Origin of the sequence: Tepidibacter sp. (assembly GCF_025210165.1) — a bacterium.
Classification (GTDB): Bacteria; Bacillota; Clostridia; order Peptostreptococcales; family Peptostreptococcaceae; genus Tepidibacter_A.
Genome location: NZ_JAOASI010000040.1, coordinates 1 through 83,843 on the forward strand (window position 1 = coordinate 1; position 83,843 = coordinate 83,843).

The 83,843-nt window shown below is 28.9% G+C and carries 82 protein-coding genes and 2 other annotated features; of the genes, 7 read left to right on the top strand and 75 right to left on the bottom strand.

What is annotated here, in order from left to right:
• Positions 1-174: 174 nt before the first annotated feature.
• The 18 genes from N4A48_RS06890 to dapF form a co-directional block, all read right to left on the bottom strand.
• Positions 175-810 (bottom strand): thiamine diphosphokinase, encoded by a 636-nt coding sequence (locus N4A48_RS06890; RefSeq protein ID WP_293665125.1) that lies wholly within the window; start codon positions 808-810, stop codon positions 175-177.
• An 11-nt stretch (positions 811-821) separates the two neighbouring features.
• A complete protein-coding gene (gene rpe, locus N4A48_RS06895) occupies positions 822-1,478 on the bottom strand; it encodes a ribulose-phosphate 3-epimerase (protein WP_293665126.1) in 657 nt (218 codons plus the stop codon).
• A 2-nt stretch (positions 1,479-1,480) separates the two neighbouring features.
• Positions 1,481-2,365 carry a ribosome small subunit-dependent GTPase A gene (gene rsgA, locus N4A48_RS06900; protein ID WP_293665127.1) on the bottom strand — a complete coding sequence of 295 codons (885 nt, stop codon included), beginning with the start codon at positions 2,363-2,365 and terminating at the stop codon, positions 1,481-1,483.
• Between the two features lie 12 nt (positions 2,366-2,377).
• On the bottom strand, positions 2,378-4,318 hold the full coding sequence (gene pknB / locus N4A48_RS06905) for a Stk1 family PASTA domain-containing Ser/Thr kinase (RefSeq protein ID WP_293665128.1): 1,941 nt from the start codon (positions 4,316-4,318) through the stop codon (positions 2,378-2,380).
• Positions 4,319-4,345: 27 nt separating this feature from the next.
• The gene (locus N4A48_RS06910; protein ID WP_293665129.1) at positions 4,346-5,092 is read right to left on the bottom strand and encodes a Stp1/IreP family PP2C-type Ser/Thr phosphatase; all 747 of its coding nucleotides are present in this window, start codon (positions 5,090-5,092) and stop codon (positions 4,346-4,348) included.
• A gap of 25 nt (positions 5,093-5,117) precedes the next feature.
• On the bottom strand, positions 5,118-6,152 hold the full coding sequence (rlmN, locus tag N4A48_RS06915) for a 23S rRNA (adenine(2503)-C(2))-methyltransferase RlmN (protein ID WP_293665130.1): 1,035 nt from the start codon (positions 6,150-6,152) through the stop codon (positions 5,118-5,120).
• Positions 6,153-6,160: 8 nt separating this feature from the next.
• Positions 6,161-7,492: a 16S rRNA (cytosine(967)-C(5))-methyltransferase RsmB gene (gene rsmB / locus N4A48_RS06920; protein WP_293665131.1), complete on the bottom strand. Its 1,332-nt coding sequence runs from the start codon at positions 7,490-7,492 to the stop codon at positions 6,161-6,163.
• Between the two features lie 78 nt (positions 7,493-7,570).
• Positions 7,571-8,257: a zinc metallopeptidase gene (locus N4A48_RS06925; protein ID WP_293665132.1), complete on the bottom strand. Its 687-nt coding sequence runs from the start codon at positions 8,255-8,257 to the stop codon at positions 7,571-7,573.
• 1 nt (position 8,258) lies between these two features.
• Positions 8,259-9,008: a DUF116 domain-containing protein gene (locus N4A48_RS06930; RefSeq protein WP_293665133.1), complete on the bottom strand. Its 750-nt coding sequence runs from the start codon at positions 9,006-9,008 to the stop codon at positions 8,259-8,261.
• 1 nt (position 9,009) lies between these two features.
• The gene (fmt, locus tag N4A48_RS06935) at positions 9,010-9,942 is read right to left on the bottom strand and encodes a methionyl-tRNA formyltransferase (RefSeq protein WP_293665134.1); all 933 of its coding nucleotides are present in this window, start codon (positions 9,940-9,942) and stop codon (positions 9,010-9,012) included.
• Between the two features lie 17 nt (positions 9,943-9,959).
• Complete coding sequence (def, locus tag N4A48_RS06940; protein WP_293665135.1) at positions 9,960-10,412, bottom strand: peptide deformylase; 453 nt, start codon at positions 10,410-10,412, stop codon at positions 9,960-9,962.
• Positions 10,413-10,424: 12 nt separating this feature from the next.
• Positions 10,425-12,884 (bottom strand): primosomal protein N', encoded by a 2,460-nt coding sequence (gene priA / locus N4A48_RS06945; RefSeq protein ID WP_293665136.1) that lies wholly within the window; start codon positions 12,882-12,884, stop codon positions 10,425-10,427.
• Between the two features lie 69 nt (positions 12,885-12,953).
• The gene (gene coaBC, locus N4A48_RS06950) at positions 12,954-14,150 is read right to left on the bottom strand and encodes a bifunctional phosphopantothenoylcysteine decarboxylase/phosphopantothenate--cysteine ligase CoaBC (RefSeq protein WP_293665137.1); all 1,197 of its coding nucleotides are present in this window, start codon (positions 14,148-14,150) and stop codon (positions 12,954-12,956) included.
• Positions 14,151-14,153: 3 nt separating this feature from the next.
• Positions 14,154-14,408, bottom strand: a complete 255-nt coding sequence (rpoZ, locus tag N4A48_RS06955; protein ID WP_293665138.1) for a DNA-directed RNA polymerase subunit omega — start codon at positions 14,406-14,408, stop codon at positions 14,154-14,156.
• Between the two features lies 1 nt (position 14,409).
• On the bottom strand, positions 14,410-15,024 hold the full coding sequence (gene gmk, locus N4A48_RS06960; RefSeq protein ID WP_330665066.1) for a guanylate kinase: 615 nt from the start codon (positions 15,022-15,024) through the stop codon (positions 14,410-14,412).
• A gap of 14 nt (positions 15,025-15,038) precedes the next feature.
• Positions 15,039-15,302: an extracellular matrix/biofilm regulator RemA gene (remA, locus tag N4A48_RS06965; protein ID WP_293665139.1), complete on the bottom strand. Its 264-nt coding sequence runs from the start codon at positions 15,300-15,302 to the stop codon at positions 15,039-15,041.
• An 11-nt stretch (positions 15,303-15,313) separates the two neighbouring features.
• Positions 15,314-16,195, bottom strand: coding sequence for a YicC/YloC family endoribonuclease (locus N4A48_RS06970; protein WP_293665140.1), 882 nt, complete (start codon positions 16,193-16,195; stop codon positions 15,314-15,316).
• Positions 16,196-17,026: a diaminopimelate epimerase gene (gene dapF / locus N4A48_RS06975; RefSeq protein WP_293665209.1), complete on the bottom strand. Its 831-nt coding sequence runs from the start codon at positions 17,024-17,026 to the stop codon at positions 16,196-16,198.
• Between the two features lie 193 nt (positions 17,027-17,219).
• On the opposite strand from dapF, the gene N4A48_RS06980 reads away from it, so the two are divergent.
• On the top strand, positions 17,220-19,022 hold the full coding sequence (locus N4A48_RS06980; protein ID WP_293665141.1) for an Rqc2 family fibronectin-binding protein: 1,803 nt from the start codon (positions 17,220-17,222) through the stop codon (positions 19,020-19,022).
• Between the two features lie 164 nt (positions 19,023-19,186).
• Here N4A48_RS06980 and N4A48_RS06985 read toward each other — a convergent pair whose 3' ends face one another.
• Positions 19,187-20,041, bottom strand: a complete 855-nt coding sequence (locus tag N4A48_RS06985; RefSeq protein ID WP_293665210.1) for an Rpn family recombination-promoting nuclease/putative transposase — start codon at positions 20,039-20,041, stop codon at positions 19,187-19,189.
• Between the two features lie 909 nt (positions 20,042-20,950).
• Positions 20,951-21,073, bottom strand: a complete 123-nt coding sequence (locus tag N4A48_RS06990) for a hypothetical protein (protein WP_293665142.1) — start codon at positions 21,071-21,073, stop codon at positions 20,951-20,953.
• Between the two features lie 206 nt (positions 21,074-21,279).
• Here N4A48_RS06990 and N4A48_RS06995 point away from each other — a divergent pair, with 206 nt between their 5' ends.
• Positions 21,280-21,717 carry an IS110 family transposase gene (locus N4A48_RS06995; protein ID WP_330665069.1) on the top strand — a complete coding sequence of 146 codons (438 nt, stop codon included), beginning with the start codon at positions 21,280-21,282 and terminating at the stop codon, positions 21,715-21,717.
• Between the two features lie 195 nt (positions 21,718-21,912).
• Here the strand turns inward: N4A48_RS06995 and N4A48_RS07000 are convergent, their stop codons facing one another.
• From N4A48_RS07000 to N4A48_RS07040, 9 genes are all read right to left on the bottom strand, one after another.
• Complete coding sequence (locus N4A48_RS07000; protein WP_293665143.1) at positions 21,913-22,848, bottom strand: carbon-nitrogen hydrolase family protein; 936 nt, start codon at positions 22,846-22,848, stop codon at positions 21,913-21,915.
• Between the two features lie 800 nt (positions 22,849-23,648).
• The gene (locus N4A48_RS07005) at positions 23,649-24,917 is read right to left on the bottom strand and encodes a uracil-xanthine permease family protein (RefSeq protein ID WP_293665144.1); all 1,269 of its coding nucleotides are present in this window, start codon (positions 24,915-24,917) and stop codon (positions 23,649-23,651) included.
• An 88-nt stretch (positions 24,918-25,005) separates the two neighbouring features.
• Complete coding sequence (gene pyrR / locus N4A48_RS07010; protein WP_293665146.1) at positions 25,006-25,542, bottom strand: bifunctional pyr operon transcriptional regulator/uracil phosphoribosyltransferase PyrR; 537 nt, start codon at positions 25,540-25,542, stop codon at positions 25,006-25,008.
• 159 nt (positions 25,543-25,701) lie between these two features.
• Positions 25,702-26,610 carry an RluA family pseudouridine synthase gene (locus N4A48_RS07015; RefSeq protein WP_293665147.1) on the bottom strand — a complete coding sequence of 303 codons (909 nt, stop codon included), beginning with the start codon at positions 26,608-26,610 and terminating at the stop codon, positions 25,702-25,704.
• Positions 26,611-26,621: 11 nt separating this feature from the next.
• Positions 26,622-27,053, bottom strand: coding sequence for a signal peptidase II (gene lspA, locus N4A48_RS07020; protein WP_293665148.1), 432 nt, complete (start codon positions 27,051-27,053; stop codon positions 26,622-26,624).
• Positions 27,054-27,288: 235 nt separating this feature from the next.
• A complete protein-coding gene (locus N4A48_RS07025; protein WP_293665149.1) occupies positions 27,289-27,795 on the bottom strand; it encodes a TraR/DksA C4-type zinc finger protein in 507 nt (168 codons plus the stop codon).
• Between the two features lie 9 nt (positions 27,796-27,804).
• Positions 27,805-28,083 (bottom strand): DUF5665 domain-containing protein, encoded by a 279-nt coding sequence (locus N4A48_RS07030; protein WP_293665150.1) that lies wholly within the window; start codon positions 28,081-28,083, stop codon positions 27,805-27,807.
• Positions 28,084-28,249: 166 nt separating this feature from the next.
• Entirely contained in the window at positions 28,250-29,254 is a 1,005-nt protein-coding gene (trpS, locus tag N4A48_RS07035; protein ID WP_293665151.1) for a tryptophan--tRNA ligase, read from the bottom strand.
• Between the two features lie 58 nt (positions 29,255-29,312).
• Positions 29,313-29,519, bottom strand: a binding site (T-box leader).
• Between the two features lie 51 nt (positions 29,520-29,570).
• The gene (locus tag N4A48_RS07040; RefSeq protein WP_293665152.1) at positions 29,571-29,825 is read right to left on the bottom strand and encodes a hypothetical protein; all 255 of its coding nucleotides are present in this window, start codon (positions 29,823-29,825) and stop codon (positions 29,571-29,573) included.
• A 197-nt stretch (positions 29,826-30,022) separates the two neighbouring features.
• Between N4A48_RS07040 and N4A48_RS07045 the strand changes: the two genes are divergently transcribed.
• A complete protein-coding gene (locus tag N4A48_RS07045) occupies positions 30,023-30,724 on the top strand; it encodes a hypothetical protein (RefSeq protein WP_293665153.1) in 702 nt (233 codons plus the stop codon).
• 84 nt (positions 30,725-30,808) lie between these two features.
• Here the strand turns inward: N4A48_RS07045 and N4A48_RS07050 are convergent, their stop codons facing one another.
• From N4A48_RS07050 to N4A48_RS07270, 45 genes are all read right to left on the bottom strand, one after another.
• Entirely contained in the window at positions 30,809-31,096 is a 288-nt protein-coding gene (locus N4A48_RS07050; RefSeq protein WP_293665155.1) for a YciI family protein, read from the bottom strand.
• A 383-nt stretch (positions 31,097-31,479) separates the two neighbouring features.
• Positions 31,480-32,181, bottom strand: coding sequence for a 5'-methylthioadenosine/adenosylhomocysteine nucleosidase (locus N4A48_RS07055; protein ID WP_293665156.1), 702 nt, complete (start codon positions 32,179-32,181; stop codon positions 31,480-31,482).
• A gap of 205 nt (positions 32,182-32,386) precedes the next feature.
• Positions 32,387-35,491 carry an isoleucine--tRNA ligase gene (gene ileS, locus N4A48_RS07060; protein WP_293665157.1) on the bottom strand — a complete coding sequence of 1,035 codons (3,105 nt, stop codon included), beginning with the start codon at positions 35,489-35,491 and terminating at the stop codon, positions 32,387-32,389.
• A 65-nt stretch (positions 35,492-35,556) separates the two neighbouring features.
• Positions 35,557-35,782 (bottom strand) — a binding site (T-box leader).
• A 103-nt stretch (positions 35,783-35,885) separates the two neighbouring features.
• Entirely contained in the window at positions 35,886-36,338 is a 453-nt protein-coding gene (locus tag N4A48_RS07065; RefSeq protein WP_293665158.1) for a DivIVA domain-containing protein, read from the bottom strand.
• A 14-nt stretch (positions 36,339-36,352) separates the two neighbouring features.
• The gene (locus tag N4A48_RS07070) at positions 36,353-37,141 is read right to left on the bottom strand and encodes a YlmH family RNA-binding protein (protein WP_293665159.1); all 789 of its coding nucleotides are present in this window, start codon (positions 37,139-37,141) and stop codon (positions 36,353-36,355) included.
• Positions 37,142-37,414: a YggT family protein gene (locus N4A48_RS07075; protein WP_293665160.1), complete on the bottom strand. Its 273-nt coding sequence runs from the start codon at positions 37,412-37,414 to the stop codon at positions 37,142-37,144.
• A 15-nt stretch (positions 37,415-37,429) separates the two neighbouring features.
• The gene (locus tag N4A48_RS07080) at positions 37,430-37,879 is read right to left on the bottom strand and encodes a cell division protein SepF (protein WP_293665161.1); all 450 of its coding nucleotides are present in this window, start codon (positions 37,877-37,879) and stop codon (positions 37,430-37,432) included.
• Positions 37,880-37,890: 11 nt separating this feature from the next.
• Positions 37,891-38,592: a YggS family pyridoxal phosphate-dependent enzyme gene (locus N4A48_RS07085; RefSeq protein WP_293665162.1), complete on the bottom strand. Its 702-nt coding sequence runs from the start codon at positions 38,590-38,592 to the stop codon at positions 37,891-37,893.
• A 9-nt stretch (positions 38,593-38,601) separates the two neighbouring features.
• Complete coding sequence (locus N4A48_RS07090; protein WP_293665163.1) at positions 38,602-39,861, bottom strand: HlyD family efflux transporter periplasmic adaptor subunit; 1,260 nt, start codon at positions 39,859-39,861, stop codon at positions 38,602-38,604.
• Between the two features lie 235 nt (positions 39,862-40,096).
• The gene (gene spoIVA, locus N4A48_RS07095) at positions 40,097-41,572 is read right to left on the bottom strand and encodes a stage IV sporulation protein A (RefSeq protein ID WP_293665165.1); all 1,476 of its coding nucleotides are present in this window, start codon (positions 41,570-41,572) and stop codon (positions 40,097-40,099) included.
• Between the two features lie 90 nt (positions 41,573-41,662).
• Complete coding sequence (locus N4A48_RS07100; protein WP_293665166.1) at positions 41,663-42,679, bottom strand: NAD(P)H-dependent glycerol-3-phosphate dehydrogenase; 1,017 nt, start codon at positions 42,677-42,679, stop codon at positions 41,663-41,665.
• A 17-nt stretch (positions 42,680-42,696) separates the two neighbouring features.
• Positions 42,697-43,290, bottom strand: a complete 594-nt coding sequence (gene plsY / locus N4A48_RS07105; RefSeq protein ID WP_293665167.1) for a glycerol-3-phosphate 1-O-acyltransferase PlsY — start codon at positions 43,288-43,290, stop codon at positions 42,697-42,699.
• Positions 43,291-43,295: 5 nt separating this feature from the next.
• Positions 43,296-44,618, bottom strand: a complete 1,323-nt coding sequence (der, locus tag N4A48_RS07110) for a ribosome biogenesis GTPase Der (protein WP_293665168.1) — start codon at positions 44,616-44,618, stop codon at positions 43,296-43,298.
• 21 nt (positions 44,619-44,639) lie between these two features.
• Positions 44,640-45,968, bottom strand: a complete 1,329-nt coding sequence (locus tag N4A48_RS07115; RefSeq protein ID WP_293665169.1) for a DUF512 domain-containing protein — start codon at positions 45,966-45,968, stop codon at positions 44,640-44,642.
• 95 nt (positions 45,969-46,063) lie between these two features.
• Positions 46,064-46,255: a capping complex subunit for YIEGIA gene (locus N4A48_RS07120; RefSeq protein ID WP_293665170.1), complete on the bottom strand. Its 192-nt coding sequence runs from the start codon at positions 46,253-46,255 to the stop codon at positions 46,064-46,066.
• The gene (locus N4A48_RS07125; protein ID WP_293665171.1) at positions 46,255-47,166 is read right to left on the bottom strand and encodes a YIEGIA family protein; all 912 of its coding nucleotides are present in this window, start codon (positions 47,164-47,166) and stop codon (positions 46,255-46,257) included. Before N4A48_RS07125 ends, N4A48_RS07120 begins: the two co-directional genes overlap by 1 nt.
• Positions 47,167-47,257: 91 nt before the next feature.
• Entirely contained in the window at positions 47,258-48,538 is a 1,281-nt protein-coding gene (locus N4A48_RS07130; RefSeq protein ID WP_293665172.1) for a HAMP domain-containing sensor histidine kinase, read from the bottom strand.
• Positions 48,531-49,226: a response regulator gene (locus N4A48_RS07135; protein WP_293665173.1), complete on the bottom strand. Its 696-nt coding sequence runs from the start codon at positions 49,224-49,226 to the stop codon at positions 48,531-48,533. The genes N4A48_RS07130 and N4A48_RS07135 overlap by 8 nt, the downstream gene beginning before the upstream one ends.
• A 14-nt stretch (positions 49,227-49,240) precedes the next feature.
• Positions 49,241-49,945 carry a peptidoglycan editing factor PgeF gene (pgeF, locus tag N4A48_RS07140; RefSeq protein WP_293665175.1) on the bottom strand — a complete coding sequence of 235 codons (705 nt, stop codon included), beginning with the start codon at positions 49,943-49,945 and terminating at the stop codon, positions 49,241-49,243.
• Between the two features lie 4 nt (positions 49,946-49,949).
• A complete protein-coding gene (gene nrdR, locus N4A48_RS07145) occupies positions 49,950-50,408 on the bottom strand; it encodes a transcriptional regulator NrdR (protein WP_293665176.1) in 459 nt (152 codons plus the stop codon).
• Positions 50,409-50,456: 48 nt separating this feature from the next.
• The gene (locus N4A48_RS07150; RefSeq protein WP_293665177.1) at positions 50,457-50,720 is read right to left on the bottom strand and encodes a YlmC/YmxH family sporulation protein; all 264 of its coding nucleotides are present in this window, start codon (positions 50,718-50,720) and stop codon (positions 50,457-50,459) included.
• Between the two features lie 219 nt (positions 50,721-50,939).
• Entirely contained in the window at positions 50,940-51,713 is a 774-nt protein-coding gene (gene sigG / locus N4A48_RS07155; protein ID WP_293665211.1) for an RNA polymerase sporulation sigma factor SigG, read from the bottom strand.
• Positions 51,714-51,804: 91 nt separating this feature from the next.
• Positions 51,805-52,536, bottom strand: a complete 732-nt coding sequence (gene sigE, locus N4A48_RS07160) for an RNA polymerase sporulation sigma factor SigE (protein WP_293665178.1) — start codon at positions 52,534-52,536, stop codon at positions 51,805-51,807.
• A gap of 22 nt (positions 52,537-52,558) precedes the next feature.
• On the bottom strand, positions 52,559-53,413 hold the full coding sequence (locus N4A48_RS07165) for a sigma-E processing peptidase SpoIIGA (protein WP_293665179.1): 855 nt from the start codon (positions 53,411-53,413) through the stop codon (positions 52,559-52,561).
• A 419-nt stretch (positions 53,414-53,832) separates the two neighbouring features.
• On the bottom strand, positions 53,833-54,918 hold the full coding sequence (ftsZ, locus tag N4A48_RS07170; RefSeq protein WP_293665180.1) for a cell division protein FtsZ: 1,086 nt from the start codon (positions 54,916-54,918) through the stop codon (positions 53,833-53,835).
• Between the two features lie 106 nt (positions 54,919-55,024).
• Positions 55,025-55,378 carry a small basic family protein gene (locus N4A48_RS07175; RefSeq protein ID WP_293665181.1) on the bottom strand — a complete coding sequence of 118 codons (354 nt, stop codon included), beginning with the start codon at positions 55,376-55,378 and terminating at the stop codon, positions 55,025-55,027.
• A gap of 1 nt (position 55,379) precedes the next feature.
• Positions 55,380-56,099 (bottom strand): DUF881 domain-containing protein, encoded by a 720-nt coding sequence (locus N4A48_RS07180; RefSeq protein WP_293665182.1) that lies wholly within the window; start codon positions 56,097-56,099, stop codon positions 55,380-55,382.
• A gap of 1 nt (position 56,100) precedes the next feature.
• Entirely contained in the window at positions 56,101-56,820 is a 720-nt protein-coding gene (locus N4A48_RS07185) for a DUF881 domain-containing protein (protein WP_293665183.1), read from the bottom strand.
• 13 nt (positions 56,821-56,833) lie between these two features.
• Positions 56,834-57,556 carry a cell division protein FtsQ/DivIB gene (locus N4A48_RS07190; protein ID WP_293665184.1) on the bottom strand — a complete coding sequence of 241 codons (723 nt, stop codon included), beginning with the start codon at positions 57,554-57,556 and terminating at the stop codon, positions 56,834-56,836.
• A gap of 76 nt (positions 57,557-57,632) precedes the next feature.
• Positions 57,633-58,892 carry a UDP-N-acetylglucosamine 1-carboxyvinyltransferase gene (gene murA, locus N4A48_RS07195; RefSeq protein WP_443081747.1) on the bottom strand — a complete coding sequence of 420 codons (1,260 nt, stop codon included), beginning with the start codon at positions 58,890-58,892 and terminating at the stop codon, positions 57,633-57,635.
• Positions 58,893-58,970: 78 nt separating this feature from the next.
• Positions 58,971-60,065: an undecaprenyldiphospho-muramoylpentapeptide beta-N-acetylglucosaminyltransferase gene (gene murG / locus N4A48_RS07200; RefSeq protein ID WP_293665186.1), complete on the bottom strand. Its 1,095-nt coding sequence runs from the start codon at positions 60,063-60,065 to the stop codon at positions 58,971-58,973.
• A 4-nt stretch (positions 60,066-60,069) separates the two neighbouring features.
• Positions 60,070-61,179, bottom strand: coding sequence for a putative lipid II flippase FtsW (ftsW, locus tag N4A48_RS07205; protein ID WP_293665187.1), 1,110 nt, complete (start codon positions 61,177-61,179; stop codon positions 60,070-60,072).
• Positions 61,180-61,199: 20 nt separating this feature from the next.
• Positions 61,200-62,549 carry a UDP-N-acetylmuramoyl-L-alanine--D-glutamate ligase gene (murD, locus tag N4A48_RS07210; protein WP_293665188.1) on the bottom strand — a complete coding sequence of 450 codons (1,350 nt, stop codon included), beginning with the start codon at positions 62,547-62,549 and terminating at the stop codon, positions 61,200-61,202.
• Between the two features lie 23 nt (positions 62,550-62,572).
• Positions 62,573-63,535, bottom strand: a complete 963-nt coding sequence (gene mraY / locus N4A48_RS07215) for a phospho-N-acetylmuramoyl-pentapeptide-transferase (protein ID WP_293665189.1) — start codon at positions 63,533-63,535, stop codon at positions 62,573-62,575.
• Between the two features lie 43 nt (positions 63,536-63,578).
• Positions 63,579-64,964, bottom strand: coding sequence for a UDP-N-acetylmuramoyl-tripeptide--D-alanyl-D-alanine ligase (locus N4A48_RS07220; protein ID WP_293665190.1), 1,386 nt, complete (start codon positions 64,962-64,964; stop codon positions 63,579-63,581).
• Positions 64,965-64,967: 3 nt separating this feature from the next.
• Positions 64,968-66,416 carry a UDP-N-acetylmuramoyl-L-alanyl-D-glutamate--2,6-diaminopimelate ligase gene (locus N4A48_RS07225; RefSeq protein ID WP_293665191.1) on the bottom strand — a complete coding sequence of 483 codons (1,449 nt, stop codon included), beginning with the start codon at positions 66,414-66,416 and terminating at the stop codon, positions 64,968-64,970.
• Positions 66,417-66,522: 106 nt separating this feature from the next.
• Positions 66,523-68,694, bottom strand: a complete 2,172-nt coding sequence (locus N4A48_RS07230; RefSeq protein ID WP_293665192.1) for a stage V sporulation protein D — start codon at positions 68,692-68,694, stop codon at positions 66,523-66,525.
• Between the two features lie 110 nt (positions 68,695-68,804).
• Positions 68,805-70,976: a PASTA domain-containing penicillin-binding protein gene (locus N4A48_RS07235; protein WP_293665193.1), complete on the bottom strand. Its 2,172-nt coding sequence runs from the start codon at positions 70,974-70,976 to the stop codon at positions 68,805-68,807.
• An 18-nt stretch (positions 70,977-70,994) separates the two neighbouring features.
• Positions 70,995-71,381 (bottom strand): cell division protein FtsL, encoded by a 387-nt coding sequence (ftsL, locus tag N4A48_RS07240; protein WP_293665194.1) that lies wholly within the window; start codon positions 71,379-71,381, stop codon positions 70,995-70,997.
• Between the two features lie 42 nt (positions 71,382-71,423).
• Positions 71,424-72,359, bottom strand: a complete 936-nt coding sequence (gene rsmH / locus N4A48_RS07245) for a 16S rRNA (cytosine(1402)-N(4))-methyltransferase RsmH (RefSeq protein ID WP_293665195.1) — start codon at positions 72,357-72,359, stop codon at positions 71,424-71,426.
• Between the two features lie 13 nt (positions 72,360-72,372).
• Positions 72,373-73,110, bottom strand: coding sequence for a prolipoprotein diacylglyceryl transferase (gene lgt, locus N4A48_RS07250; RefSeq protein ID WP_293665196.1), 738 nt, complete (start codon positions 73,108-73,110; stop codon positions 72,373-72,375).
• Between the two features lie 88 nt (positions 73,111-73,198).
• The gene (yfmH, locus tag N4A48_RS07255; protein ID WP_293665197.1) at positions 73,199-74,479 is read right to left on the bottom strand and encodes an EF-P 5-aminopentanol modification-associated protein YfmH; all 1,281 of its coding nucleotides are present in this window, start codon (positions 74,477-74,479) and stop codon (positions 73,199-73,201) included.
• Positions 74,480-74,494: 15 nt separating this feature from the next.
• Positions 74,495-75,754, bottom strand: coding sequence for an EF-P 5-aminopentanol modification-associated protein YfmF (gene yfmF, locus N4A48_RS07260; protein ID WP_293665199.1), 1,260 nt, complete (start codon positions 75,752-75,754; stop codon positions 74,495-74,497).
• Position 75,755: 1 nt separating this feature from the next.
• On the bottom strand, positions 75,756-76,874 hold the full coding sequence (locus tag N4A48_RS07265; protein ID WP_293665200.1) for a hypothetical protein: 1,119 nt from the start codon (positions 76,872-76,874) through the stop codon (positions 75,756-75,758).
• A gap of 90 nt (positions 76,875-76,964) precedes the next feature.
• Positions 76,965-77,378 (bottom strand): YhcN/YlaJ family sporulation lipoprotein, encoded by a 414-nt coding sequence (locus tag N4A48_RS07270; protein WP_293665201.1) that lies wholly within the window; start codon positions 77,376-77,378, stop codon positions 76,965-76,967.
• Between the two features lie 219 nt (positions 77,379-77,597).
• Here N4A48_RS07270 and ychF point away from each other — a divergent pair, with 219 nt between their 5' ends.
• From ychF to N4A48_RS07290, 4 genes are all read left to right on the top strand, one after another.
• Positions 77,598-78,692, top strand: coding sequence for a redox-regulated ATPase YchF (gene ychF / locus N4A48_RS07275; protein ID WP_293665202.1), 1,095 nt, complete (start codon positions 77,598-77,600; stop codon positions 78,690-78,692).
• Positions 78,693-79,021: 329 nt separating this feature from the next.
• Positions 79,022-79,600: a TetR/AcrR family transcriptional regulator gene (locus N4A48_RS07280; protein WP_293665203.1), complete on the top strand. Its 579-nt coding sequence runs from the start codon at positions 79,022-79,024 to the stop codon at positions 79,598-79,600.
• 50 nt (positions 79,601-79,650) lie between these two features.
• Positions 79,651-80,616 carry a 4Fe-4S binding protein gene (locus N4A48_RS07285; RefSeq protein ID WP_293665204.1) on the top strand — a complete coding sequence of 322 codons (966 nt, stop codon included), beginning with the start codon at positions 79,651-79,653 and terminating at the stop codon, positions 80,614-80,616.
• Positions 80,617-80,666: 50 nt separating this feature from the next.
• On the top strand, positions 80,667-81,473 hold the full coding sequence (locus N4A48_RS07290) for an EFR1 family ferrodoxin (protein WP_293665205.1): 807 nt from the start codon (positions 80,667-80,669) through the stop codon (positions 81,471-81,473).
• A 182-nt stretch (positions 81,474-81,655) separates the two neighbouring features.
• On the opposite strand, the gene N4A48_RS07295 is transcribed toward N4A48_RS07290, so the two are convergent.
• Positions 81,656-83,584 (bottom strand): alkyl/aryl-sulfatase, encoded by a 1,929-nt coding sequence (locus N4A48_RS07295; protein ID WP_293665206.1) that lies wholly within the window; start codon positions 83,582-83,584, stop codon positions 81,656-81,658.
• Positions 83,585-83,843: the final 259 nt, after the last annotated feature.

An 83,843-nucleotide genomic window follows, 5' to 3' on the forward strand; every position in this document is an offset into this window, starting at 1 on the left:
CGAGAAAGTATTCTTATTTCTTTTTCTGTAAATATTTTATTACTCATTTTATCTTCCACCATTCGTCTTTTTTTCTATTATACATAAAAATACCCTATAGAATAGACTTTTTTTAGTGTCCACTCTATAGGGTACAGTATAGTATTTTAATACCCTTTATTTTGGGTTAGACACCTAATCCTTAGCCTTTATAACCAACACACACCCACTCTTAACACTTATTTCACACTTTTCACCAACTAAAACATTTGAGATACCCATTGATATACCAAATTTTAAATCATAGTCTTCAAGAGGATATTCAAGTCCTTTTAAAGTAAGTCCTAATGCATCTGAATATATAGGTATAACAGATATAATGTCCCCTTTTTTACCTGTAACTTGTATTTTTCCATCAGTTATATGTATCTCGTTATTTTCGTTTATTATTCTCGCTTTAATCCCTTTTTTTAAAAGAGAATATAAAAGGTTTATATTAGCAAGGGAATGGTCCATACGAGTTCCTAAAACCCCTATAAAGTCGATTTCTTTTGATCCTTTGTCTATAGCATAATCTATACATATTTCCGTATCTGTTTTGTCCTTTTTAGATGGAAATTTATTAAATTCTATATTCTTATCCATAAAATATTTTTTTACTTTATCATCTATAGAATCAAGATCTCCTATTATGATACTAGGATCTATATTCATATTGTATGCATGATTAGATGCTCCATCAGCACATATTATAAAATCATAATCATCTATTATATTTTTATAAAAATCATAATCATCCATACTTCCATTTGCTATTATTAAAGACTTCAATAAATCACTTCCTAAATCACTGAGTTTGATCTAAACTCTTGTACAGTCTTATTTATATCATCACTTCCAAATATAGCAGAGCCTGCAACAATAACATTAGCTCCGGCCTCTACTACTTTATGAACATTACTTGGCTTCATTCCTCCATCAACTTGTATTTCAAGGTTAAGATTTCTTTCATTTGCAAGTTCTCTAACCTCTTTTATTTTATCTATCATTCCTTCTATAAATGATTGTCCTCCAAATCCAGGGTTAACAGTCATTATAAGAACCATATCAAGTTCATCTATAACATGCTTTATAGTTTCTACAGGAGTTGCAGGATTTAACGATACACAAACCTTAACACCCTTTGATTTTATATTTTGTATTGTTCTATGAAGATGTGTACATGCTTCTTGATGTACTGTTATTATATCTGCACCAGCATTTACAAAACTTTCTATATAATTATCAGGATTTTCAATCATAAGATGAACATCAAACACCATATTTACATCTTTTCTTAAGCTTTTTACTATACCTGGTCCTAATGTAATATCAGGTACAAAGTGTCCATCCATTACATCTATATGCAAGTACTCACATCCTACACTCTCTACCTTTTTAATATCCTCTAATAATCTTGCAAAATCTGCTGAAAGTATTGATGGGGCTAATTTTATCATGTTTAGTACCTCCTATTTTTTTTTCTTATTTCATTTAATAGTTGTAAGTAGCTTTCATATCTTTGAGTAGTTATTTTCCCTTCATCAAGAGCATTTTTCACTCCACAATTTGGCTCATTCTCATGCAGACAGTTTCTATAAAACTTACAATCATCAGCATAATCATCAAACTCTATAAAATAATCCTTCAAGTCCTCAGGTTCTATGGAGTCTAATGTTAAAGAACTAAATCCAGGTGTATCAGCAACCATACCACCATCTTCTAGCTTTAGAAGCTGCGCATATCTTGTTGTATGCTTTCCTCTCTTTATCTTTTCACTTATACTTCCAGTTTCAAGGCTTAGATTTGAATCTATCTTATTTAAAAGGCTAGATTTTCCAACTCCAGATGGTCCAGCAAATACTACTATACTATTTTTTAGTTCATTTTTTACAAGTTGTATATTAATATCTTTTTTCGTACTTATAGGTATTACTTTATATCCTGCATTATTGTACACTTTTTTTACATTTTCATATTCTTTATTATCATCTAAATCTATTTTATTAATTACTATAATTACCTCTAGACCTTCTTTTTCAGCTAAAACTATAAATCTATCTAAAAGTGAAAAATGAGGTTGTGGATTTTTAATACTAAATACTATTATAGCCTTGTTTATATTTGCTATAGGAGGTCTTATTAATTCACTATCCCTTTTTTTTATGTCTTCTATTACACCCTTTTTTTCTTCTTCATTTACTACAGATATATCTACTATATCCCCTACAAGAGGTGTTACCTTTTTCTTTCTAAATATACCTCTAGCCTTACATTCATATATACCTTCCTTTGTATCTATATAATAAAAACCACCTATACCCTTTGTTATTCTACCATTTAACATATTTTTCTCCTTCTATTTAAATTCAGCTGTTGTTTTACCATAAAAAACATCATTTACATATATCTCATACTCTTTTGTTTGTCCTTCATAACCTTCAATAGGAACTGATATCATACTTCCTAACTCTTTTATATTTATTGTCTTATTATATATAGTGTTTGAAGTGTTTTTTTCTTTTTCTTTTATTACAACCTCTACAGTCTCATCTTCTTGTGGTAATTCAAATGATATTTGCTTTTCTATAATTTTCTTAGAAGGTTCTTCTACTACCTCTTCTTCTTCTTCATACTCATTTACTGTTAAGTCTATTTTTTTGCCTTCCTCAACATGCTGTCCACCCTTTAGACTTTGCCTAAGTATGACACCTTCTTTTTTATCTTTATCTTCTTCATATTTTATCTTTCCTATTCCTAGCTCAACTAATAATACTCTAGCATCTTCTAAAGTTTTTCCAACTATATTTGGTACCTTTACAAGTTTTACTTCTTCACCCTTACTAACTATGAAATCTATACCTGTTCCTTGTTCCACTTCTGTAAATGCCCTTGGTTTTTGACTTATTATAGTCCCTTCAGGTAATGAGCTAAACTCGTAGTCTATAACTCCTTCTTTCAAATCACTTTCTTTTAGTATATTTTCTACACTTTCAAGTGTTTTTCTAACCAAATTAGGAACAGTTACTGGCTCTCCGCCCTTACTTACATCAAATTTGACTGTTTGACCCTTTTTAATTGGACTTCCTGCTGATGGAGTTTGATTTATTATATGGTTTTTTTCTACTGATGAATCATATAATTCTTTTCTAATCCTAACATCAACACCTATTGCTTCAAGTCTAGTAGTAGCATCTTCTAGTGTATTATTTTCAAAATCTGGCATTTCATAATTTTGGACAATAAACAAATCTTTAATACTATATATCAAATATGCAATTGATAACGACATTACAAGTGCTAACAAAACACCTAGAATAGTCATCTTCTTTTTACTACTATTTTTCTTTTTAGATTTTTTTCTCATATTCGTATTAACACCTTCTTCTTTAAGTTGTTTAGGTATATTAGCTTTTAATTCTTCATTTAAAGAATTCAGTTTTTGAGTATGATAATTATCATACTCCTGCTCAAAATCAAGTTCTACATTGTTTTCTATATACTCTATATCATTTATTAATTCGTATGCACTTTGATATCTGTCAGATTGTTTTTTCTGAGTTAATTTATATAACAATCCTTTTATATCCTTTGGTATATTATCAGGTATATCTTTTTCAAAATCTATATATTCATTTATATGTTTTAAAGCTATATTTACAGGAGTATCCCCTCTAAATGGTACTTTTCCTGTTAACATTTCATACAAAACTATACCAAGGGAATAAAGGTCTGAAGTTTTATCTATATACCCACCTCTAGCTTGCTCGGGAGAAAAGTAGTGTACAGAACCTATTACATTACCAACTACAGTTATAGTTGAACTGGTCGTAGCTTTTGCTATACCAAAATCTGCAACCTTTGCTACATTATCTTCTGATATCAATATGTTGTGTGGCTTTATATCTCTATGTACTATCCCATTTTTATGTGCTTGATTTAATGCCATAGCTATTTGCTTCATTATATCAAGTGCATAAGAATAGTCTAGTGCTCCTTTTTTCTTTATTAAATCTTTAAGATTCATACCATCCACATATTCCATTACTATATAGTTTATCTCTTCATCTTGTCCTACATCGTATATATTAACAATATTAGGATGAGTAAGCCCTGCTGATGCTAATGCTTCATTTTTAAATTTCAAAAGAAATTCTTCGTCATTGCTAAATTCGGGTCTCAAAACTTTGATAGCTACAATTCTATTTAAAATAGTACATCTAGCTTTATATACAAATGCCATTCCCCCATCGCCTATTTTATCTAATATTTCGTATCTATCATTAAACATCTTCTTCATAAACTGTATCACCAACTCTCTGTTTAATTAAATTGTTATACATATAACTGATATATTGTCTTTACTGCCATTTTTCTTTGCCATATCAACCATTTTACTACAACATTTTTTTAAATCATCGTTATTTATCAATATATTATTTAAATCATCTATAGTTACCGAATTTGTAAGACCATCAGTTGCCATTACTATTTTATTATCTTTTTCTAACATTTCTTTATAAAAATCTATTTTTATAAATTCATCGGTTCCTATTGCCCTTGTTATTACATTTCTTTGAGGATGAGTAAGAGCTTCTTTTTCTGTTATAGCGCCTTCATCTATAAGTTCTTGAACTAGAGAATTATCTTTTGTAACTTTCTTTATATAATCATCAGTAAATAAACAACAGCTACTATCTCCAATATTTGCTATGTATAAATCTTTTTTATGAATTATAGAAGTTGTAAGAGTAGTCCCCATACCCTTATATTTATCCTCGTATAAAGACGTTTTATATACTATAGCATTAACATACTTGTAAGCTTGCCTTAATACAGATTTAACCTCTATGTAATTATCAAAATTCACATTCACTAAATTCTTTTTTAAAAAGTACAGTATGTTTTCTACAGATAATTTACTAGCTACTTCTCCTTTTTTATGACCACCCATGCCATCTGCTATGGTAAATATAGCTATTTCTTGATTATCGTGTTCTATAATTTCATAGCCACAAAAATCTTCATTTTGTTTTCTTTTATTTCCTATATCAGATAAAATATGATACTTCATAAAATCACACCCCAATCAAAGGACCTTACTGTTGTTTTATATGTTTTCTTCTTAACTGTCCACAAGCTCCCTTAATATCACTTCCCATTTCTCTTCTTATAGTACAATTAATTCCCGCTTGTTTCAAGTTTTCTTTAAATTTATACACATAATTTTTGTCTGGTTTTTCGTAACTTCTTTCTTCAACTTTATTTATAGGTATTAAATTTACATGACATAGAATTCCTTTTAATTTATTACCTAAAAGCTTCACATCTTCTTTTTTGTCATTGACTCCCTTTATAAGTGAGTATTCAAATGTAATTCTTCTATTAGTTTTTTGTATATAATATCTACAAGCCTTAATAATTTCATCTATAGTATATGATTTTGCTATTGGCATTATTTCTCTTCTAGTATTTTCATCTGCTGCGTGAAGTGATATAGCTAAGTTTATAGGAATATTCATATCAGCAAGCTCATATATTTTAGGTACTATTCCACAAGTAGAAAGAGTTATATGTCTATATCCTATATTAAGACCATTCTTCTCATTTACTATTTCTAAAAACTTTTTAACATTCTCAAAATTATCAAAAGGTTCTCCGCTTCCCATTAATACAATGTTTGATACTCTAGTTTTAATATCTTTTTGAATTTGAAGAACTTGATCTAATATCTCCCACGGCTCTAAATTTCTTTCTAAACCATCTATTGTAGATGCACAGAAATTACATCCCATTCTACAACCAACTTGAGTTGATATACAAACAGATACTCCATGTTCGTACTTCATCATAACGCTCTCTATTATATTTTTATCTTCAAGTGCAAACAGATATTTTATAGTTCCATCTATTTTAGATTCAAATTTCTTATATATTTCCAATTTTCCAAGCTTTGATCTTTCTGATAGTTTTTTTCTTAGATCCTTAGAAATATTACTCATATCATCTATAGAGTCTATTTCTTTATATATCCAACTAAAAATTTGATTCCCCCTAAATGGTTTTTCTCCTATTTCCTTCATAAATTCCTTCATATCATTTTCAGTTAAAGATTTTAAACATACCTTATTCATTTAAATCACTACCTTGTCCTTCTTAATTTAGCTATAAAAAATCCATCCATTCCATGTATATTAGGATATAGCTTTATGTATCCATCTTCTTGATTTTCTAGATCAACATTTATATTTTGTATTGGTTCAAGTTTGAAATCATCGTTTAGTTTTAAAAATTCATTTACTATATCTATATTTTCTCTATCTTCTATTGTACATGTACTATATATTAATAATCCACCTTTTTTTACATATTTAGAGTTATTTTGAAGTATTATTTTCTGAATCTTGGGTATATCTTCTAAATCCTTTTTCTTTTTATATTTTATTTCAGGCTTTCTTCTTATTATACCAAATCCAGAACAAGGTGCATCAACTAACACTGTGTCAAATTTTTCTATACTTTTATTATCAAGCTCTGTAGCATCAAATTTTTGAATATCTACATTATTAAGTCCCAGTCTTTGTGTATTTTCTTTTATAAGCTTTAGTTTGTGGTCGAATATATCTCTAGCTACAACTGTTCCTGTATTCTTCATTAAACTAGCTAAATGAGTAGTCTTTCCTCCCGGTGCTGAACACACATCTAATATATTTTCATTTTCCCTTGGGTTTATAACATGACCTATTATCATAGAGCTTATATCTTGAATTTGAAAATATCCTTTTTTATATAGTTCGTTATTTTCTATATTTTTAAGACTCTTCACTCTTATCGCTTCTTTAACTAATTTAACTGCTTCACACTGAACCCCTTGTTCTTCTAGCTTTTTGATTAAATCTTCTCTTGATATTTTTACTTCATTAGTTCTTAAGTATAAATCTGGTTTCTCGTTATTTTCCTGAACAAGTTCTTCAGTGAAATCTTCTCCAAATTTATCTATCCAATTTTTAATAATCCATTCTTCATAAGAGTACTTTATAGATAAGTACTTTACTATATCTTTGCTTTTTTCAGGATACTTTATATCATTTTGATTTCTAACAACATTTCTAAGTACTCCATTAACAAATCCTGATGCTTTTTTGCAGTACTTTTTAGATAAATTTACGCTTTCATTTACAGCTGCAAAATCCTTTGTGCTATCTAGGAATAATATCTGATATATCCCCATTTGAAGAATATTTCTAACATGAGGAGATAATTTTTTAGCCTTTATCTTTGAAAATTTATTTATTACATAATTTAAGAAATATTTATTCTCTGTAACACCATATATAAGTTCTGTACAAAATCCTCTATCCATATCTTTTAGATTACTCTCTCTTAAATATTTGTTAACTCCTAAGTTAGAGTATAATCCATTATTTTCTATATCATATATAGCATTAAGTGCTATCTCTCTACTGCTTTTCATTCTCTTCTCTCCTTTAAAATTCGTCTACGCAAAAAAACCATATTATTTTTATTTCAAAAAATAATATGGGATTTGTTTTTAGTCGTCTCTACTACTTAAAATTAACAATCTAACTAATTGAAGTATAGCACTAGCTGCCGCTGCTACATAAGTAAGGGCTGCTGCATCTAGCACCTTCTTACTATATTTTCTTTCTTCAGTTGTTATTAAACTATTAGCAACAAGTTGATCTATAGCTCTTGATGATGCATTAAATTCAACAGGAAGTGTCACAACTTGGAATAATACAGCACCAGAAAATAAAAGTATACCTATTTTTAATAACGAAGGTATAACTAAAAAGCCTACCATTATAAATATCCAAGACATAGATGAACTTATATTTACTATAGGAACTAAATTATTTCTAAACGCAAGTGGAAAATACGCTTCTCCATGTTGAATAGCATGGCCAACTTCATGAGCTGCTACTGAAACAGAGGCTATAGACGTTCCATGATATACATCATTTGAAAATCTTAAAACTCTACTTCTAGGATCATAATGATCACTAAGCCTTCCGTGAGTCAACTCTATATCTACATTTCTAAGTCCATTTTTATCTAGTATATATCTAGCCACCTGAGCTCCTGTATATCCCCTTTGGCTGTATACTCTTAGATATTTATTAAAGGTTGTTTTAACCTTAGTTTGAGCATATACTGCAAATAACATAGCTGGAATTAATAAAATCATAGTTGGGTCAAATCCATAATAAGGATACATCCTAATTACCTCCTAAGAAAAATTTAATGGCCTCTTCTACCTTTTCAATATCTATTTCTGTATTAAAACAAGGTCCATTTGGTCTTTTGTTTAGTATACCTATTACGTGAAACTTAGATACATCCTGTATTCCACTGGTTAAATCTCTCTCACACGCAATAGCTATTACAGCTTTTGGTTTATTCTCTATTATTATTTTTCTAGCTAGAGTTCCTCCAGTTGCAACAAAGGCCTTCACATTATATTTTTGCTTTAGTTTAACTAAATCCTGCACATTGCACTGTCCACACTGTCTACAATTATCTATATCATTTGTAACCTTATATTTACAAAAGTTTTTTTGTAGACAGTGAGGTGTTATAAGCATTATATCCTCTGCTTTAAAGTTATATTTATTAGAATATATATAATTATTATTTAAAATCACATATACTTTTCTAATATCATTTTTAGGTATAGAGAATATTTTAGTAGTAATTATTATAAGAGGATACATACCATTTACTATATTCAAATTAATTTTCATTATATTCCTACTTATTTTTTTGCCTTTTAAAATAAGATAAGATACTATTGATGATAATATTATTACTGTTATTATTATCATCAATAGTATATTTAATAATGTAATACTTATACTAACAAACTTCATATCTTTACTATAGATCACGAAATTAACTAGTTTATATACTAAAGCAAAGAATAGAGCTATTACACCCATTAAGTATATGAATTTTTTTTCATTATTCATATTATTCACCCAGTATTAATGTTTTATCTATTTGATTTCCTCTTATATAATCTTTGACTTGCATTCTTTTTTTACCAGGCATTTGAATTTCTTTTACGAGCAAATTAGTCGTTCCCGTTGATACTTCGATTCCATCTTCTGTTACATCTATTATACTCCCAGGTATTTTATCTGAAGTTGACTTAAGTACCTTTGATGACCATATCTTCATAGTATCTCCTTTATACTTCGTAAATGAACTTGGCCACGGATTAGTACCCCTTATAAGATTAAATATATTTTTACATTCATCATCCCATTTTATATTGCCAAGGCTTTTATCCATTATAGGAGCATAGCTAGATTTTGAATCATCTTGTTTTTCTCTTTTTAGATTATTATCCTTTAATAACTTTAAAGTATCTCTTAGAACTTCTCCTCCAAGTGTGCACATTCTACTATAAAGCTCACCTGCAGTTTCGTCTTCCCCTATATCAAGCTTTGCTTTTAATATCATATCTCCTGTATCAAGTCCTTCATCCATATACATAGTTGTAATACCCGTAGTTTTTTCTCCATTTATAACAACCCAATTTATAGGAGCTGCACCTCTATACTCGGGTAATAGAGATCCATGTACATTTATACACCCGAACTTTGGTATATCAAGTATTTCTTTTGACAGTATTTGTCCAAATGCAACAACTATTATAACATCTGGATTCATCTCTTTTAATACTGATACGAATTCTTCAGATTTAACCCTTTTGGGCTGATGTACTTCTATCCCATGCTTTAGTGCCTCCTCTTTAACAGGTGGCATACTCATTTTCTTTCCTCTTCCTTTTGGCTTATCTGGTTGAGTTATAACCGAAGCAACATCAAATCCTTCTTCTATTAAAACCTTTAATGATGGTACTGCAAAATCTGGTGTTCCCATAAATACTGCCTTCATCTATATCACCTCTTTAATTATCCTTGAAGTTTTCCTTCTACCTTATCTGTAAATAAAATGCCTTCTAAATGATCTATCTCATGGCAAAGTGCTCTAGCCAATAACCCTTTACCCTCTATTATAAATTCTTCTCCATCCCTATTGAAAGCTCTAACCTTTACATTATCAGGTCTAGTTACTTTTCCAAACTTTCCAGGAACACTTAAGCATCCTTCATCATCAGTTTGTTTTCCAGATGCTTCTATTATTTCAGGATTTATAAGCTCTATTAATCCCTCACCTACATCTATAACTACAACTCTTTTTAATATTCCAACTTGAGGAGCTGCAAGACCTACACCATCTGCGTGTCTCATAGTCTCTGCCATATCTTCAAGTAGTGTTATTATCTTAGAATCTATTTTGTCAACTTTTCTGGATTTTTTTCTTAAAACCTCATCCTTATCTTCTCTTATATTTCTAAGTGCCATTCTAATTCCTCCCTATAATATATTAAATGGATTTATATCTATACTTATTTTTATATCATTATCAAATATAAATCTTCTTTTTTGTATACATATATACTTTATTATACTCTTTAACAGTTTTATTTCAACATTTAAATCTTTCACAAGTATCTGCCATCTATAGTTTTTGTTTATCTTAGATATTATGCACGGATTTGGTCCTAATATAAAATCAAAAGAATCATATCCTTTTTTTCTAAGAAGATAAACTATAGAATCATAAAGTTTTTGAATATTATTTATAACTTTTTTTTCATCCTCACCAGATATAACTACGCTTATCATATTATCAAAGGGTACGTAATTAAAAGCCTGCCTTATTTTTATTTCATCATTATAAAAACCTTCAAAATCATGCTCTACAGCATGTTTTATTGCATAATGATCTATATCGTAAGCTTGAAGTATAACCTTACCAGCTAAATATGCTCTTCCTGAACGCCCAGCAACTTGGCTTATAGTTTGAAATGCTTTTTCAGAGCTTCTAAAGTCAGGTATTTTAAGAGTCATATCTCCACATAAAATTCCAACCAATGTTACATCCTCAAAATCAAGTCCCTTACCTATCATCTGTGTTCCTATTAATATGTCTGCATTTCTATTTTTAAACTCATTTAATATCTTCTCATGAGCTCCTTTTTTAGATGTAGTATCTTTATCCATTCTTAAAACTCTAGCATTTTCAAAGTATTTTTTTATTTCTTCTTCTATCCTTTGAGTACCTAATCCAAACTCTTTTATATAGTTACTTCCACAACTTGGGCACTCGCTTAATTTTCTTTCTTCAAATCCACAGTAATGGCATTTTGCTTTATTAATTCCTTTATGATAAGTTAGTGATATTTCACAGTTTGAGCATTTGAATGTATATCCACATTTTCTACAAGATATAAAACTTGCATATCCTCTTCTGTTCAAAAACAGTATGCTTTGATTATTATTCTTAAGATTATTTTTTATCTCTTCATATAATCTTGAACTAAATATAGTTTTATTTCCTTTGTCAAGCTCTTCTTTCATATCAACTACTTCTATCTTAGGCATTTCTTTATTGTTAGCTCTTTTTTTAAGCTCTATCAGTTCATATTCACCTGTTTTTGACCTATAATATTCTTCTATAGATGGAGTTGCAGACCCCAATATTAGTGTTGAATTTTCTATTGTTGCTATAAACTTAGCAACCTCTATAGTAGAGTATTTAGGATTCGAATCTGATTTATATGAGCTTTCATGAAACTCATCTATTATTATAACACCTAAGTTATTAAAGGGAGCAAACAAAGCCGACCTTGCACCTATTACAATTTTGGCTTTTCCTTCTCTCACTCTCCTATATTCATCATATTTTTCACCACTAGAAAGTTTACTATGAAAAACAGCAATTATATCACCAAAACTATTCTTAAACCTTGCTATTGTCTGAGGTGTTAAAGAAATTTCAGGAACTAAAACTATACTATCTAACCCTCTATTTAAGGCCTCTTTTATTGTATTTATATATACCTCAGTCTTACCACTACCAGTCACTCCATGAAGTAAAAATGGTGTTTTATTATAATCATCAATAGAATACTTTAGTTTTTTTAAAGCTTCAATTTGCTCATTATTTAAATTTATATTTTTTTCTTTTATTTTATAGTCTAATTTAGGCTTTCTGTAATAATCTAGTTTTTGAATATTCACGTATCCTTTTTTTATCAAAGAATCTATAGATTTTTTAGTAACATTTAATATACTCATAACATCATTTATTTCTGCATTTTCATTATCCTTTAAAAAACCTATAATTTGAGCTTGCTTGAATGCTCTTTTTTTATTTAATGATTCTATCAAATCATCTATATTTGTCTTAACATTTAAACTTATATTCTGAATATACTTTTCATTTTTTATATTCTTATACTCCCAATGTATATCTAATATTTTCTTATCTTTTAATTTCTTTATAGTATTATTGACACTCTTTCCAAACTTAACTACAAGCTTGTCTATTTTCATTTGATTCTTATTATTCTTTATTTCATCTATTAAACTCTGTTCTTTTGAGCTAATATTATCATATTGAAAATATATTAATGTTACAACCTTGTAATTAGTAAGCCTAACTCCCTTAGGATATATACAGTTTATAGCATCCATAAATGTGCATATATATTCTTCTCTCATCCACTTTACAAGTTCTATATCTCTTTGCTTAAGTATAGGAGTTTTGTCTAATATATCTATAATTTCTTTCACTCTAAAATTCCCATCTTTTTCAGATGATATATCAAATACAAATGCCTCTATGGGCTTATTAGCTTTCCCAAAGCTTACTAAAACTCTATGGCCTATTCTTATTTCATCCATTAAAAATTCTGGGATTTTATAAGTATAAAGTTCATCCGTATAATTAGAATTATTACTGACTATAACCTTTGCATATTTTTCCATGAACTACACCTACTTTATAATATAAAAGTCCAATATTATTTTAAATAATATAGGACTTTTATATTATAGCTATTTTGATAACATCTTTACTTTATCTAATATAATATTAGATATTTCATATTTTTTCATTTTAGGATATTCTTGTATATTTCCATTCTTGTCTATTATTTTAACTATATTGGTATCAACAGCAAAGCCTGCTCCTTCTTGAGTCAAATCATTTGCTACTATAAAATCTAGATTTTTCTTTTCTATTTTTTTCTTAGCATTTTGAATTAAATCATTGGTTTCTGCTGCAAATCCAACTAATATCTTATCCTTTTTTATTTTTCCTATTTCTTTTAATATATCTTTATTTCTATCTAATTCTAGAATTAAATCATCATCAGATTTTTTAATTTTAGAATTAGATATATTCTTAGGCTTATAATCAGCAACAGCAGCTGATTTTATTATAATATCATTTTCATCTAAATTATCTATAACAACATCATACATTTGTTTAGCTGATTCTATCTGTATAAATTTAGAAACTCCCTTAGGTATATCTAGATTCGTTTTTCCAGATACAAGTGTTACATTGGCGCCTCTTTCTATAGCCTTTCTAGCTATTGAATAACCCATTTTTCCACTAGATCTATTAGTTATATACCTTACAGGATCTATATTTTCTATAGTTGGTCCAGCTGTTATTAATATATTTTTATCTGTTAAGTCTTGCTCTAGTATTAAAATATCACACACTTTATCAACTATAGACTCAGGAGAAGCTAGCTTTCCTTTACCTATATCTCCACAAGCTAATCTTCCTGATTCAGGTTCAACGAATTTACACCCAAGTTCTTCAAGTTTTGATATATTATTTTGGACTATTTTATTTTCATACATATTAGTATTCATAGCAGGAGCTATCAAAACTTCAGCTTTTGTAGCCATAACAGTAGTAGAGAGCATATCATCTGCTATCCCATTTGCTATTTTACCTATTATATTAGCAGTTGCAGGAGCTATTAAAAACAAATCTGCCCACTGAGCTAACGATATATGCTCAACATCCCAAGTTTTTAATTCATCAAACATATCTACAACAACAAAATTTTGGCTTAGAGATTGAAATGTCAATGGTGTTACAAATTCTGCAGCCGATTTTGTCATTATAACTTTAATATTTGCATTTAACTTTTTAAATCTACTCACAATATCACATGCTTTATATGCAGCTATTCCACCTGATACTCCGATAACTATATTCTTTGAGCTTAACATTTTTTACTCCTCTTTATTTTCTACTTCTATAGGTTCTTCTTTTCCTTCATTTTCTATTTCTTCAGCAGTCATAGGTCTATAGTTTATTTTATCTTCATATACTTCTTGAGTAGCTACATCAACAGGCTTTATTTCTTTTGTTTTTACTAATTCTTCCTCACCTTCTATTAAGTGTCTCGCTCTCTTAGATACAGCTATTACTAAGTTGTATCTATTATCTATTTTCTTTAAAAGATCGTTTATTGATGGGTATAACATATTATAATTCCTCCTTAAATTTCTTTATTATATTATTTTTGTACCTACATACCTTGTTCTTTTCTGCATTAATTATATTTTCAAGTTCAAAAGTAGATCTATCAACATCTTTATTCATTATGAAATAATGGTAGTTTTCAATCTTCTCTATTTCAAATATAGCACTTCCAAATCTTTTATTAATATCTGCTTCGGTTTCTGTTCCTCTTTTTACTATTCTATTTTTTAATTCATCTAGTGATGGAGGAAGTATAAATACAAATACTCCATTGGGATATCTATCTTTTACACTCATAGCTCCTTGTATATCTATTTCAAGCAATACATTTTGACCTTTACTTAAAGTATCCATTACTGCTTCCTTTGGAGTTCCATAGAAATTATCGTATACCCTAGCATACTCTAAAAACTCATCATTTTCTATCATATTTTCAAATTTTTCTTTAGATATGAAATGATAGTTTATGCCATCCACTTCACCTTGTCTAGGCTGTCTAGTTGTTGCAGAAACAGAAAGATGTATATCTTCATTTCTACTTAAAAGTTCTTTGCATATAGTTCCTTTTCCAGCTCCAGATGGACCTGAAACTACTATTAAAAGTCCTTCTCTTTTCATCAGTACCTTCCTTCCTATTCTTCATTATTATTTTCTTCTTTTAATTCAAGTCTATGTGCAACTGTTTCTGGCTGAACAGCAGAAAGAATTATATGCTGGCTATCAGTTATAACTACAGCCCTAGTTCTTCTACCATATGTTGCATCTATAAGCATATGTTTTTCTCTTGACTCTTGTATCATTCTCTTTATAGGGGCAGATTCAGGACTAACTATAGCTACTATTTTATTTGCTGAAACTATATTTCCAAATCCTATATTTATAAGTTTTATTCCCATTCTTATTTCTCCTATTCTATATTTTGAATTTGCTCCCTGATTTTTTCTAATTCACTTTTTATTTCAACTACAAGCTCAGTTATTTTTAAATCTGAAGATTTAGAACCTATTGTGTTTACTTCTCTGTTCATCTCTTGAATTAAGAAATCTATTTTTCTACCTATTAAATCATTTAAGTCTATATTTTTTTCAATCTGCTTTATATGACTTTTAAATCTAACAAGTTCTTCTGTTATACTGCTTTTATCAGCATATATAGCAACTTCTTGTATTAATCTATTCTCATCTATTTCAATAGAATCCTTAAGTAATTCTTTTATTCTATTTTCCAGTTTATCCTTATATTCAGCAACTACATTATATGAATTTTTCTCTATTTCATCAATATATTTTTCTAAAAGATTACATCTTAATTTAACATCTTGAGAGAGTCTTTCTCCTTCTATTTTTCTCATATCTTTCAAGTTTATAAGAGCATTTTCAACCGCTTCCTTCAAGCAGTTCCATATAGCTTTTTCATCATCTTCTTTTTCCTCTATTTTTATCATTTCTGGAAACTTAGCTATATTCATAACAGATATATCATCTTTTACATCAAATTCATTTTTTATCTTTATAAGCTCATTATAATACTGAGATGCAAGATTTGAATCTAGCTTTAAGTTTATATCAGATTCTCCTATTATCTCATATCTTACAAAGATATCTACTCTACCTCTTTTAATATAATTTTTTGCAAGCATTCTTATATCTTCTTCCAGAAAAGATATCTTTCTTGGAATTTTAACACTTATATCGGTATACTTGTGATTTACACTTTTGGCTTCTATAATGAAATTAAATTTTTCATTACTATTTTCACCTCTACCAAATCCAGTCATACTAATTGCCATTTATTTAACCTCCAATAATCCTTCGCATATTTTAACAGCAGGTCCATTCATATAAATCGTATCCTCAGTAACCTCTATAAATAACTTTCCACCTTCTGATTCCACATTAACTTTGTCTGATACTAATTCTAAGTAATTAGCTATTACAACAGATGAACATATTCCAGTTCCACATGCAAGAGTATATCCACATCCTCTTTCCCAAGTAAATACCTTTATATTATTTTCATCTATTACCTTAACAAAGTTTACATTAGTTTTTTGTGGGAATATATCTAATTTTTCAATTTCCGGACCATAGTTTAATATGAATTCTTTATCTATTTTATCTACAAATACAACACTGTGAGGTACTCCTATTAATATAGATGATATATTAATACTTACACCATCTATTTCTATTTTTTCATTTATAAAAATATCCTTTTCAGTATTTACAGGTACAGCCTTTGGGTCAAAATTTGCTTTTCCCATATTTACCTTGATATTTTCTATTTTATTATTTTTAACATCTATACTGATATTTTTTATTCCATCTAGGGTCTTTACTTTAAACTCTGTTTTATCTACAAGCTTATTGTCATATATAAATTTTGCAAAGCATCTTATTCCATTTCCACACATTTTAGCTATTGAACCATCTGAATTATAATAAACCATTTGAGCATCGGCATCATCTGTTTTTTTATAAACTAAAATCCCATCAGCTCCTATTCCAAAATGTCTATGGCAGACATTTTTTGCAAATTCAGAATAATCATCTATAATATATGTTTCACCATCCACTGCTATAAAATCATTTCCAGCTCCATGTAGCTTCCAAAATTTAATCATCGTATTTACCCCCTTGAAGATTTATTATATATTAATTTTTATTAAAATAAACAAATTATCGCTTAAATATTACGATTTTGTAATATTTATTCTTAATTATACCAGTATTATCTTGTATTTGTATAATTTTATGAGATATACTACTTGTAAGAATGAATATTTAAACATAATAAGAAGGGAAGGTTTAATAATGGCATTAGATGGATTAGTTATAAACTCATTAGTTAAAGAACTTTCATCTCAATTAGTAGATGGTAAAATAGATAAAATATATCAACCAGAAGATGATGAGCTTCTTTTTAATATAAGAAGTAATAATACTAATTATAAATTATTGATAAGTGCTAATAGTTCAAATCCAAGAGTTTACACTACAAACTCTTATAATAAAAAAAATCCTATAAAAGCACCTTTATTCTGTATGCTTCTTAGAAAGCATATACAAAATGGAAGAATAATAAAAATAGAGCAACCTGATTTTGAGAGAATAATAAAGATAACTATAGAATCTTTAGATGAACTTAAAATAAGAAAATCAAAAGATTTGATAATAGAGATAATGGGAAGGCATAGCAATATAATACTTGTAGATAATGAAGAGAACAAAATACTGGATTCTATCAAAAGAATACCTCTTAGTGTAAGTAGATATAGACAAGTTCTTCCAGGTCAAAAATACATAAATCCACCATCTCAAAATAAGCTAAATCCAGTGGATAATATAGACGAAAAAACATTCATAGATACACTTTTAAATTCTTCTAAATCAGAATTATATAAGTCAATCTATTCTTCATTTGAGGGTATTAGCCCTGTTGTGGCAAAAGAAATTTGTACTAGAGCGCATTTAGATATAGATATTAATATAAATCATATAGATAGAAAAGATTTCAAATCATTATATGAAATATTTAATAGGTTGTTTAATCAAATAAAAAACAATATTTTCTTTCCTTGTATAGCTATAGATAAGAGATTAAATAAAATTATAGACTTTAGCTGTATAAAGCTTACTATGTTTAATCATTACTCTTTTATAGAAAATGATAGCATCAACTATATACTTGAAACCTATTATTTAGAGAAAGATGTTAAGGAAAGAATACATCAAAAATCTCAAAGTCTTAGAAAAAGTATATCCAATAAATTAGATAGACTATATAAAAAATCTAAAAAACAAAAAGAAGAATTACTAGAATCTAAAAATGCAGATAAATATAAGATAAATGGTGAACTTATAACTTCTTATATATACATGATTCAAAAAGGTATGGATGAAGTTGAAGTGGCTAATTTTTATGACCCTAATAGTGAAAATGTACTTATAAAATTAGACAAGAGACTTACCCCTTCTGAAAATGCTCAAAAATATTTTAAGAAATACAATAAACTTAAAACTGCTTTAATTGAAATAACTGAGCAACTTAAAATAACTGAGGAAGAAATAAATTATCTTGAAAATATAATGCTAAGTATAACAAACTGTGAGAGTATTGATGAACTAGACGAAATAAAAGAAGAGCTTATTAAGGTAGGTTATGTAAAAGGAAAAGTTAAAGATAAATCTAAGAAAAACAAAGAAAAAAATGTTTTAAAGACTGCTCCTTACGAGTTTTTATCTTCTGACGGACTTAAGATATTCGTTGCTAAGAACAACAAACAAAACGATTATTTAACATTAAAGATGGCTACAAATAACGATATATGGCTTCATACTAAGAATATACCAGGCTCTCATGTTATAATAAAATCTGACGGAGGCGAAATTCCTGAATCTACTATATTTGAAGGAGCAATGCTTGCTGCTTATTACAGCAAGGGAAAGATGTCCTCTAAGGTTCCTGTTGATTATACATTGAAGAAGAATGTTAAAAAGCCTAGTGGTGCAAAGCCTGGAATGGTTATTTATGAGACTAATAGTACTATGTATGTAACGCCTCTTGAGGAAGAAATAGTTAAGATAAAGAATAATACTAATTTTATTGATAATTAATCTTGTAAATCATGTGCTTACTCTCAAAATAAATGGCATCAAAATATCTCTCATGTATTAAATATTTTAATGCCATTTATTTTTTAAGTCTATCTCTTAAAGCTTAAATGTATGCTATATTTTTTAATCAACTAAAAAACATAATATACTTCGTATTTAAATATCTAATTATTTTCTTTTTCTAATATTTCCCTTAAATTGATTATCTCCTTTTCAGATAATTTCGTAACCTCTTTTACAAAAGATATCTCCATACCTAGCTTTAATAAATTCTTAGCAGTTTCTATTATTCCTTGTTGTAATCCTTGTTTTATTCCATCATTCTTTGCCTTGCTAAGTGCACTAACTTTATCCTTTAATATTTTAGATCTTATCTCATAAATCATTCTTTGCTCATCATTATTACTTAGCTTTACAAGTTCGTCTTTTGCTTCTTTTATTTCTTCTATACTCATCTCTAATTTTCTGACTTTTTCACTTTCAGGATTCTTTAAGAATTCAGTCCATGCAACTAGCATATCCTTTTCATCACTATCTTTCTTAAGCTTCGGTATTTCTATAAAGTGAATCTCCATTATGTCAGTTAGTTCCTCGTTAGTTTCTTTTTCTTTTAATAAATATCCATTATGAAATCTATCATTTTTAAGATATTTAAAGTTAAGTATATTTATACATATAGTTCTTGATAAAGTAGAATAATTATCTCCTTCACCAAGTTGTTCTTCATATAATTTACTCCAATAATAAAGACTTCTCTTTATCATATTGTATTCGTTCTTTAACTGTATTTCTATATTTATTATTTCATTATTGCTTGTTGTGGCTTTTACATCTAATCTTGAGAATTTATCTTCTACAAAATGCTTTTCTAAATCAGTATTTTGTATTTCAACATCTGTTATTAAGTTTTTTGGCTTAAGTATTGCGTTTAAAAATGATATTAGTATTTTGGGATGTTTGCTTGATCCAAATATATTCTTGAACACAAAATCTATTTTTGGATCTAATAATCCTTTCATCACAATAACACCTCCAGTTTATATTGTTATAGATTTATAATATTGTTCCTTCTTTTATATTAGATATATTCTAATTATACCATAAATCCTTTTTCTCATTTGTATATTATTGTAAGGGTACTATCGCTTCTAAGGTTTCTTTTAGTTATACTTAAACCCAAAATAAATGGCATCAAAATACCGCTCATGTATTAAATATTTTTATAAAATATTTAAATCATTCGCTAACATTTTGTGCGTCCAGCTAAGCTGAGTTATACTAGCTGGTGAAATTCCGAAGCCTAGTAGCCAAGGTGTGAAGCGTGAGGGCAATGTCATAAAGTTTAAATGTTATAAATTCACATTTAAAAGTTGCTGATAAATTTTTTTCTCTAATATACTTTTTAAACTTTTATACTTTAACTTGATTAAATATAATTTCTTGCAAATTCCAACTATTTTAGTGCAAGTTAATTACACTCACATCATTTTTGAAGTGATTTTCATTTATTCTTTCATAAAATTTATTTTTTGAAATATATTACAAAGATCTTTTACGATTAATTTTATATTTGCCTCTTGACACACTATCTTTTCTTGGATATTGCCTTCCTGTTCTTATGGGAATAGTATTTTTGGAGGATTCTTTTATTATTTTTTTAATATACGTCTCCTTTTAATAGCACTTTCTTCTAACATCATTATTATTAGTTTATCTTTTAAATTTCCAATAATCGAATATACAAGAAGCTTTCGCTCTTGCAACTTTATTTTTCTGATTTTCTATATATCCAAATTCTTCTCTTAATAGTTTGGTATCAGGTAATTGAATTACACTTCCATCAATTGCACTTAATCTATATCCATTCCATAATTCATAGTCAAATGCATCCTTATAAACAACTTCATTTATTGTATCGTTTCTTTAAATCACATTTTTCTCTCCCTTGTGAAATATGTTTCCTTAGTTCTATTAATACATTTAAATGTATAATCTTCAATTAAATTAATACCCATCAGAACTGCTTTATCAAACCTATTTTTTAATTCCATTATTATCCCCCTTGTATAATGTAGTTATAACATTTGATAGAAAACTTTCTAATTCTCTAACGAACATTAATAACTTTTCTTAAATTTTAATAATTCATAAAATCCTATCAGATTTAAAAGCATTTCCTAATATCGTTTTCTATTAAATTTATTCCTAAGAGAAATTCAACTTTGACAAATATAGTATAATATTTACTGGATAAAGGATAGATGTAGCAACTGAATTTTCTATAGTTGCTATACTTGTACCTAACGGTGAAATTTACAGGAGATCATTCAGAATAAATCATACTTTGGAAGGCTTTAATTATTTAGCTTTGGAAATAGAAAAAGTGGAAAAGAAATTTAACATGAAAGCAGCATCTTTCACGGAGTCCACTGGCGTGTATCATTTATCTCTTTTCCACTTTCTAAGTGATAATAAGTTTGATGTGTTCACTATCAATCCACTTATCACTAATTCTAACAAGAATTTTGATATAAGGAAAGTAAAAAATGATAAAAAAGACGCCTTAACCATTGCTAAAATATTCAAGTTCCAAGATATTAAATTATCTAGTAGATTCGATACTGATCTATATGCATTGAAATCACTTTGTAGAGAGTATTATAAACTTACAGATACAAAATCAACTTATAAATAAATTCAAAACCTTAATTTAGGTTTTTTTGTTATGAAAAAAATACATGACTAAAAAAATAGGAAAAACACACTGATTCAAATTTGGATAATAATTCAAATAAATTAGTGTGTTTTTTAATTTGAAGGAGCTATGGATTAAATTTTGCTATTTTCCCGACAGCCCCTTTTTTAATGAATAGTAAATTATATTTCTACATTAAATTTCAGATGAATTAATAGAAAATTCAAATACATCTGGTCTTGAATAATGACCCATTACATCAAAATCTATCCTACTTTGTATTATTTCATCTAACTCTAAATCAGCTATTAATATTTCTTCTCTATTATAGACTGGTTCTGCTACATACTTTCCAAAAGGATTAACAATGCAACTACCTCCTGAACACATGATCTCAGGTTCATCTTCTAGTTCATTATAGCAATTAAGATCTGTAGGATACATACTTTTCTCAACATACTGATTACAACCAATTACAAAGCATCTTCCTTCTAGAGCAATATGCTTCATTGTACTTTGCCATTCTTCTCTTGAATCAGCTGTAGGTGCAATATAAATAGTTACTCCTTTTGAATACATTGCTACACGAGCCAAAGGCATATAGTTTTCCCAACATATTAATGAGCCTAGTTTTCCATATGGTGTATCTAGTACGGTAAGAGTACTTGCATCTCCTTCTCCCCAAATAGAACGTTCCGTACCTGTAGGCTTTAATTTTCTATGCTTACCTAAAAGCTTTCCATCTGGTCCAAAAAATAAATTTGTACAATACAATGTATGATTTAATCCTTCTCCATCTCTTTCTGTAACTCCAATAGATAAATATATTCCAGCTTCTTGAGCTGATTTTCCAAGAACATCTGTTATATTACTAGGTACAGGCACCGAATTTTCATAATAGCGTTGCCAGTCCTTGCGCCCGTCCATAGTTCTACTTCCAACAACAAATCCAAAAGTAAGCCCTCTTGGATAAGCAGGAATAAATGATTCAGGAAAAACAACTATATGTGCACCTTTTTTTCCTGCTTCTTTAATCAAATTTAACGTTTTTTCAACTGTAGCGTTAATATCCATTATTACTGGTGATGCTTGAACTACTGCTACCTTTACGCTTTTAATATTACCTTTCATATTAAAAATACCTCCTTTAGTGATTTAGCTATAATTATATCTTACTTTTTAGTATAATTTAACTATGTATTTATATAAAAAAACCGTCTACTCGCTAACGACCTTACAGGCTCCGTTGCTCAAAATAGTTTCAAGTACAGTCTTTTCATCAATGTTATTCACAAAACAAAAATAATATAATTTCCTTAATCACAAAAAAAAACTATCTAATGATTTACGATTAATATTTCCTGGTTATACTAATGTTTTTTCAGACGTTACTTCTAAAATATCTATTAGAAGATAAATATTCTAATTAAATGTAGCCTAACTATTATTCACAAACCTTTTCTGAAATTTAACTATTAATTATTCGTATAGATTGTATAGTTTATTTGCTATGCCTAAAAATATAATTTAAAAATAATCCTAAAATCTATTGACTAAAACTAGCTGATCTTCATATGAAATATATTCTAATTATACCACATTCAAAAGAAGAATATTAAGAGTGCTATTGGCACAAAGCCATGAATCGTTATATCGCAATTAAAATTATTTGCTTAATCCAAAATAAATGGCATTAGTTTAATAATCCCTAAAAGAAATTTGCGTGCCTGACCGTAGGGAGTTCGTAAATTTTAGGATTATTAATAAGGCAAAACCTTAGTTGTATTCAAAAGATCGTTGCATTCACGGTATTTATATATAGTTTTGATAACCCACAAAAAACAAAATAGCTACCTAGATTTTATTTATACTAAATCTAAGTAGCTATTTTTTTATTCGCTCATTTTTTGCTTAACCACTAATATACGTTTTTATATACAATCTCTATTAAGTACTCTATTTAAAGCTATTCCAACTATAGCCGCAAGACTAAGCCCCGTTATCTTTACAGTTTCAGTAACTGGTATTCCTATTGATATTCCTTTACCTTGAAGATAGTTTGTTCCAAATCCTATTATTAGTATAGATCCCATTATTATTATATTAGATAATTTAAATTCTATTTCGCTATTTTTTACTGTTTTAACTCCTATTATAGATATCATAGAGAACAGCATTAAGCTTATTCCACCCATTACTGGTGTTGGTATAGTTTGTAAGAACATCCCAACCTTGCTTATACATCCAAGTATTATAGCAAACACAGCCGTCATTCTAAGTATAGATGGATCATAGTTTTTAGTTATTGCAAGTACTCCTGTATTTTCTCCGTATGTTGTATTAGCAGGACCACCTATGAATCCTCCAACAATTGTCGCAAGTCCATCTCCTATTAACGTTCTGTTAAGTCCTGGATTTTTTATAAAGTCCTTACCTACAACTGCTCCATTAGTTGTTACATCTCCTATATGCTCCATGAAAACTGCTAGTACTACCGGTGCTATTATTGCTATTGCTCCTATATCAAACTTAGGTAATGTAAAGTTTGGAGCCATAACCCAAGAAGCTTCTTTTATAATACTTGTATCTATAAGTCCTAAGCTAAGTGATAATACATATCCTGTTGCTATTGCTATTAATATAGAAAGCTGCTTTATAAATCCTTTTGCAAATAATGTTATCAAAAGTGCAGTAGATAAAGTTGCTATTGCTACTACAAAGTTTCCTGATGCCATACTAAATGCAACTGGTATAAGATTAAGTCCTATTACAACAATCATAGGTCCTGTAACTTGTGCTGGAAAATATTTTTTTACTTTTTCAATTCCAACTGTTTTGACTATTAAAGACATAAGTATATATATCATTCCTGCTACTATTATTCCACCTTGTGCATAAGCCAAATCTCCATTATATATTTCTTTAACTGTGATTATTACAGGTATGAATGCAAAGCTTGATCCTAAGAATACAGGAACCATTCCCTTTGTAACCAAGTGAAATATTAAAGTTCCAAGTCCTGCTGATACTAAAGCTACCGATGGATCAAATCCTGTTAAGATAGGTACTAAAACTGTTGCTCCAAACATTGCAAATAAATGTTGTATCGCCAGTATAGCTTTTTTTAGATTTTCGTTAACTCCTATAGTTTTTTCTACTACAGGTGCTTCAATAGTTGTGTTTAATACTTTTTCTTGCATAAGAATACCTCCTTTATTTTTTAAGGAGGGAGAATATAATCTCCCCTTATCAGCATCTCTGTACTGATTTAAAAGGTCAAAACATTATTTATTTTTCATTTATAGAAACATAATCTTGACCATCAATTTCATCAAATTTAACACTTATGATTTCCTCATTAGATGTAGGTACATTCTTTCCTACATAGTCAGCTCTTATAGGAAGTTCTCTATGTCCTCTATCTACAAGTACTGCTAGTTGTATGGACTTTGGTCTACCTATATCCATCACTGCATCCATAGCAGCTCTCACTGTTCTGCCAGTGTATAATACATCATCAATCAGAACTACTCTTTTGTTATTTATATCAAAATCTATATCAGTTCCATTAAGTATAGGGTCTACATTTGCTTTACTTAAATCATCTCTATATAAAGTTATATCTACCTTACCTATATTAATTTCTTTTTCTTCTATAGATTTAATTTTTTTTCCTATTCTGTCAGCAAGAGGTACTCCTCTTGTCTTTATTCCAACTAAAACAACATCTTCTATACCTTTATTTTTTTCTATTATCTCATAACTTATTCTAGTTACAGCTCTTGTTATAGCTTTATCATCCATTAATTTAGCTTTTTCCTTCAAGAATTACACCTCCACAATAAAAAACTTCTTACCTAAAGGCAAGAAGTTATAATACGTATATAAAACGTAGTTAATCTACGTATAATCCTTGCCAGTCTCTCTGTACTGTAATTAAAGGTTTGTTATTCATTTTTCTAAATTTTATCACCTTAATTTATTTTAGTCAAGTATATTTAATATTTTTTTAAAATGCTCTGGAAGATTTGAATCAAATTCCATGTATTCTTTTGTAGTAGGATGTATAAATCCTAACGTTTTGGCGTGTAGCATTTGACCATTTAATTTGAATTTTGAGCTTTTAGGTCCATATACAGGGTCTCCTACTAATGGATGTCTTTTACTAGCCATATGGACCCTTATTTGATGAGTTCTCCCTGTTTCAAGCTGTGCCTCAACATAAGTATATTTTTCAAATCTTTTTAATACCTTAAAATGAGTTACAGCCCTTTTACCACCTTCTACTATTGCCATTTTAAGTCTATCAACAGGATGTCTTGCAATAGGTGCATCAACAGTCATAGTATCTTCTTTTAATACCCCATAACTTATCATATGATATTTTCTAGTTATTGTGTGCTCTTTTAATTGCTCCGATAAAAAGTTGTGTGCGTTATTGTTCTTTGCTATCATCAAAAGTCCTGACGTATCTTTGTCTATTCTATGAACTATACCAGGTCTTATAATTCCATTTATAGAAGATAAATTATCCTTACAATGATAAAGTATAGCATTAACTAATGTGCCAGTATAATTTCCTGGTGCAGGATGAACAACCATTCCCTGAGGTTTGTTTACTATTAATACATCATCATCTTCATAAACTATATTTATATCTATATTTTCAGCCTCAACATCTAATTCTTTAGGCTTAGGTATATTAAAATTTATTTTATCATTTATCTTAGTTATGTATCTAGGCTTTTCTTTTTTATCGTTTACAAATGCATTTCCTTCTTTTATAATTTTTTGAATATATGATCTTGACATATCTTCAAATTTACTTGATAAAAAAACATCTAGTCTTACACCCTCATTTTCTTCATTTATCTCAAAATTTACTTGATCCATATATCCTTCTCCTACTCTTTGTCAAATATTATAATGTACGAAAGTAGTATTCCTCCGATTACAACACATATATCCGCTACATTAAATACTGGCCATACTATAAAGTCAAAAAAATCCACTACAAAGTTTAATCTTATTCTATCAATCAAGTTACCTATAGCCCCTGCTAGTATAAGCACTAGTGAAACTTGATATAATCTACTCATATTTTTATTGGTTTTTAGGTAGTATACAATAAATGAAACCACAGCAAATGCTACCAAAACAAAGAACCACTTTTGATTTTGAAGCATTCCAAATGCTGCTCCTCTATTCTCAACATATGTAAGATTAAATATATTATCTATAATACTTATACTTCCTATCTTCGATAAAAAATTAAGTGCATAATACTTTGTAGCTTGATCTAATAATACTAAAAATATAAATAATGCTATATTCAATTTTGTACCCCCTTTTTAGGCATATGAAAAAAATAAATAAGTCAGGTTACGAAGTAATTTTGATTATTTTCTAGGCACTCAATCACGATCATACTCACTGTATGTAAGTGATTGAGTAACGACGAAAAGAATCAAAAAGACGAGTAAGATGATTAGTTTATTTTTTGAATATGCCTTAATCTTTTACCAGTAGCATTATATCACAAAATGCCGTGGATATCATCCACGGCATTAATTAAAACTCATCGTAATCTAAATCTAGCCCTCTATATCTATTAGTTCTTTCAAGCCCTTCTACTAAATCACTGTAAAAATACTCACTCTTACTAAAAGTATCTTCTTCTACTTCTTCAAATGCTTTTTTATGGTTTTTTGAACAAGAAGAACAAAGAAGAGTTTCAGGAATTATATCAAGTCTTTCTACGTCTATATCTTTACTGCACTCTTCACACTTGCCATATAAACCTATATCTATTTTCTCAAGTGCCTTATTTATATTATAAAGTCTCATAGCTTCACCATTTTTAAGCTTTAAGTCCATTTCTCTCATAAATACTTCTGTTCCCATATCAGCAGGATGATTATCATATCCAGAAAGTTCTCCAGTACTATCCTTAATACTTGAATTCTTGAAATTATCCGTAGCTACCGTATCATCCTCAATTTCCTCTATTAAGTTAGCTACTTTATCTCTTTCCTTTAAAAGAATTTGTCTATAATACTCCATATCACTTTTGTTCATTTTTTCCTCCTATCTATAGTTTTCAATAATGTCTAAAAGCTTGGCTATATATTGACCTATCAAAGGTAAATTAACCCAGCTGTGCAGTACATAGATACCTATAGCAGCAAGTATTGTAAGTCCTATAGCAGTTCCAAATCCTTTGGCAAGCCCTGCCACAAAGTTTAGGTAAATAAGTCTTTTGGGGTTACTAACTATTTCTGAGTACTCCCTAATTCTACTTTTATCTATACTTTGAGCCAAAGTATCTATTTTCTTTTCAATTCTATCTATTTTATCTTCTCTCAATTAGCGTTCCCCCTATTTGATTATTTATCCTACAACTAATAATTTTTAATTATTTTTAAATATCATGTTATGAAGTATTATTTCAAAGTTTTTCAAAAAAATTCGTATAATTAATATATTATATAATATTCAAAAATAGACTGTTGTAAAACAACAGCCTATCTTTTTAAATAAATTTTCTTGGAACAAGTCCAACCTTTTTATACACTTTTCTTAAAGTCTTTCTAGCGTTTTGCTCTGCTTTATTAGCTCCCTCAGCATATATTTTTTCTAAATAATCTTTATTATTTAATAACTCATTATACTTTTCCCTTACAGGTCTTAACGCTTCTATTATAACCTCTGCAGTATCTCCTTTAAACTGTCCATATCCCTTTCCATCATACATAATCTCTATTTCTTGTATTGATTTTCCAGATAGCTTAGAATATATATTCATAAGGTTTTTGATTCCAGGTTGTTCTTCTGAATATGTGACTACTCCAACCGAATCTGTAACAGCTCTTTTTAATTTTCTAACTATAGCATCAGGCTCTTCTACCATTAATATAGATGCATTTACATTATCATCTGATTTTGACATTTTCTTTGTAGGCTCTTGAAGACTCATAACTCTTGCTCCAACCTTTGCTATATAAGGATCTGGAACCTTAAAAGTTTCGCTATATCTATTATTAAATCTTTGAGCTAGATTTCTAGCAAGTTCCAAATGTTGCTTTTGATCTTCTCCAACAGGAACTAAATCAGTTTGATAAAGCAAAATATCTGCAGCCATAAGCACTGGATAAGTAAATAAAGCTGCATTTAGATTGGCCTCACTTTTTTGAGATTTTTCTTTAAATTGAGTCATTCTATTTAACTCACCCATATAAGTCATTGTATTTAAAATCCATGCAAGTTCAGCATGTGCACTTACATGAGATTGTATAAATATAGTATTTTTTTCAGGATCAAGTCCACTAGCTATGTATTGAGCAAGTGCTTCAATAGTATTCTTTCTTAAATTCTTTGCCTCCTGAGGAACTGTTATAGCATGAGAATCTACTACACAGTAATAGCAATTGTATTCATCTTGAAGGTCTACCCAGTTTTTAACCGCTCCTATATAATTTCCTAATGTAAGCTTACCAGATGGTTGAGCTCCACTAAATATTATTTTCTTATCACTCATAATTTTCCTCCTGATTTATCTTTATTTCCTTAAAGTCAAAAAACTCGCCTCTAAATAATTTAGAGACGAGTAAATTCCCGCGGTACCACTCTTATTGACATTTGTCCACTTATTATCCTATAACGCAGGATTTACGTTAAACCCTACTATTATTTCAGGTTCAAACTCATAAGTCCATTCAGTATAAACCTTTGTATTAGGCTCTCACCATCCCTAAATCGCTGAAACTTAGTTCATACCTACTAATCTTAATCATAGCTTTATACTATAAAATTATATAATCAATTATATACCTTTTTTTGCATACTTTCAATTATTATTTGTCTTCTCCTTCTAAACTATGTATAATCGCTATATTATTATCAAAATCCTCTATTTTCATATTTATATTAGTCCATCTACCTATCAATTCACTTTTATTTTGCTCAAAATAATCACAAATATTCTCTTTGCTTAAATCACTACCATCTCCAACTACAAATGTTATGTTCTTGACTCTCTTTATATTATTTTCGCTACATATTTCATTTAATGAGTTATATATTCTGTTTATTAAAAATGTATCTTCCATAACTTTTCCTCCTCTACATTTTTATTATATTAAATGTCATGCTATAAAGTATATGTATTGAAAATAAATATAATGACACAAACACAATTTAATTCTTTCAAAACTTTGTCTACCATTAATTAATTTGATATAATTAAATTAATTAATATTTATAGATATTACAAATTAGATTGGAGAAAAAAATGAGACGAAATCCAATGAAAAGAAAACTAAACATTGTAGGAATGCTTTTAGGCATATTAACAGCAATTACACTTGGAACATTACCACTAATTAGAATGGTTGTGTCACCAAATGCTTCTGTTTTGATATTAACAGTAGGAGTAGTATTTTTTGCATTAGCAATGGTTTTAATAATTGTATCAATGTTATTAAGCCCACAAATCCTTTTAAAACTTGCTGCATTGCCAGTCACCTATGTTATTGTCATGATTGGATATATGTTATATAAACTAAATGTATATAACATTTTCAAAATGATGTTAGGAGCTGAAGTTGTAAATCCTGAACAAGTTTTTAGCTCGACAGCTTCTGTAGGGTCATTATCTATGTTTCTTCATGTTGGTGTATGGATTTGTTGCATTCCACTTATCGTAATGGCTATCATAAAATCAATAAATCTTAAAAAAGGGAAACATCAGGATTTTTCTAATTTTGATACAGCAAAGGGATTTATTGTAAAGGTAAAAGACACAAATATGCGTATAAATAAAACAAAAATATACAAAATTTCTTTAAAAATTCATTATTCTCAACAAGAAAAATATGAAGTGACCAAAGAATTTTTAGTCCCAGCCCACATGTTACACGTTATTGCCATTGGTAACGAAGTTGACTTGAAAATTAATCCAAAGAAAAAAAAGGATGTTTATATAAAAAGCGAATATGGAATTTTATAATACCGCAAATGTTGTTATATTTGCAGTATATTTATTGAAAATAAATACACTTACAAAAGCCCCCTAAATTTAAGGGGGTTTTATTTATACTTTTAAAAACTCTAACTCTTTACTTGTCATACTTGGAACAAACTCAATAATATCATACTCTGCTACCTGATTTTTATAGAATGGGTCTTTTTTAAGTATATTCATAAGCTCTTCCTTATCCTTAAGATTAGATACAATTACACCTCCAGTTCTTGGAACCTTTCTACCTGATGCCATAAAAAATCCTTTTGTATATTGTTCTTTTAAATAGTCAACATGTTCTTCAAGATAAGATTCTACTATATCAATTTCTTTAACATATGTAAGTGAAACTATAAACATTACAATCTTCCTTTCTATAACTTTCTAAGAGCACCAACAAACCTATTGATTTCACCAATACTATTATACATACCTTATGCTTATTTTACAATACCTGGATTTTCGTGTCACATAATGCGGTAAGATCAATTCTATAATATAGACATTAATACTAAAAACTGTCTATGAAAATGTTAGCAAATGTTTTCAGATATTTTGATTAATATAACTTAGTTTTTATCGTTTAATTATCCGTTAAAAAATTTGCGTGTCTGACCGTAAGGGAGTTCGTAAATTTTAGGATAATTAATAAGATAAAGGCTTAGTTATATTCAAAATATTGTTACATTTGCGATATTTTTATAGACAGTTTTGATAACCCCCAAAAGAATTTTAGAGCTTTATTATTGCAAATTCTTAAGAATACCAAGAACTATTTCTTTTGAGTTATGAGCAGCTTCATTCACAAATTCTTCATAAACTACATCTGCACTTCCATCAGCCTTATCAGACATAGCTCTTATTATTACAAATGGTGTATTATTTACACAGCAAGTATGCCCAATAGCAGCACCTTCCATTTCAGCACAGTATCCATTCATGTTGTTTACAAGTCTATCCTTTAATTCCTTGCTTGAAACAAATACATCTCCTGTTAATACTCTACCTTTAACTACCTTGTATTTTTTATCAGAATTAACACTAGAATTATAAGCTACTTCAATTAATCTATCATCAGCTTTAAAAGTTGATACTTCCATTCTAGGAATAACCCCTACTTCATATCCAAATACAGTAGTGTCAAAATCATGTTGTATAGTATCTGTTGATATTACTATATCAAATACATCTAAATCTTCATGTAAAGCTCCAGCAACACCTGTATTTATAACAGCATCTACCTTAAATTCACTTATAAGTATTTGAGCGCAAAGTGCAGCATTTACCTTACCTATACCACATCTTACTAAAACAACATCTCTTCCCTCTATTTTACCTACATAAAACTTTAAAGAAGCCTTTTCTACAGTTTCTTTAATCTCCATTAAATCTCTTAATATATCTACTTCCTCATCCATTGCTCCAATTATTCCTATTATATTCATATTTACTTCTCCTCATCAATTTATTTTAAGCATAATATTATCTTATAGTAACTCACCTACATTAAAATAATCTATAAAAATGTTAGAGAATACTTATAGATATTTTTAAATATTGTTGTATGAACGGTATTTTTATAGATTATTTTAGATAACCCACAAAATTTAAAAAGAATAAAAAGCACTCCTTTAAGGAGCACTTTTTATATTAATTAGCTTTTTCTAATTTAATTCCAGTCTCATGATCATTTAAATTATGCTTTTCTAAATCAGTTTCAGAAACCTTTTCTATAGAAACACCTAAAGTTTCAGTCATTATATAATCTCTATATAATTCAACTGCCTTTGATATAGTATCATCTCCATTGAAGAATATTTTTATATTATCCATCATCTCATAATCATTATTCTTTCTCATTTGTTGAACCTTAGATATGAACTCTCTTGCGTATCCTTCATTTATAAGCTCATCAGTTAAAGTTGTATCAAGTATAACAAATAGATTATTTTCAACAGATACATTGAATCCTTCTTTTGAAGAAATATTTATTAATACATGATCTTTTGAAACTTCAAAATTTTCTCCGTCAAGATCAACTTTTATAGTTTGACCAACTTCTAGCTTTGTAACTGCATCTGATGCATCAAGTGAAGCTAAAGCCTTTCCAAATGATTTAATCTTTGGTCCAAGAACAGGTCCTAGTACCTTAAAGTTTGGCTTTAAGCTAAAGTTCATATATTCGCCTAAGTCTTTAGCAAATACAACATCTTTAACGTTAAGCTCTTCTTTAATTAATTCTACTAAATCATCTATTGTCTCTTCATACTTACCATCTATTAAAACTTTTTGTATAGGTTGACGAACCTTTATTCTAACATTTTCTCTTGATGCTCTACCAAGAGTAACTAGGTTCTTAACTAAGTCCATTTTTTCTTCAACTTTTAAGTCTATTAAGCTATTATCAACTCTTGGATAATCACTTAAGTGAACAGAAAATTCTCCTGTAAGCTTTCTATATATCTCTTCTGATAAGTAAGGTGCAAACGGTGCAACCATTTGAGATATTCCAACTAAGATTTCATAAGTTGTGTTGTATACAGCTTTTTTATCTTCAGTTAATTCACTAGCCCAGAAACGTCTACGAGAACGTCTTATATACCAGTTTGAAAGATTCTCATTTACAAATTCTTGGATACTTCTTACAGTCTTAGTTAAATCGTATGCATTTAAGTTTTCTTCTACTTCTTGTTTTAAGTTATTATACTTAGATAATATCCATCTATCAAGTTCTGGTCTATCCTTGTACTCAACAAAGAAGTCTTTAGGATCTATTTTATCTGTATTAGCATAAAGAGCAAAGAAGTTATATACGTTTTTGATAGTACCGAAGAACTTACTTTGGATTTCCTTAAGTCCGTCAACATCAAACTTAGTTGGATTCCAAGGAGGTGATACATATAGTAGGTACCATCTTAATACATCTGCTCCATATTGATCAAATAATTCAAATGGATTTATAGTATTTCCTTTTGATTTTGACATTTTCTTTCCATCTTTATCTAATATAAGATCTGTAACTAAAACTCTCTTATATGGTGCTTTTCCCATTACAAATGTTGAAATAGCAAGAAGTGAGTAGAACCATCCTCTTGTTTGATCTATTCCTTCAGATATGAAATCAGCTGGGAATAATTGATCAAAGTTTTCTTTATTTTCAAATGGGTAGTGATGTTGAGCATAAGGCATAGCTCCACTATCAAACCAGCAGTCTATTACATCCTTAACTCTTGTCATAGTTTTTCCACACTCACTACACTTAATATGAACATCATCTATATAAGGTCTGTGTAGCTCTATTGTCTCATCTATATCTTCTATAGCTTTTTCAACTAATTCTTTTCTTGAACCTATTGAATCTTTATGTCCACATTCACAAGTCCAAATGTTAAGTGGAGTTCCCCAGTATCTACTTCTAGATACTGCCCAGTCATTTAAGTTTTCAAGCCAGTTTCCAAAACGCTTTTCTCCAACGAATGATGGATACCACTCAACAGTGTTGTTATTCTCTATAAGCTTATCCTTAAGCTTAGTCATTTCAATATACCAGCTTGGCTTAGCATAATATAAAAGTGGAGTAGAACATCTCCAACAGTGAGGATAGTTGTGATCCATCTTCTCTTTCTTATAAAGTTTTCCCTCAGCATGTAACCACTTGATTATTTCTACATCTATTCCATCCTCCATTACGAATCTGCCTTCCCAAGGAGTAGTAATAAATTTACCACTTTCATCAACTGGTTGCAGTACTGGAAGATCGTATTTTCTACCTACATTGTAGTCATCTTCTCCAAATGCTGGAGCAGTATGTACTATACCTGTACCATCTTCTGTAGTTACATAATCTCCACATACTACGAAAAATGCTTTTTTCTCAGCAGCTGCAAATGGCATTAATTGTTCGTATTCCATATGCTCTAAGTCTTTACCTTTAAGCTCTTCTATTACTTCATATTCACATTCTATCACCTTAGAAGCTAGAGTTTTTTCTATATAATAAACTTCATCATTAGCCTTAATTTTTATATAAGTCTCATTTGGATTCACTGCAAGTGCAACATTTGATGGTAGAGTCCAAGGAGTAGTAGTCCAAGCTAAGAAGTATTCGTCTACATCTTTTCTCTTGAATTTAACTATTACAGTATTAGTCTTTATTTCTTTATATCCTTGAGCAACCTCATGAGATGCAAGTCCTGTTCCACATCTTGAACAATAAGGAAGAATCTTATGTCCTTCGTATATATATCCTTCTTTATTGAATTTATCAAGTATCCACCAAACACTCTCTATATAGTTATTATCAAGAGTAATATATGGATTATCCAAATCTATTTCATAAGCCATACGCTCTGTCATTTCTCTCCATAATTTTTCATATGAGAAAACAGATTCTCTACACTTTTCATTGAACTTGTCTATTCCATAGTTTTCTATTTCTAACTTATCTTTTAACCCTAATTGCTTTTCTACTTCTATTTCAACAGGTAATCCATGAGTATCCCAACCTGCTTTTCTTTTTACTTGATATCCACTCATAGTCTTATATCTACAAACAGAGTCTTTTAAAGTTCTAGCCATAACATGGTGTATTCCAGGCTTTCCATTTGCTGTTGGAGGTCCCTCAAAGAATACAAACGAAGGCTTGTCATTTCCATGCTCTATTGTTTTTTCTAATATATTTACTTCATTCCAAAACTCAGACGTTTGTTTTTCACTTTCTACAACTGAATTTAATAGTGATTCAAATTTTTTCATACATTTCATCCTTTCTTTTTATATATAGTATTGTCATTATTTCAATAAAAAAACCCCATCCCCTATAAAGGGACGAGGTATATTCACGCGTTACCACCCTAATTATTACAAATAACCTAAAATTATATGTAATATCTCATTTAAGATTAACGATTCTAACGGCTAAGCTTACTATTATTTCAGCCTGCAACTCTGGGGTGATATTCCAATTTAATAATTTACTGATTTTCACCAAACATCAGCTCTCTGAAAAATAACTTAAATTGTACTTGTCCCCTTCTCAGTTTTTTTATTATTGAGTTTTAATTAAGATTTAATAGCATTTTATAATATTTTTAAAAATAGGTCAATATGTTTTTGAAAATTTATAGAAAATTTTGTATTTTGTATATTATTAATCTATATCGTCAAAAGTTTCATCTATTATCTTTATTTCATTTTGTAAAAGCCCCTTAAACTTACCTTTGAATAATTTAAATGACTTCCTAGTCTCTTCATAGTCTTTTCTTATTTCTATAACTTGATTGTTAGCTTCTTCTATTATTTTTCTAGCCTTAAACTCCGCTTCCTCTATTATAAGTTTTGCTTTTTTAGATGCATTACTATTTACTTCCTCAGCTGTATTTTGAGCTACTATAAGAGTATTTTTCAAGGTTTCTTCTATGTTTTTGTACTTGTTTACTTGCTCTGTCATCATGCTTAATTTATCTTTTAATTCTATATTCTCTTTATAAAGTTTTTCAAAATCTTCTTTAACTTCATCTAGGAATTCATCTACCTCTTCTTCTTTGAATCCTCTTAATGCTCTTTTAAATTCTTTATTCTCGATGTCTAATGGAGTTATCATTACTTTAAAACCTCCTATAATATTATTTTTGCTTTTATTCTTAATCTTCCTTTTTTATTAACATCTCCTATATTAGATATTATACATCTTCCTTTTCCTCTTACAGATATTAATGAATTTGTATCTACCTTCTTTGAAACATTGTTTATAGGCTCATAATCTATATAAACCCTATTTGATGAAATAATTTTATTTGCCTCTTGTCTAGATATATTGTATATTGAAGATACAATACTATCAATCCTACTAGAAGAAACAGTAAAACTTATCTCTTTATACTTAATATCTACCTTCTTAATATCCGATAGTGATATTTCTTTAACCGATATATTATTACGAGCTACCTTATTCATATTAAGGATTATGTAATCTTCTATATCATTTTTAACTACAACTTGACAAAAATTTGTATGTATTAATATATCTCCTATTTTTTCTCTTTTTATACCAAGTCCGAGTATAGATCCTAAATAATCTTTATGAGATACCTCTTTGAACTTGAAGTTTCCCTCAATCGTCAAAGCACCTATAGGACATTCTAATTCTTCTTCAAATAAATAGTATGGATATATGTATATTACCTTTCTTTCAGATTCATCATATCCTCCACACACACTGTATTTTATATCATCTATAGAATTTAGTGCTGCTATAGAGTTTTTCAGCTCATATGGGTTTAAAAAATCTGTACATCTATAGTCGTGATTTTTCAAAACACCTAAAGCCTTGTCTATAACCTTATATACAGTTTTTTTAAGATCTAAATCCTTTATATGGGAAGTTATTCTTTCTTTATCAATCATTTATAGCACCAAACGTATCATCCACATAATAAGTCCATGTATCCACCCTATTAAAAAATATGCTATTATAGGAGATAAATCAAATGGACCTGTATTTGTATATCTGTATAAAAGCTCTCTTATAGGATAAAGTATCGGTTCCGTTACCCTATATACAAAATCTGTGAATTTAGAGTATTGTAAACTTGGCACAAAAGAAACCACACACCTTATTATAATCATAATTTCTAAAAATCTAACAAAATACCCTAATGCTCTAATTATAATATACATAAATAATTTCTCCTTTTAAACATTTTTTTGCCACGGAAATAATCCCTTATTTTCAAGTTCTTTTTTTATATTTCCATCAATGTCTATATTGCTAGGCGCTAATATAAAAATTCCTTTAGATACCTTTTGGATACTTCCATCAAGTGCATATACTGCACCACTTAGAAAATGAAATATATTCTTTATAAGCTCTAAGTCTTCTATATTTTCTAAGTTAACAACTACAGCCTTTCTATTTTTCAAGTTATCTACAATAGATGCCGCTTCATCATAATCTTGTGGTTCATGTATCATAACCTTCATTTGAGTAGTTGTATGTATATTTACTATCTTATTATTAGGTTTTGAAGCTGGCTTTTGATTTAAATTAAGAATATCTTCTTCGTATTCTTCTTCTTCGTATTCTTCATACTCTTCTTCAAAACCCATAAATTTCTTTACTTTATCTACAAATTTATCAGACATGTTTGCCCCTCCTATTTCATGTAATTTCTTTTTCCAAATATAGAAGTTCCAACTCTTACCATATTTGCTCCTTCTTCTATAGCTATTTTATAGTCGTTACTCATCCCCATAGATAAATACTTCATATCTACATTTCCTAGATTAAGTTCCTCTATTTCTTTCGACATTTTTTTTATATCCTTAAAATATATTCTAACATCTTCTGGGCTATCAACATATGGTGCCATAGTCATAATTCCATTGATTTTTATATTTTTATACTTACTAGATACAGTTTTTATAAAATCTATAACATCTTCCTTAAAAAGTCCATGCTTAGTTTCTTCTTTTGATATATTAACTTGAACCAAACAGTCCATAACCTTATTTATACTTTTGGCTCTTTTATTTATTTCTTCACACAAGGATATTCTATCTAAAGAATGAATCATGTCTGCTTTATCTATAATATACTTTACCTTATTAGTTTGTAGCGACCCTATAAGGTGCCATTTTACTCTATCCCCTATGACATCATATTTTCTTACAAGCTCTTGTGGCTTATTTTCTCCAACATGAGTTATTCCTAACCCTATCGCTTCTTCTATAATAGGTATATCTACCGTTTTCGTAACACCTATTAATATAATATCCTTTGGATTTACATTTGCTTTACTAGCAGAATTATTTATCCCCCCTAATACTTCATCTAAATTTTGTTTTATGTAATCCACTTTTTACACCTACCTTATCTTTTGACCTTCTTTTATATTTTTAGGATTTATAATAAGTTCATCATATAAATCAACAGTCTCTATTCTATTTTTCTTAATATCTGAGTAATCAAGTACTATATATTCATCATTTTCACCTAAAATACTCTTGAGTTCTTTAAAAATAGAACTTCCTGTTTCTGATAATATGTATACCCCTCTTTTTTCCTTTACTGTAATAACAGCTTCTTTAGGAATTTTTATACCACTTATCTGTCTATATATGATATTAAAATCACAAACTCTCACATCATAAAAATCTACCTTTTCTTCATATACTTCAAGAATTGATATATTATTATTTTCATCTTTATATAGATTCTTAACTTTAGCATTAAATACTTGTCCATCTTTTCTAACTTTTAAATTTGTACCTATTTTCAAATGACTACTTTCTTTTTCATCAAGAACTACAGCTATATACCATATATGGTTATTTATTATCTTTCCTATAGGATCTCCTACACCTACTTTGTCATTCTTCTTTATCCTGTTTTCTTTATTTTTAACTGCCAAAAGATACTTTGAATTCAAATGCTCTATACTAGATAATTTAAGAATATCTTCATATTCATCTTGATTAAAGGATATAACACCTGATTCTTGTGCAAAAACACTTTGAACTGAAGAATTTAATTTATTTTCTATTTTAAATTTTTCTTTTTCTAAAGTCTTTATATTTTTGCCAATAATACTTTTTTCTCCCCATATTAAACTTTTCTTATCTATAGCTTCTAGTAATTCCTCTTTCAAGTTTTGTATATTCTCTATATCCGAATTCATAAGATTAGTTTTAATTTCTTCTCTCAATCTTTTCGTTGTCACATCTATTTTGTATATATCACTTTTAAGTATCTCTTCATTTCTATTAGATTTTATACTCTCTATTCTTCTATTTATAGTGTCAAGTTTCTCTTTTTCTTGAAGATTAACTTCCCCACTTTGTATTTCAGCTATTTTTTTATTTTTAGGAACTCTTTTACCCTCCTGAACTAAGTAATCTATATTTCCCTTAGATTGTGACAGTATTATTTGTTCATCTTTTATTATAACCCCTTGCTTGTTTATAGATTCTACTAAATCACCATACTCTACAGTTTCAACCTGTACTGTATAGCTGGTCATATTATTTAAAAGTTTAACAAATATATAACCAATAACACCAAGTATTATTAAGTAATTGTATTTAATTTTCAATTTCTTACGCTTTATCTTTTTTCTCTTATTCACAGAGTCCACCTCTATATAAATTAATAATTCTTCAAAAATATTATTTATCCTTTTTATATTCGACATATCCAATTATTATATATTTTGTTATTTAATACTATATAATAATTCACTTCGTATGTTTACAAAAAAAATAGGGTCAAAAACACACCCCTCCTTAATTATTAGATTATATCAACAACTACCTAAAAGTCAAGAAAAAAAGAGGCTTTATAAAGCCTCTTTTGTTTAATCATTATAATATTATAGTTATTAAATTAGCACTACCTTCATTTATTATTTTTTGAAGTGTTTTTTGCATTTTCACTCTTACATCTTCTGGCATCATAAACAGCTTGTTCTGAAGTTGCTCTTTAACTAAATCATGCAATGATTTTCCAAACATATTTGATTGCCATATTTGCTCTGGATTTTCTTCAAATCCTTCTAGAAGGTATTTAACCAGTTCTTCACCCTGTTTTTCAGTTCCAACAACAGGAGATACCTCTGTAGTTATATCTGCTCTAATCAAGTGAATAGATGGTGCTTTAGCTCTTAACTTAACTCCATATTGATTCCCTTTTTTAACTTTTTCAGGAGTATCAAGAGTTAACTCTTCTAATGATGGAGGTACTAATCCATATCCTTTATCTCTAACATCATTTAATGCAATCTCTACCTTATCATATTCTGATTTAACCTTAGATAATTTAGATATAAGGCTCAGTAGTTGATGTTCCCCATCAATTCTAAATCCACTCTTTTCCTCTAATACATTATAGAATAAATCTTGTTTTGTATCTAACTTAATATTTACTATTCCTTCTCCAAGTCCAACGTCATCTAATTCACATTTATCTAAAAATTCAATACCTTCAAATCTATTAACAATATTTTTAACATCTCTTATTTTTCCTACATCATCAAGACTTTCTTTAATACTCTTTATAATATCATTTTTTATCCAATGATTTTTTTCAAGTCCTTCTACCCATTTTGGTAAATTTATATTTATTTCTCTAAGTGGAAAATCAAATAATATAGTTTCCATAACATTTTCAACATCCTCTAAATCCATATTAAGTATGTCAAGAGGTAATACAGGCATATCATATTTGTCTTCCAACTCATTTTTTAATTCTAGTGTTTTTTCATCCTTAGGTGTTCTTGTATTTAAAATAATACTGAATGGCTTATTTAATTCTTTTAATTCATTTATAACTCTTTCTTCTGATGTTACATAACTGTTTCTATCTATTCCTGTGACACTTCCATCTGTAAGCATTACAACTCCAATTGTAGAATGCTCTTTTATTACTTTCTTAGTTCCTATTTCAGCTGCCATTTCAAAAGGTATCTGTTTTTCCATCCAAGGAGTAGATACCATTCTTTCTTTTCCTTCTTCTTCATGTCCCAATGCTCCATCAACTAAGTATCCTACACAATCAACCATTCTAATTTTCATTCTAAGCTTATCTTTAACCTTTATTTCTATTCCATCTGCTGGTACAAATTTAGGCTCAACAGTCATTATAGTTTTTCCTGTTCCACTTTGAGGTAATTCATCCTTAGTTCGCTCTTTTTTATAGTCATTATCAATATTAGGTATTACTAAAAGCTCCATAAATCTTTTTATAAATGTAGATTTACCAGTTCTAACAGGACCTACTACACCTATGTATATATCTCCTTGAGTTCTTCTAGATATATCTTCATATATATTACTCTTCATAATTATCCCCCCCGCATAAAATTTCTTAATAAATATATATTTCAAAAATGCAAGTTTTATTACAAAAAAAGAAAACTAAACTTTTAAAGTTTAGTTTTCATCCATAGCCACTTCTTCCATTTCATGAGTTTTACTTCTTAACATAAGATTTATAACAGATTCTTTTACTTCATTATCTTCATATAAAACTTTATATATCTCATTAGTTATTGGCATATCTATATTATATTTTTTAGATAGATTATAAGCTGACTCAGTTGCTCGTATTCCCTCAACTACCATTTTAATTTCATCAAGAGTTTCTTCTAATGTTTTACCTTGACCTATAAGTATACCAGCTCTTCTATTTCTACTGTGCATACTAGTACAAGTAACTATCAAATCTCCTATACCCGAAAGTCCTGAGAAAGTACTCGATCTTGCACCCATAGCCATACCCAGTCTTCCTATTTCTCTAATACCTCTTGTCATTAAAGCCGCCTTTGTGTTATCTCCATATCCAAGTCCATCACAAATTCCTGCTCCAAAGGCTATTATATTTTTAAGAGTTCCTCCAAGTTCAACTCCTATAACATCAGGATTTGTATATACTCTAAATTTAGGATTTATAAATGTATCTTGAACATATTCAGCAATCCTCATATCTTCTGATGCCACAGTTACAGTAGTAGGCATATCTTTAGATACCTCTTCTGCATGAGATGGACCTGATAAAATAGCATAAGGATTATTTGGAAGTTCTTCCTTAACCACTTCAGACATTCTAAGGTTAGTACCTTTTTCAAATCCTTTTGCAACATTTACTATAATTTGATCATCTTCAACATAATCTTTTATAGATTTTAATACTCCTCTTACCCCTTGAGATGCTACTCCTAAAACTATTATTTTAGCTTTATCAACAGCATCTTTAAGATTAGTAGTCATCTTTATATTATTTGGCATCACTATACCTGGAAGATACTTGATATTTTCTCTAGTCTTTATCATGCTCTCATATTGCTCTTTGTTTCTCATATAAAGATTTACTTCATATCCCTTTTTAGATAATAAAATAGCAAGAGCACTTCCCCAACTACCTGCTCCTAATACACAAATTTTTTCCATAAAAACACCTTCTAACTCTATTTTATTTGAACCTTTTGACCTATCTTTCTCTCTTTACCCTTAATAAGTCTTTTTATGTTTTCTCTATGAGTAAATAAAATTAAAATCATCAAAATAATAGAAACTATGAATTCGTTTTTATCTATGAAAAACATTAAAAACGGAAGTGTGCATATCCCAAGCATAGAGCCTAAAGATACATATCTAGTAATATAAATAATCGTTATTCCAACTAATACACATATTATAGCTTGTAAAGGATTAAGAAACATAATAGCTCCAATGGTAGTTGCTACTCCTTTACCTCCTCTAAATTTCAGTACAACAGGCCAATCATGACCTAAGACAACAAATATAGCACATATTAAGGCTGTATCTTTACCACCCATCTTAAAACCTATATATGAAGCTAAAAACCCCTTTAAAGCATCTCCTAAAAATGTAATTAACGCAGCTTTTTTACCCAAAGTTCTAAGTACATTAGTAGTACCTGCATTTCCAGATCCATGATTTCTAATGTCTATTTTTGCAATAGTCTTTCCTAAAATATAAGATGTTGAAATATTCCCTAAGAAATAAGAAATTAAAGCAGCTATAAAATAAGTATTCATATTATCTATCTCTTCCTTTCTTTTTCTTTATAATTAAACCTAACAGGAGTTCCTTCAAATCCAAAATTCTCTCTTATTTTATTTTCTAAATATCTTTGATAAGAGAAATGTGTAAGCTCTTTATCATTTATAAATAAAGTAAATTTAGGTGGCTTAATACCTGTTTGAGTTGCATAATAAATTCTAAGTCTTTTACCTTTATCAGAAGGTGGCTGATTTAAAAGCACAGCTTCTCCTATTACATCATTTAAGGTTCCAGTCTGAATTCTTTTTGAAGCCTCATTTGAAATATATTTAACTTTAGGAAGTACAGTATTCATTCTTTGATTTGTCTTTGCTGATACAAATATTATCGGAGCATACAACATAAATGGAAACTTAGCTCTTATATCATGTATGTAATTATTCATAGTTTTATTATCTTTTTCTATTAAATCCCACTTATTAATTACTAGTATGCAAGCCTTACCTTCATCATGTGCAATACCTGCAACCTTAGTATCTTGCTCTGTAACGCCCTGAGTAGCATCTATCACTATAAGAGAAACATCTGCTCTTTCAACTGCTGTAATAGATCTTATAACACTATATTTTTCTATATTCTCATTCACTTTACTTCTTTTTCTAAGACCCGCAGTATCTATTAATAAATACTTATCATCTCCATCTTCAAAGTAAGTATCTATAGCATCTCTTGTAGTACCAGCTATTGGACTTACTATCACTCTTTCCTCTCCTAGTATATTATTAAGTATAGAAGACTTACCTGCATTTGGTTTTCCAACTATAGCTACTTTAATTACATCTGGATCATACTCAGTATCTAGTCCTTCTGGAAAATTATCAACAACCTCATCTAATAAATCTCCTATTCCAAGACCTATTGAAGCAGATATTTCTATTGGGTCTCCAAATCCTAATTCATAAAAATCGTAAAAATGTTCTGATTTATCCTTGTTATCTACTTTATTTACGACTAATAGTACAGGCTTTTTTGTCTTTCTAAGCATTTGGGCTACTTCTCTATCATCATTTGTAAGTCCAACTTTTCCATCTACTACAAATAAAATTACATGAGCCATATCCATAGCAAGCTCAGCCTGAGTTCTCATTTGAGATACTATTATATCTTCAGTATCAGGCTCAATTCCACCTGTATCTATCAAAGTATAATATTTATTTAGCCATTCTCCCTCTGCATAAATCCTATCTCTAGTTACTCCTGGTGTATCTTCTACTATTGCAATTCTCTTACCTACTAATTTATTGAATAATGTTGATTTACCAACATTAGGTCTTCCAACCACTGCAACTATTGGTTTACTCATTTTTTATTACTCCCTTTCTATTTACTTTATTAGTTTTTTTACAAAGTCTGCACCTTCATTTTTAGCTGCATCTATTTTTATATTTAATTTCTTTTCAAGCTCATCAAGTGTTATATTATCTAAAAATACATCTTCATCCGATTTTAACATTGCCTTAGGTATTATAAGCTTGTCTCCAAGATTTTTATCCTTTAACTGATTTATTATATCAGTTGCCGTTATAAGACCTGATACAGTTATTGTATGGCCAAAATAATCATTATTTATATTATATACATTTATTTTAAGATTTTGTACATTACTCATAACTTTTGATGAAACCTTTTTTATAAATGCATAAGCAGATTTTCCAGTTGCAATAGACACTGTTCTTTGCTTTTTTAATCTAACAAAAGTTTTTTGAAGATAATCGTCTATTTCCCTTTCAAGCTTGCAAATAAGACCTACTCCATTTTCTATTTGAACAAAGCCTTCATACGCTTCATAAGAAGGTATTTTTTTTTGAGCCATAACATAAAATTCATCTGATAAAAAAACAAATCTAGTCCTTATATTATCAAGTGATTTTTGTTGAAATTTATGTATGAAATCTATAACCTCTAATGAAGAATCTCTATTGTATATTTTTGCCTCAAATAATCCTTCTCTATACTTAGTAAGTCCAATAGGAACCACAGCAACACTTCTTACATGAGGATGTAGCTTAGATAAATCATTAAGAGTTCTATGTAGATTTTCCCCATCATTTACATCAGGACATAAAACTATCTGAGCATTCATTTCTATTCCTGCATCTGCTAACCTCTTCATTATACCATATAACTTACCTGCATTTTTATTATTTAGCATCTTTACTCTAAGATCTGGATTAGTTGTATGTACAGATATATTAACAGGACTTATTCTATATTGTATCATTTTTTGTATATCATCTTCACTCATATTTGTAAGAGTTATAAAGTTCCCTTGTAAAAATGAAAGCCTTGAATCATCATCTTTAAAGTAAAGAGTTTCTCTCATCCCTTTTGGAAGCTGATCTATAAAACAAAATATACATTTATTTCTGCAACTTTTAGCTCTATCTATTATAGGATTTATAAATTCAATCCCTAAATCCTCATCATATTCCTTTTCTATTTCATATATATATACTTGTCCATCCTTCTTTTGTATCTTAACTTCAAGATATTCATCAGCTATAAAAAACTTATATTCTATAATGTCTTCTATTTTTTTATCATTTATACTTAAAAGTATATCTCCAACCTCAATATCTAATTCCTCTGCTATACTTCCTTTATTAACAACACTTATAATATTTTGAATTTCTTCAATGTTTTTTAGTTCCAAATAACATCACCACTCTTTTAAATAATATATCACGTTATATTATCACGTATTCAATTAAATAGTCAAGATAACAAAGGCACCTTTAATTAGGCACCTTAATGCTTAACTATTATAAATGTATCATTGAATACATCATGAACCATCCCCATGACACACTTAGATATAGTAAGTGATCTTTTCTCTAAATCCTCTCTATTCTCTGCATAAAATACAGGCACTGTGCTTGACTTCACATCTTTATTCATTGTAACAATAGCTATTATATAATCATTTAATCCTATATCCATTATTTTCTCCTACCTTTCAAAAAATTAGTTTTTCCTTTTGCAGATTCTATAATAGGAGTATTTTTAATTATTTCTATTAATAGACTTTCATCTTTTTTTATAGGTATTATAGGCATTACTATACTTTCTTTTTCTGGATTTCTTCTAAGTATTGGAGTAAAATCTGGTTCATCCTCATCTTTTTTAATTCCAAGTTGAACTGATGAATTATGTGCTATAACTTGTCTTTGTCCTAAATTAGATAAGATACCTATATTATTTGGATCTTTAGGTATAATCTCAACAGCCAATCCATCCTGTAAATATCTTTCTCTAGATGATGATAGACCAACATTCATAATAACTACTCCATTTACCTTAAGAAAAGGTCCATCAAATTCTATTTTAGCTGGTACAACCTCAGCTACTTCTCCAACTTTATCTCTAGTCAAGATAGTCTTTAATAATCTGGCTACAACAAAACCTACAATCACAGAGGATAAAATTGATACTGTGTTATTCATGTTAAAAACCTTCGATATTAAATAAAATACTATTCCTGTAGATAATGCTGTAAGTATTGCCATATAATTTCTAGCTTCAAATGCCTTAGCTATATCCTCTATATAGGCCATTCCTCTTGGAACAATTTCAGTATCCTCTATATTATCTAAACTTTGTCTTTCCATATTTCTAACATCTCTAAACTGCTGAGCTGCTAGAGTTAAGAATGTAACTGCTGAGAACTCTTTTTCAGCAAGCGATGGAACTGCTACTGCTCCAAGGGAGGCTGCTATTATACCAAGTGTAATATGAGATATAAATCCCTGTGGATATGTAGGATACTGTCTATAATCTAATTTCATCATATAAAGCCTTGCAAATATACCCATAAAAAATGAACAGGATATTAAGTATATATAATTACCCAAGTAATCATCTCCTTTTTTTGGATTCATTTAATTTCATATACTTATTTTTACAAAAAAAGAATAAATATTCCCTTGTAATTTAAGGAAATATTTATTCTTTAATAGTTACTATGAATTCAGTACCTCTATTTAATGCACTTTTAACCTTTATATCTGCACCTATAGATATTATTATATGTTTTACAATAGCAAGACCAAGACCAGTTCCTCCTATTTTAGTACTTCTAGCTTTATCCACCCTATAAAATCTTTCAAATATTCTAGGTATATCACTTTGAGGTATTCCCATACCCGTATCCTTTACAGATATCCTAATTGTATTATTTTTGTGAATTACAAAAACTGATATTTCTCCATTTTCAGGAGTATACTTTATTGCATTATCAATTAAGTTTAAGAATATTTGCTTTATATAATCTTTATTTACTTTTAAGTTTATATCCTCACTTGAAAATTCATACTTATACTCTATATTTTTATTTTTGGCTAAATTATAAGTAAGATCATATACTTCTTTGAATACAGAATATAAATTTACACTATCATATTTTTCTTTTTCATTTTCATTATTTTCTATAAAAGATAGAACTAATATATCGTCAATAAGCCTTCTAAGTCTATCAGACTCCATATCTATTATATCTAAAAATCTATTTCTCGTTTTAATATCTATAGAATCATTATTCTTTAAAGTTTCTACAAATCCACTTATGGATGTAAGTGGTGTTTTAATTTCATGAGTTACATTTGCAACAAAATCAGATCTTATTTTTTCAAGCTTAACATTTTCAGTTATATCCTCTATATTAATAATAGATCCTATGACTACATTTTTTGCACTTTTTAAATAAACAGGGTCAACCTTTATTTTGTAATATCTATCATTTTTATCTTTTATTTGAATTCTTTTATGTTCTCTATTAGGTATTAGAGAAGCTATAGCTTTCATCATAGCTTCGTTATTTATAACTGAGTCTATTTTTTGTCCGTCAAATTCACACTCTTTATTGTCAAATAACTTTTTAGCCACATCATTTATAAGTAGTATTTTTTGTTCATTGTCAATAGCTATAATTCCATTTGATATGCTCTTTAATATAGATTTTAACTTAATATTTCTATCTTCTAGTTGTTCTATATTCGTATTTATTTTGCTTATCATAAAATTAAAATTACTTGAGAGCCTACCAAGATCTCCACTATACTGATTTTTAAGCTTAACTGAAAAATCTCCCTCACTCACTCTATTGGATACATGTATAAGTTCTTTTAAGTACTTTCTAAGTACATTCAAATATCTATATATAAGGCTTGATACTATAACAAGTAAAAGAATAATTATATATATATCATTATTTTCTATATTAATCACCTTCTTTTAAATTTATCCTATACCCCACTCCTCTTATAGTTTCTATATACTTTTGATCATCTTCTATTTTTTTTCTTAAATGCCTTATATGAACATCTACTGTTCTAGTTTCTCCAAAATATTCATATCCCCATATTTTGTCCAACAAAAAATTTCTAGATAATACTTTACCTTTATTTTGAACTAGAAGCTTTAACAGTTCAAATTCTTTTAACGTCAAATCTATCTTTTTAGAATCTTTAAATACCTCATAATTTTGTAAATCTATCTTTATATCACCCAGTTCTATAAAAGTTTTCTTTTCAGGTTTATTGAAATTATATCTTCTAAGAACAGCTTTGACCCTAGCTAATACTTCTTTTACACTAAAAGGCTTACTTATATAATCATCTGCTCCAACTTCAAGACCCTCTATCTTGTCTTTTTCCATAGTCTTTGCTGTAAGCATTATTACAGGTATATTCTTTGTGCTATCGTCTTCTCTTATTTTTTTTAAAACCTCAAGTCCATCCATATTCGGAAGCATTCTATCAAGTAATATTAAATCAGGCTTTAACTCCCTTACTTTTATAAAAGCGTCCAGCCCATCATATGAAGTTTCTATATTATACCCTTGTGTCTGAAGATTAAATTTTAAAAGTTCAACTATATGCTCCTCATCATCAACAACTAGTATATCTGCATTCATTTTATTTCCTCCTTTTAGAGTATCTGCATTACCATAGCCATTCTCTTTGAAGTTGTATTTTCCCTTCGATAAGAATGGAATCTATTTTCATCGCAATAAGTGCACAAATTTGGATTAAATATGTTTTCTTTTTTTATTCCATTATTTATAAGTACGAATTCATTGATTTTAAAAAGATTTAGATAATACTTTTCATCTTTAATTGTATATAAATTTTCATTTAAATTTGTAAACTTAGTGTTAAATTTTTCTATTAAATCATAAGAAACCTCATAACAACAACTTCCTATAGCTGGCCCTATTATACACTTTATATTTTCAACCTTTGAGTTATATATAGTTTTCATCTTATTTATAATAATTGAAGATATCTCTTTGTAAGTTCCTCTCCATCCAGCATGTACACATCCTATGACTTTGTTTTTTACATCTATAAATGCTATAGATACGCAATCTGCTACAAATACCATTATTGGAACATCAGCTATATTGGTTATTATCCCATCTGCTTCTTGTATATTTCCTATATTATTCTTATCAATTACCACTACATTATTTCCATGAACTTGCTTATTATATGTTAATTTATCAAAGTTAAAATTTAAATCCTCACACAGTTTCTTTCTGTCATCAAAAAGAGACATATCAAGTTCCTTAGTAGTAAAAACCACTTTGGCAAAATCAAACTTATTAACATCATCAAAATTTATATACATCATCTTTTCACCTCTTCTCACTGAGTATTTTTTCTAACTCCTGAACAAATGTGTTTATATCTTTAAATTGTCTATAGACAGATGCAAATCTAACATAAGATACCTCATCTATACTCTTTAACTTTTCCATAACCAGTTCACCTATTTTCTTAGTTTCTATTTCCTTGAACATGTTTTTATTTATATTATGTTCTATTTGATCTACTATACTTTCAATTTGTTTAATTGAAACTGGTCTCTTTTCACATGCTTTTATTATCCCATTTATTATTTTACTTCTATCAAAACTTTCTCTATTTCCATCTTTTTTTATAACCATGAGTCTTACATATTCTATTTTTTCATAAGTTGTAAATCTTTTTTTACAACTTTCACATTCTCTTCTTCTTCTTATAGAAGTTCCCTCATCTGTCGGTCTAGAATCTATTACTCTAGACTGCAAAAAGCTACAGTATGGACATTTCATAACATACCTCCAATAATTACTAATAACCTAATTATATACATTAATACTTTATATGTCTATGTCATTAAAATCAACTTGTTGGTCTATTTTTACTAATATCATATCATGTCCTATTTTAATTATATTGTTCCAAGATACAGCACACGCTTCTCCTCGTGATAATAAATATCCTTTTGAACCCTCGTTAACAATTATTAAAGATTTTATTCTTCCATCTCCCATATCTAATTCTATATCGTTTATAAATCCTAATTTTTTACCGTTATTTATATTAACAACCTCTTTTTCCATCATATCTGAAATTTTAAACATATGTATCCCTCCCCTTTATTTATTCGAAAGCTAAGAGTTCTAAGACTCCATCCTCTTCAGGTTGGATATGAGAACTCTACAGCTTCTGGATAAGTTCAACTAACCTTCAGATGGAGTTACAAACTCCACCTGAAGATAAGTTTCACTTGATATATAATAATTATGAATTGAAAAGTTATTTTATACTAATTTGTATACAAAAAAAATGACCACTTAGGGTCAAATATGTTTTCTCATGTTCTTTAAAGCATTCTTTTCTATTCTTGAAACCTGTGCTTGAGATATACCTATTTCATCAGCAACTTCTATTTGAGTCTTACCTTTATAAAATCTCAAATCAAGAACTAATTTTTCTCTGCTATTAAGCTTTTTTACAGCTTCCTTTAAGGCTATTTCCTCTATCCAAACCTCATCTCTTCCTTTCTTATCTTGAACTTGGTCCATAACATATATAGCATCTCCATTGTCTTGATATATAGGGTCAAACAAAGATATAGGATCTTGTATTGCATCTAAAGCCAAAACTACATCTTCTCTGTTCATGTCTAACTCTTTTGCTATTTGAGAGACGTTAGGCTCTTTTAAATTTTCTATTGTTAATCTTTCTCTTACTTGCAAAGCTTTATAAGCTATATCCTTTAAAGACCTACTAACCCTTATAGGGTTATTATCTCTTAAATACCTTCTTATTTCTCCAATTATCATAGGTACTGCATAAGTTGAAAATCGTACATTTTGACTTAAATCAAAATTATCTATAGATTTAATAAGACCTATGCATCCTATTTGAAATAAATCATCTATATTCTCTCCTCTATTGTTAAATTTTTGTATAACACTTAAAACAAGTCTTAAATTCCCATTTACAAATTGCTGTCTACACTCTTCATCTCCATTTTTTATTTTAACCAAGAGCTCTCGCATTTCTTTGTTTTTTAATACTGGTAATTCAGATGTATTGACTCCACAGATTTCCACTTTATTTATTTGCATCATACCAGCCCTCTCTTCAAGTTATTTCTAATTAAATTATTTACAGAAATATAAATTTTATACTTAAAGAGAATACTTAAAATTTTACAATCTAAACAAATTTTTTCATTTCTTTTTTAAGCCTAAATACAATTTTTTTTTCAAGTCTAGATATGTAGGATTGAGATATTCCAAGCATATTAGCTACTTCCTTTTGAGTTTTTTCATCTCCACTTTTAAGTCCAAATCGAAGTTCCATTATCTGTTTTTCTCTTATAGAAAGTTTATCCAGTGCTATTTGAAGTAGTTCTCTATCTATTTCTTCCTCTATTAATTTATATATTTCATCGTTCTCAGTTCCCATAACATCAGAAAGCAATAATTCATTTCCATCTAAATCTATATTTAAAGGTTCGTCAAATGATATTTCTACTTTTTTCTTACTATTTTTTCTAAGATACATAAGTATTTCATTTTCTATACATCTTGATGCATATGTAGCAAGCTTAATTTTTTTATCTAATTTAAACGTATTAACAGCCTTTATAAGACCTATTGTACCTATTGATATTAGATCTTCTATATCAAGCCCTGTATTTTCAAATTTTCTAGATATGTATACTACAAGTCTTAAATTTCTCTCTATCAATATACTTTTAACACTTTCATCACTTTCAAGTTTCTTTAAAACTTCAGCTTCTTCTTCAGCATTTAAAGGTGGAGGAAGTATATCATTACCACCTAAATAGTATATTTCATTTTTTCTAACCAAATTAAATTTAATTAATAATTTATTGATTAAATATACAATTTTATTCTTTACCTTACAAAACAATTTAACCATGAACTTCCACTCCTCCTTAATATTATATAAAATTCGGATTTATTATTGCATCATATTCATTCATATCATCTGAACCTAAATTTGATAATCCCAGTATTATATTCCCCTTTTTATGTCCCTGTATTTCTATGTAATCTGCCTTTATTCCTATTAATAACCCATCTTCATTTCCAACTACCTTATAAGGTATTACTCTAAATCTACTAGATATAGCATCACTTAATTTGCTCATTAAATAATCTACTTTTTTAAAATCCATAATAGAATAATCGATATATATCAATTCCTTAGGTAAAACATCTTCTAACTTTCTGACATCTACTATCATTACAGGATTTTGACTTACAGGATCCTTTAATAAATTACCTGTATCCATTAAAGTATTAAATACAACTTGCTTGTCTTGAATCTTGACAGTTATATCATTTTTTAAATCCTTAAATATATTGAGGTTTTTTATTATTTTGTAAAATCTGTTAAAAAGGCTACTACTTGCCATGAAATAAGTTGCATAAATTAAAACCAATGATACTGGCATATAATTTATTCCAGAACAATAAACTATATAGAATATACTACCTGCTAAAAATATATTCACAATATAAAATACCATCAATAATTTAAGATATTCCTTGACACCTTTATACTCAAAACTTATAAAAACTATAAATAAGGCAAAAATAATTTTCATTAAAATATTGTATAAAAACTTCAAACTTGGAATAAAATAAATCATACAATATAAAGCCCCTATAAACCCACCTATGAAAGCTCTATATCTAGAAAAATTATTATTTACTATCCTCGAGGTTGTTTTTAATACCATGTAATTTGCTAATAGATTATGTAAAAAGTAATATTCCGCATAAACTATCATTTAAACCACCTTTTTCTTTTGACATATAATGGTTATAACTCATAAATAAATTATACTAAATTTTAAGTTATTTTTATGTCACAATAGGTAGTCGAATTCCAATTTATTTTCCTCATTTTTTAACAATATTTTCTTATGTCAATTTTTTCAATCTTATAGGAAACTCTTACAGCGAATATTCATTTTTAAATTATACTTATTAAAATGTTAGTTAATGCTTTTAGATATTTTGACTAATATAACTTAGTTTTTATCGTTTAATAATTCGTGAAGAAATTTACGTGTCTGACCATAGGGAGTTCGTAAATTTTAGGATTATTAATAAGATAAAAGCTTAGTTGTATTCAAAATTTCGTGGCATTTACGGTATTTTAATAAGTATAATTTCGGTCTTGAGCATAAAAAAAAAGAAGATAATATTATCTTCTTCTTAAAAATGTAGGTATATCCAAATCCGGATCTACACTAGTATTTACTTTCTCTTCTTTAACAGTCTCTTTAACTTCTTCTTTTTTCTCTTTTTTATCTATAATATTCAAAGTAGTATCCTGTCCTTCTTCAAATCCTGTTGCTATAACTGTTATTCTAAGCTCATCACCTAAGTTTTCATTTATAACTGCCCCAAATATAATGTTAGCTTCTTCATCACATGCTTCTTGAACCAAGCTTGCAGCTTCATTAATTTCGAATAGTCCTAAATCGTCTCCTCCAGTTATATTTAAAAGAACACCTTTTGCTCCTCTTATAGAAGTTTCAAGGAGTGGACTTTGAATAGCTTGTTTTGCTGCTTCAATAGCTCTATTTTCTCCTTTAGCATTACCTATACCCATATGAGCCAATCCTTGCTCTCTCATTATAGTTTGAACATCAGCAAAGTCTAGGTTTACAAGTCCTGGTACAGCTATTAAGTCAGATATACCTTGTACCCCTTGTTGTAATACATCATCAGCCTTTTTAAAAGCATCAAGCATAGATGTTTTCTTTTCCACTATTTGTAATAATCTATCATTAGGTATAGTTATTAATGTGTCTACATTAGATTTAAACTCTTTTATACCTTGTTCAGCATGAATCATTCTTCTTTTACCTTCAAAAGTAAAAGGCTTTGTAACAACACCTACTGTAAGTATGCCTAATTCTTTAGCAACTTTAGCTACAACAGGAGCTGCTCCTGTTCCTGTTCCACCACCCATTCCGGCAGTTACAAATACCATATCCGCACCTTGAAGAGCTTGTGTAATGTCTTCTTTACTTTCTTCTGCTGCTTTTTGTCCTATTTCAGGATTCGCTCCCGCTCCTAGTCCTCTTGTTAATTTTTCTCCTATTTGTATCTTTTGTTCAGCCTTTGAAGTAAAAAGTGCTTGCTTGTCTGTATTTATAGCTACAAACTCTACTCCTTGTAAATTAGCCTCTATCATTCTATTAACAGCATTATTTCCTCCGCCGCCTACTCCTATTACTTTGATCTGTGCAAACTGATCCATACCAACATCAAACTGTAGCATGTAAGAACCTCCTTACTTAATAATTCTTTTTTATTTTTATACTATATTTATTAAATCATATCCTTTTAAAATTTTTATTAATATTTAAGGTATTCAACATAAAGTACTAATTTCCTCTTTTTTTATTAATCAATTTGTTAAAAGCATGTCTTCTGATAATAGCAAAATTTTGAAATAGTCTTCCTCCAAAAACAAATATGCTCGCATAATACAGTGGAAAACCTAATCTATCTCCTATATAAGCTAATATACCCGCTAAAATTGCATTTCCAAAAAAACCAGTTACAAATATAATTCCATCGTATTTACCTTCTAGTGTTGCTCTTATCGCACCAAATACTGAGTCCATTGCAGCTAATAAACCTACAGATATGTAAAGAGAATAGCTATCCGGATAAGTCACAGGTATATAATATCCAATAATTATTCCTAGTGCAAGTCCTATCAAAGATAAAATCAAATTAATCACCTTCTTTTATATATTCAAATTTAAATTTACCACTATATTTAGGTATTATTATTTCATCTTTCTCCTCTGCCTCAAAACCTATATCATAAAGATATTTTTTTAGATTTATTTGAGAGTTAGGAGCCTCCATAGCAGATTTTAAAAATTTTTTATCACCTATTGCCTTTATTAAAAATGGCTGTCCATAAGTGTTCCCATTAACTGTTATAGTAGGACCTGCACACTTTATTTCAGAAAATGTAGTAAGTCTTTCTCCATTTATTGATATAGCCTCTGCTCCTGCTATTTTAAGATTATTTATGACTCTTATTATATTTTCATCATGAATAACAAAATCATTCTCATCTTCCCATTCTTCTATATCTCTTTTACTATCACTAATTCTTACTATTACACCTTCTCCAAGTACATCTTCAAATCCCGTTATAACTTTAGCATCATATGATTCCTTTTCTATTATATTCTTTATAGAACCTGTATCTTCAATTTCAAGTTCATACTTTGCTATATTAGATTTTTTATCAAGTATTAATTTATTTAAGTTTTCAACTTCAACTCTTTCTATTTCTATCTGATTTTCAATCTCTTTTATTGTTTTGAGTGTAACAAAAGTTTGGCTTCCATTGATACTCTTAATATTTATAGCTATTATTATTCCTATTATGAAATTTGCGATTATCATAGATTTTTGTTTTATCTTTACACTACCCATATCAATTCACCTTCACATTAGATTCTAAAGGCTTAGCATATTTAAACTCTATAGTTTTATTGTATCTAGGTATTTCTATACTATCTTGCTTTTTTACATCAACATCTAAGTTCCATTCATTTCTAAGCTGATAAATTATCCCAAACCTTATGTTCAAAGCAGATTCTAATATATCAGAATTTCCTATACACTTAATTTCAAATGGAGTCATTATAGGATTTCCATTTAGTATAACCTTCTCTCCAGATAAATACATTTCTGTACTTGATACATATCTTTCTCCATTTATAGATATCGCCTCTGCTCCTGCTGCATTTAGCTTATTTATTATAGTAAGTATCTGATCATAATTGTAAAGTAAAACTTTTTCACCAGTTGTTTCTTGTGGTTCTTTCATAGTTATTACAACACCAGGACCACTTACGTCATAATATCCAGCCAATGTCTCATATTTCTTAGTATCTTCTTTTAAATTTTTTACAAGAACATTTTTTTCTGCTTCAGAGTCCTTATATTCTTGTATCCTCTCATCTAATTCTTGTACATCTTTTTCCAATGCTTTTTTTCTATCTGTCAAACTCTTTAGTTCAATTGATAACTGATTTGCTTTTTGTGAAGATACTAACCCTCCTGTAGTTTTGTCTACAGTCTTAAATTCAATTATAATTAGCATTCCTAAAAAAAAACTCAATATCAGCAATGACAAACTATTTTTTTTCAAAATAACCCACCACCTATTCAGGTCTATATACGGGATACGAGTTATATCTCATATCTACTATCCCAACTTTTATATTCTTAGTATATAAGTCTATTAAGACTTTGTTTAATTGTGTCATCTTATAGTCTAAGTTTTCTCCTTTGCCAAGAAGAACTCTTATTCCGTTTATTGTGTATATATCTATATTCTTATTGTCATCTATATTTATTTGAGATATATTACTTAAAATTTTAGCATTATTGCACGCATTTAGCAAATCTAATATTTTCTTTAATACGTCATCATCTTTTATTTCTACATTTTTACCTATTTTTAGTTTTTGAAGATTTATTCCTCCAATTAAAGGTACATCTACATTTTTTAAATCATCCTCAACTTTTAAGACTATCCCTTCTTCATTTATAAGAGCATACGAACCCATATAAGGTATAGCACACATAGCTATCCTTTCTTTTAAATCTATAATTATATTATCAGGCAGCCTTACTTTTACATTAGCATCTTCTATGTATGGATTCTCAAGTAAGTTTTTTCTTATTTCCTTCGAACTGTATTTATATATATTCTTTCCAGGTTCTATTTTGCCACTAATCAATACATCTTGTCTACTAAGCTTAACCTGTCCAACAACATTTAATTTTTTGAAAATAAAATAATCAGTTTTTATTAATATGTATCCAAATACACATATGATTAGAATCATTATAAACGTAATTATTTTATATTTTTTTTTCATAAGACTTGTCCCCCCCATAAAAAAATTCGTATAGAGAATCTTATTAGTACATTAGTATAGAAAAAAGGGCTTAAGTCTAAGCCCTAATAATATTAGCTCCTAGACTAGTTAACACCTTTTCCATAGACTCATAACCTCTATCTATATGATGTATACTGTCTATTTCAGTGTATTCATCCGCAGCAAGACCTGCTAAGACAAGAGCTGCACCTCCTCTTAAATCAGAAGACTTAACTTTTGCTCCCATTAGTTTATCAACACCTCTTATTACAGCTAATTTTCCATTAACATTTATATTAGCTCCCATTCTGATAAGTTCTTCACAATGCTTGAATCTATTTTCAAATATGTTCTCGTTTATTATACATGCACCACTGGCTAGCGTCATTAAGGCCATCATTTGAGCCTGCATATCAGTTGGAAATCCTGGATGAGGTAACGTTTTTATAACATCTATAGAGTGTATGATTTTAGGTGCAATAAGCTGAACTTTATTGTTTATATACTCAATTTCGCACCCAGTTTCTCTAAGTTTTGAAACAATACTGTTAATATGACTTGGGATTATATCATCTATCATTATTTTCCCTTTTGTTATTGCTGCTGCTACTAAATACGTTCCTATTGCGATTCTATCAGGTATTATTCTATACTCAACATCATGTAATTTATCAACACCATGTATCTCTATACAGCTATTTCCTGCCCCTTTTATATTAGCTCCCATAGAGTTTAAAAAATTGGCAAGGTCTATTATTTCAGGCTCTTTTGCTGAATTATATATTCTTGTTATACCTTTTGTTTTCACAGCTGCCAACATAACATTTTCAGTAGCTCCAACACTAGGAAAATCTAGAGTTATTTCACATGCCTTATTCTTTTCTCTTTTACACTTTATATATCCATGTGTTTCCTCAATGTTAACTCCCATTTGAGATAACGATTTTAAATGTAAATCTATCGGTCTTGGGCCTATTTCGCATCCACCTGGATAACTTATTTTAGTATACCCAAACCTACTAACCATAGCTCCTAAAAATATTATAGATGATCTCATCTTTCTAACGAAGCTTTCAGGAATCTCAGATGAGTTAACATTTTTAGTATCAATAATTAATGTATCACCCTCATTTTTTACACAGCAACCTATATGTTTTAATATATCAATCATTACTTTAACATCTGATATATTAGGGACATTGTGTATTACACTCTCCCCTTCATTTAATATGGTTGCTGCTATTATAGGTAATACTGAATTTTTTGCACCTTTTACTCTAATTTCACCTTCTAATTTATTTCCACCTTGGACTATATATTTTGCCAAAAGGGCCACCCCCTACTAAAAGTTAAATTGATATATTTTAAATTTGTCTTTATAATATATAATTTTATGTATTAGCAGGGTTTTGTGTTACTTTAAGACGTCCATAATTTCTGTGTATATATTATCAATAGCTTTTGGATTTCCTATCTCCCCACTATTTTTACCCATTCCAGATAATTTTTCCCTATCTCCCAATATCTTAAATATAGTATCTTCTAATTTTTTATGAGTTAACTGCTTTTCTAGTATAGCTATCCCTGCTCCCTTTTTTTCTATACTTTTTGCATTAAACTCTTGATGATTCTCTGCTGTATAAGCCTTTGGAATAACTATAGAAGGCTTTGATAGGGCCGTAACCTCTGCAAGTGTTATAGCTCCAGCACTGCATATTACAAGATCACAAGCAGCTAAAGCACTTGCCATATCATCAAGATATGGAACTACCCTTTGACATCCTCTAAAGTTTTGATTTCCTAATTCGCCTATAAATTTATCATAGTGACTTTTACCTGTTGCATGTATAAATTGTATATCCTCTTTTACAAGTCTTGGCATTATTTTTTTCATCGAATCATTAAGTTTTGTAGCTCCACCACTTCCACCTACGCATAAAATCATTCTCTTATCTTCATTTATTCCAAGCTTTTTTCTTGAGGATGATTTATTGCTTATTAAAATTTCTTTTCTAACTGGATTCCCAGTGAAAACTACATTCTCTTTATCTTTAAAATATCTTTTAGCGTCTTCAAAGCTTATCAAGATTTTACTTGAAAATTTAGATAAAATTTTGTTTGTTACACCTGGAAATGCATTTTGTTCATGTATTATAGTAGGTATTTTATTTATACTTGCATTTAAAACTACAGGTCCACAAACATATCCACCTGTTCCTATTACTATATCTGGCTTAAACTTCTTTATTATTCTTCTTGATTGTTCTAATCCTTTAACTAATTTGATGACCCTTTTAAAATTGTCTATAGTTATCTTTCTTCTAAATCCTTGAACTGTTATAGTCTTAAGTTCATAACCTGCTTTTGGAACTATTTCACTCTCTATTCCATTTTTTGTTCCAACAAATAAAATCTCTATATCTTCAATTTCTTCTTTTAATTTATTTGCTATAGCTATAGCGGGATAAACATGGCCTCCTGTTCCTCCACCTGAAATTAAAACTTTCATTAAATCAACTCCTGTCTATCTTAACCTGTCTTGATATATTTAATATAACCCCCATAGCACCCATAAATATTATAAGAGAACTTCCTCCATAACTTATAAATGGAAGTGGCATACCCGTAACAGGCATTGAAGATGTTGCAACAGCTATATTTATCATAACCTGTATACCTATTTGAGCAGTAATTCCTGTAACTAGCATACAAGAAAACGTATCAGGACAATTAATAGCTATTCTTATACATCTATATATTAAAAATAAAAATAGTAACAATATAAATATACATCCTACATAGCCAAGTTCCTCTCCTATTATAGCAAATATAAAATCATTTTGAGGCTCAGGTATATAAAAAAACTTTTGTCTACTTCTTCCAAGTCCTAGCCCAAATAATCCTCCTGATCCTAGTGCATATAATGATTGAATAACCTGATATCCATCTCCTAATGGATCTTTAAACGGATTTAAAAACGATGTAAATCTTTTAAGTCTATATGGTGCTATTGCTATTAGTACTCCCAAAAGTCCAAATCCTGCACCAATCATTGTATATACATACTTTAAATCCATACCTGCTACAAATAACATGACAGATGTCGTCATTATTATGGTTCCTCCAGTAGACAAATCAGGCTGAAGGACTATAAGTGCAAAGAATACACCTGATATCATAAGAGGGGGTATTATCCCTTGTACAAGATTACTCATTTTATCTTTTTTATTATCTATAACCTTGGAGACTATTATTATCGAAGCAAATTTAGCTATTTCAGATGGCATTATAGTAAGTCCCCCTACTCCCAGCCAACGTCTTGCTCCATTAAATGACTTTCCAAGTGGAGTAAGTACTGCAACCAATAATATTATAGTTATAGTACCTATCATGGGGATAAATTTTTCTAGTCTCTTGTAGTTTATCTTAGATACAAACATCATCACACAAAATCCTAGTACTGCATATATCATATTTCTCTTTAAAAAATGATAGGCATCATGTTGTTTAAATTTAGCTTGAACGTAACTTGAGCTAAACACCATTATAATTCCTATTATGACTAACAATAATGTAGTGTAAAATACATAAGGATCAAAATGTTTTTCTCTTTTTTTAGCCATTTAGAGACCTCCTTAATAACTTAAAGGCTAAATACTTCATTTTTGAAATGTTTTCCTCTAACTTCATAACTTTCATACATATCCCAACTAGCACAAGCTGGAGATAATAAAACAACATCTTTTGGAGAAGCTAATTCATACGCTCTCTTTACTGCATCTTCCATATTTTTTACCTTATAGCAGTTTTCAAATCCTTGCTTTATAGCACTCTTTCTTATTATATCAGCTGTTTGACCCAAAAGAATTACATGCTTAACTTTTTTATTAAAAAGCTTTGTAAAATCTGTAAAATCACTTTTTTTATCAAGTCCACCAGCTATTAATATAATAGGATTATCATATGCTTTTAAAGCTTTAATAGATGCATCTGGATTAGTTCCTTTTGAATCATTTACAAATTTAACATTATTTATTTGTCTTACAAATTCAAGTCTATGCTCAACTCCGCCGAATGTTTTTAAGACTTGCTTAACAATATCCATATCAAGTCCATATACTGCTGCTATAGTTATAGCTGCTAGGGCATTCTCTAAATTATGGCTTCCAGGTATGCTTATTTCCCTTATATTCATAAGTTCAGTCTTTTTATTATCTAAATTTATTGTTATTATATCGTTTTTAACATATACTCCTTCATTTAAAGTTTGTTTTCTACTAAAGTATATAACTTTGCTTTTGCAATTTTGTCCTAAATCCCTAGTAGTTTCACAATCATAATTCAAAACTGTAAAATCATTCTCATTCTGATTTTCAAATATTCTACATTTTGCATCTATGTAGTTTTGCATAGTTTTATGTCTATTCAAATGATCAGGAGTTATATTAAGTATCGCACTAATTCTTGGTCTAAATTCTTTTATACTCTCAAGCTGGAAACTGCTAAGTTCTGTAACAAGTACAGAATCTTCATTGGATTTATCTACTGTATCAATTACAGGGTTTCCAATATTTCCAACTATATATGTATCTTTGTTTGAACTTTTAAATATTTCTCCAACAAGTGTAGTAGTAGTAGTCTTACCATTAGTTCCTGTAAGACCTATAAAAAAGCTTTTAGATAATCTATATGATAATTCTATCTCTCCTATGACTTCTATATTCGTTGATTTTATTTTTTTTATAAAATCAAGATCTAAAGGAACACCAGGAGATACTATAGTTAAATCTACACCACTTATATCTTCTATATGCTTTCCTAATACATAATTTACATCATACCCTTTTAAATTATCTAATATGTCTTTTAGTTTTTCTTTATCCTTTATATCATTTACAGTAACTTTTGCACCTTTTTCATAAAGCTTCTTAATTGTAGATATTCCTGTTCTAGCAAGCCCCACTAATAATACATTTTTACCATTTAAGTCCATATTAAACTCCCCCTTAATTATGTCTAAGCTAAAGATATGAATCCTATTATACTAAGTACTACACTTACCGACCAAAATACCATAACTACTTTTGTTTCGTGCCATCCTTCTAATTCAAAATGATGATGCAGTGGACTCATCTTAAATATTCTCTTTCCTGTAAGCTTAAAAGATGTGACCTGAATTATTACAGATAGCGATTCTGCAAAGTATATACCTCCTACAATAGGAATTATAAGCGATAGGTTCATAAGTATAGCTGCAGCTGCAACAGCCCCTCCTAGAGCCATAGAACCCGTATCCCCCATGAATACCTTAGCAGGATGTGCATTAAACTTTAAGAATCCTAAGCAAGCTCCAACTAAGGCAGATGAAACTATACCAATACCATTACCTGCATATTTAATTGATATCATTGCAAAAAATACACCAACTATTAGAGTAACTCCTGATGCTAATCCATCAAGCCCATCGGTCAAGTTCACACTATTTACAGTAGCAACCGTTACAAATACTATAAAAGGTATATATAAAAATCCTAAATCTATATTTTGCTTTAAAAACGGAACTACTACTTGTGTTCCAAGTATTGACGTTTTTGATTGGTATATCGCAAGTAAAGTAGCAAGTGCAAATTGACCTATTAGCTTTTGATAAGCTCTAAGACCTAAAGATCTTTTAAGAACTACCTTTATGTAATCATCTACAAATCCTATAAGTCCAAATCCTATTATAGATATCAAAGCAAATATCATATCATTATTAATTCTAGCTGTTGTTATACAAGTTAAGAATATAGCTAATATCATTATTATTCCACCCATTGTAGGTGTTCCATTCTTCACCAAATGACTTTTAGGTCCCTCGTCCCTCACTGTTTGCCCAAATTTTAGCCTTTGTAACATAGGTATAAATATAGGCCCTGATATTAAAGTTATTGTAAATGAAACTATCATAGTCATTATCATATGTTGTACATCGCCCATTTCATAAACTCCTTTCGCGTTTTAAACTTTGTTTTTAATATAATTAGATTTTGTAATCATTTAAAAATTTAACTATTTCTTCCATTTTCATTCCCCTTGAACCTTTTATTAAAATAGTGTCGTCTTTTTTTAGTATGCTTCTAAGATAATCTATTACTTGTGAGTTGCTATCAAAGTGAACTATATTTTGTCTATCGAATCCTTTTTTTATCGCTCCATTTCCTATATGTCTTGAATCTTTTCCAACAGTTATTATTAAATCAGCATTACTATTTGCATATTCACCAACTATTTCATGACCATTCTTTGCATATTCTCCCATTTCAAGCATATCTCCAAGTATAGCTATTTTCCTACTTTTTTTGTATTCTCCTAGTATATTAATAGCTGCTTTCATAGAATCAGGACTTGCATTATAGGCATCATTTATTATTTCAAATAAATCTGTCTTTAATATATCAAGTCTCATTTTTGTATTTTTGAAATTTAAAAGTCCTTTTTTTATTTGATCTATATTAAGTCCTAGCTCTGTTCCAGTTAATATAGCTGCCATAGCATTATATATATTATGCTTACCCCTTGCAGGAATAAAAAACGCTTCTTTCTGATTATGTACTATACATTCAAAATCTATCCCTGTTTCATTCATTTTATATTGAGTACAATATAAATCATTATCTTTTTCAAATCCAAATGTTTTTAAGTTATAGTTTAATTTTTTATCTTTTAAAGTTTTCAAATAATCATCATCTGCATTTATTATAAGAGTATTGTCTTTAGTAAAGTTTTTGGTTATTTCAAGTTTTGCCTTTAATATGCCTTCCCTAGAACCTAAATTTTGTATATGAGAAAGTCCTATATTGGATATTACAGCTATTTTATGATTTACTATACTTGATAGATATTCTATTTCACCAAAGGAAGACATTCCCATTTCTAGTATAGCACATTCATGCTCATCTTTAAGCTTAAATACGGTTAATGGAAGTCCTATATGATTATTAAAATTTCCCTCTGTTTTTAATGTATTATATTTACTAGATAATACATTATATATCATATCCTTAGTAGTAGTCTTACCTGTACTTCCTGTTACAGCTACATAGTTTATTAAAAACTTTTCTTTATACAATCTAGCTATATCACCTAATGCTTTAGTTGTATCCTCAACTTCTATAATACTTACATCTTCACTGTCAAAACTTAAATCGTGGTTTTTATCTTTTAAAAATATTCTACATCCATTTTCGTAGGCATCAATTACAAAATCATGTGCATCAAATTTTTCTCCAATCAAAGGTATAAATATACATTTATTCTCTATGTTTTTACTGTTTATACTTATACTTTCTATTAATGTATCCTTGCTTCCTTTTATAAGTGTTGCATTTAAATTATTAAGTATATCATTTATAGTTATCGCCTTCATATTCTACTCCTTTCCTAATATTTCTTTAACTACCTCTTTGTCGTCAAAATGTATTTTCTCTTTGCCTATAACTTGATAGTCTTCATGCCCTTTACCAGCTATAATTACTACGTCTCCTTCTTTAGCCTTTTCTATAGCATGATTTATTGCTTCTTTTCTATCAAGTATAACCTTATAACTTAAAGCGTCTACTCCCTTTAAAATGTCACTCACTATATCTTCTGGAGTTTCTGTTCTAGGATTATCACTTGTTATAACTGTATAATCAGAATGCTCCTGACTTACTTTTCCCATTAAAGGTCTCTTTGTCTTATCTCTGTCTCCTCCACACCCAAATACAGTTATTATATTTCCCTTTACGAATTCTTTAGCAGTTTTTAGTACATTTTCAAGTGCATCAGGTGTATGGGCATAATCTATTATCACACTAAATCCTTTATCTGTATCTACACTTTCAAATCTTCCAGATACACCATTTGTTTTTTCTAGACTTTCGGCTATAGTCTCTTTTGGTATATCCATTAAATAACACAGAGCTATAACAGCTAATGAATTATATACAGAAAATCTTCCTGGCATAGGAGTTTTTATATCCATTTGATATTTTGGTGTTATCAATTTATATTCAATTCCACTTGAATATATTTTTATATCTTTTGCCATAATATCTGCTTCTTCTTCTATAGCATAAGTTATTACAGGTGTTTTTAGGCTTTTTATAGATTCATATATTTTTTTCCCGCCTTTATCATCTATGTTCATAATATTTCCAAGAGTTGTTATATTAAATAATTTTTCTTTTGCTCTTCTATATTCATCTAAGTTTGCATGAAAATCAAGATGCTCCTCAGTTAAGTTTGTAAATATACCAAATTTAAATTCACATTCATCAACTCTTTTAAGCTCTAGTGAATGAGAAGAAACCTCCATAGCACAATCATTTATATTTTTACTAAGCATTTTTCTAAAATATCCCTGTAGCTCAACACTCTCTGGAGTTGTTCTTGAAGATACTATTTCCTCATCTCCTATTACATTCTTTATAGTTCCTATAAGACCAGTTTTTCGATTATTATATTCAAAAACTTCTTTTATAAGATGAGTTATAGTTGTCTTTCCATTTGTTCCTGTAACACCTATTAAGTTTAATTCTTTAGTTGGATTATTATAAAAATTAGAAGATATTTTTGCCATAGCTTTTCTCGTATCTTTAACTCTTATAAATGTATATCCTTTTATGTAAACATCTTCTTCTACTAAAAATGCTATACTACCCTTTTTTATAGCACCTAATATGAATTCATGTCCATTTAAACTAAACCCCTTAATACAAATAAACAAACTATTTTGTTTTAACTTCCTTGAATCATAGTTTATATCATCTATATTTATGTCGACATTCCCTTTAATATCAACCGTATCTAAATTTTTTACCAAATCTCTTAACAGCATATTAGTGCTCCCTTCAAAATATAATTTCCTATTCGTTATAAAAGACAATGCATCCGAAAATACATTGCCTTTTTAATTATATAACACTTTATCTTTTTTTAATAGTTTATTTGAACTCAACAGTAATTATAGAATTTACATTCAATTCTGTATTCGGCTCTTTATCCTGAGATACTGCAATTCCTGAGCCTATTGGTTTAAGTTTTAATCCTAATTTTTTTAAAACATCATCACATTCTTTTACAGTTTTTCCACTTAAATCTGGAACTACTACTCTTACTATATTTTCATTTCCCTTATTATTTGGATTAGTATAAAGTATTATATTAGACTCTTCAAAAACCTTAACCCCAGGTTTTGGAAATACTTCTATAACCTTTTCTTCTCCTGTTGCGTATATATTAGGCTCTACCGTAAATTTAAAATTCTTTTCTTCTAAAATTTTTCCTGCATCCTTAAGTTTTAAATTTCTAACTTCCGGAACACTTAATTCTCTTTTTACAAAATCAATTTTTTCTTCTTCTGTGTAATCAGGTTTTATTTCTAAATATTTTAAAGTATTAAAAATAACTTCTTTAACAATAGGACCTGCAGTTGTACTACCAAACTGCGTTTCTCCATTAGGTTCATCTACTATAGCAAGAACAGCTATTTCAGGATTTGATGCTGGTGCTATTCCAACAAATGATGTAATATATCTTCCCTTTGCATATCTTCCATCTATAACTTTTTGTGCAGTTCCAGTCTTTCCTCCAACATGATAACCTTCTATATATGCTTTTTTACCAGAACCCTCTGCCACAACTGATTCCATTATGCCCCTTAATGTTTTTGATGTTTCCTGGGAAATTACTTGTCTAACGACTTTTGTCTCTATGCTTTTTACAACGTTGCCTTTATTGTCTATAAATTCTTTAACTATTCTAGGCTTCATAAGTTTCCCATCATTAGCTATACAGCTTATAGCTGTTATAAGTTGTATAGGCGTTACAGATATACTTTGACCAAATGATATTGTGGCAAGCTCTACTGGTCCTACATTTTTTTCATTGTATATAAGACCATTTTCTTCTCCAGGAAGATCTATTCCAGTTTTACTAGTAAGTCCAAATGCCTTTATATATTTGTATAATTTTTTAACGCCCAATCTTTGACCAACCTCTACAAATACAGGGTTGCATGAATTTTGTACGGCTTCAGTAAATGTCTGCTGTCCATGCGGTCTATAGTGTCTCCAGCATTTTATTCTTCTTCCACCTACCATAATAAAACCTTTATCATAAAACTCATCCTCAGGTGTTACAACTCCCTCTTCAAGCCCAGCTGCTGATGTTATTAACTTAAATGTAGAACCAGGCTCGTAAGTATCATTAACTATTGGATTTCTCCACATTTTGAACCAGCCTTTTATCTTATCCTTTTCATTGTATTTATTTAACTCTTCTTCAAAACTTTTGTATATAGGAGTTCTATAATTATTTGGATCATAATCTGGCTTTGATACCATAGCCAATATATCACCTGTTTTTGGCTGCATAACTATTACATGAACTCTTTTAGCTTTATTTATAATAAGAGCTTTTTCTACTGCTTTTTCAGCATAATGTTGTATAGTTTCATCAACTGTAAGTACCATTCCAGATCCATCTTTAGGTTCATGATACTTTTCACTTCCCATTGGAATTTCTCTACCTGATGCATCTGTACTTATAACAAGTCTTCCTGAAAATCCTTTTAACTCTTTATTATATTTAAGCTCAAGGCCAGAAACACCTTCATTATCAGAAGATACATGCCCTAGTATATGAGATGCAAAATTTCCATATGGATAATACCTTTTGTTATCCTCTGCTATCCATATGCCTTTCATTTTTAGCTTTCTTATCTGCGATGACTTATCATCTTCTATCCATCTTTTAACTTTTACAAGAGCTACTTTCTTACTTATTTTTTTATATATTTCATCTTCTTCCTCTTCAAGTATCATAGATAGTTCTTTAGCTACTGCCTTTTTATCCTTTATCTCAGATGGCTTAGCCCATACTGTACTTTTGGTTATACTAAAAGCAAGTTCTTTTCCTTTTCTATCGTATATAGTTCCTCTCTTTGATTCTATAGGTATATCTCTTGTTTGCTGTGCTATTGCTTTTTCTTTAAGCCAGTCTCCTTTTACTAATAATAAATATCCTATCCTAGCTATTAATAATAAAAATATTAATGCTACAATTATCAATATAAAAACTAACCTCTTTTTAGTCTTAACCCCAAATCTAGACAAAGACCTATCCCCCTTCGTATAATCACTATATTAAAATGATACTTTTCATTATAATTACTATTCATAATAAAAAAAAGATATGCTTATTAAGCATATCTTTTTTACGAATTCTATTCAAATTGTACTGTTACTATAGAATTTGATTCCACTTGAGTATTTGCAGAAGGATTCTGGGTAACTGCTTTTCCATCACCTGTGGCTTTAAATCTTAGACCTAGTCCTTCAAATATATTTGAAACTTCTTTTATGGTTTTACCTTCTACATTTGGAACAGTAACTTTATTACTTTCATTTTTTCCTTTTACATATAGTATTACATTTGATTCTATTGGTATTTTAACACCAGACTTCGGAAACATATCTATAACTTTTTCATTCCCATTCACATTCATGTTTGGTTCTATTGTGAAGTTAAGCTTATTATTTAACAATATTTTCCCAGCATTTTGAAGAGTTAAGTTTCTAACCTCTGGAACGGTAGTCTCTTCTTTTATAAGCTCTTGTTTTTCTTTTTCTGTATAAACAGGCTTTACATTCAGGTATCTTAAAGTATTATATATAATATCCTTAACAGCAGGAGCTGCTACACTCCCTCCATAATAGCTTTGTACATTAGGTTCATCTACCACTACCAGTACAACAACCTTTGGATTATCAGCAGGAGCTATACCTACGAAAGAAGATATGTATTTCCCTTTTGCATATCTTCCATTTATAACCTTTTGAGCAGTTCCAGTCTTTCCTCCAACATGATAACCTGATATATATGCATTTTTACCTCCACCTTTTGTAACCTCGTCCTCCATTATAGATCTAAGTAACTTAGCGGTATCTTCAGATATAACATTTCTTATTTCCTCAGGTTCAAATCTTTGAACAACCTCTTTATTATTATCTATAAATTCTTTAACAACCCTTGGTTTCATAAGCTTTCCATCATTAGCTATCGATGCAACAGCGCTTATCAATTGTATTGGAGTCATAGATATACCTTGTCCAAACGACATAGTTGCAAGTTCAACTGGTCCTACATCTTTTTTCTTATATATAATTCCTTTTCCCTCTCCAGGTAAATCTATACCAGTTTTTTCTGTTATACCAAATGCTTGTATATATTCATATAACTTATCAAGACCTAATCTTTGTCCAACCTGAACAAATACTGGGTTACATGAATTTTGAATAGCTTCTGCAAAAGTTTCTTGGCCATGACTTTTAGGGTATATTGCATCCTTTATCATTCTATCTGCAACCATAATATATCCTTTATCATAAAATTTTTCATCAGCTTTTACAACATCTTCTTCAAGTGTAGATGCTGCTACTATCAACTTAAAAGTAGATCCTGGTTCATATATATCATTTACCATTGGATTTCTCCACATATCTAATAATACATTAAGTTGACTCTCTCCCGAGTCTATACGCTGTTGATATACTGGATATACAGGCATTCTTGGCTTATTAGGATCATAATCAGGCTTTGATACCATAGATAGAATTTCACCCGTTTTAGGATTCATAACTATTGCGTAAGCTTTTTTAGCATTGGCATTAATTAAAGCCTTCTCTACTGCCTCTTCTGCGTAATGTTGAATAACCTCATCTATAGTTAAAACTATATTCATTCCATCCTTTGGGTCATTGTATTTTCCATTTCCATATGGAATTTCTCTACCTATTACATCTGTACTTATTTTTTTTCTACCTGGAAGACCTCTTAAATCTTTGTCGTATTTATTTTCTATACCAGACATTCCAGAATTATCACCTGAAACGTGTCCAATTACATGAGACGCAAAATTTCCATAAGGATAAAACCGCTTATTATCTTTGACTATCCACATACCTCTTAGTTTATGCTTTTTTAATTCCTGTGCTTTATCATAATCTATCCATCTTTTTACTCTTACAATATTCTTATCAGAATTTAGTTCATCTAAAATAGCATTTTTATCTTCTTCTAAAACCTCTGCAAGAACCTTTGAATAATCTTCTCTTAAATCTTTTCCCTTTGAAGATTTGATATTATTTGGTTCTGCCCAAACAGTATATTTAGTAAGACTTAGCGCAAGCTCTTTTCCTTTTCTATCGTATATAGTCCCTCTTTTAGCCTCTACTGAAATATCCTTTATCTGTGAAGATAAAGCTCTTTCCTTTAGCCAAACACCTTTTACTAATTGTAAGTATCCAATTCTTACGATTAAACATAAAAATAGAAAACACACTATAAATAACACAATCATCAATTTGTTTTTATAGTTAATATTAGATTTAGACAAAAGCTCCCCCCCTTATCATCAATCAATATTTATATAAACAGTTTGTTCTTCAGTTGGATAATTCATATTAAGCCTCTCTATAGCTTCTTTTTCTATGAATCCGCTTCTACTTAGTTCCTCTAATTGTAAATCTAATTTTCTTTTTTCATTTTTTTTATTTTTAAGTTCACTTTCTAAAGACCTTTTATCATAATTAAGCCCAGATATAACTGAATATCTATACATAAAGGTTATCACTATGGATAATATAATTGCAACAAATAAAATATAAAATAAATTCTTTCTTTTATTTCTAGACTTTTTGTTTTTAGGTTTGTTTTTGTTATTTAACTGAGTTTTTTTCTTCAATTGCTTCTTCTTTTTTTTCTTATACTCATTTAAATTAATAGCCCCTTTTTTATCCATACTCATTCCCCCTTTACATTTGAGTATACTCTAAATAATCAATTATATTTTTTCAGCAACTCTTAATTTAGCACTTCTAGACCTTGGATTAAACTCTATTTCCTCGTCACTTGGAAGTATAGGTTTTCTAGTTATTATCTTAACTATCCTTTTTTCATCACATTGACATATAGGAAGTTCTTTTGGACATATGCAATCATTATATAATTTTTTGTATACATTTTTTACTATTCTATCCTCAAGAGAATGAAATGTTATAACGCATATTCTCCCTTTAGGATTCATAATACTAGCTGCATCTTCTATAGTTTTATCTATTATATCCAGTTCATTATTAACTTCAATTCTTAAAGCTTGAAATGTTCTTTTAGCAGGATGAGGCCCATCTATTCTTGCTTTTTTAGGTATCGCTCTTTTTATAATATCAACTAGTTCTCCAGTAGTCTTTATATAATTTTCTTCTCTTGATTCAACTATAAATTTTGCAATTCTTCTAGCCCAATTTTCCTCACCATATAATTTTATTATTCTATTAAGCTCATCTTCACTGTAATTGTTCACTATGTACTCAGCTGTAGTAGGATTTCTAACATCCATTCTCATATCAAGATCTGCATCTTGCATATAAGAAAAACCTCTTTCTCTTTCATCTAACTGGTGTGATGATACTCCAAGATCCATTAGTATTCCATCAATACTATCTATTCCTATTTTTTCAAGTTCGTCTTTTAAGTTTACAAAATTAGAGTGCACAAATTTAACCCTGCCTTCATAATCCTTAAGTCTTTCCTTAGCAACATTAATAGCATTAATATCTTGGTCAAATGCTACTAACATTCCATTTTCTCCAAGTCTCTTTACTATTTCTCCAGAGTGACCTGCTCCTCCTAAAGTACCATCAACATATACTCCATCAGGCTTTATATTTAAATTTTCTATACATTCATCTAGTAGTACTGATACGTGATTAAATTCCATTTCTTCCTCCTAATTAAATCTTGTTCTTTTTCTTATTTATAAATATAAAATGAATAAGAATACCTACTCCTATTGTAACTAAACTTATAACCTGAGCCATTCTAAGAGGCCCAATCATTAAGCTATCTATTCTAAGACCTTCAATAAAGAATCTTCCAACAGAATATATAATAGCATAATATATAAATACATTCCCATCATATTTCTTATTTTTTCTAAACCACATTAAAAATAAGAACAGGCAAAAATTCCAAATAGACTCATATAAAAAAGTAGGGTGTACATTAACTCCATCTACATTTATCGCCCACGGTAAATCAGTCGGTCTACCATATGCCTCTTGATTTATAAAATTTCCCCATCTTCCTATAGCCTGACCAAGAATTAAACTTGGGGCAGTTACATCTAATATCTTGAGAAAATCTAAACCCTTAACCCTGCAAAATATGTATGCAACTAAAACAGACGCTATTATAGCACCATGAATAGCAAGTCCTCCACCTCTAATATTTATCATTTCATATATATTGCCTTTATACATCTCCCAATTAAATATAACATAATAAGTTCTAGCTCCAATTATAGAACAAGGAATAGCTATTAGTAATAAATCTAGCAACTTATCTTCATTTATACCTACTCTCCTAGCTTCTCTAAGGGCTAGAATCATACCTAGCATTATACCTGTTGATATCAACACTCCATACCATCTAACATCCATACCAAATATAGTAAATGCAATAGGATCCATAAAAAACACCTCCATTAACTTTATATCTACCAAAAAAAGCTAGGTTAGACCTAGCTTTTATTATACCATAATATCAATTTTTGAGTTATTATTTAGGATTTATTATTGATATAACAGAATACTCTTCATTAAAGTGCTTGTTAAATCTATCGCTAACATCTTCAAATGTTACAGATTTTAATATTTCTAAATAGTCTATAAAATTTATTTTTCTAAAATGATAAGATATAAAATTGTTAGCTATAAACTCTACTGAATCGAAATATTTTAAAAACATTCCTATTTTCTTTTTCTTTATTCTATCAAAATCTTCTTTATCAAGTCCATCTTGCTTGTATTTATTTATATACTCAAATACAATATCTCTAACCTTATGAGGATCTTTAGATTCTCCTCCTATTATAGTGTATCCATGATCTATTTGAGATACATGATCACAACCAAAGTTTTGATTAATAAGTCCTCCTAAGTAAAGCTTTTCATATACACTACTTCCTTTTTTAAGTATCATATCTAGTATTATCTCTGTGCATATTTCTTTTTTAAGAAGATCATTTCCACTCATATTTACATCTAAATCCTTTATACCTATGTTGAATAAAGGAATAGATACAGATAAATTTTCCACTATCTCTTTTTGCTTAACTTCATTTGGTTCATCTTCTTTAAATACCTTTATGTCATCAAGAGTATCCTTAGGCTTTATAGCTTTATTTATAGTTTCCATTACCTTATTGCGATCTAAATCTCCAACTACGAATAAGGCCATATTAGAAGGATTGTAAAAAGTATTATAGCACTTATATAATTCTTCTTTGTCTATCTTATATATACTATCTACACTTCCTGCAATATCTATTCTTGTATTATGATTAATATACATAGCCTTTAGAGTATTAAAATATACCTTCCAATCAGCATTGTCATCATACATATTTATTTCTTGTGCAATAATTCCTTTTTCTTTTTCTACATTATCATCAGTAAAATAAGGAGTTTGAACATAGTCTATTAAGTGATCTAATGATTCATAAAAATTATCAGTAGCAGAAAATAAATAAGCAGTCATAGTAAAGTTAGTGTAAGCATTTGCACTAGCTCCTAATAAAGAAAATTTATCAAATGCATTACCACCATCTGGTTGTTCAAACATTTTATGCTCTAAAAAATGAGCTATTCCTTCATTAACTTCAATTTTTTCAGTTTCATTTATAGGTATAAACTTTAATTGATTAGATCCATAATTAGTAGCAAATACAGCATATTTTTTACTAAATCCCTCTTTAGGCATAAAAAATACTTCTAAACCACAATCTAATTTATCATAGTATAATTCTTCTTTTAATATATCGTTCACTATTTTTTTCATATTTTTATGCCTCCTTTAGTTTCTTAAAAAATATACAGTATCTAGTGTTATTCCAAAAGATACTTCTACAACATCTTTAATTTCAACATTTTCTATTTTTTTCATTATACTATCTAAATCCTCATTAACTCCACTTACACCTTGGCTATAATAAAAGTCAGATAAAGAATTTAAGCTGTCTCTAACCGAATTTATAGAGTTTATTATAGAATTCTTACTATTTCGTATTTCTTCTTCTGATATCTCAGATTTTTTAATTTTTTCGAGTTGTTCTCCTATAAGCTCTACAGTCTTATCATATTTATCTATTTCTATGCCAGAGGATATAAACATAATAGACTTATATTTTTCTATCATAGAGTAAACGTAATAACATAAGCTCTCTTTCTCTCTTACATTCATAAATAATTTAGAATGAGGTCCTCCTCCTAGTATGCTAGAGTACACCATTAAAGAATAATATTTATCATCTTTATAATCTATATTAGTTCTATATCCCAGAGTTACCTTTCCTTGAGTAACATCCATCTTATCTACTACATTTTTAATAGAATCTACCTTACTTATATTTTTATCATCAACTAAATCTATTACATTTTCTCTTTCAAACTTAAATATACTTTTTATATAAGCTAAAACTTTTTCTTTATCTAAATTACCTGCAACAACTATATCTATAGGAGACGTCTTCATTATATTCTTGTAATGATTATATAAGTTTTTTTCATCTATTGAATCTATATCTTCTTCATATCCATATTCATATATACTAAACTTTTCATCCTTACACATTTCTTCAATACATCTCTCAAGTGCATATTTACTTTTATCGTTTATTCTAGATTTTATTTTATCTCTTAAATTATTCTTTTCTATATCTACATATTCTTTATTAAATCCTCCATTTTCTACTAAAGGATCATTTATCATATCATTTAAAAATGTCAAGCTTTCTTTAAGTATCTCCTCATCTAAATAAGTTTCATCTGTTATAGACATTTTAAAACTAAGTATCTGTCTATCTCCTTTTTTAGCTATATCAGTATAAATTCCAGCTCCATATAAATCATCTAATTTCTTAGATATCTCTCTTTGGCTTTTAAATTTGCTACTACCACTTTTAAGTACATTAGGTATTAGAGAATTTTTAGTAACTTCTTTTTTATCAAGTGGTCTTTGTATATATACACTTATTAAATTGGTCTTAAATTTATCTACGCCTATAAAAGTTAAATTTATTTTATCATTCAAATTGATTTTCTCTACTTTTTTCAAATTATTTACCTCCTTCATTTTCTATCAGTTTTATTTTTTTATAAAGTTCATCTACTAATACCTCATTTTCATCAAATGGTCCTATGTAATAAAATCCAGTTCCATCAGGTATATCTAACTTTTTAAGTATATATTCTGCAAAAGATTTTATATATATGTTTTCAAATAATGCAGTTGGCATAACTAAATACAAACAATCTATGCCATATTCTAGTAATTCATCTCCTGTCTTTATTATATCCTTTTTATGATTTTCTAAAAGAGGTAATTTTACTTTTATATCATAATTTTTCTCATATTCAAGGTATTTTTTTATTTTTTCTCTAAAAAGTATATCTTCATTCAAGTTATTCTTTTTTTCAAGACCTACTAAAAGTACCCCTATAGACTTATTATTATAAGTTATATTATTTATAATTTCATCTTTATAAGCACTTGCAAGTAATCTTGAATTCCAAAACAAATCTGTCATTCTTATATTTATTTCATATTTTAATATTCCTAAATTACCTATTCTCTTTTTTAATAAATCATAATCATCTCCCTCTGTTAAAAACATAGGACATAATATTATATCTTTATATCCTCTATTTACCAAATCCATTAAAGTATCCTCTATATATTTATTTGTGTATAAATTAGTATTTACTATTGTATATTCATTTTTTAATTTTTTAGATAAATTTTTTCTTAAAATATTTGCTTTATCTTTAAATTGACTAGATCCTAAATTTTCATAGGCATTTTTATATTTATATAGATTATATGTCATATTAAAAAACGAATAAAAATTATCTCTATAATAAATCTCCTTTGCTCTTTCTCTTAAATTATACCTTCTATCTTCTCCACCATATACTAGAACTATAGCTTTTTTCGATAGTGGCTTATCAGATATTTCTAAGCTTTTTGTCTTTACATCTTGTTGAAAAAATATTATTATTACAAAGTTTAGTATAAAATATGATATAAAAAAGCTTGTAATCAAAAGCTCTGAATCTTTGTTTGATATTATATTATAAATTCCAATAGTCACTATTACTATAAAGCATCTTTCTAAAAAACCATCTAGTATAAATATACAAAAAAAACATAATCCTAATATTATTTTCTTTAACAAATTAATCACCCACAACCTATTTATTTTTTTCATATACCTTATAGAATTATGAGTACTTACAAAAATAAAGAACAGAAGTTTTCTGTTCAATTAAACATTTGGTATAAAATTATTAACTATATTTTGGATTTCCCATTTCAAATCAACTTTCTTACCCTTATCTGCATTTTGGGATATATTTTGGATTTTTTTTGATATATTATCATCAGAGGTTATAAATATATTTTTTATGTTTGCATTTTCATTCTTTACTATATCTTTTATACTTTTTTTAAGTGATTCCTGGTTAATATAATTCATATCATTTTGATTTTTAAAATCTAAATTAACAAGAGCTGTTGTGTTAGTACATAAAACATTACAATTGAGTATATACTGCATTTTAGATATATCTTTTTGTATATCTACAGCACTTTTCATAGAAGTATTGTTTGCAGTTGAATTGCATCCAGAAATCACAAAGGCTAAAACTATAATGATATAAAAAATATATCTTCTGTTCAAAATATCACATCCTTTACAAATAGTTTTTCTTTTTTTGTACACATTAATGTTAAGTAATTTTATATTTTTTAGGAAATTTTAAACAGTATGATACAAAATTTTTCAACATGTTTTTTTGTTTTGTTGCACGTATAGCTTATATAAGTTATAATAACTCTGTATGTTTTAAAGTTTTTTACAAAAACTAGTTGATGACTAATGAATGAAAGGAAGATTCACATGAAATTAGGTATAGTTGGTTTACCTAACGTTGGAAAAAGTACTTTATTTAATGCAATAACTCAAGCTGGTGCAGAATCAGCAAATTATCCATTCTGTACTATAGAACCTAACGTTGGTGTAGTTTCAGTTCCAGATGAAAGATTACATAAATTAAAAGAAATATATGATTCTCAAAAAATAGTTCCTACAGCTATAGAGTTTTGTGATATAGCAGGTCTTGTTCGTGGAGCTAGTAAGGGTGAAGGTCTTGGTAACAAATTCTTATCTCATATAAGAGAGGTTGAAGCAATAATTCACGTTGTTCGTTGCTTTGAAGATCCTAATGTTGTTCACGTTGATGGTTCTGTAGATCCTCTAAGAGATATAGAAACTATAAACCTTGAGTTAATATTCTCTGATATTGAGATTCTTGAAAGAAGAATTCAAAAAACTCAAAAAGCTGCAAAAGCTGATAGATCTCTTATGTCTGAGCTTGACTTCTTAAATAGCTTAAAAGATACTTTAGAAGATAATAAGTGTATAAGAACTATGGACTTTACAGAAGATCAACAATCTTTTGTTAAGCAATTAAACCTTTTAACTTCAAAGCCTGTAATATACGTTACTAATGTATGTGAAGATGAACTTGCTGATGAGGCTGCTGATAATCAAATGGTTGCAAAAGTTAGAGAGTTTGCTTCTTTAGAAAACGCTCAAGTAGTAGTAGCTTGTGCTCAAATAGAAGCTGAAATTTCTGAACTTGAAGAAGATGAAAAGAAAGAATTCTTAGCAGACTTAGGTCTTCACGAATCTGGTCTTGATAAACTTATAAAGGCTTCTTATTCTTTACTTGGACTTATAAGTTACTTAACTGCTGGACCAAAGGAAGTTAGGGCTTGGACTGTGAAAATGGGTGCTAAGGCTCCTGAAGCTGGCGGAAAAATCCACTCAGATATTGAAAGAGGATTCATAAGAGCAGAGACTATAGCATATGATGATTTAGTTAATGTTGGTACTATGAGTGCTGCTAAAGAAAAAGGTCTTGTTAGACTTGAGGGAAAAGATTATATAGTTAAAGATGGAGACGTTATATTATTTAGATTTAACGTGTAGTATTAAAGCCTGATGAAATTTCATCAGGCTTTTTTTATAGGTACTAACGGCCTCTTATATGAAGTTTGTGGAAATGCTGGTCATTAAAATACCGCTACTGTTGTAAATATTTTAATCACCAGCATTTTGAATTAATCAATAGTATTAACTCAAGAACACTGTGTAAACACTATTTGACGTTATATTATTTATATTTAACGTGTAATAGAAAAACCGCTATAGTCTAGATTTTACTAGATTATAGCGGTTTTACTTTTACAAAAAACTTGACAAACCAGAATCTTGATGTTAGCATGTAAGTATCGCTTGCATAGAAAGGAGGAATTTTTATGGACTCAAGATCATCTAAGGAAAAGATTCTTCAGGCAAGTATGAATTTGTTTGTTAGAAACGGCTACAAGAAAACAACAACAAAATTAATTGCAAAAGAAGCTGGAGTCAATGAAGTAACTATATTTAGATTGTTTGGAAAGAAGAAATCAATAATAGAAGAAATTATAAAATATAAAATGAGTAATATGAATCCTTTAACAAGCTATTTTAAGAATGATGTAAAATTTAACTTAAGTGAAGATCTTTACAAATCAAGTGTACTATATTTCAACTCAATGTCTAAAAATCTGCCTCTTATGCTGACTTTGCTAGAAGAATTAGGTGAAGATTTTGAACATATCTTCTCAAAACTCCCTAAGCGTGTCAAAGAAGCATATAAATCATACTTTGACGAAATGTATACACGTGGAATAATCATTGAACCAGATACTGAATTTCTAGCATTATCATTTAGTACTTTAATCGTAGGATTAGCTGTAACAAAAGTAATGACAAACAAATCTATAATAGAATTACCAACTGAAGAATTCATAAAAAAAAATACAGAAATTTTTGCAAGAGGAATACTAAAGTAATTTTTTTTACACCCCAAGCAAGTGTTACTTGCATGGGTATAAAATATAAAATGAAAGCGAGGATTAGTATGAGAAGACCAGAGCAACTAGAAAAACAAATAAAAGTAGACTTTAACGTCGAAGATTACGTCTTAAAGGATACATTTCTATTTAGACATTCAGAGAACTCTAAAGCATCACATAATATTGCTGCTTTAGCTAGAAAATACGGTGAAGGGCCACCAAAGTTCTATCCTAAGACTTTTGAAGTAATGATTGATACTGGGCAACAGACAAAATTAAGTTATGAAAGTATTTTAAGAAATCCATCAGAGGTGAAAACAAGTATTTCATCAGAAGAGTTATCAGATTTAATTAAGTATGCAAAGTCACTAGGTATTAATGATATAGGCTTTACGAAAGTTAACTCAAAATTAATTTTCAAAGACCATGCAATACTTCATGATAATGCAATAGTACTCACTATGGAGATGGATGCCGAACAAATCTCATTAGCACCATCACGAGATACAGGTCATGAGGTACATTTCACTTACAATAAATTGGGCCGTATCTCAAATGAAATAGCTGACTATCTAAGAACTAAAGGTTTTAGTGCTCAGGCAGGTCCAGCTATGGGTGGTGATGTTGACTATAAACATCTGGCAGAAGAAGCAGCTATGGGTTCTATCGGAAATCATGGACTTTTAATCTCTCCAGGTATTGGCCCAAGACAAAGGATAACAGCTGTTTATACAAATATTGAAAACTTACCATTTCCAAAGACAAATCCTCATACTTGGATTAAGGATTTTTGTAAAGCTTGTAAAATTTGCTCTAAGCGTTGTCCAGCAAACGCAATAGTAGGTATTGAGACGGCTAGTATAACCAACGAGTATATTGATTTACCTAAATGTGCTAAATCATTCGCAAACTCATTCGGATGTTCAATATGTATTAAGGAATGTATTTTTAATAGGTCAGATTATCATAAGGTTCATAAAGTCCATTTAAAAAGAACTAATATAGTTGATTAGTTTAAATAAGGTATTTCACAATATTTCTTATACTCACAAGGAGCTTTATAATGAAAGCAGCAGTTGTTTACTTTACTGGCACAGGAAATACACTCAGAGTTGGGGAAGTTTTTAAAGCTTATTTAGAAAACATTGGATATGATGTTGATATGGTTGATATCACCAAGCATAGTAGTAATCTAAAAGATTATGATCTCTTTATAGCTGGTACCCCAACACAAAATTCTGTATCCACTTTTAATATGAATAAATTTATCGTAAAATATATATCTAAGAACAATAACCCCAAAGCACGTTTCATTACTTATACTACCCATAGTTGGGGTACAGCATTTGGGCACTTGACTCTAAAAGATTTTATATCTGTAAGAGGTTTTCAAGTTGTAGGTGCTCGAGCATTCATTGCACCAAATAATTTCTATATGTTCAGAAAAGATGAACCAAAATTTGAAAAAGAGAAGTTCAATCAAACTATCCGAAATATTTATGATGGGGTATGGAGTTTAATGAAATCCTTTTCAAATGGAAAGATTCAAATAGATCAACGATCAATAATTAGAAAAAATCTATGGTATATTCGTTCAATTTTAACAAAGTATACAGTTTTTAGTAGGTTTGCCAAAATGATGATTAAAGTTGACTCTAATAAATGTTCTAAATGTAAAGTTTGTATCAAGCAATGTCCAAATAGAAATATACTACTTACTGATAATACAATCCAATTTTCTAATCAATGTCTAGCCTGTGCTCGTTGTCTACATGTTTGTCCTCAAAATGCATACTTACTATCTAATAAATCATTTGAACAATATAAAGGGATTCAAAAGCCAATAATTGAATTCATTTATAATTATTAGTATATTATTTTTAATATAAATCTACTTTTTCGCCTTACAACTTATCAATAAAGGATACCGTTATAGCGAAAAGAAAGTTATTTCCATATTTTCTTTCGCTAAAACACTATCCCTAATCTCAATTCTAAAAAATCATCCAGCTAATTACTACACCCTCAGACTATTCTAATTTTTAAACTTTTTTATTTTTTAGTCACAGGTGTCATTATATTAAAATTTGAATCTATTCGATCTTGTGTCCATAAGAATAATTGCCATTTACAAATATCTCCTTCTACTTTTATAGATGAGCTATCTGGTTTATTATTGGTTGTTGCTAATTCATATAATGTTTCTTTTGACATTGTTACCGTTACAGCTGCATCTTTTGCAAGCTCATTATCTAAGTATCTAAATATTCCTCGCTTAACTTGAGTTGAGGCAACTTCTTCTCTGTCTGGAATTATAAAGTTAATTTTATAATCAAAATCTCCTGCTTTTAATCCATCTATTCTTATACTCATTAAGTATAGTACATTTTCAAGTGGTATTGCATCTAAAACTTCATCTGTTATTACTGAGCGTTTAATTGGAATTATACCAAATCTTAGTTCTTGAGCTCCCATTAAATATTCATTTCTCCAAGGTCCTGATTCTGCTATATATCCTAATTGTTCTAAAGCATCAGCACAAAGTAACTTTGCATCTCTATTATCTGGATTTGCATAAATAACTTGCTTAGTGACTTCTGCCACCCATTGGTATTCTCCATATTCAAATGATTTCTTTGCTTTTTTTAATACAGAATTTTCTCCTCCCATGTATTCTACATATTTTTTTGCTGATTCTTCTGGGAACAACTTATTTAAATCTACTGGATTACCATTGTACCATCCAATATATTTTTGATAAACAGCCTTTGAGTTATGAACCACAGTTCCATAGAATGAGCTGTCATACCATTCATCACTCAAGCTTTGCGGAAATTTGACCATTCGTCCAACATCATCTATTGTATATCCTTTATTTATTAGTCTTAAAATTTGATCGTTTATATATTGATATAAATCTCTTTGCTTTTCCATATATTCTATACAGTACTTATTACCAAATCGTGGCCAAGTGTGAACTCCAAACACCGATGTTAAATCATCGCCCCATAAATTTATTGCCTTTTGTATATCTCCAGCCCACGCAACTGGGTCTCTAACTTCTGCTCCTCTTAAAGTGTATATATTGTGAAGTGTTGCACTACAGTTTTCTGCAATACATAAAGACTTTTCACTTGGAATATACATATCCATTTCTGAAGGTGCTTCAGTATCTTCCGTTAATAAAAACTGCATAGTTACTCCATCAATCACTTTTTCTATATATTCTTCATTTCCAATTGGAGATATTTCATTAACATTATTTGTAAGAGTTACTGTGCCTCCAGAAACATACTTTCCAATTCCACAATCTATTTGACCTTTTTTATCACGCGGTAATAGTTCTCCATACATATACAAGCCACGACGAGTCATTGCAACTCCTGCATTAACATTTTCTTCTATCACAGCATCCATAAATCCTCTTGGAGCATATACCTTAATATTTTCTGTTGTCTTACTATTTAGAACCCCTAATATTCCTCCATAATGATCTACATGGGAGTGGCTAAATATTACTGCACTAATAGGTATTTCTCCGAAATGCTCATTGACTAATTTTATTGCAGCTTCTGCCGTTTCTTTTGAAGTTAAACAATCAATTACAATCCATCCAGTATTACCTCTAATCAAACTTATATTTGCAAGATCAAAACCTCTAACCTGATATATTCTATCCGTAATTCTAAATATACCTGAATTCAAATTTAACTTTCCTTGTTCCCAAAGCTTAGGATTAACAGTATATGGTATTTTATCTTCTAATAAAAAAGCATATCTCCTCAAATCCCATACAGGTATCAAAGAATCTTCTTTTTTAATTACAGGTAATTCTACATCGACAACTACATTCTTTTTTGCTAGTGATTTTTCTATTTTTAATTTGTTCCAGTCAATATTTATATATACTTCTTTATTTATTAACTTAGTTTTATATGTAGCCTTTTTTCTCCTAGCATTAGTATTATTTTTACTATCCATCGTAACACCTCCTGCATTACATCATGTTTTAATTTATGCAGGATAATTAATAAGTGTGCGATATACAATTTAATCCTTATAGTAATTTTGAACTGAATATGGATGAAAGAATACCTATTTTAAAATCAGGACCACCCGTAAAACGGGTGGTTTGCTCCAGCCCTAGAAGGGCATATTACTCGCTGTATCTCAAGATACATTGAAAGGTCTGCCAACCGCTTATTTTTTCAGGCTACCTCTAAAGAGGTTATTTTTTGCC

What these genes read in the sequence shown, in the direction of transcription:
- rpe (WP_293665126.1), bottom strand. Translation starts at nt 1,478, where the DNA reads ATGATAAAATTAGCCCCATCAATACTTTCAGCAGATTTTGCAAGATTA.
- rsgA (WP_293665127.1), bottom strand. Translation starts at nt 2,365, where the DNA reads ATGTTAAATGGTAGAATAACAAAGGGTATAGGTGGTTTTTATTATATA.
- pknB (WP_293665128.1), bottom strand. Translation starts at nt 4,318, where the DNA reads ATGAAGAAGATGTTTAATGATAGATACGAAATATTAGATAAAATAGGC.
- N4A48_RS06910 (WP_293665129.1), bottom strand. Translation starts at nt 5,092, where the DNA reads ATGAAGTATCATATTTTATCTGATATAGGAAATAAAAGAAAACAAAAT.
- rlmN (WP_293665130.1), bottom strand. Translation starts at nt 6,152, where the DNA reads ATGAATAAGGTATGTTTAAAATCTTTAACTGAAAATGATATGAAGGAA.
- rsmB (WP_293665131.1), bottom strand. Translation starts at nt 7,492, where the DNA reads ATGAAAAGCAGTAGAGAGATAGCACTTAATGCTATATATGATATAGAA.
- N4A48_RS06925 (WP_293665132.1), bottom strand. Translation starts at nt 8,257, where the DNA reads ATGTATCCTTATTATGGATTTGACCCAACTATGATTTTATTAATTCCA.
- N4A48_RS06930 (WP_293665133.1), bottom strand. Translation starts at nt 9,008, where the DNA reads ATGAATAATGAAAAAAAATTCATATACTTAATGGGTGTAATAGCTCTA.
- fmt (WP_293665134.1), bottom strand. Translation starts at nt 9,942, where the DNA reads ATGAAGGCAGTATTTATGGGAACACCAGATTTTGCAGTACCATCATTA.
- def (WP_293665135.1), bottom strand. Translation starts at nt 10,412, where the DNA reads ATGGCACTTAGAAATATAAGAGAAGATAAGGATGAGGTTTTAAGAAAA.
- priA (WP_293665136.1), bottom strand. Translation starts at nt 12,884, where the DNA reads ATGGAAAAATATGCAAAGGTTATAGTCAGTAATAATTCTAATTATACG.
- coaBC (WP_293665137.1), bottom strand. Translation starts at nt 14,150, where the DNA reads ATGTTAAGCTCAAAGAATATAGTTATCGGAGTATCAGGTGGAATAGCT.
- rpoZ (WP_293665138.1), bottom strand. Translation starts at nt 14,408, where the DNA reads ATGTTATACCCATCAATAAACGATCTTTTAAAGAAAATAGATAATAGA.
- gmk (WP_330665066.1), bottom strand. Translation starts at nt 15,024, where the DNA reads ATGAAAAGAGAAGGACTTTTAATAGTAGTTTCAGGTCCATCTGGAGCT.
- remA (WP_293665139.1), bottom strand. Translation starts at nt 15,302, where the DNA reads ATGGGAATAAAACTTATAAATATAGGATTTGGAAATATAGTTTCAGCA.
- N4A48_RS06970 (WP_293665140.1), bottom strand. Translation starts at nt 16,195, where the DNA reads ATGGCAATTAGTATGACTGGATTTGGTAGAGGTGAAAATAGTAATGAA.
- N4A48_RS06980 (WP_293665141.1), top strand. Translation starts at nt 17,220, where the DNA reads ATGGCATTAGATGGATTAGTTATAAACTCATTAGTTAAAGAACTTTCA.
- N4A48_RS06985 (WP_293665210.1), bottom strand. Translation starts at nt 20,041, where the DNA reads ATGAAAGGATTATTAGATCCAAAAATAGATTTTGTGTTCAAGAATATA.
- N4A48_RS06990 (WP_293665142.1), bottom strand. Translation starts at nt 21,073, where the DNA reads ATGGAATTAAAAAATAGGTTTGATAAAGCAGTTCTGATGGGTATTAAT.
- N4A48_RS07000 (WP_293665143.1), bottom strand. Translation starts at nt 22,848, where the DNA reads ATGAAAGGTAATATTAAAAGCGTAAAGGTAGCAGTAGTTCAAGCATCA.
- N4A48_RS07005 (WP_293665144.1), bottom strand. Translation starts at nt 24,917, where the DNA reads ATGCAAGAAAAAGTATTAAACACAACTATTGAAGCACCTGTAGTAGAA.
- N4A48_RS07015 (WP_293665147.1), bottom strand. Translation starts at nt 26,610, where the DNA reads ATGGATCAAGTAAATTTTGAGATAAATGAAGAAAATGAGGGTGTAAGA.
- N4A48_RS07025 (WP_293665149.1), bottom strand. Translation starts at nt 27,795, where the DNA reads ATGAACAAAAGTGATATGGAGTATTATAGACAAATTCTTTTAAAGGAA.
- trpS (WP_293665151.1), bottom strand. Translation starts at nt 29,254, where the DNA reads ATGAGTGATAAGAAAATAATATTTAGTGGAGCTCAACCATCTGGTAAG.
- N4A48_RS07040 (WP_293665152.1), bottom strand. Translation starts at nt 29,825, where the DNA reads ATGGAAGATACATTTTTAATAAACAGAATATATAACTCATTAAATGAA.
- N4A48_RS07045 (WP_293665153.1), top strand. Translation starts at nt 30,023, where the DNA reads ATGAAAAGAAAACTAAACATTGTAGGAATGCTTTTAGGCATATTAACA.
- N4A48_RS07050 (WP_293665155.1), bottom strand. Translation starts at nt 31,096, where the DNA reads ATGTTTATAGTTTCACTTACATATGTTAAAGAAATTGATATAGTAGAA.
- N4A48_RS07055 (WP_293665156.1), bottom strand. Translation starts at nt 32,181, where the DNA reads ATGAATATAATAGGAATAATTGGAGCAATGGATGAGGAAGTAGATATA.
- ileS (WP_293665157.1), bottom strand. Translation starts at nt 35,491, where the DNA reads ATGAAAAAATTTGAATCACTATTAAATTCAGTTGTAGAAAGTGAAAAA.
- N4A48_RS07065 (WP_293665158.1), bottom strand. Translation starts at nt 36,338, where the DNA reads ATGATAACTCCATTAGACATCGAGAATAAAGAATTTAAAAGAGCATTA.
- N4A48_RS07070 (WP_293665159.1), bottom strand. Translation starts at nt 37,141, where the DNA reads ATGATTGATAAAGAAAGAATAACTTCCCATATAAAGGATTTAGATCTT.
- N4A48_RS07075 (WP_293665160.1), bottom strand. Translation starts at nt 37,414, where the DNA reads ATGTATATTATAATTAGAGCATTAGGGTATTTTGTTAGATTTTTAGAA.
- N4A48_RS07080 (WP_293665161.1), bottom strand. Translation starts at nt 37,879, where the DNA reads ATGTCTGATAAATTTGTAGATAAAGTAAAGAAATTTATGGGTTTTGAA.
- spoIVA (WP_293665165.1), bottom strand. Translation starts at nt 41,572, where the DNA reads ATGAAGAGTAATATATATGAAGATATATCTAGAAGAACTCAAGGAGAT.
- N4A48_RS07100 (WP_293665166.1), bottom strand. Translation starts at nt 42,679, where the DNA reads ATGGAAAAAATTTGTGTATTAGGAGCAGGTAGTTGGGGAAGTGCTCTT.
- plsY (WP_293665167.1), bottom strand. Translation starts at nt 43,290, where the DNA reads ATGAATACTTATTTTATAGCTGCTTTAATTTCTTATTTCTTAGGGAAT.
- der (WP_293665168.1), bottom strand. Translation starts at nt 44,618, where the DNA reads ATGAGTAAACCAATAGTTGCAGTGGTTGGAAGACCTAATGTTGGTAAA.
- N4A48_RS07120 (WP_293665170.1), bottom strand. Translation starts at nt 46,255, where the DNA reads ATGGATATAGGATTAAATGATTATATAATAGCTATTGTTACAATGAAT.
- N4A48_RS07135 (WP_293665173.1), bottom strand. Translation starts at nt 49,226, where the DNA reads ATGAATGCAGATATACTAGTTGTTGATGATGAGGAGCATATAGTTGAA.
- pgeF (WP_293665175.1), bottom strand. Translation starts at nt 49,945, where the DNA reads ATGATGTATATAAATTTTGATGATGTTAATAAGTTTGATTTTGCCAAA.
- nrdR (WP_293665176.1), bottom strand. Translation starts at nt 50,408, where the DNA reads ATGAAATGTCCATACTGTAGCTTTTTGCAGTCTAGAGTAATAGATTCT.
- N4A48_RS07150 (WP_293665177.1), bottom strand. Translation starts at nt 50,720, where the DNA reads ATGTTTAAAATTTCAGATATGATGGAAAAAGAGGTTGTTAATATAAAT.
- sigG (WP_293665211.1), bottom strand. Translation starts at nt 51,713, where the DNA reads ATGCAAATAAATAAAGTGGAAATCTGTGGAGTCAATACATCTGAATTA.
- sigE (WP_293665178.1), bottom strand. Translation starts at nt 52,536, where the DNA reads ATGGTTAAATTGTTTTGTAAGGTAAAGAATAAAATTGTATATTTAATC.
- N4A48_RS07165 (WP_293665179.1), bottom strand. Translation starts at nt 53,413, where the DNA reads ATGATAGTTTATGCGGAATATTACTTTTTACATAATCTATTAGCAAAT.
- ftsZ (WP_293665180.1), bottom strand. Translation starts at nt 54,918, where the DNA reads ATGCTACAGTTTGATGTTGGTATGGATCAGTTTGCACAGATCAAAGTA.
- N4A48_RS07180 (WP_293665182.1), bottom strand. Translation starts at nt 56,099, where the DNA reads ATGGGTAGTGTAAAGATAAAACAAAAATCTATGATAATCGCAAATTTC.
- N4A48_RS07190 (WP_293665184.1), bottom strand. Translation starts at nt 57,556, where the DNA reads ATGAAAAAAAAATATAAAATAATTACGTTTATAATGATTCTAATCATA.
- murG (WP_293665186.1), bottom strand. Translation starts at nt 60,065, where the DNA reads ATGAAAGTTTTAATTTCAGGTGGAGGAACAGGAGGCCATGTTTATCCC.
- ftsW (WP_293665187.1), bottom strand. Translation starts at nt 61,179, where the DNA reads ATGGCTAAAAAAAGAGAAAAACATTTTGATCCTTATGTATTTTACACT.
- murD (WP_293665188.1), bottom strand. Translation starts at nt 62,549, where the DNA reads ATGGACTTAAATGGTAAAAATGTATTATTAGTGGGGCTTGCTAGAACA.
- mraY (WP_293665189.1), bottom strand. Translation starts at nt 63,535, where the DNA reads ATGGGCGATGTACAACATATGATAATGACTATGATAGTTTCATTTACA.
- N4A48_RS07220 (WP_293665190.1), bottom strand. Translation starts at nt 64,964, where the DNA reads ATGAAGGCGATAACTATAAATGATATACTTAATAATTTAAATGCAACA.
- N4A48_RS07225 (WP_293665191.1), bottom strand. Translation starts at nt 66,416, where the DNA reads ATGCTGTTAAGAGATTTGGTAAAAAATTTAGATACGGTTGATATTAAA.
- ftsL (WP_293665194.1), bottom strand. Translation starts at nt 71,381, where the DNA reads ATGGATAAAAAAGGGGCTATTAATTTAAATGAGTATAAGAAAAAAAAG.
- rsmH (WP_293665195.1), bottom strand. Translation starts at nt 72,359, where the DNA reads ATGGAATTTAATCACGTATCAGTACTACTAGATGAATGTATAGAAAAT.
- lgt (WP_293665196.1), bottom strand. Translation starts at nt 73,110, where the DNA reads ATGGATCCTATTGCATTTACTATATTTGGTATGGATGTTAGATGGTAT.
- yfmH (WP_293665197.1), bottom strand. Translation starts at nt 74,479, where the DNA reads ATGAAAAAAATAGTGAACGATATATTAAAAGAAGAATTATACTATGAT.
- ychF (WP_293665202.1), top strand. Translation starts at nt 77,598, where the DNA reads ATGAAATTAGGTATAGTTGGTTTACCTAACGTTGGAAAAAGTACTTTA.
- N4A48_RS07280 (WP_293665203.1), top strand. Translation starts at nt 79,022, where the DNA reads ATGGACTCAAGATCATCTAAGGAAAAGATTCTTCAGGCAAGTATGAAT.
- N4A48_RS07285 (WP_293665204.1), top strand. Translation starts at nt 79,651, where the DNA reads ATGAAAGCGAGGATTAGTATGAGAAGACCAGAGCAACTAGAAAAACAA.
- N4A48_RS07290 (WP_293665205.1), top strand. Translation starts at nt 80,667, where the DNA reads ATGAAAGCAGCAGTTGTTTACTTTACTGGCACAGGAAATACACTCAGA.
- N4A48_RS07295 (WP_293665206.1), bottom strand. Translation starts at nt 83,584, where the DNA reads ATGGATAGTAAAAATAATACTAATGCTAGGAGAAAAAAGGCTACATAT.